At 71.4% G+C, this 115,343-nt stretch carries 94 protein-coding genes and 1 other RNA gene; 30 read left to right on the top strand and 65 right to left on the bottom strand.

Annotated features, from left to right (window positions below; all coding sequences use genetic code 11):
- Positions 1-65 precede the first annotated feature (65 nt).
- Positions 66-818, bottom strand: coding sequence for an MBL fold metallo-hydrolase (locus ACIRB4_RS25140; RefSeq protein ID WP_403294424.1), 753 nt, complete (start codon positions 816-818; stop codon positions 66-68).
- Positions 819-1,054: 236 nt separating this feature from the next.
- Here ACIRB4_RS25140 and ACIRB4_RS25135 point away from each other — a divergent pair, with 236 nt between their 5' ends.
- The gene (locus ACIRB4_RS25135; protein WP_403294423.1) at positions 1,055-1,567 is read left to right on the top strand and encodes a type II toxin-antitoxin system PemK/MazF family toxin; all 513 of its coding nucleotides are present in this window, start codon (positions 1,055-1,057) and stop codon (positions 1,565-1,567) included.
- A 19-nt stretch (positions 1,568-1,586) separates the two neighbouring features.
- Here the strand turns inward: ACIRB4_RS25135 and ACIRB4_RS25130 are convergent, their stop codons facing one another.
- From ACIRB4_RS25130 to ACIRB4_RS25115, 4 genes are all read right to left on the bottom strand, one after another.
- A complete protein-coding gene (locus ACIRB4_RS25130) occupies positions 1,587-2,537 on the bottom strand; it encodes a PLP-dependent cysteine synthase family protein (protein ID WP_403294422.1) in 951 nt (316 codons plus the stop codon).
- A gap of 5 nt (positions 2,538-2,542) precedes the next feature.
- Positions 2,543-2,821 carry a MoaD/ThiS family protein gene (locus tag ACIRB4_RS25125; RefSeq protein ID WP_403294421.1) on the bottom strand — a complete coding sequence of 93 codons (279 nt, stop codon included), beginning with the start codon at positions 2,819-2,821 and terminating at the stop codon, positions 2,543-2,545.
- Between the two features lie 100 nt (positions 2,822-2,921).
- Entirely contained in the window at positions 2,922-3,038 is a 117-nt protein-coding gene (locus ACIRB4_RS25120) for a putative leader peptide (RefSeq protein ID WP_332836496.1), read from the bottom strand.
- 119 nt (positions 3,039-3,157) lie between these two features.
- Positions 3,158-3,796, bottom strand: coding sequence for an HD domain-containing protein (locus ACIRB4_RS25115; RefSeq protein WP_403294420.1), 639 nt, complete (start codon positions 3,794-3,796; stop codon positions 3,158-3,160).
- Positions 3,797-3,868: 72 nt separating this feature from the next.
- Between ACIRB4_RS25115 and ACIRB4_RS25110 the strand changes: the two genes are divergently transcribed.
- Complete coding sequence (locus ACIRB4_RS25110) at positions 3,869-4,855, top strand: GlxA family transcriptional regulator (protein WP_403294419.1); 987 nt, start codon at positions 3,869-3,871, stop codon at positions 4,853-4,855.
- On the opposite strand, the gene ACIRB4_RS25105 is transcribed toward ACIRB4_RS25110, so the two are convergent.
- The 4 genes from ACIRB4_RS25105 to clpS form a co-directional block, all read right to left on the bottom strand.
- Positions 4,840-5,271 (bottom strand): Mov34/MPN/PAD-1 family protein, encoded by a 432-nt coding sequence (locus ACIRB4_RS25105; RefSeq protein WP_215072058.1) that lies wholly within the window; start codon positions 5,269-5,271, stop codon positions 4,840-4,842. The genes ACIRB4_RS25110 and ACIRB4_RS25105 overlap by 16 nt on opposite strands.
- Positions 5,272-5,347: 76 nt before the next feature.
- Positions 5,348-6,775 carry an amino acid permease gene (locus tag ACIRB4_RS25100; RefSeq protein ID WP_403294417.1) on the bottom strand — a complete coding sequence of 476 codons (1,428 nt, stop codon included), beginning with the start codon at positions 6,773-6,775 and terminating at the stop codon, positions 5,348-5,350.
- A gap of 326 nt (positions 6,776-7,101) precedes the next feature.
- Complete coding sequence (locus tag ACIRB4_RS25095) at positions 7,102-7,680, bottom strand: DUF2017 domain-containing protein (RefSeq protein ID WP_403294416.1); 579 nt, start codon at positions 7,678-7,680, stop codon at positions 7,102-7,104.
- Entirely contained in the window at positions 7,680-7,985 is a 306-nt protein-coding gene (gene clpS, locus ACIRB4_RS25090; protein ID WP_403294415.1) for an ATP-dependent Clp protease adapter ClpS, read from the bottom strand. Before clpS ends, ACIRB4_RS25095 begins: the two co-directional genes overlap by 1 nt.
- Before the next feature lie 103 nt (positions 7,986-8,088).
- On the opposite strand from clpS, the gene ACIRB4_RS25085 reads away from it, so the two are divergent.
- A complete protein-coding gene (locus ACIRB4_RS25085; RefSeq protein ID WP_403294413.1) occupies positions 8,089-9,468 on the top strand; it encodes a nicotinate phosphoribosyltransferase in 1,380 nt (459 codons plus the stop codon).
- A 114-nt stretch (positions 9,469-9,582) separates the two neighbouring features.
- Positions 9,583-10,179: an isochorismatase family protein gene (locus tag ACIRB4_RS25080; RefSeq protein WP_403294412.1), complete on the top strand. Its 597-nt coding sequence runs from the start codon at positions 9,583-9,585 to the stop codon at positions 10,177-10,179.
- Positions 10,180-10,227: 48 nt separating this feature from the next.
- Here the strand turns inward: ACIRB4_RS25080 and ACIRB4_RS25075 are convergent, their stop codons facing one another.
- The gene (locus ACIRB4_RS25075; protein ID WP_403294411.1) at positions 10,228-10,530 is read right to left on the bottom strand and encodes a hypothetical protein; all 303 of its coding nucleotides are present in this window, start codon (positions 10,528-10,530) and stop codon (positions 10,228-10,230) included.
- Between the two features lie 123 nt (positions 10,531-10,653).
- The gene (locus tag ACIRB4_RS25070; RefSeq protein ID WP_403294410.1) at positions 10,654-13,110 is read right to left on the bottom strand and encodes an immune inhibitor A domain-containing protein; all 2,457 of its coding nucleotides are present in this window, start codon (positions 13,108-13,110) and stop codon (positions 10,654-10,656) included.
- Between the two features lie 345 nt (positions 13,111-13,455).
- On the opposite strand from ACIRB4_RS25070, the gene ACIRB4_RS25065 reads away from it, so the two are divergent.
- A complete protein-coding gene (locus ACIRB4_RS25065; RefSeq protein WP_403294409.1) occupies positions 13,456-13,728 on the top strand; it encodes a hypothetical protein in 273 nt (90 codons plus the stop codon).
- Between the two features lie 24 nt (positions 13,729-13,752).
- Here the strand turns inward: ACIRB4_RS25065 and ACIRB4_RS25060 are convergent, their stop codons facing one another.
- The 3 genes from ACIRB4_RS25060 to ACIRB4_RS25050 form a co-directional block, all read right to left on the bottom strand.
- Positions 13,753-14,472: an RDD family protein gene (locus tag ACIRB4_RS25060; RefSeq protein ID WP_403294408.1), complete on the bottom strand. Its 720-nt coding sequence runs from the start codon at positions 14,470-14,472 to the stop codon at positions 13,753-13,755.
- Positions 14,473-14,620: 148 nt separating this feature from the next.
- A complete protein-coding gene (locus ACIRB4_RS25055; protein ID WP_403294407.1) occupies positions 14,621-16,237 on the bottom strand; it encodes an RDD family protein in 1,617 nt (538 codons plus the stop codon).
- A 248-nt stretch (positions 16,238-16,485) separates the two neighbouring features.
- Complete coding sequence (locus tag ACIRB4_RS25050) at positions 16,486-17,982, bottom strand: UDP-N-acetylmuramoyl-L-alanyl-D-glutamate--2,6-diaminopimelate ligase (RefSeq protein ID WP_403294406.1); 1,497 nt, start codon at positions 17,980-17,982, stop codon at positions 16,486-16,488.
- 506 nt (positions 17,983-18,488) lie between these two features.
- Here ACIRB4_RS25050 and ACIRB4_RS25045 point away from each other — a divergent pair.
- Positions 18,489-18,980 carry an SsgA family sporulation/cell division regulator gene (locus tag ACIRB4_RS25045; RefSeq protein ID WP_403294405.1) on the top strand — a complete coding sequence of 164 codons (492 nt, stop codon included), beginning with the start codon at positions 18,489-18,491 and terminating at the stop codon, positions 18,978-18,980.
- 49 nt (positions 18,981-19,029) lie between these two features.
- Here ACIRB4_RS25045 and ACIRB4_RS25040 read toward each other — a convergent pair whose 3' ends face one another.
- Positions 19,030-20,409 carry an FAD-binding oxidoreductase gene (locus ACIRB4_RS25040; RefSeq protein ID WP_403294404.1) on the bottom strand — a complete coding sequence of 460 codons (1,380 nt, stop codon included), beginning with the start codon at positions 20,407-20,409 and terminating at the stop codon, positions 19,030-19,032.
- Positions 20,410-20,497: 88 nt separating this feature from the next.
- On the opposite strand from ACIRB4_RS25040, the gene ACIRB4_RS25035 reads away from it, so the two are divergent.
- A complete protein-coding gene (locus ACIRB4_RS25035; protein WP_403294403.1) occupies positions 20,498-21,961 on the top strand; it encodes a tetratricopeptide repeat protein in 1,464 nt (487 codons plus the stop codon).
- 51 nt (positions 21,962-22,012) lie between these two features.
- Here ACIRB4_RS25035 and hppD read toward each other — a convergent pair whose 3' ends face one another.
- Positions 22,013-23,158, bottom strand: a complete 1,146-nt coding sequence (gene hppD, locus ACIRB4_RS25030; RefSeq protein ID WP_403294402.1) for a 4-hydroxyphenylpyruvate dioxygenase — start codon at positions 23,156-23,158, stop codon at positions 22,013-22,015.
- 121 nt (positions 23,159-23,279) lie between these two features.
- Here hppD and ACIRB4_RS25025 point away from each other — a divergent pair, with 121 nt between their 5' ends.
- The 5 genes from ACIRB4_RS25025 to ACIRB4_RS25005 all read left to right on the top strand — a co-directional run bounded on the left by ACIRB4_RS25025 (position 23,280) and on the right by ACIRB4_RS25005 (position 27,560).
- Positions 23,280-23,756 (top strand): Lrp/AsnC family transcriptional regulator, encoded by a 477-nt coding sequence (locus ACIRB4_RS25025; protein WP_403294401.1) that lies wholly within the window; start codon positions 23,280-23,282, stop codon positions 23,754-23,756.
- A gap of 76 nt (positions 23,757-23,832) precedes the next feature.
- Positions 23,833-24,480, top strand: coding sequence for an ABC transporter permease (locus tag ACIRB4_RS25020; protein ID WP_403294400.1), 648 nt, complete (start codon positions 23,833-23,835; stop codon positions 24,478-24,480).
- Positions 24,473-25,729 (top strand): betaine/proline/choline family ABC transporter ATP-binding protein, encoded by a 1,257-nt coding sequence (locus ACIRB4_RS25015; protein ID WP_403294399.1) that lies wholly within the window; start codon positions 24,473-24,475, stop codon positions 25,727-25,729. Before ACIRB4_RS25020 ends, ACIRB4_RS25015 begins: the two co-directional genes overlap by 8 nt.
- Positions 25,726-26,577, top strand: a complete 852-nt coding sequence (locus ACIRB4_RS25010; protein WP_403294397.1) for an ABC transporter permease — start codon at positions 25,726-25,728, stop codon at positions 26,575-26,577. Before ACIRB4_RS25015 ends, ACIRB4_RS25010 begins: the two co-directional genes overlap by 4 nt.
- Complete coding sequence (locus tag ACIRB4_RS25005; protein WP_403294396.1) at positions 26,574-27,560, top strand: glycine betaine ABC transporter substrate-binding protein; 987 nt, start codon at positions 26,574-26,576, stop codon at positions 27,558-27,560. The genes ACIRB4_RS25010 and ACIRB4_RS25005 overlap by 4 nt, the downstream gene beginning before the upstream one ends.
- Positions 27,561-27,607: 47 nt before the next feature.
- Here the strand turns inward: ACIRB4_RS25005 and ACIRB4_RS25000 are convergent, their stop codons facing one another.
- Positions 27,608-28,402 carry a S16 family serine protease gene (locus ACIRB4_RS25000; RefSeq protein WP_403294395.1) on the bottom strand — a complete coding sequence of 265 codons (795 nt, stop codon included), beginning with the start codon at positions 28,400-28,402 and terminating at the stop codon, positions 27,608-27,610.
- A gap of 9 nt (positions 28,403-28,411) precedes the next feature.
- A complete protein-coding gene (locus ACIRB4_RS24995; protein WP_403294393.1) occupies positions 28,412-29,575 on the bottom strand; it encodes an alpha/beta hydrolase family protein in 1,164 nt (387 codons plus the stop codon).
- Between the two features lie 97 nt (positions 29,576-29,672).
- Between ACIRB4_RS24995 and ACIRB4_RS24990 the strand changes: the two genes are divergently transcribed.
- Complete coding sequence (locus ACIRB4_RS24990) at positions 29,673-30,695, top strand: ArsR/SmtB family transcription factor (protein WP_403294392.1); 1,023 nt, start codon at positions 29,673-29,675, stop codon at positions 30,693-30,695.
- A 264-nt stretch (positions 30,696-30,959) separates the two neighbouring features.
- Here the strand turns inward: ACIRB4_RS24990 and ACIRB4_RS24985 are convergent, their stop codons facing one another.
- The 19 genes from ACIRB4_RS24985 to ACIRB4_RS24895 all read right to left on the bottom strand — a co-directional run bounded on the left by ACIRB4_RS24985 (position 30,960) and on the right by ACIRB4_RS24895 (position 54,812).
- Positions 30,960-31,601, bottom strand: coding sequence for an IclR family transcriptional regulator (locus tag ACIRB4_RS24985; protein WP_403294391.1), 642 nt, complete (start codon positions 31,599-31,601; stop codon positions 30,960-30,962).
- A 422-nt stretch (positions 31,602-32,023) separates the two neighbouring features.
- A complete protein-coding gene (locus tag ACIRB4_RS24980) occupies positions 32,024-33,814 on the bottom strand; it encodes a DEAD/DEAH box helicase (protein ID WP_403294390.1) in 1,791 nt (596 codons plus the stop codon).
- Between the two features lie 317 nt (positions 33,815-34,131).
- A complete protein-coding gene (locus tag ACIRB4_RS24975) occupies positions 34,132-35,673 on the bottom strand; it encodes an MFS transporter (protein ID WP_403294389.1) in 1,542 nt (513 codons plus the stop codon).
- 412 nt (positions 35,674-36,085) lie between these two features.
- Complete coding sequence (locus ACIRB4_RS24970) at positions 36,086-36,634, bottom strand: hypothetical protein (protein ID WP_403294388.1); 549 nt, start codon at positions 36,632-36,634, stop codon at positions 36,086-36,088.
- 122 nt (positions 36,635-36,756) lie between these two features.
- A complete protein-coding gene (locus ACIRB4_RS24965; RefSeq protein ID WP_403294387.1) occupies positions 36,757-39,075 on the bottom strand; it encodes a hypothetical protein in 2,319 nt (772 codons plus the stop codon).
- A gap of 15 nt (positions 39,076-39,090) precedes the next feature.
- A complete protein-coding gene (locus tag ACIRB4_RS24960; protein ID WP_403294386.1) occupies positions 39,091-39,516 on the bottom strand; it encodes a hypothetical protein in 426 nt (141 codons plus the stop codon).
- 350 nt (positions 39,517-39,866) lie between these two features.
- Complete coding sequence (locus ACIRB4_RS24955; RefSeq protein WP_403294385.1) at positions 39,867-40,058, bottom strand: hypothetical protein; 192 nt, start codon at positions 40,056-40,058, stop codon at positions 39,867-39,869.
- A 513-nt stretch (positions 40,059-40,571) separates the two neighbouring features.
- On the bottom strand, positions 40,572-41,798 hold the full coding sequence (gene mycP / locus ACIRB4_RS24950; RefSeq protein ID WP_403294384.1) for a type VII secretion-associated serine protease mycosin: 1,227 nt from the start codon (positions 41,796-41,798) through the stop codon (positions 40,572-40,574).
- 17 nt (positions 41,799-41,815) lie between these two features.
- A complete protein-coding gene (locus tag ACIRB4_RS24945; protein ID WP_403294383.1) occupies positions 41,816-43,306 on the bottom strand; it encodes a hypothetical protein in 1,491 nt (496 codons plus the stop codon).
- Between the two features lie 84 nt (positions 43,307-43,390).
- Entirely contained in the window at positions 43,391-43,876 is a 486-nt protein-coding gene (locus ACIRB4_RS24940) for a hypothetical protein (protein WP_403294382.1), read from the bottom strand.
- 129 nt (positions 43,877-44,005) lie between these two features.
- On the bottom strand, positions 44,006-46,336 hold the full coding sequence (locus ACIRB4_RS24935) for a xanthine dehydrogenase family protein molybdopterin-binding subunit (RefSeq protein ID WP_403294381.1): 2,331 nt from the start codon (positions 46,334-46,336) through the stop codon (positions 44,006-44,008).
- On the bottom strand, positions 46,333-47,556 hold the full coding sequence (locus ACIRB4_RS24930; RefSeq protein WP_403294380.1) for a (2Fe-2S)-binding protein: 1,224 nt from the start codon (positions 47,554-47,556) through the stop codon (positions 46,333-46,335). The genes ACIRB4_RS24935 and ACIRB4_RS24930 overlap by 4 nt, the downstream gene beginning before the upstream one ends.
- On the bottom strand, positions 47,553-48,428 hold the full coding sequence (locus ACIRB4_RS24925) for an FAD binding domain-containing protein (RefSeq protein ID WP_403294379.1): 876 nt from the start codon (positions 48,426-48,428) through the stop codon (positions 47,553-47,555). Before ACIRB4_RS24925 ends, ACIRB4_RS24930 begins: the two co-directional genes overlap by 4 nt.
- A 225-nt stretch (positions 48,429-48,653) precedes the next feature.
- Positions 48,654-50,426: a beta-N-acetylhexosaminidase gene (locus ACIRB4_RS24920; protein WP_403294378.1), complete on the bottom strand. Its 1,773-nt coding sequence runs from the start codon at positions 50,424-50,426 to the stop codon at positions 48,654-48,656.
- A gap of 4 nt (positions 50,427-50,430) precedes the next feature.
- On the bottom strand, positions 50,431-51,270 hold the full coding sequence (locus tag ACIRB4_RS24915) for a carbohydrate ABC transporter permease (protein ID WP_403294377.1): 840 nt from the start codon (positions 51,268-51,270) through the stop codon (positions 50,431-50,433).
- A complete protein-coding gene (locus ACIRB4_RS24910; protein ID WP_403294526.1) occupies positions 51,267-52,352 on the bottom strand; it encodes a carbohydrate ABC transporter permease in 1,086 nt (361 codons plus the stop codon). The genes ACIRB4_RS24915 and ACIRB4_RS24910 overlap by 4 nt, the downstream gene beginning before the upstream one ends.
- A 2-nt stretch (positions 52,353-52,354) precedes the next feature.
- Entirely contained in the window at positions 52,355-53,674 is a 1,320-nt protein-coding gene (locus ACIRB4_RS24905) for an extracellular solute-binding protein (protein WP_403294376.1), read from the bottom strand.
- A 251-nt stretch (positions 53,675-53,925) separates the two neighbouring features.
- The gene (locus ACIRB4_RS24900; protein WP_403294374.1) at positions 53,926-54,222 is read right to left on the bottom strand and encodes a DUF3039 domain-containing protein; all 297 of its coding nucleotides are present in this window, start codon (positions 54,220-54,222) and stop codon (positions 53,926-53,928) included.
- Positions 54,223-54,251: 29 nt separating this feature from the next.
- Positions 54,252-54,812 (bottom strand): YqgE/AlgH family protein, encoded by a 561-nt coding sequence (locus ACIRB4_RS24895; protein ID WP_403294373.1) that lies wholly within the window; start codon positions 54,810-54,812, stop codon positions 54,252-54,254.
- Between the two features lie 251 nt (positions 54,813-55,063).
- Between ACIRB4_RS24895 and murA the strand changes: the two genes are divergently transcribed.
- A complete protein-coding gene (murA, locus tag ACIRB4_RS24890; protein ID WP_356889831.1) occupies positions 55,064-56,404 on the top strand; it encodes a UDP-N-acetylglucosamine 1-carboxyvinyltransferase in 1,341 nt (446 codons plus the stop codon).
- Between the two features lie 137 nt (positions 56,405-56,541).
- On the opposite strand, the gene ACIRB4_RS24885 is transcribed toward murA, so the two are convergent.
- From ACIRB4_RS24885 to ACIRB4_RS24845, 9 genes are all read right to left on the bottom strand, one after another.
- Complete coding sequence (locus ACIRB4_RS24885) at positions 56,542-56,823, bottom strand: HU family DNA-binding protein (RefSeq protein WP_017237029.1); 282 nt, start codon at positions 56,821-56,823, stop codon at positions 56,542-56,544.
- A 456-nt stretch (positions 56,824-57,279) separates the two neighbouring features.
- Positions 57,280-58,707: an NAD-dependent malic enzyme gene (locus ACIRB4_RS24880; protein ID WP_403294372.1), complete on the bottom strand. Its 1,428-nt coding sequence runs from the start codon at positions 58,705-58,707 to the stop codon at positions 57,280-57,282.
- A gap of 390 nt (positions 58,708-59,097) precedes the next feature.
- Positions 59,098-61,476, bottom strand: a complete 2,379-nt coding sequence (locus tag ACIRB4_RS24875) for a HelD family protein (protein WP_403294371.1) — start codon at positions 61,474-61,476, stop codon at positions 59,098-59,100.
- A 74-nt stretch (positions 61,477-61,550) separates the two neighbouring features.
- Complete coding sequence (locus ACIRB4_RS24870) at positions 61,551-62,408, bottom strand: anti-sigma factor family protein (RefSeq protein WP_403294370.1); 858 nt, start codon at positions 62,406-62,408, stop codon at positions 61,551-61,553.
- Positions 62,405-62,992 (bottom strand): sigma-70 family RNA polymerase sigma factor, encoded by a 588-nt coding sequence (locus tag ACIRB4_RS24865; RefSeq protein WP_403294369.1) that lies wholly within the window; start codon positions 62,990-62,992, stop codon positions 62,405-62,407. The genes ACIRB4_RS24870 and ACIRB4_RS24865 overlap by 4 nt, the downstream gene beginning before the upstream one ends.
- Before the next feature lie 142 nt (positions 62,993-63,134).
- Positions 63,135-63,686: a CGNR zinc finger domain-containing protein gene (locus ACIRB4_RS24860; RefSeq protein ID WP_403294368.1), complete on the bottom strand. Its 552-nt coding sequence runs from the start codon at positions 63,684-63,686 to the stop codon at positions 63,135-63,137.
- Between the two features lie 166 nt (positions 63,687-63,852).
- Positions 63,853-64,992, bottom strand: a complete 1,140-nt coding sequence (locus ACIRB4_RS24855) for a uroporphyrinogen-III synthase (RefSeq protein WP_403294367.1) — start codon at positions 64,990-64,992, stop codon at positions 63,853-63,855.
- Between the two features lie 74 nt (positions 64,993-65,066).
- A complete protein-coding gene (locus ACIRB4_RS24850) occupies positions 65,067-66,422 on the bottom strand; it encodes a nitrate/nitrite transporter (RefSeq protein WP_403294366.1) in 1,356 nt (451 codons plus the stop codon).
- 239 nt (positions 66,423-66,661) lie between these two features.
- Entirely contained in the window at positions 66,662-67,636 is a 975-nt protein-coding gene (locus ACIRB4_RS24845) for a LysR family transcriptional regulator (RefSeq protein ID WP_403294365.1), read from the bottom strand.
- A 119-nt stretch (positions 67,637-67,755) separates the two neighbouring features.
- Here ACIRB4_RS24845 and ACIRB4_RS24840 point away from each other — a divergent pair, with 119 nt between their 5' ends.
- The gene (locus ACIRB4_RS24840; RefSeq protein ID WP_403294363.1) at positions 67,756-69,027 is read left to right on the top strand and encodes an MFS transporter; all 1,272 of its coding nucleotides are present in this window, start codon (positions 67,756-67,758) and stop codon (positions 69,025-69,027) included.
- Between the two features lie 29 nt (positions 69,028-69,056).
- Here ACIRB4_RS24840 and ssrA read toward each other — a convergent pair.
- The 5 genes from ssrA to ftsE all read right to left on the bottom strand — a co-directional run bounded on the left by ssrA (position 69,057) and on the right by ftsE (position 72,985).
- Positions 69,057-69,450, bottom strand: a transfer-messenger RNA (tmRNA) gene (gene ssrA, locus ACIRB4_RS24835).
- 109 nt (positions 69,451-69,559) lie between these two features.
- A complete protein-coding gene (gene smpB, locus ACIRB4_RS24830) occupies positions 69,560-70,102 on the bottom strand; it encodes an SsrA-binding protein SmpB (RefSeq protein WP_356889852.1) in 543 nt (180 codons plus the stop codon).
- An 18-nt stretch (positions 70,103-70,120) separates the two neighbouring features.
- Entirely contained in the window at positions 70,121-71,278 is a 1,158-nt protein-coding gene (locus ACIRB4_RS24825) for a S41 family peptidase (RefSeq protein ID WP_403294362.1), read from the bottom strand.
- Positions 71,279-71,356: 78 nt separating this feature from the next.
- The gene (ftsX, locus tag ACIRB4_RS24820) at positions 71,357-72,274 is read right to left on the bottom strand and encodes a permease-like cell division protein FtsX (RefSeq protein WP_403294361.1); all 918 of its coding nucleotides are present in this window, start codon (positions 72,272-72,274) and stop codon (positions 71,357-71,359) included.
- Positions 72,275-72,295: 21 nt separating this feature from the next.
- Positions 72,296-72,985, bottom strand: coding sequence for a cell division ATP-binding protein FtsE (ftsE, locus tag ACIRB4_RS24815; protein WP_345487862.1), 690 nt, complete (start codon positions 72,983-72,985; stop codon positions 72,296-72,298).
- Between the two features lie 236 nt (positions 72,986-73,221).
- Here ftsE and ACIRB4_RS24810 point away from each other — a divergent pair, with 236 nt between their 5' ends.
- Entirely contained in the window at positions 73,222-73,416 is a 195-nt protein-coding gene (locus tag ACIRB4_RS24810) for a hypothetical protein (protein WP_403294360.1), read from the top strand.
- A 146-nt stretch (positions 73,417-73,562) separates the two neighbouring features.
- Here the strand turns inward: ACIRB4_RS24810 and ACIRB4_RS24805 are convergent, their stop codons facing one another.
- From ACIRB4_RS24805 to ACIRB4_RS24790, 4 genes are all read right to left on the bottom strand, one after another.
- The gene (locus ACIRB4_RS24805; protein ID WP_403294359.1) at positions 73,563-74,441 is read right to left on the bottom strand and encodes an LPXTG cell wall anchor domain-containing protein; all 879 of its coding nucleotides are present in this window, start codon (positions 74,439-74,441) and stop codon (positions 73,563-73,565) included.
- 418 nt (positions 74,442-74,859) lie between these two features.
- Positions 74,860-75,966, bottom strand: coding sequence for a peptide chain release factor 2 (prfB, locus tag ACIRB4_RS24800; protein ID WP_403294358.1), 1,107 nt, complete (start codon positions 75,964-75,966; stop codon positions 74,860-74,862).
- Positions 75,967-76,008: 42 nt separating this feature from the next.
- Positions 76,009-77,247, bottom strand: coding sequence for a serine/threonine-protein kinase (locus ACIRB4_RS24795; protein WP_403294357.1), 1,239 nt, complete (start codon positions 77,245-77,247; stop codon positions 76,009-76,011).
- A 107-nt stretch (positions 77,248-77,354) separates the two neighbouring features.
- A complete protein-coding gene (locus ACIRB4_RS24790; protein ID WP_403294356.1) occupies positions 77,355-79,028 on the bottom strand; it encodes a serine/threonine-protein kinase in 1,674 nt (557 codons plus the stop codon).
- A 430-nt stretch (positions 79,029-79,458) separates the two neighbouring features.
- Between ACIRB4_RS24790 and ACIRB4_RS24785 the strand changes: the two genes are divergently transcribed.
- From ACIRB4_RS24785 to ACIRB4_RS24765, 5 genes are all read left to right on the top strand, one after another.
- On the top strand, positions 79,459-83,328 hold the full coding sequence (locus tag ACIRB4_RS24785) for an FtsK/SpoIIIE domain-containing protein (RefSeq protein WP_403294355.1): 3,870 nt from the start codon (positions 79,459-79,461) through the stop codon (positions 83,326-83,328).
- A 155-nt stretch (positions 83,329-83,483) separates the two neighbouring features.
- Positions 83,484-84,860, top strand: a complete 1,377-nt coding sequence (locus tag ACIRB4_RS24780; protein WP_403294354.1) for an ABC transporter substrate-binding protein — start codon at positions 83,484-83,486, stop codon at positions 84,858-84,860.
- A 9-nt stretch (positions 84,861-84,869) separates the two neighbouring features.
- Positions 84,870-86,216, top strand: a complete 1,347-nt coding sequence (locus ACIRB4_RS24775; protein ID WP_403294353.1) for a carbohydrate ABC transporter permease — start codon at positions 84,870-84,872, stop codon at positions 86,214-86,216.
- 62 nt (positions 86,217-86,278) lie between these two features.
- A complete protein-coding gene (locus ACIRB4_RS24770) occupies positions 86,279-87,082 on the top strand; it encodes a carbohydrate ABC transporter permease (RefSeq protein WP_403294525.1) in 804 nt (267 codons plus the stop codon).
- Positions 87,083-87,255: 173 nt separating this feature from the next.
- On the top strand, positions 87,256-88,641 hold the full coding sequence (locus ACIRB4_RS24765) for a glycosyltransferase 87 family protein (RefSeq protein WP_403294352.1): 1,386 nt from the start codon (positions 87,256-87,258) through the stop codon (positions 88,639-88,641).
- 76 nt (positions 88,642-88,717) lie between these two features.
- On the opposite strand, the gene ACIRB4_RS24760 is transcribed toward ACIRB4_RS24765, so the two are convergent.
- A complete protein-coding gene (locus ACIRB4_RS24760; RefSeq protein ID WP_403294351.1) occupies positions 88,718-93,688 on the bottom strand; it encodes an NAD-glutamate dehydrogenase in 4,971 nt (1,656 codons plus the stop codon).
- A gap of 417 nt (positions 93,689-94,105) precedes the next feature.
- On the opposite strand from ACIRB4_RS24760, the gene ACIRB4_RS24755 reads away from it, so the two are divergent.
- Positions 94,106-94,660, top strand: a complete 555-nt coding sequence (locus ACIRB4_RS24755; RefSeq protein ID WP_403294524.1) for a DJ-1/PfpI family protein — start codon at positions 94,106-94,108, stop codon at positions 94,658-94,660.
- An 88-nt stretch (positions 94,661-94,748) separates the two neighbouring features.
- Here the strand turns inward: ACIRB4_RS24755 and ACIRB4_RS24750 are convergent, their stop codons facing one another.
- Positions 94,749-95,426, bottom strand: coding sequence for an HAD family hydrolase (locus ACIRB4_RS24750; protein WP_403294350.1), 678 nt, complete (start codon positions 95,424-95,426; stop codon positions 94,749-94,751).
- A 49-nt stretch (positions 95,427-95,475) separates the two neighbouring features.
- Entirely contained in the window at positions 95,476-95,982 is a 507-nt protein-coding gene (locus ACIRB4_RS24745; RefSeq protein WP_403294349.1) for a DUF6912 family protein, read from the bottom strand.
- 272 nt (positions 95,983-96,254) lie between these two features.
- On the opposite strand from ACIRB4_RS24745, the gene ACIRB4_RS24740 reads away from it, so the two are divergent.
- Positions 96,255-96,866: an Rv3235 family protein gene (locus ACIRB4_RS24740; protein ID WP_403294348.1), complete on the top strand. Its 612-nt coding sequence runs from the start codon at positions 96,255-96,257 to the stop codon at positions 96,864-96,866.
- Between the two features lie 83 nt (positions 96,867-96,949).
- Here ACIRB4_RS24740 and secA read toward each other — a convergent pair whose 3' ends face one another.
- A complete protein-coding gene (gene secA, locus ACIRB4_RS24735; protein ID WP_403294346.1) occupies positions 96,950-99,769 on the bottom strand; it encodes a preprotein translocase subunit SecA in 2,820 nt (939 codons plus the stop codon).
- A gap of 240 nt (positions 99,770-100,009) precedes the next feature.
- Here secA and ACIRB4_RS24730 point away from each other — a divergent pair, with 240 nt between their 5' ends.
- Positions 100,010-100,609, top strand: coding sequence for a GNAT family N-acetyltransferase (locus tag ACIRB4_RS24730; protein WP_403294345.1), 600 nt, complete (start codon positions 100,010-100,012; stop codon positions 100,607-100,609).
- A 10-nt stretch (positions 100,610-100,619) separates the two neighbouring features.
- Positions 100,620-101,783 (top strand): winged helix-turn-helix domain-containing protein, encoded by a 1,164-nt coding sequence (locus ACIRB4_RS24725; protein ID WP_403294344.1) that lies wholly within the window; start codon positions 100,620-100,622, stop codon positions 101,781-101,783.
- Here the strand turns inward: ACIRB4_RS24725 and ACIRB4_RS24720 are convergent.
- The 6 genes from ACIRB4_RS24720 to mtrA form a co-directional block, all read right to left on the bottom strand.
- Complete coding sequence (locus tag ACIRB4_RS24720; protein ID WP_403294343.1) at positions 101,776-102,531, bottom strand: response regulator; 756 nt, start codon at positions 102,529-102,531, stop codon at positions 101,776-101,778. The two genes, ACIRB4_RS24725 and ACIRB4_RS24720, sit on opposite strands and share 8 nt — an antisense overlap.
- A gap of 205 nt (positions 102,532-102,736) precedes the next feature.
- The gene (hpf, locus tag ACIRB4_RS24715; protein WP_403294342.1) at positions 102,737-103,417 is read right to left on the bottom strand and encodes a ribosome hibernation-promoting factor, HPF/YfiA family; all 681 of its coding nucleotides are present in this window, start codon (positions 103,415-103,417) and stop codon (positions 102,737-102,739) included.
- Positions 103,418-103,747: 330 nt separating this feature from the next.
- A complete protein-coding gene (locus tag ACIRB4_RS24710) occupies positions 103,748-104,503 on the bottom strand; it encodes a ComF family protein (RefSeq protein ID WP_403294341.1) in 756 nt (251 codons plus the stop codon).
- An 80-nt stretch (positions 104,504-104,583) separates the two neighbouring features.
- On the bottom strand, positions 104,584-106,356 hold the full coding sequence (locus ACIRB4_RS24705) for an LpqB family beta-propeller domain-containing protein (protein ID WP_403294523.1): 1,773 nt from the start codon (positions 106,354-106,356) through the stop codon (positions 104,584-104,586).
- Between the two features lie 199 nt (positions 106,357-106,555).
- Positions 106,556-108,547 carry an MtrAB system histidine kinase MtrB gene (gene mtrB, locus ACIRB4_RS24700; protein ID WP_403294339.1) on the bottom strand — a complete coding sequence of 664 codons (1,992 nt, stop codon included), beginning with the start codon at positions 108,545-108,547 and terminating at the stop codon, positions 106,556-106,558.
- Between the two features lies 1 nt (position 108,548).
- A complete protein-coding gene (gene mtrA / locus ACIRB4_RS24695) occupies positions 108,549-109,226 on the bottom strand; it encodes a two-component system response regulator MtrA (protein ID WP_356889901.1) in 678 nt (225 codons plus the stop codon).
- A gap of 524 nt (positions 109,227-109,750) precedes the next feature.
- Here mtrA and ACIRB4_RS24690 point away from each other — a divergent pair.
- From ACIRB4_RS24690 to ACIRB4_RS24670, 5 genes are read left to right on the top strand one after another with little or no spacing between them, the layout of a single operon-like run.
- The gene (locus tag ACIRB4_RS24690) at positions 109,751-110,980 is read left to right on the top strand and encodes a hypothetical protein (protein WP_403294338.1); all 1,230 of its coding nucleotides are present in this window, start codon (positions 109,751-109,753) and stop codon (positions 110,978-110,980) included.
- A 4-nt stretch (positions 110,981-110,984) separates the two neighbouring features.
- Positions 110,985-111,668: a DUF4129 domain-containing protein gene (locus ACIRB4_RS24685; RefSeq protein WP_403294337.1), complete on the top strand. Its 684-nt coding sequence runs from the start codon at positions 110,985-110,987 to the stop codon at positions 111,666-111,668.
- A complete protein-coding gene (locus ACIRB4_RS24680; protein WP_403294335.1) occupies positions 111,665-112,876 on the top strand; it encodes a DUF4350 domain-containing protein in 1,212 nt (403 codons plus the stop codon). Before ACIRB4_RS24685 ends, ACIRB4_RS24680 begins: the two co-directional genes overlap by 4 nt.
- The gene (locus ACIRB4_RS24675; RefSeq protein WP_403294334.1) at positions 112,873-113,856 is read left to right on the top strand and encodes an AAA family ATPase; all 984 of its coding nucleotides are present in this window, start codon (positions 112,873-112,875) and stop codon (positions 113,854-113,856) included. The genes ACIRB4_RS24680 and ACIRB4_RS24675 overlap by 4 nt, the downstream gene beginning before the upstream one ends.
- A gap of 12 nt (positions 113,857-113,868) precedes the next feature.
- Positions 113,869-115,179: a DUF58 domain-containing protein gene (locus ACIRB4_RS24670; protein ID WP_403294333.1), complete on the top strand. Its 1,311-nt coding sequence runs from the start codon at positions 113,869-113,871 to the stop codon at positions 115,177-115,179.
- The last annotated feature ends 164 nt before the right edge of the window (positions 115,180-115,343 follow it).

Genomic DNA, 115,343 nt, shown 5'->3' with positions numbered 1-115,343 from the left:
CCCGGAACCGTGTCAGGTTCCGGGGGCCTTCACCGTACGGGCGTACGGGCGTACGGGCCTACGGGTCAGATCTCGTAGACCGCGCCCGGATACGCCAGTTCCGCCGGCCCGTCGTACACCGCGCGCGCGTCCGCCAGGTTCTGGTCCGCGTCCGTCCAGGGCGGGATGTGGGTCAGCACCAGCCGGCCCACCGCCGAGCGGGCCGCCTCCGCGCCCGCCTCGCGGCCGTTGAGGTGGAGCGCCGGGATGTCCTCCTTGCCGTGGGTGAAGGACGCCTCGCAGAGGAAGAGGTCGGTGCCGGCCGCCAGTTCGTGCAGCGCGTCGCAGACGCCCGTGTCACCGGAGTACGTCAGGGAGCGGCCGCCGTGCTCGATCCGGATGCCGTACGCCTCCACCGGATGGCAGACCTTCTCCGTACGGACGGAGAACGGGCCGATCTCGAAGGAGCCCGGCTTCAGCGTCCGGAAGTCGAAGACCTCGCTCATCGACTTGTCCGAGGGCGTGTCCGCGTACGCCGTGGTCAGGCGCTGCTCGGCGCCCTCCGGGGCGAAGACGGGCAGGGCGTCGCAGCGGCCGCCCTCGTGGCGGTAGTAGCGGGCGACGAAGTAGCCGCACATGTCGATGCAGTGGTCGGCGTGGAGGTGGCTGAGGAAGATGGCGTCGAGGTCGTACAGACCGCAGTGGCGCTGCAGCTCGCCCAGGGCGCCGTTGCCCATGTCGAGGAGCAGCCGGAAGCCGTCGGCCTCTACGAGGTAGCTCGAGCAGGCCGAGTCCGCGGACGGGAACGACCCGGAGCAGCCGACGACGGTGAGCTTCATGGAGCGTGAACCTCCGTGGAAGGGCGTCCGTGGACGGTGCGGGGACAGTCGCTGGGGGAGTCGCTGAGCAGTCACTGTGGGGGAGGTCGTGCGATCTGACGAGCGTAAGGCGCGGCAGCGCCCGTCGCTCCTCGTGAGTGGCGCGTTGTGGGCGAACTCACGGGCGCTGTCACCGGTTCGGATGGACCTGGGGGCGCGTGAGCGCGGGAGGCCCGTCGCCGGTAACGTCGTGGGGTATGGACACGTCCTGGTGGCCGGCGCTGATCGCGGTCGTGGTGATCGCGCTGATCGTGGCGCTGACGGACGGCTGGAAGCGCTCGGGCTCCCGGCCGGGGGGCCGTACGCGCCCGCCCGGACGGCCCTCTGCCCCGGGAAAGGCGCCCCACGGACGGCCGAAGACACGGCCGAAGGCGCGGCCGGAGACACGGGGACGGCCCGGACAGCTGCCGCGGGCGGGTGAGATCTGGTGGGCCGATGTCCCATACGAGGACGGTCCGGGCTCCAAGGACCGGCCCTGCCTGGTGCTCGCGCTGCGGGGTGACAGCGTGCTGGTCGCCAAGATCACCAGCAGGTACCACGACGACCGGCCGGGTGTGATCGCGCTGCCGCCGGGCTCGGTGGGCGACGCGCACGGCCGTCCGAGCTTCCTGGAGACGGACGAGCTGCGGCAGGTCCCGGTGGAGGGGTTCCGCCGCAGAGTGGGAGCGGCGGACCCGGTCGTCTGGGACCAGGTCCGCCATCTGGCGTGAGCGGGGTGCGGGGAGCGACCTACGCCCAGAGCTGGCCCTGGAGCGTCTCGATCGCTTCCTCCGTCGTCGCGGCCGTGTAGACGCCCGTCGAGAGGTACTTCCAGCCGCCGTCGGCGACGACGAACGCGATGTCCGCGCTCTCGCCCGCCTTCAGCGCCTTGTTGCCGACGCCGATCGCCGCGTGCAGCGCCGCGCCCGTCGAGACGCCCGCGAAGATGCCCTCCAGCTGGAGGAGTTCGCGGGTACGGGTCACGGCGTCGGCCGAGCCGACCGAGAAGCGGGTGGTGAGGACGGAGGCGTCGTAGAGCTCGGGCACGAAGCCCTCGTCGAGGTTGCGCAGGCCGTAGACGAGGTCGTCGTACCGCGGCTCGGCGGCGACGATCTTGACGTCCGGCTTGTGCTCGCGCAGGTAGCGGCCGACGCCCATGAGGGTGCCGGTGGTGCCGAGGCCCGCCACGAAGTGGGTGATCGAGGGCAGGTCGGCGAGGATCTCCGGGCCGGTGGTGGCGTAGTGCGCGCCGGCGTTGTCGGCGTTGCCGTACTGGTAGAGCATCACCCACGCGGGGTTCTGCTCCGCCAGCTCCTTGGCGACCCGTACCGCCGTGTTCGACCCGCCCGCCGCCGGGGACGAGATGATCTCGGCGCCCCACATGGCGAGCAGCTGACGGCGCTCCTCGCTGGTGTTCTCCGGCATGACGCAGACGATGCGGTAGCCCTTGAGCTTCGCCGCCATGGCGAGCGAGATGCCGGTGTTGCCGCTGGTCGGCTCCAGGATGGTGCAGCCGGGGGTGAGCCGGCCGTCCTTCTCGGCCTGTTCGATCATGTGGAGCGCGGGGCGGTCCTTGACCGAGCCGGTGGGGTTGCGGTCCTCCAGCTTGGCCCAGATGCGGACGTCGTCCGAGGGTGAGAGCCGGGGCAGGCGGACGAGCGGCGTGTTGCCGACCGCCGCCAGCGGGGAGTCGTAACGCATGTGGATCAGACCATGCCGCCGGCGACGGCCGGCAGGATCGTGACGTTGTCACCGTCGGTGAGCTTGGTGTCGATGCCGTCCAGGAACCGTACGTCCTCGTCGTTCAGGTAGACGTTGACGAAGCGGCGCAGGGTGCCGTTGTCCACGATGCGGGCCTCGATCCCGTTGTGCCGGGACTCCAGGTCGGCGAAGAGCTCGGCGAGGGTGTCACCGCTGCCCTCGACGGCCTTGGCGCCGTCGGTGTAGGTGCGGAGGATGGTCGGGATGCGGACCTCGATGGCCATGGCGTGGGCTCCTGTCGGGAGTGACGTGGTGGGCGCGCGGCTGGGGCCCCCGCGCGAAAGGGGGTGGTGCTGGAGGTGCGCTCGGGCCGTGGATCGGTGCTCAGAGCGCAGCGCGGGACGTACACATCGCGCTGGCGAGGCGGCACAGGTCGACGTGCAGACGGGCCACGAGCAGGGGTGTGCCCGGCGTCTGTTCGCTCACGTCGTGGGAAACCATGCGGTCATCGTATCGATTCCCGGTCCGGGTTCCGGAATGTGATCTCACATGACGGACAGTTCCCGCTCGCCTGCTGGACTCCCGGCCGAACGCGCCTTCCGGGGCCCCGCCGTGGTCGGTCACTCGGGCCAGGCGGAGCCCTCGATGGTGGTCACGAAGTCGCCGGGGACGAAGCCGGGTACGAAGTGGCGCAGCACGTCCGCCTTCACGTTGCCGAAGGTCGTCTCCGGCTTGGGGGCGATCCCCTCGGTGAACGCGCGCAGGATCCGGCGCTTGAAGTCCGGGCGCGGATGGAGGGCGACGACCGCGGCCCGGTCCTCGGGCGAGACGACGGCCGGGTCGTCGTAGCCGATGCCGAGGACGTCGTACTCGACGCCCGCCGTCACCAGGGCGACCTCGGGCTCCATGAACTCCGGGACGCCGGGGGTGGTGTGCAGGGCGATCGCGGTCCACACGCGCCGTACGGCGTCCTCGCCCACGCCGTACGAGCGCAGGAAGGCGGCCGCCTCCTCGGCGCCGTCGACCTCGAAGCGGCGGCCGCTTTCCCGGTGGGCCTCGCCCAGGCCCAGGTCGTGGAACATCGCGCCGACGTAGAGGAGTTCGGGGTCGAAGGCGAGTCCGCGGGCACGGCCCTGGAGGGCACCGAAGAGGTACACGCGGCGGGAGTGGTGGTAGATCAGCTCGCTCGTGGTGTCGCGGACCAGCTCGGTGGCGGCGGTGGCGATCTTGCTGTCGGGAACGATCTCGGTGAGGTCCATGGCTCCAGAATCCTCGCCCCGGCCCCGGCCCCGCCATGTCCTTCGGGACGTTCTTCCCACAGAATCGGACACATGACTCACACCGTGGTCGTCCTCGCCTTCGACGGCGTACGCCTGCTCGACGTCTCCGCCCCTCTGGAGGTGTTCGGTACGGCCGGGCCCGCCTACTCCGTCCGCGTCTGCACACCGGGCGGGCGGGACGTACGGACCTCCACCGGGCTCCGCGTCGGCGCCGATCTGGCGGCGGAGAAGGTCGCGGGGGCGGACACGCTCGTGGTCCCGGGCGCCGTGGACGTGGACCGGTGTGTGACCGCCCCCGAGGTCGTGGAGCACGTCGCGGCGCTCGCCGGCCGTTCGCGGCGGGTCGCGGCCGTGTGCACGGGGGCCTTCGCGGTCGCGGCCGCCGGGCTCCTCGACGGCAGGCGGGCGACGACCCACTGGGAGCACGCGGCGGCGCTGACCCGCCGTCATCCCGGGGTGGAGGTGACGGCGGACGCGATCTTCGTCGAGGACGGACCGGTGTTCACCTCGGCGGGGGTGAGCGCCGGGATCGACCTCTGCCTCGCCCTGGTCGAGCGGGACCTCGGCCCGGCCGCCGCCCGGGCGGTGGCGCGGGATCTGGTGGTGTTCCTGCAGCGGCCCGGCGGGCAGTCGCAGTTCTCGGCCGCCTCGCGCACTCCCCCGACGGGCCATCCCCTGGTGCGGCCGCTGCTCGACGCGGTCGCCGCCGATCCGGGTGCCGACCACAGCGCGACGGCGCTCGCCCGGCGGGCGGGGGTCAGCGCACGGCATCTGACCCGGCTGTTCCGGGAGCAGATCGGCGCCACTCCGGCGGGCTATGTGGAGCGGGTACGGGTGGAGGCGGCCCGGCTCCTCCTGGAGGGCGGGGCGAGCGTCACGGGCGCGGCGGCGCGCAGCGGGCTCGGCAGTGACGAGAGTCTGCGCAGGGCGTTCGCCCGGCACTTCGGGGTGACGCCTTCGGCGTACCTCGCCCGCTTCCGTACGACGGGGACGGGGGCCGGAGCCCTGGTCCCCGGGGCTTCTCAGGCCTCCACGTAGGCCTCGACGACCTGGACCTCTTCCTCCGTGACGACGCCCTCGACGATGGTGAAGGAGCGGAACTGGAAGGGGCCGGCGCCGTCGGTGTCGGCCGTGGAGACCAGGACGTAGTGGGCGGCGGGCTCGTTCGCGTACGAGATGTCCGTACGGGACGGGTAGGCCTCGGTCGCCGTGTGCGAGTGGTAGATGATCACGGGCTCCTCGTCCCGGTCGTCCATCTCGCGGTACAGCTTCAGCAGGTCGGCCGAGTCGAACTCGTAGAACGTGGGCGAGCGCGCGGCGTTCAGCATCGGGATGAACCGCTCGGGGCGGCCGGTGCCGACCGGACCCGCGACCACGCCGCAGGCCTCGTCGGGGTGGTCCGCGCGGGAGTGCTCCACGATCTGGTCGTACAGGGCGCGTGTGATGGTCAGCATGTCCGACAGGATAGACAGACGGGCCGTCCTGTACCGAGGAGTGGTACGGGACGGCCCGAATGGTGGGACGGATGCGTCAGGAGCGCTTGGCGAAGGCCGCGCTCTGCGGGTTGCGGGCCTTCAGCACCAGGTAGGAGACGCCCAGGATCAGGCCCCAGACCGGCGCGCAGTACAGAGAGACGCGCGCGCCCTCGTCGATGCCCATCATCACGATGACCATGCCGATGAACAGCAGCGCGAACCAGCTGGTGTACGGGGCGCCGGGGGCCTTGAAGGTGGACTCGGGCAGCTCGCCGCGGTTCGCCTTGGCGCGGTAGCGGATCTGGCAGACCAGGATCATGATCCAGGCCCACATGCCGGAGATGGTGGCGAAGGAGACGACGTACTCGAAGGCCTTGCCGGGGGCGACGTAGTTGATCCAGACGCCGACCAGCATCAGCGCGGCCGAGAAGGTCAGGCCGAGCAGCGGGGTGCCGCTCTTGGTCAGCCGCGTGAAGATCTTCGGGCCCTGGCCGTTGAGCGCGAGGTCGCGCAGCATGCGGCCGGTGGAGTACATGCCCGAGTTGCAGGAGGACAGGGCGGCGGTGAGCACCACGAAGTTGACGATCGCGGCGCCGACGCCGAGGCCCATCTGCTCGAAGGCGGCCACGAACGGCGAGATCCCCGGCTTGAAGTGCGTCCACGGGACGACCGAGAGGATCATGATCAGCGCGCCGACGTAGAAGACGGCGATGCGCCACGGCACGGTGTTGATCGCCTTGGGCAGGACCGTCTCCGGGTCCTTGGACTCGCCGGCGGTGACGCCGACCAGCTCGACGGCGAGGAAGGCGAACATGACGATCTGCAGGGTCATCAGCGTGTTGCCGATGCCGGTGGGGAAGAAGCCGCCCTGGTCCCACAGGTGGGTCACGGAGGCGGTGTCGCCGGCGTCGGAGAAGCCGATGGTGAGGATGCCGGCGCAGATCAGGATCATGCCGATGATCGCGGTGACCTTGATCATGGAGAACCAGAACTCCAGCTCACCGAAGAGCTTCACGGAGATCAGGTTGGCGCCGAAGAGGACCACGGTGAAGACCAGCGCCGAGATCCACTGCGGGATGTCCCACCAGTACGTCATATAGGTGGCGGCCGCCGTGACCTCGGTGATGCCGGTGACGACCCAGAAGAGCCAGTACGTCCAGCCGGTCACGAACCCCCAGAAGGGGCCGACGAACTCACGGGCGTACTCCGAGAAGGAGCCCGACACCGGGCGGTACATGAGCAGCTCGCCCAGGGCCCGCATGATGAAGAAGATGACCAGGCCCGCGATGGCGTAGGCGAGGATCAGGCTGGGGCCGGCCTTGGCGATGGCCTTGCCGGCGCCGAGGAAGAGGCCGGTGCCGATGGCGCCGCCAATCGCGATCATCTGGATCTGCCGGGCGCCGAGGCCACGCTGGTAGCCCTCGCCGCCGCCCACGGCCCCGTCGGTGCCGTCGTGCTGCTTGTCGACCTGCACTGAGGTCATGGTGGTGCGCCTTTCTCCATGCTGATCCGCGCCGACTGCGTCTGGCCGCGGATCAGGTCCTGATCCCCCCGGATGTGGATGGAGTGCTACCGGCGGTCAGCCGGCCGAAGCGCCCCCGGGCACAGGGGTGGCGTCCCCGGGTGGTCGTGAAGATTTATCACGGGTCGGACAGTGATCGACGGGATCGACTGTGAGCCACACCACAGGGAAAAGGGGACAGAAAGGACTCAAGACGGCAAGGCAGAACACTTTGGTGACGTATTCGTTATCCGGATTTGAGTGTCCGTTGAGCGAACGCCACGGAGACGCCGACCGCGGCCGACCAGCTACGGCATCAGCGTCTCGACGAGTGACTCCTGGAGCGCGCCGAGCCAGAGGTACGCCATCACCATCGGCTTGCGCGGGTCGGAATCCGGCAGCCGGTACAGCTCGCCGCCCTCGTCCTCGTCGGTGACCTCCAGCCGGGTCCCGATGGTCAGCCGCAGATCGTTGAGCGCGCCGAGCCACGCCCGGGACTCGTCCGCGGTGAGCTTGAGGACGACGCCGCCCTCGCCGGAGGAGGCAAGCGCGTCGAGGCTGCGGACGACCGTCAGGGCGTCCCCGCGCTTACGGGCCCGCAGGTCGTTCTCGGTGTAGCGGCGGAAGTCGGCCGCCGCGGCGCGCAGCTCCTCGTCCTCGTCGCCGTACGCGTCCGGGAAGAGCCGCTTGAGCGCGGGGTCGGTCGGGGCCTGGCTCGGCCCTTCGGCGAAGAGCGCCGCCAGCGGGTCCTCGCCCTCGACGGGCTCGTCGCCCGGCCCGATCAGCTCCATGAGCTGCACGGCCAGGGAGCGGAGGATGGAGACCTCGACCTCGTCGAGGGCCACGGCCGCGCCGCCGCCGGGCAGCGCCTCGAAACGGCCGGCCATCAGCCGCGGTCCTGCGACAGCGTCGCCCACAGGCCGTAACCGTGCATCGCCTGCACGTCCCGCTCCATCTCCTCGCGGGTGCCGCTGGAGACCACCGCGCGGCCCTTGTGGTGCACGTCGAGCATCAGCTTGTGCGCCTTGTCCTTGGAGTAACCGAAGTACGCCTGGAAGACGTAGGTCACATAGCTCATCAGATTGACCGGGTCGTTGTGCACGAGGGTCACCCACGGCACGTCCGGTTCGACGACCGCCTGGTTCTCCCGGGCCGATTCCGTACGTTCGATCTCGATAGGCGCGACGCTCACTTACCCCATGCTGCCACCCCGAGTGGCCCGTCGCACAAACGGGGCGCACACCTGGCGGTAGAAATCGTCACTCTGACGAGTATTCGGGGGTAGCATCGCTGACATGAACGCTGCGGACCTTGGACTCCAGGAAGAAGGGGCGCGCGAAGCGCTTCCGAACAAGGGTGCTGCCGGGCGACGGGTGGGCGTGCCGTCGACCGCGCTCTTCACCGACCAGTACGAGCTGACCATGGTGCGGGCGGCCCTCAGGGCCGGCACCGCCGACCGGCGCTCCGTCTTCGAGGTCTTCACCCGCCGGCTGCCCGAGGGGCGGCGCTACGGCGTGGTGGCGGGCACCGGACGGGTCCTGGACGCGGTCGAGAACTTCCGCTTCGACCCGGACGTGCTCGGCTTCCTGCGCGAGCAGGGCATCGTCGACGAGCCGACCCTCCAGTGGCTCGCGGCCTACCGCTTCTCCGGCGACATCTGGGGCTACCCCGAGGGCGAGGTGTACTTCCCCGGCTCCCCGATCCTGCGGGTCGAGGGCTCCTTCGCCGAGTGCGTGCTCCTGGAGACGGTGATCCTCTCGATCCTCAACCACGACTCGGCCATCGCGGCGGCCGCCTCCCGGATGTCGGCCGCGGCCGGCGGCCGGCGGCTCATCGAGATGGGCGCCCGGCGCACCCACGAGCTGGCCGCCGTCGCCTCCGCGCGGGCCGCGTACGTCGGCGGCTTCGACTCCACCTCCGACCTCGCCGCCGGCTTCCGCTACGGCATCCCGACCGTCGGCACCTCCGCCCACGCCTTCACCCTCCTCCACGACACCGAGCGGGACGCGTTCCAGGCCCAGGTGAACACCCTGGGCGGCGGTACGACCCTGCTCGTCGACACCTACGACGTGACCGAGGCCGTCCGTACCGCCGTGGAGGTGGCCGGAAAGGACCTCGGAGCCGTACGGATCGACTCCGGGGACCTGCTGCTCGTCGCCCACCGGGTGCGCCAGCAGCTCGACGAGCTGGGGGCGAAGGACACCAAGATCGTGGTCACCTCGGACCTGGACGAGTACGCCATCGCCTCCCTGGCGGCGGCCCCGGTCGACGCGTACGGGGTCGGGACCCAGCTGGTGACCGGCAGCGGGCACCCGACCTGCTCCATGGTCTACAAGCTGGTGGCCCGCGCCCGGTCGGCCGACCCCGAGGCGCCGCTGACGCCGGTGGCGAAGAAGTCGCTGGGCGGGAAGGCGTCGGTCGGCGGCCGCAAGTGGGCGGCGCGGCGGGTGGACGCGGAGGGCGTGGCCGAGGCGGAGGTCGTCGGCACCGGCCCGGTCCCGCCGGAGCTGGCCGACCGCGGGCTCCTCGTCGAGCTGGTCAAGGGCGGCGACGTGGTGGCCCACGAGCCCCTGCAGGCGGCCAGGGCGCGGCACATGGCGGCGCGGGCCGGACTGCCGATGTCCGCCATGCAGCTCTCGCGGGGCGAGGCGGTACTGCCGACGGAGTACGTGTAGAACGCAGCCGTAACGCCCTGAAATGCCCCCTCCCGAAGGGAGGGGGAAGTCTCTAGGCTCGAAGGCGTTCCCCTTCCGGCCCGTTCCCCTTCCGACCCGCTAAGGACACCCCCCATGCACCGCGCATTGATCGTCGTGGACGTTCAGAACGACTTCTGCGAGGGCGGCAGCCTCGCGGTGGCGGGAGGGGCGGACGTCGCCGCCGCCGTCACCGACCTGGTCGGGGAGGCGGCGGGCGCCGCGTACCAGCATGTGGTGGCGACCCGGGACCACCACGTCGACCCGGGGGACCACTTCGCGCCGGAGGGCCAGGAGCCCGACTACGTCACCTCCTGGCCGGTGCACTGCGTCGCCGGCACGGAGGGCGTCGGCTTCCACCCGAACTTCGCGCCCGCCGTCGCCAGCGGGGCGATCGAGGCCGTCTTCGACAAGGGCGCGTACGAGGCTGCGTACAGCGGCTTCGAGGGGCGGGACGAGAACGGCAGGACGCTCGCGGAGTGGCTGCGGGAGCGGGAGGTCGCGGAGGTCGACGTGGTCGGCATCGCGACCGACCACTGCGTGCGGGCCACGGCGCTGGACGCGGCGCGGGAGGGGTTCAAGGTCCATGTCCTGCTGGACCTCACCGCGGGCGTGTCGAAGGAGACGACGGACAAGGCGCTGGAGGAGCTGCGGGCGGCCGGGGTCCAGCTGACCGGGAAGCCGGTGGTCTGAGTCCGGGGTCGGGGCCCCTGGCCTGTGGCCCGTCGCTCGCCGCCCCGCTCAGCCGGTCGGCAGGGAGCGTGCCGGGTGCCAGAGCTCCTGGGCCGCGCCCGGGTTGGATCTCCACAGCAGGCCGTCCGGGTGGTGGAGGACCGCCGTGATCTCGTCCGGTGTCGGGGGCTCCGCGTTGCCCCGGAGGTAGACCGCCCGCAGACCGAGGTTCCGCAGCCTGGTCAGGGCGCGGGCGCGGTTCGCGGCGTGGACCAGGAAGCGGACCGTGGCACCGTCGCCCGCAGGGCTCGGCAGCCCGATCGCGACGACCACGCTGCCCCCTGGCAACTTGCAGAACCCTCCACCGGGCATGCCGAAACCACTCCCCCGTACGTTCGATGTCAATAAGGAATCCGTCAGACGCACCTAAACACGATCGGCCGCCGCCCGCTAGAGGGCGACGGCCGATCATGCTTTGACCTGCGATGATGTCGACTACTTCGTCGACGGACCCACCTGGACGGTGATCGTCTGGCCGTTCTTCGGCTCCTTGACGACCGCGATCTTGGTGTTGGTGTCAGTTACCTTGACACCGGCCCGCTCGGTCTCCTTGAACCAGTAGACGCCCTTGCGGTCGTCGAAGACCGGGTTACCGGCCTGCGGCTTGATCCACGTCGGGACGTCCGCGTTGTGCAGCCGGAAGCCGTCCGTGCGGTAGGTGCCGAACGGCGCGTCGTAGGACTGGACGCGGTTGCGCATCAGGGTCCCGTTCGCCCACTTCAGCGGCGTCGGGTGCGCGTCGACCGGGAGGATGAGGCCCTGGCCCGGGTGGACGGCCGTGTTGTTGTCCTTCTGCGAGGTGTCCCACAGCCAGATCAGCAGGCCGTTCTGGTACGGGTAGTGCTCGACCCAGCTGGCCTTGTCACCCGTGAAACCGAAGTTGTACGGGCCGACCTTGAGCGTCGCGTCGTACGAGACGTACTGGCGGTTCTCCGCGAGGTAGTACTGCTCGTACTCCTTCGTGAAGCCCTTGCCGATCCGCGAGAAGCCCTTCGCCGTCCAGCCGTTGTCACCGTTCTCGGCGTTGTCCGAGAAGACGGTGGCACCGTCGGCGGTCAGCGTGATGGCGTCGGCCGCGAAGCCCTTGCCGCCCGCGCCGCCGTCCGTCTGGTAGCGGAAGCGGAGGTCGAACTTCTTGCCGGCGTAGGCGTCCAGGCCGTACACGAGGTTCTTGTACGTCCCCGAGACGTCGGTCAGCGCCGGGGCGCCGCTCGCGTCGCGCGGCAGCGGCTTGCCGTCGGCGGTGCCGTCCAGGGCCGTCCAGTTGGCGCCGCCGTCCGTCGACACCTCGGTGTAGAGGTAGTCGTAGTCCAGCTCGATGTCGTACCAGCCCTTGAGCTCCAGGGTGGCCTTCGACTTGCCGGTGAGGTCGACGGAGCGGGTCAGGGTGTTCTTGAGGTCGTCACCCATGTCGCTCCACCACTGCGTGGCACCCTCGGCGGGCGCGACGACATCGGTGGTGACCTGCTTCTTCGGCAGCTCGACGACGAGCGCCTGCGGGTTCTTGGTGTTGTACTCGGCCACGCCCAGCTTGTGGGTGGACTTCGTGGCGCGCTGCTCGTCGCTCACCTTGGTGTAGTTGAGCCAGCCGAGCTGCAGCTTGTCCCACGCGGTCATGTCGCCGGGCAGGTCGCCGATCGACTCCTTGCCCCGGCCGAGCCAGGAGCCGGAGGACATCAGGGACCAGAAACCGGTCGAGTTCTCGGCGCCGGGCTTGCCGGAGGTGTCGTACAGGTCGGGCAGACCGAGGTCGTGACCGTACTCGTGGGCGAAGACGCCGAGGCCGCCGTTCTCGGGCTGCATCGTGTAGTCGCCGACCCAGATGCCGGTGTCACCGATCTGGGTGCCGCCGGCCTTGTTGTGCGCCGGGCCGGTCTTGCCCGCGTTGGTGCCGTACGCGTACCAGCGGTGGGCCCACAGGGCGTCGCCGCCCTGGGCGCCGCCGCCCGCCGACTCGTCCTCGCCCGCGTGGACGATCTGGAAGTGGTCGATGTAGCCGTCGGCCTCGTTGAAGTTGCCGTCGGCGTCGAAGTCGTAGCGGTCCCACTGGTCGTACTGCGCCATGTCGGCCTTGATCTGAGCGTCGGTGCGCCCCTTGGCCTTCTGGTCGGCGACCCACGCGGTGACACCGTCGCGGACGGCGTCCCACACGTTGGCGCAGTTGCTGTTGCCGCAGTAGTTGGAGCCGTAACGGGCCTCGTTGTACTCGACCTTGACCCAGTCGGAGACGCCGCCCTCGACCGAGTAGCGGCCGGAGGAGGTCTTCTCCATGTAGGTCTTCAGCGACTGCTTGGGCTGGCCGGTCTTCGGGTCCTTGCCGGTGCCGAAGTACAGGTCCTGGAAGTGTTGCTGGTCGTAGTCCGCCTGCCAGGCCGTCGAGTTGTCCTTCGTACGGTCCGGCTCGGCTATCTGGTTGTGCAGCGGGCCGGGCGTTCCGCCGTATTTCGGCTTCGGCTCGGCCGTGTCGTCATCGGCGCGGTCCACCAGGGTCGTGTCGTCGACCTTGTCGCCGAACTCGACGAGGATCGTGAAGATCTTGTCGGTCTTCTCGCGGCCCAGCTCGACGTACTTCTTGCTGTCGAGCTTGACGACCTGGGAGCCGCCGCGGCGCTCGACCTTGGCGTCGCCGCTCAGCACCTGCTCCAGCGCGGCCTCGCGCTGCTGCTGCCGCTGCTTGCTGAACGGGCCGTCGAGGTCGTGGTCGACCGCGGTCTTGTCGGCGTGGTCGTGGCCGTGGCCGTGGCCCGCCGGGTCGTGGCGCTCGATGCCGGCCGGGGCGGCCGGACCGTGCTCGTGGGCCCAGGCGGTGGTGAAGGTCGAAGCGGTGGCGGCCGTGGCCGCGAGCGCCACGACGACCGCGGACGCTCTGATCGCCCGTCGTCTGATGGTCACTTGATGTTGTCCTCCCCGGCGCCCGCGACCGCGGACCGGAGGTGGGGTAGATGTCCGCAGGCGGGGTCGCGCGTCACAAGTGACGACATTCGACCGGAGTTACGGCCGAAAAGACAGACCTTGACTTGAACAGACCAACTGCACTATGCAGGAGCGGCTTTCCGGAATCCGGACGGCCATCCGGCGCACCCCGCGGGACGGTTGGCGCAACGATGACTCCATGCGCCCCCCGTGCATCCGCACCGTGGGTGAGGTCACGCTTACCGCTGGTTCCGCTCGGGCATGCACCGACGTAGAGTCGCCCGGGAGTGCGACCCGCCGATGCTTCGAGGGACGGTAACCGTCATGTCGCGTCCGAACGCCGCACAGCTCGCCTACGGTTCGGCCACCGTGGTCTTCTCCACCCTCGCCCTGCTGCTGCTGTCCCGTACGACGAACACGCTGGGGATCGTCGCGATCAGCGCTGCCGGGCTCGTCCTCGGACTGCTCGTCACGGTGACGATGCCGGCGCCGCGGCGCGAGCCCCGCCCGACGGCGGAACCACTCCCCCGGAACGAAGAGATCCGGGTACCGGCCGTCCACGCGGGGGCGGGGGCCGACACCAGGATCCGTTCGTGACCGGATAGTTCCCGTCCGCCGGGGCTACTGCGGGACGGAGACCACGACCGTCTTGGCCGCCTTGTCGTGGAGGCCCTGCTTGTAGGGCTTGTCCACCAGGATGAGGATCAGGATCAGCAGCGGCCACAGACACGCGCAGCAGATCAGCGCGGGCAGCCAGAGCACGACGGCACGGATCAGCGAGGTGTTCATCGGCGGCGTGGAGCCGTCGTTGAGCATCGCGACGCGCAGCTTCATCCACTTCTTGCCCAGCGTCTGGCCGTTCCTGGCCGTCATCACGGTGTCGTAGGCGACGTACGCGACGATGGTGATGAGCTGGAAGATCAGCTGACTGCCGCCGTTGAAGCTGTTGACGGTGTCACCGAAGTCGGCGTCGTTGTCCGTGGCCCGCTGGTAGACGTCGAACGGGATGCCGATGATCGCGAGCGGTACGGCGATGATCAGCCAGTCGATGATCCGGGCGAGGATGCGCCGGCCGGACTCGGCGAGCGGCGGCATCCCGGCGAGCGGATCGGTACCGCCGTAGCCGCCCCCGTAACCGCCGTACGGCGGAGGAGGCGGCGCGCTGTCGTACGGCGAGCCCGTCGGGCCCGACCCGCCGGGCGGGGGACCTTCGGGCGGCGGACCGTCCGGCGGCGGACTGCCGTACGGAGACCCCGCCGACGGCGGCGTGGGGTCCTGCGGCTTCTTGAGGAACGGATCGTCCTCGGGCGGCTGGCCGGGCGTCGGCTGGTCGTTGCTCATGGGGGCAGTGCACCGCGCACGGCGGGCTCCCGCAACGATTCGCCGCCCGTTCGGGGGACCGCTGTACGGGGTGTACGGGTGGGGGCCCCGGATGGGGCGCCCCCGGACCGCGCCGGTCAGGCGGTCAAGCTGTCAGCCAGTCAGGCGGTCAGCCGGCGACGAAGGTGCGGGCCGCCTTGTCGTGCCAGCACTGCCGCCAGGGGCGGTCGACGAGGCACCACAGCACATTGAGAACACCGACGGCCAGCAGGCCGAGGACGCTGTAGACGAGCCAGCGGCGCAGGGCCGCGCCGAAGGTCGGCGGCTCGTGCGCCTCGATGTCCCGTACCTGGAGGCCGCACAGCTTCTTGCCGAGCGTCCGCCCCCACTTGGCGGTGGGCAGCGCCTCGTAGAGCAGACCGAGGACGAGCAGGGCGGCCAGCGCGATCCCGAAGTAGAGGGAGGTCGTGCCGTCCAGGAGCCAGACCTGGACGGTGACTCCCGACTGCTTGGCCGCCTCGATCTTGGCGTCGATGTGGTCGAGCGCCTTGACGACGAAGGGGAAGGCCACGGCGCCGCTGAGCGCGCCGAGCACGACGGTGTCGACGAGCCGGGCGACGAGACGCTTGCCGAGCCCGGCGGGCCGTGCGGCGGCCTGGGCACGGGCGGCCTGGAGGAACGGGTCTTCGACGGGTGGCTTCCAGGGCAGCACGGGCTGCTCGGACTCGGCCTGGCCGCCGGGCGGTTGGGCGAGCTGGTGCACCTGCTGCGCCCACGAGGGCGCACCACCGCCGGGGCCGGTGGTGACGGGGGCGGGGGCGGGCTGTGCCTGGCTGGGGAGCGGCGCGTGGGGCTCACGGGGCGCATGGGGCGCCTGCGGGCCCTGCGGAGCCTGTGCCCCGTGCGGGGTCGGCGATCCGGGCCGGCTCTGGCTCACCGGAGAGGCCTGGGCGCCCTGCGGCGCCGCCTGCGGGCCCTGTTCGGCGGGCGGGCCGTACGGCGCCTGGACACTCCGCGCACCCTGCGGTCCCTGCGGGCTCAGGAGACCCTGCGGGTCGTCGGACCCCTGCGGCGCCCGGGCGCCCGACCCGGCCCGCTCTCCCTGGGCAGGCTGCCCGCCGCGTCCGGCCCTGTCCGTCTGCGGCGGCACGGCGCGGATCGTCATCGTGCCGTCGGCGGGCGGACGCTGCCGGTCGGCCTTGGGGGCCTGCCGTACGCCGGGCAACGCGCCGCCCGTCGGGTCCGCGGCCGTGGCCGGGGTGACGGGCATGCCGCCGAGCCGGGCCGGGGACGCGGCGGCGATGCGCGGGTCCCGGACGGCGGCCGGGGTCGAGGGCTCCGGTTCCTGGTGCCGCTCCCGGCCCAAGTCCTGGCCCTCGTCCTGGCCCTGGTCACCTGGCGCGCCCCAGCGGACCTTCCGGTCACGGTCGCCGCCGAAGCCCGTCTGCCGGGAGGTGTCCGCCTGCCACGCCGAGGCCGGCTCGGGCTCGGGCCGGGTGTCGATCTCCGGGTCCTCGTCCAGAAAGACGGGGCCGGTCTCCTCCACGGCGGGCACCTGCTCCGGCACCGGCGCGGACACCGGGTTCGGAGCCGGAGCCGGCGCGGGCACCGAGGGCATCACCGCGACCGGCGCCGCCGGCAGGGCCTCGCCCTCCTGGGGCGCGGGACGACTCGTCCCGGGCACCCAGGCGCCCCCGTTCCAGTACCGGATGTACCCGGGAATGGACGGGTCCGGGTAGTACCCGGCCTGCGGTACCTCCCCGCCGGCTCCAGGAGGAGTAGCCACTGCCCCGACTCCGTTCCGTCACAAAGCTTCGTCGACCATCGGGCGCTCGGCCCAAGGAGGACAGTAACGAAGAACGAGGCCGCGGGAAGACGGAGGCCGAGAGAAAACCCGCCTTCGGGCGACATCCCCACAATCTCGCCACTCACCGTCACGCTCAGGCCGACGGTCGTCCGTCGAGAGGGGCTTCCCGGGCCTCCTGTCACCGATCGTGACCGTGGCCCCTGCCCGCCCGGGCCGGAGTTCCGGATTCAGGGGAGCAGGCGGGAGGACAGCTCGCGGACGGTTGCCATGTCGCTGAAGGGGAGCAGTTCCTCACCCACGATCTGGTGCGGTTCGCTGCCCTTTCCGGCGATCAGGACGATGTCCTCGGGCCGAGCCGCGGACAGTGCGAGAGCGATGGCCCGGCGGCGGTCGGCGGAGCGTCGGTACGGCGTGCCGGTGGCCTCGATGCCGGGGGCGATCTGGTCCAGGATCGCCTCGGGGTCCTCGGTGCGAGGGTTGTCCGACGTCAGGACGCACAGGTCGGAATGGGTGCCGGCGATGCGGCCCATCTCGGCCCGCTTGGTGGTGTCGCGGTCTCCGCCGCAGCCGAAGACGGTGACGACCCGGCCCCGGGCGAAGCCCCGGATGGCCGTGAGGACCTTGTCGAGGGAGTCGGGAGAGTGCGCGTAGTCCACGATCACCGACGCGCCGGCGGGGGTCACGAAGCGCTCGAACCGGCCCGGTACGGGCGGCATCTCGGCGAGCGCGGCGACCAGCCCGTCCAGGTCGTGCCCCAGCACGTGGCAGGCCGCGACGGCGGCCAGGGCGTTGGAGACGGAGAAGCGGCCCGGGACCGGGATCGACGCCGGGTACGCCCGGCCGGCGTAGTTGAGCGTGAACCGTGTGCCCGAGGCGTCCGCGACCAGGTCCGTGGCGCGGAAATCCGCCTCCTCGTCGAGGCCGTAGGTGGTCACCTCGTCCGGCATCATCACGCGGATTCCGGCTCCGACGGCGTCGTCCACGTTGACCACCGCGTGCCGGCACAGCCCCTGGAACAGCCGTAGTTTGGCGTCCGTGTAGTGGGCCATCGTGCCGTGATCGTCCAGGTGGTCCTGGGTCAGGTTGGTGAAGACGCCGACGTCGACGAAGGTTCTGTCCATCCGGTATGTCTGCAGGGCCATCGAGGTGGCCTCCAGCACCACGCTGCCGGTGCCCTGATCCCGCATACGGCCCAGGAGGTACTGCAGGTCGGGCGATTCCGGTGTGGTCAGCACCGAGGGCGGCATCGGGATCACCTCGTCGCCGATCCGGCTGCCCGCCGTACCGATCACGCCCACCGAGGCTCCCTCCGAGATCCTCAGCAGCGACTCGACCATGTAGGAGATGGAGGTCTTCCCGTTGGTGCCGGTGACGGCCACCAGGTCCATGTGCCGGCCCGGCTCGCCGAAGTAGCGGGAGGAGACGACCGCGGCCGCCTTGCGGGTGTCGGGCACCCGTACGAGGCACACGGCGGGCAGCAGCTCCCCTCCCGGGGGCGCGGCGGCGGCTCCGGCAGCGTCGACGAGTACCGCCACCGCCCCGCGCGCGAGCGCCGCGCCGATGGAGGCCGGGCCGCCGCCGCGGTGGCCGGGTACGGCGATGAAGAGCGAGCCCGGCACCACCCGGTCGACGTCGAAGGTGGTGCCCGCGGTGATCCGCGTCGATTCGGTGTCGCCGTGGACGACGTGGTGCTCATGGCCGGTCAACAACCCGCTCAACTTCACGGTGGTCCCTTCGGAGACGGCTACGGCCCGGCGTGCGGCCCTCGCCTGGCGGCAGCGCCGACGGAGCGTCGGGACTGCGGTGGTGGGGTGGGAAGGGCGACGCGTGCCCTTGAGGCGAGAGGCCGGTCGGGAGCGCGGTGATCAGGCCGGGCTGCCGGCGTGGGACCCGTCGCGGAAGGTGGTGCGGCGGGAGGGAGCGGCGCGGGCGCGGCGGGAAGCGCCAGGGCACGCGAGCCCGGCGTGATCCAAACGACAGGCCCTAGCCGTGGCTGTTCATGGGCCGAGTGTACGTGCGCCCGGATGCCCCGCACGCCGCGTCGGCTCACCGGTCGCGGAGGTCCGCCGTCGCCACCCGGGCCGCGCGCCGACCAGGCCCGACCGCCCCTCCTCCCGCCCGCCCGGAAACTCCCCGAAAAACTTTCCCGAAGTCGCGTCATACTTCGCGCCCACCCCGCTCTCTCCCCCTGCGGGCCCACCCGGGCCCCCGTACGAGAGGGAGCAAGGCCATGCAGAACACCGAGAACACCGTCGTCGAGCGCGAGCTGGAGCTGAAGCTGGTGCTCTCCCCCGAGCGCAGCGTCCCCGTGCCCGCCCGGCTCGCCTACCGCACCGGTGATCCCTACGCCGTCCACATCACCTTCCACCTCGGCTCGGACCACCCGGTCGACTGGACCTTCGCCCGCGAGCTGCTCGTCGAGGGCGTCTTCCGGCCCTGCGGGCACGGGGACGTCCGGATCTGGCCCACAAAGGTCGACGGCCGCAACGTCGTTCTGATGGCCCTCTCCTCCCCCGACGGGGACGCGCTGCTCGAAGCGCCTTCCGCGCAGGTGTCCGCCTGGCTGGAGCGGACCCTGCGCGCCGTGCCGCCGGGCACCGAGGCCGAGCAGCTGGGGATCGACGACGGTCTGGCCCGACTCCTCGCCGCGACCGCCGTCTCCGACGACCTGTGGCCGCGCGACCCGTGGCCGACGGACGACCCCCAGGACGGTGACGCGTGAGCCCGGACGGAGGACGTCGGAACAGACGTCAGATCAGTCGGAACAGACGTCAGAACAGCTTTCCGGGGTTCAGCAGGCCCAGCGGGTCGAAGGTCCGCTTGATCCCTTGCTGCAGCTCGAGGCCGACCGGGCCCAGCTCGCGGGCCAGCCACTCCTTCTTCAGTACACCGACGCCGTGTTCGCCGGTGATCGTGCCGCCCAGTTCCAGGCCGAGCGCCATGATCTCGTCGAAGGACTCCCGCGCCCGCCGCGCCTCGTCCTCGTCGGCCTGGTCGAAGCAGACGACGGGGTGGGTGTTGCCGTCCCCCGCGTGCGCGCAGACGCCGATGGTCAGGTCGTACTTCGCGGCGATGGCGGCCGTACCGTCGAGCATCGCGGCCAGCTTCGTCCTCGGTACGCACACGTCGTCGATCATCGTCGCGGACGTGATCGCCTCCAGGGCCGTGAGCGACAGCCTGCGGGCCTGGAGCAGCAGTTCGGACTCGGCGGCGTCCTCGGCGGGTACGACCTGCGTGGCCCCGGCCGCCGTGCACAGCTCTCCGACGGCGGCGAGGTCCGCGGCCGGATCCGGGGTGTCGAAGGCGCACAGGAGCAGCGCCTCGGTCGAGTCGGGAAGCCCCATCCTGGCCAGCCGGTTGACCGCGTGGACGGTGGTGCGGTCCATCAGCTCCAGCAGCGACGGGGTGTGGCCCCGCTCCATGATCGCGCAGACCGCCTCGCAGGCGGCGGCCGCGGAGGGGAACTCGGCGGCGAGCGCGAGCTGCCGCGGGGGTTGCGGCCGGAGCGCGAGCACCGCTTTGACAACGATGCCGAGGCTGCCTTCGGAGCCGACGAAGAGCCTGGTCAGGTCGTATCCGGCGACGCCCTTGGCGGTGCGGCGGCCGGTGCTGAGCAGCCGACCGTCCGCGAGAACGACGTCGAGGCCGAGGACGTACTCCGCCGTCACTCCGTACTTCACACAGCACAGCCCGCCGGACGCGGTGCCGATGTTCCCGCCGATGGTGCACATCTCCCAGCTCGACGGGTCCGGCGGGTAATAGAGGCCGTGCTCGTTGACGGCCCGGGACAGCACGGCGTTGATCACGCCCGGTTCGACCACGGCGATCCGGTCGACGGGGTTGATCTCCAGGATGCGGTCCATCCTCACCAGGGAGAGCACGATGCAGCCATCGGAGGCGTTGGCGGCGCCGGAGAGGCCGCTGCGCGCGCCCTGCGGGACGACCGGGACGCGGAGCGCGGTCGCCGTCCGCATGACGTGCTGGACCTGTTCGACGGTGCGCGGGAGTACGACGACGGCGGGGGCGCCGGCCGCGCAGAAGCTCGCCATGTCGCGGGCGTAGGCGTCCATCACGTCCGGATCGGTGATCAGGGCCTCGTCCGGGAGCCCGGCCCGCAGCTCGGCGTGGAGCCGCGTCAGAAGATCGTCCATGCGTCCAGCCTGGCAGCCGGGGCCATCGGTGTGAACCCGCCGGAGTGGGCGCTTCGTGTGCTCTTCGTACAGGCGCACAGTAAGCGCCATGAAGACGGAGAACGTGTCGAGGACGGTCCTCGCGGCCGGGGTGGGCGCGGTGTTCGCCGCGACGGCGCTGCTGTACGCCCCCGATATCGCACCCGGGCTGTTCGAGGACGGCCCGCCGCCGGCTCCGGGTCCGGCCGCGCGCGCGATGACCGCGGTGAACGCGGGTGCGGAGGCGTCGCTGCCGGATCTCACCGCGCTGATCGGTGACCGGGAGAAGTGGCTGAAGAAGCACCCGGACGACGAGGCGTCATGGGCCGTGCTGGGCGCGGCCTATACGGAGCGGGGCGGGCGGCTGGGCGACGCCGCGTTCTACGCGCGGGCCGAGCAGGCCCTGCGGCGCTCGCTCGCGGTGGTGCCGGCCGAGCGCGGGAACCTCGACGCGCAGCTGGGCCTCGCCGCCCTGGCCAACGCCCGGGGCGACTGGAAGTCGGCGAAGACGTGGGGCGAGCGGGTCCGCAAGGCGAACCCGAAGCGCTGGACGGCGTACCCGCTGCTGATCGACGCGTACAACGGTCTCGGGGACTACAAGTCGGCCCAGGGGGCGATGGACCGGCTGGCGGAGCTGCACACGGGCGCGCAGGTCAGCGCACGGGCGGCGCAGACGTACCGCAACCGCGGCTGGCGCGAGGACGCGGCGGCGGCGGCGCTGGACGCGGCGGAGCGGGCGGAGACGGGTACGGAGAAGGCGGCGGCCCTCACGCGCGTCGGTGACCTGGCGTGGGAGCGGGGTGAGCCGGAGGAGGCGGTGGCGCGGTACGGGGCGGCGCTGGGTTCCGTACCGGACCACGGCCCCGCGCTGGCCGGGCGGGCGCGGGCGCTGGCGGCCCTCGGCCGCACGGACGAGGCGCTCCGCGACTACCGGGCGGCGCTGGACCGGTCGCCGCTGCCGGAGTACGTCCTGGAGGCCGGCGAACTGTACGAGTCGCTGGGCCTGGCGGAGGACGCGCGTGCGCTGTACGAGCGGCTGACGAGCGGGGTGTGGGCGAACCGGTCGAACGCCGAGGTGGTCCTCGGCCTGTTCGAGGCGGACCACGGGGAAGCGGACGCGGCGGTGCGGCGGCTGGAGGCGGAGTGGGCGCGCGGGCACCGGTCGGTGCAGGTGGCGGACGCGCTGGGGTGGGCGCTGTTCCGGGCCGGGGAGCCGAAGGAGGCGCTGGAGTACGCGAAGCGGGCGACGGAGGAGGGGCTGCGGAGCGCGCTGTACTCGTACCACCGGGGGGAGATCGAGCGGGCACTGGAGGAGTACGGCCCGGCCCGTCGCCATCTGGCGGAGGCGCTGCGGACCAATCCGTGGTTCTCGCCGCTGCTCGCTCCGAAGGCGGAGGAGGCCGTACGGGCGTTGGGCGATCCGCCGGACGAGCTGCCGAGCGAGCTGCGCTCGGCACCCTCCCGTACGGAGAAGCCGGAGAAGAACCGGAAGGCCGAACAGGCACGGGCACAGGCGCCCGCACCGAAGCCCTGACAGGGGTGCGGCCCCACGGGTCAGGTTCCGTGGGGCCGACACGTACGCGGACTAGAGGTTGCCGCGCTTTTCCTGCTCGCGCTCGATCGCCTCGAACAGGGCCTTGAAGTTGCCCTTGCCGAAGCCCATGGAGCCGTGGCGCTCGATCATCTCGAAGAAGACGGTCGGGCGGTCCTGGACCGGCTTGGTGAAGATCTGCAGCAGATAGCCGTCCTCGTCACGGTCGACGAGGATCTTCAGCTCGCGCAGGGTCTCGATCGGCACCCGGGTCTCGCCCGCCCACTCGCCGAGGGTGTCGTAGTACGAGTCCGGGGTGTCGAGGAACTGGACGCCGTTGGCCCGCATGGAGCGGACGGTCGCGACGATGTCGTTGGTGGCGAGGGCGATGTGCTGGACGCCGGCGCCGCCGTAGAACTCCAGGTACTCGTCGATCTGCGACTTCTTCTTCGCGATCGCCGGCTCGTTGATCGGGAACTTCACCTTCAGGGTGCCGTCCGCGACCACCTTGGACATCAGCGCCGAGTACTCGGTGGCGATGTCGTCGCCCACGAACTCCTTCATGTTCGTGAAGCCCATGACCTTGTTGTAGAAGGCCACCCACTCGTTCATCCTGCCGAGCTCGACATTGCCCACGCAGTGGTCGATCGCCTGGAAGGTGCGCTTGGCCGGCGGCTCGACGATCGGGTTCGCGGAGACGAAGCCCGGCAGGTAGGGGCCGTCGTAGCCGGAGCGCTCGACGAGGGTGTGGCGGGTCTTGCCGTAGGTGGCGATGGCGGCGAGGACGACGGTGCCGTGCTCGTCCTTCAGCTCGTACGGCTCGGTGATGCCCGTGGCGCCGTGCTCGACGGCGTACGCGTACGCGGCGCGCGCGTCGGGCACCTCGATCGCCAGGTCGACGACGCCGTCGCCGTGTGCGGCGACGTGGTCGGCGAGGAAGCGGCCCCAGTCGGTGGAGGCCTTGATGACGGAGGTGAACACGAAGCGGGCGGCGCCGTTCGTCAGGACGTAACTGGCGGTCTCGCGGCTGCCGTTCTCCGGTCCGGAGTAGGCGACGAGCTTCATGCCGAAGGCCGTGGAGTAGTAGTGCGCGGCCTGCTTGGCGTTGCCGACGGCGAAGACGACCGCGTCCATTCCCTTCACGGGGAAGGGGTCGGCCTGCCGCGCCGTGGAGGGGGTGTGCTGGATGGTCTCAGTCATGGGGGCAGAGTCCCGCCGAACGGCAAGCTGCGCAATAGTTCGCCTCAGGGGTGGGCAATCTGCTCAGCGGCCGTCCAGTATGGGCGGGCGACTTGTACATGATGACCACTGGGAGGACGCTGTGGCGATCGATCATCTGGACGGGCGTCTGATCGTGCTGCTGGCGCGGGAGCCGCGCATCGGGGTCCTGGAGGCGTCCCGGCGCCTCGGCGTCGCGCGCGGCACGGTCCAGGCCCGGCTCGACCGTCTTCAGTCGAACGGAGTCATCCGCGGTTTCGGCCCGCAGGTCGATCCGGCGGCACTCGGCTACCCCGTGACGGCGTTCGCGACCCTGGAGATCAAACAGGGTCAAGGTGCCGACGTAAGGGGGCACTTGGCGACCGTCCCCGAGGTGCTGGAGCTGCACACCACCACCGGTCACGGCGACATGCTCTGCCGGCTCGTCGCCCGCTCCAACGCCGATCTCCAGCGGGTGATCGACCGGGTTGTCGGCTTTGATGGCATCGTCCGGGCCTCCACGGCGATCGTCATGGAGAACCCCGTACCGCTGCGGATCATCCCGCTGGTGGAGCAGGCCGCGAAGGACGAGCCCCGGTAGGAGCGGGACGGCCGAAAGGGAGACGGCGCCGGAGAGGGACGGCCGAGAGGGACGAGCCCCGTGGAGGGGGAGGCGTGTGAGCTTCTGGGACTATCTGGCCAACCGGCATCAGCAACTGCTCACGGACGCCTTCCAGCACGTCAGCGCGGTCTTCCAGTGCATGGTGATCGCCACCCTGCTCGGGCTCCTCATCGGTCTGCTGACCTACCGCAGCCCGTGGGCGGGCAATCTGGCCATCCTGTCCACCGCCTCGCTCCTCACCATCCCCTCCCTCGCCGCGATCGGTCTGCTCATCCCGCTCGTCGGCCTCGGCGTCCCGCCGACCGTGATCACCCTGACCCTGTACGGGCTGCTGCCCATCGTCCGCAACGCGGTCGTCGGCCTGCGCGGCGTCGACCCGAACCTGGTGGACGCGGCCAAGGGCATCGGTATGTCCCGGACGGCCCGGCTGTTCCGGGTCGAGCTGCCGCTGGCCTGGCCGCCGATCCTGACCGGCATCCGGGTGTCGACCCAGATGCTGATGGGCATCGCCGCCATCGCCGCGTACGCCTCGGGCCCCGGCCTCGGCAACGAGATCTTCCGCGGCATCGCCTCGCTGGGCAGCGCGAACGCGATCAACCAGGTGCTCGCGGGGACGCTCGGCATCATCGTCCTCGCCCTGCTCTTCGACGCCGCGTACGTACTGATCGGCCGGCTGACCATTCCGAGGGGGATCCGTGTCTGAGACCGCGCCCGAAACGACGCCCGGCGGGACCTCCGGCGTCGCCTCCGGGGCCTCCATCGAGCTGGAGAACCTTACCAAGCGCTATCCCGGCAGCCCCCAGCCCGCCGTGGACAGCGTGAACATGGAGATCAAGGCGGGCGAGACGGTGGTCTTCGTCGGGCCGTCCGGGTGCGGGAAGTCGACCACCCTCAAGATGATCAACCGCCTGATCGAGCCGTCGAGCGGCCGGATCCGGATCAACGACGAGGACGTCACCGACATCGACCCGGTGAAGCTGCGCCGCAAGGTCGGGTACGCGATCCAGTCCTCCGGGCTGTTCCCCCATATGACGGTGGCCGAGAACATCGCCCTCGTACCGAGGATGGTCGGTTGGTCGAAGGCGCGGGTGAAGGACCGGGTCGAGGAGATGCTCGACCTCGTCGGTCTCGACCCGCGCGAGTTCCACGGCCGCTATCCGCGCCAGCTCTCCGGCGGACAGCAGCAGCGCGTCGGCGTGGCACGGGCGCTGGCCGCCGACCCGCCCGTCCTGCTGATGGACGAACCGTTCGGGGCGGTCGACCCCATCACCCGCGACCACCTCCAGGACGAACTGATCCGGCTCCAGCACGAGCTGCACAAGACGATCGTCTTCGTCACCCACGACTTCGACGAGGCGATCAAGCTGGGCGACCGGATCGCCGTCCTGCGCGAGCGCTCCCACATCGCCCAGTTCGACACCCCCGAGGCGATCCTCACCAACCCCACCGACGACTTCGTCTCCGGTTTCGTCGGGGCGGGGGCGGCCCTCAAGAGGCTGAACCTGACCCGCGTACGGGAGGTGGAGATCGCCGAGTTCCCGACGGTGACGGTGGACGACCCACTCCAGTCGATCTTCAACATGCTGCGCCGGAGCACCCACAGCGAGCTGCTGATGCTGGACCGGCGCGGGCGTCCGTACAAGTGGCTGCGGCGCGGCGACCTGATGCGGGCCAAGGGTTCGCTGGCCCGGGCGGGCCAGCTGGTGCACGACACGGTGACGCGGGACGCGACCCTGCACGACGCCCTGGAGGCGGTGCTGATCGACTCCGGCGGCCGGGTGGCGGTGACCGGGCGGCGCGGGGAGTTCATCGGGGTCGTCGACATGCAGACGCTGATGAACTCGGTGCAGGAGCTTCTGGAGGCCGACCGGCTGGCGGCGATCGAGCAGCAGCACGATCTGGAGGAGCTGCGGCACGGCCAGATCGAGCGGGAGCCGGAGGGGGGCCCGTGATCCCGGCCGAGCGGCGCCCGCCGGGCGAACACGACCTCCGGGGCCACGCCTTCCGCGACGACGGTCACGCGGTCGAGGAGGAGGAACCCCCTCCGCCCCCTGCGCCACGCCGCCGGATCACCTGGCAGAAGCTGGTGTTCCTGCCCGTCGTCGTGGCGGCGGTCCTGCTCGCCACCTTCCTGTGGATCGCCAACACCGACCTCGACTCGATCGCCCGCAACTCCCTGGACGACGGCAATGTGCGGCTGCGCCTGTGGCAGCACGTGAAACTGACGGCGATCTCCACCTTCTGGGTGCTGATCATCGCGATCCCGCTGGGCATCGCGCTGACCCGCCGGCGGCTGACCCGGGCCGCGCCGCTCTTCACCGCGCTCGCCAACATCGGCCAGGCGACCCCGGCGATCGGCCTGCTCGCCCTGCTGGTCATCTGGCTGGGCATCGGCCCGTCGACCGCGATCATCGGCATGGTGATCTACGCGGTGCTGCCGGTGCTCTCCAACACGGTGGCCGGCCTGCGGGCGATCGACCCCCAGCTGGTGGAGGCCTCCCGGGGCATCGGCATGTCGGCGCTCGGCACGCTGGGCAAGGTCGAACTGCCGCTGGCCGTACCCCTGATCCTCGCCGGCGTGCGCACGGCGCTCGTGCTCAATGTGGGCACGGCGACGCTCGCCACCTTCGGCGGAGGCGGCGGGCTCGGGGACCTGATCACCTCCGGGATCCAGACGCAGCGGATGGCGGTCCTCGTCCTCGGTTCGGTCCTGACGGTGGCGCTCGCGCTGCTGGTGGACTGGCTGGCCTCGCTGGCGGAGGTGGCCCTGACGCCGCACGGGCTGGAGGCGGGGAAGTGACGCGTTCGGTACGCACCGCCCTGGCGGGGCTGCTGGTCCTGGGAGCGGCCCTGACCGGGCTGTCCGGCTGCGGCCTGAAGAGCGGTTCGCCGATGGTGGACGACGTGGTGCCGGGCTCGGTGGGCCAGGGCCGGCCGCTGCGGGGCGCCTCGCTCACCATCACGTCGAAGAACTTCAGCGAGAACATCATCCTTGGCCACATGATCGGCCTGATCTTCAAGGCGGCGGGCGCGGAGGTCCTCGACCGGACGAACCTGCCCGGCTCGATCAGCGGCCGCGAGGCGATCGTACGGGGCGACGCCGACGCGATCTACGAGTACACGGGCACGGCCTGGATCACGTACCTCGGCAATGCCGAGCCGATCACCGACCCGCAGGCGCAGTGGCGGGCGGTGCGCGACGCGGATGTGAAGCACGGGGTGACGTGGCTGCCGCAGTCGACGCTCAACAACACCTACGCGCTGGCGATCTCCAAGAAGAACAACGCGAGGTACGGCCTGAAGACGCTGTCGGACGTGGCCGCGCTGGCACGGAAGGACCCCTCGGCGGTGACGGTGTGCGTCGAGAACGAGTTCGCCTCGCGTGACGACGGACTGCCGGGCATGGAGAAGGAGTACGGGATGAAGCTGCCGGCGGCCAACATCAGGAAGATGGACGCCGGGATCATCTACACCCAGGTCTCGCAGTCCGACTCCTGCCTGCTGGGCGAGGTGTTCACGACGGACGGCCGGATCAAGGCGATGGACCTGACGGTCCTGGCGGACGACAGGCGCTTCTTCCCCAACTACAACGCGGCGCCCGCGCTGCACGCCGAGACGTACGAGAGGTACCCGGCGATCGCCGGCCTTCTGAACCCGCTGAGCGCGCGGCTGACGACGGCGGTGGCGCGGGACCTGAACGCGAAGGTGGACGTGGAGGGGCGGGACCCGCACGAGGTGGCGAAGGAGTGGCTGATCGAGCAGGGCTTCATCAAGGAGGGCTAGGGGGCGTCTTGCCGATCAGGCCGGGTCGTGCCCGCGGAAGGAGCCGGTCAGCAGCTCGGGACCTTCGCCTCCTGACCCTGACCCAGGGCCCGGAGGGACGACACCGCGTCGCCGAGGGTGGAGATCGGGATCAGGCGCATCCCCTTCGGCAGCTCCGACTGCGCCTGGGAGCACTCGTCCTTCGGTACGAGGAAGACGCTCGCCCCGTCCCGCCCGGCCGCCTGCGTCTTCAGCGCGACTCCGCCGACCGCCCCCACCGTGCCGTCCGCGCTGATCGTGCCCGTACCGGCGATGGTCCGGCCGGCCGTGAGGTCGCCGCCGGAACCGTCGCCGTCGAGCTTGTCGATGATCCCGAGGGAGAAGAGGAACCCGGCGCTGGGCCCGCCGACGTCGGCGAGGCGGAGGGTGACGTCGACGTCCTCGGGCTCCAGCTCCAGGTGGTTGAGGGCGGCCACGACGGCCGCGTCCTGGGACTGCTTCATCTCGGCCAGGTTGTGCTTCTCGACCTCGGCGTCCGACTTCCCGGGAGGATAGACGGCGTCGCGCGGCAGCACGGCCCGGTCGGTACGGAACCAGGCGTCGGCGACGTCGCCGAAGTCGTTGGCGACGCTGGGTCCGGTGGCCACGATGGTCGTCATCAGCAGCTTGCCCTGCGTCGGACGGACCGGCGCGCCACTGATCGTGATCACCTCACGCCCCTTGTACTTGCCGAGCACATCGGCCGTGGAGCCGGGCTGTGCGATGGCGTACGGCAGCGGCGCGAGCCCGACGACGGCGAGGAGCGCGGCGACGGGGAGGGCGCTGAACGCGAGGGCACGGTGACGCGTGAGACGGGAGAGCACGGCCCCAATCTACTGTGCGGGCCTCACCGGCAGCCGTCGGCCGAAGAACGAGCGGACCTGTCGGCGCACGGCGGGCACGGACGTCCTCGGCTCGATCGCGCCGACGAGCCGGACCCGGTCGGCGGTGGTCATCAGACCGGCGGCGTGCAGCCCCGGCACGAGGGAGGCGTAGTCGGTGAACACCCAGTGGTCCGCGTCGTCGAGCTGCCGCCGGCGGACGCGGCCGCCGGGATGGGCGAGCGCGGCGGACCAGGAGCGGTCCAGCCGCGCGCTGCGGAAGCCGTCGGTGCCCAGCAGGAGGAGCGGGCGGTCGACGCCGTACCGGGCCACCGGGAACAGCGTGCCGTCGGCCTGGTCCAGGTGGCCCTCCAGGTTCACGGCGGCGGCGACGCGCGGGGCGTCGTACAGCGTCTGGGCGGCGGCGGTGCCGCCGGCCGAGTGCCCGTAGATCCCGATCCGCCCCAGGTCGAGGGCGCGGCCGAGGGGCCCCTCCAGGGCTTCGAGCCGGTCGAGGACGAACCGGATGTCGGCGAGACGGGTGTCGATCATGGTGCGGAACTGCTCTGCGTCGGGCGGCCGGATGAAGACGGTGGGGCGCACCTTGTCGCGGCCGGGGCGGGCGGTGGGGAAGTCCACCTCGCTCGCGTCCCCGGGGTGGTCGACGGTGACGACGGCCCAGCCGTGGCTCGCCAGCTCCTCGGCGAGCGAGGTGCCCATGGTGCGGGCGTCGCCGCCGCCGGGGCTGTAGAGCAGCACGGGCCACCGGCCGGGCAGGACGGGGGCGCCGGTGTGGGCGTGCGTACGGGTGGCCGTCCAGTCGGCCCCGGCCTCGGGCAGGCCCGGGCGGATCCGGGGCGCGAGCAGGGTGAAGAGCTCGGCGGCGTCCTCGGTCAGCTGGGGTGCGCGCGGATATCCGCGGACGGTACGGGCCGGGTGGAGGACGGTGACCATGACCTCCCGTACCCCGATCGCCGGCTCCCAGGGGTCGTTGCGAGAGGGGTCGACCAGGTGGAGGGTGGTGGCACCGATCTTGTACGGGCCGGTGGGCGCGGGGAGCCGGAGGACGAGGTCGCGCGGGGTGGGGGTGGCCCGGGCGGGCGCCGGGGTGAGGGCTGGCGAGAGGGCCAGGGCGGCGGCGACGGCGGCCGCTTTGGTGACGGTCCGTCGGTCCATGGGAGAAGGTGTCATGCGGGACAGGCTGCCGCCGGGCCGAGGGCTCCGGCGAGGGTTGAGGCTCTGGACGAAAGGCTTGCGACGAAAGGCTGGTGCGGTGACCCGGATCCGTTTCACGGCGGAGGACTTCGCCCGGGTGCGGTTCGCCGCCCGGCCCGCCCCCGTGCCGGAGCTGAACGCGGCGTTCATGACCCTGCTCGGCGGCGACGACCTGCTCTTCGGCCGCTGGCGACGACGGGTGCTGCGGTCCCTTCCGGACGCCGCGGCGCCGCTGGCGGACCTCGTCCCGGCGGGCGATCCCCCGCGCTTCCTCGACGTGCTCGGCGAGACGCCCGCGGAAAGCTTCGACCTGGTGGCGGCGGCCCCGCCGGAGCTGGTGCGCGCGGAGCTGGAGCGGGTGTACGCGGGGCGGCCGTCCCCTCGCTGGATCCGGGAGCTCCACGGGGGCGGGACGGGGGCGCGGGAGGTCCTGCGCCGCGCCCAGCGGGCGGCGTTCGACACGGTCGTGGCACCGGTGTGGCCGCAGGTCCAGGACCTCCACCGGGCGGAGTTCACCCGGCACGCCCTGACCGTCGCCGCACACGGCATCGGCGCGGCCCTCCCGGCGCTGGTCCCGGGCACCCGGCTGCAGGGCGACGTCTGGGAGTGGGGGGCGCGGGGCGGGCGGGAGAGCGATGCCGGGCGGCGCGGGCTGGGGCGGGAGGTCAACCGCGCTGCGGGAAGAGGCGAGGAGCGGGAGATCGACCTCGCCGGGCGCGGGCTGGTCCTGCTGCCGACCTTCCACTGGACCGGCCGCCCGCTCGTCCAGGACCTGCCGGGCCGGCCGGTGGTCGTGACGTACGCGGCGGGGACGGGTCTGCCGCTCACACCGGACGGGGCGCCCGGCTCGGAGGAATCCCTGGCGACGGTCCTCGGCGGCACCCGCCTCGCACTCCTGCGCGCCCTCACCGACGCCCACACCACGACGGCCCTGGCCCGCCGCCTGGGCGTCAGCAACGCGACGGCGTCGGCGCACGCGTCGGCGCTGCGGGGCGCGGGCCTGATCACGACGGCGCGAGCGGGAAGGTCGGTGGAACACCGGCGGACGGCGCTGGGGGCACTGCTGGTGGGCGACTCCTGAACGATCGCGCGGACGGGGACGGCGCACGCGGGGCTGGAAGCCCGGGTTTGCGGCCGGGCCCTCGGGGGCCTGGAGTCGGCACCGCGAAACCGGGGTCGCCGCGAAGCCCGAGCCCGGGTCGGACGGCGCCCCCTGGGCCAGGGCCGCGCTGGCCCCTGGAGCGGTCGCCCCGTGTGGCCGCCCGGGTCGACCGAACGCCGGACCGGCCCCGGGTCATCCCGAACCCCGGACCGGCGCCGTGAACCCCCGTAACCGCAGCGCGCCTTAGCGCAACGCGTCGGCGACTTCCCTGGCCGCGTCCACGACCCGGGGCCCCACCCGCTCCGGCACCGCGTCCGCGAGCATCACGACGCCCACGCTGCCCTCGATCCCGGTGATCCCGATCAGCGGAGCCGCCGCGCCGCTCGCGCCCGCCTCCAGCTCGCCGTGCGTCAGCGTGAATCCGGGCTCGATCAGGCTGCCCTGCCGGGCCGCCAGGATGGCGCGGCCGGCCGCGCCACGGTCCAGCGGGTGGCGGAAGCCGGCCCGGTAGGCCACGTGGTAGTCGGTCCAGGTCGGTTCGACGACGGCGACGGCCAGCGCCTCCGCCCCGTCGACCAGGGTGAGGTGCGCCGTCGCGCCTATGTCCTCGGCGAGCGAGCGCAGCGCGGGCAGCGCCGCCTCGCGCACCAGCGGATGGACCTGGCGGCCCAGCCGGAGCACGCCCAGGCCGACCCGGGCTCGGCCGCCCAGGTCCCGTCGTACGAGCGCGTGCTGTTCGAGTGTGGCGAGCAGACGGTAGACGACGGTCCTGTTGACACCGAGTTTGTTGGACAACTCGGTGACGGTCAGGCCGTGGTCGGTGTCGGCGAGCAGTTTGAGGACTCGAAGTCCCCGGTCGAGCGTCTGGGAGGTCTCCGCGGTCACGACGCCCTCTCCTTCGGAGTGATCGGAGTGAGTGACGGCGGTCCTCACGAGAGCTGCGACACCGGTCCCGTCGGCGACGCACGTCAGAGGCCGCCGGCAGGCCATGCGCACCGGCTGCGCTCCGCGGCGGCGCTGCCACGGGGCGTTTGCATTGCGGGGACAGTAGCGAGCCACTCCGCTCAGCGGAAGACCTCGTCCAGAATCCGGGCGCGTGCGACCCGATACACCCGCTTCGGGGTGCAAGTCGGCCGGTCAGAGGCGTTTGACCGACAAGATCGACTATGTCGGCGCGGTACGGGCGGGGCACGAGCGACGGTACGAACGGGGCCCGTACGCGGCTGCGCGTACGGGCCCTCGGCTGTGTCTTCCGACAGATCGCGGTGGTGGATCACCTCATGCGGTGGATCACCTCATGCGGTGGATCACCTCATGCGGGTGGCCCACTCCTGCACCTTCTTGATCCGCTCGCGGATCTGCCCGGCGGTCGCCTCGGCGCTCGGCGGCCCGCCGCACACGCGCCGCAGCTCGGTGTGGATGACCCCGTGGGGTTTGCCGCTCTGGTGGACGTACGCGCCGACCATCGTGTTGAGCTGCTTGCGCAGTTCGAGGAGCTCCTTGTGCGAGACGACGGGGCGCCGCTCCGCCGGGAGTTCCAGCAGGTCGGCCTCGGTGTCGGGCTTCTTCCGGCTGTGGGCGATCTGCCGGGCCTGCCGCTTCTGGAGGAGGAGCTGCACCTGGTCGGGTTCGAGGAGCCCGGGGATGCCGAGGTAGTCCTGCTCCTCCTCGCTGCCGGGGTGGGCCTGCATACCGAACTCGGCACCGTCGTAGAGCACGCGGTCGAAGACGGCGTCGGACTCCAGCGCCTCGAAGGGCAGCATGTCCTGTTCGCCGGTGTCCTCGTCCTGCTGCTTCTCGGCCTCCGCCATCTCCTTCTCGGACTCGGCGTAGGGGTCCTCATCGCCGTCCTTCTTCGGCCGGTCGAGGACGTGGTCGCGCTCGACCTCCATCTCGTTGGCGAAGCCGAGGAGGTTGGGGATGGTGGGAAGGAACACGGAGGCGGTCTCGCCGCGCCTGCGCGAACGTACGAAACGTCCGACGGCCTGCGCGAAGAAGAGCGGGGTGGAGATCGTCGTCGCGTACACGCCGACGGCGAGGCGGGGGACGTCGACGCCCTCGGACACCATGCGGACGGCGACCATCCACCGGTCGTCGCTCTCGCTGAACTCGTCGATCCGCTTCGAGGCGCCGGCGTCGTCGGAGAGGACGACCGTGGCCTTGGTGCCGGTGATCTCGCGGATGAGCTTGGCGTAGGCGCGGGCGGAGTCCTGGTCGCTCGCGATGACCAGACCGCCGGCGTCGGGGATGCCCTTCCTGACTTCGGTCAGCCGCCGGTCGGCGGCGCGCAGCACGTTCGGCATCCAGTCGCCGCGCGGGTCGAGCGCGGTACGCCAGGCCTGCGAGATGGCGTCCTTGGTCATGGGCTCGCCGAGGCGGGCGGCGATCTCGTCGCCGGCCTTGGTGCGCCAGCGCATGTTGCCGCTGTAGGAGAGGAAGATGACGGGCCGGACGACACCGTCGCCCAGGGCGTTCCCGTACCCGTACGTATAGTCCGCCGACGAACGCCGGATCCCGTCGTTGCCCTCCTCGTACGTGACGAAGGGGATGGGGTTGGTGTCGGAGCGGAACGGCGTGCCGGTCAGCGCGAGGCGGCGGGTCGCCGGATCGAAGGCTTCGAGGCAGGCCTCGCCCCAGGACTTGGAGTCACCGGCGTGGTGGATCTCGTCGAGGATGACGAGGGTCTTGCGCTGCTCACAGCGGTTGCGGTGGAGCATCGGGCGGACGCCGACTCCGGCGTACGTGATGGCGACGCCGTGGTACTCCTTGCTGAGCGGTCCGGCGCTGTAGTCCGGGTCGAGCTTGATCCCTATGCGCGCGGCGGCGGCTGCCCACTGCTTCTTCAGGTGCTCGGTGGGCGCGACGACCGTCACCTGCTGGACGACATGGTGGTGCAGCAGCCAGGACGCGAGGGTCAGCGCGAAGGTGGTCTTTCCGGCGCCGGGAGTCGCGACCGCGAGGAAGTCGCGGGGCTGTTCCTGGATGTACTTCTCCATGGCTCCCTGCTGCCAGGCACGCAGCTTGTTGGCCGTGCCCCAGGGGGCGCGGCCGGGGAAGGCGGGAGAGAGGTGATGGGAGGAGGTGGCGGTGGTAGTCACGGTCTCCGGTTCGACGCTCGTCCAGATATGACAACCGGGCCACCCTACCGGTGCGGTCACCCAGGGACTGGACGGACGACGCCGTGACCTCGCGGGGTGCGGCGAGTGTCACAACGGCGGACTCAGCGGACGCACGCTACCGGCTCGGCCGGCCCCGGGCTCGGCACGTACCCGGCTCGGCCGCCGGGCTCGGCGCGAGGCGAAGGCGAGCCAGGGCCTGACTCGCAAGAGGACGGGCTCGGGGCGGAAGGCCAAGCTCCGGCCGGAGCGCACCGGCCGGAAGGCGCCGGGCCGGCATCGCTCGGGGCCGCCGAGCTTCACGCCGAAGCGGAGCCGCCAGGCCGGGACCGTACCGCCCCCGCCGTGTCACCCGGCGTCGGTTCCAACCGCGTCGCGACCCACGCCCCCACCGCCGCCACCCCCGCCATCGGCAGGAACACCGCCGCGAAGGCCGCCGGGTGCGAGCCCGCGGCCGTGGCGGTGGCCGTCGCGGTATGCGCCGCGTGGCCGACCGCGCCGCCGCCCAGCGCGGCGAAGGCCGCGCCGCCCGCCGCGAGGAGCAGGACGTTCGACAGGCCGTCCGAGATCTGCAGCGCCGCCGAGTTCGTGCCCGCCTCCTCCGGCGCCGACAGTTTCAGGAGCAACACGCTCGTCGAGGCGATGACCATGCCCATGCCCAGGCACCCGAACCCCCACGCCACCGCGACCACCCACACCGGCACGGAGGCGATCAGCACGCTGGGCGCGGCCGCGATCGCCGCCGCGACGAGCAGCATGCCGACGACCACCAACCGTTCCCGGTACGGCTCCGTCCACGGCCGCGACTGGAGGAAGGAGCCCAGCGCCCAGGTCGCGCCGCCGACGGCGAGCGAGAGGCCTGCGAGCGTCGGGCTGAGGCCCCGCTGGGTGACCAGCATCAGCGGGATGAAGGACTCGGCCGCGATGAAGGAGCCGGCCGCGATCCCGCGCAGCAGCACCACCGACGGCAGCCCCCGCGCCGCCCGGTACGTACCGGGCGGCAGCAGACCGCCCTTGCGTACCGCCGCCGGCACCAGCAGCGCCACACCGGCCGCCGCCGGCAGGAGGGAGAGCCAGCGCAGCTCCTGACCGGCGTACTGCAGCAGCCCGGCGCCGACCGAGATGCCCAGCGCGAGCCGGATCCGCCGCCGGTCGTACGGCGGGAGCGGCGCGGCGGGGTCGGCGGGCCCCGACGCCGTGCGGCGGATCGCGGGCAGGGCGAGGGCGAGCGGCAGCACGACGAGGACGGGAATCCCGACGAAGACCCAGCGCCATCCGAGGTGCTCGGTGATGGTTCCGGAGGCCAGGGGGCCGACGACCGAGGGGATGACCCAGCTGGCGGCGAACGCGGCCATGATCGCGGGCCGCAGCTGCTCGGAGTACGCCCGGCTGACGACGACGTACAGCGCGACGATGACCATGCCACCGCCGAGCCCCTGGACGGCCCGGCCGAGGATGAACAGCCACATCGTGCCCGCCGTGCCGGAGAGCAGCAGCCCGGCGGCGAAGGCGGAGATGCCGACGGTGAGCGGGGCGAGCGGCCCGGCGCGGTCGGACCACTGCCCGGACAGGACCATGGCGAAGAGGCTGGTGGTGAAGTAGGCGGAGAAGGCGAAGGCGTAGAGCGGAATGCCGTTCAGCTCCCGCGCGGCGACGGGCATGGCGGTGCCGACGGCCGTCGCCTCGAAGGCGATGAGCAGGACGACGGAGACGACCCCGATACTGAGCGCCCGGTGATCCCGGTCGAGCACGGACCCGCCCGCGGCCTTCGGGGACGCGGCATCGGCGGGTCCGACAACTCCGGCGTCGGCGTCGGCGTCACGGGGTTCCAAGGCACTCATGCCCTTCAGAGTAAGGGGCGTAGGCCGGGATGATCCCTGTCGCAGGACGGAGAGGGCTCATCCCTTCGTCGTACGACCATGAAGGACGCAGGACAGCCGTGCCGGGGCCGGCCCGGAACGCTTGAACCCTTCCCACTCGTAGTCGCGGCGTCCGCCCTGAGATCCTCGACAGGTCGGCGCACCACCATGCCGCCCGCAGTCGAGGGCTCCACCGTCTGGCTCCCGGCCCCAACCACAGCTACGTACGGGTGCACGACAAGATGATCGGCAACCGCCTCTTCATGACCTGTGCGGGCCCGGTGATGGCGCTGCCGGTGTCGGCTCCTGAACCGCCCCGACCCTTGCGGACCGGGAGCCGGACGTCACAGGCGGCGCACGGCCGACGCCGTCACGTGGCCTGTGCCGAACACGTTCAGGGGCGGAGGTCCGCTGGCACGGGCACCGGCTGAACACATCCCAGCCGCTTCTGGGCGTCCTGCACCAGGGAGGCAAGCAGCTTGCCGAGCAACGCTTCCCTGTCCCTGCCCAGGCCTTGGTCCAGCACGGAGATCTCCAGCGGCAACCCACTGCGCTGTGCCGGGTCCGCTCCCTCGATCCGGCACGGCAGTACGGCGGCGACTCCGCTCGTACGCTTCAGCGACTGCACGTAGACGTCGTCCGACGCCTTTCGCCACTCCTGTGCCGAATCCTTCGTGGTCACGGAGTCCATCGCCAGAACGGACCACTTGACCTGGCCGGTCACCCAGGCCTGCCCGTTCTTGTCGGTGGCCTCCAGCCGACACATGTCGTACCAGGCGCGCGACAGGTCGTCGCCCTCCGCCTTCCAGCCGCGCGCCTTGTCGACCATCAGGTTCTTCATCTGGTCCAGGGACTTGCTCTGTGCCTGGAGCTCACCGCCGCCCAGCCCGTTCCGGACCGCGTCGACGTTCTCCTCACCGAACAGCTCCTGGCACGTCTTCATCGCCGCGGACGTCTCCGCCTCAGCCTCTCCGCCGGAACCACCGCCGGAACAGGCCGATGCCGACAGCCCGATCACGGCGGCGACTGCCAGACTCCCGGCGCACCGGGCAAAGAACGTGTTGCTCACTTGACCTTCATCCCTCCGCCGGCCGCGACCATGCCGTTACGGTAAGAGGTCTCGGCCTCCCGGATCAGCTCGCGCTTCTCGTCGAGGGACATGCCCACGGATTCCGCATAGTTGAGCAGGGGGGTCATCGCACTGTTCTGTCCGGACATCTGGGTCTGGAGAATGGCGTCCATGGCCTGGTCGTCGTTGTTGTACTCGTTGTCCTTGAGGTACTCCAGGGTGTCGGCGGCGTAGCTGGTGCTGACCGCCGCGCCCGCGCTCTCCATCACGAGCGGCACGACCGTGACGGCGACGAGCCCCGCGGCCGGGCCGAGGACGACGGCGGACCCGACGCCCACGACTGCGGCGACACCGGAACTTACACCCGTCTTACGCCACTCGGCCTGCTTCTCCAGCTCCAGGTTCCGCTTGTCCTCGTCGTCCTTGAAGTCCTGGGCGATCTGAATGGTGCGTGACTCGTCGAGAATGCCGTGAACCTTGCTCGCGTTGTGGCCGAACTCGATGGCGGCGTCCTTGTCACCACCCAGAACCTTGAGACCGCTCGCCTCGAACACCTGCTGGGCGGCCGACATGGTCCGGTAGGCGTCCTCGTCCGCTGCCACCGCCGACATGAACTTCAGGCTCGCGGCCTGGCCGAAGTCCGTACGGGAGCTGCCGTCGCTGCTGCCGGGGAAGAGTTTGTCCCGACCCAGCTCGTCTCCGGTGCCGCCGAAGTTGTAGGTCGAGTAGTTGAGGTCGTCGATATAGGCAGCGCCCATGTTGCCCAGGCTGTCCATCATCGCCTCGTGCCGCTTCCGCAGTTCGGAGTCGGAGCCGTAGTCGTTGATCACTTCCTTCATGATCGCGACCGAGTCGGCATCCCGCTTCAGGACCGGGCTGGGGTCGTCCCAGGCGTGACCGGTCGTCGCTGCCTCCAAGGCGTGGCCCAGGGCGTCCGGCATGTAGTCCTTCGTCTTCACCGCGTCGTCGGGGTTGTGCCCGTCCATATCGGGGAAGGACCTGTAGTCCTTGTTCTGGAAGAAGTCCAGGTAGCTGGTCTGATTGCCGTCCTTCTCCGGGTCCAGGTCCACCGTCCCGCCGACGGTCCCGTCCTTGTTGTACGCCGTCGGCTCACCGGAGAAGAACTGCTTCGCGGCCTCCGGGCTGTGCCCGAGCGCCTCCAGCATCGGCACCATGGGGTCGTAACCCGCACCGTTGACCCCGGAAGGGTTGAACGGGTTCTTCTGCCAGCCGCCGACCGTCTTGTTGTCGGCGAACATGTACGGGTCCTTGGCGTGCAGCTGGGACACGTGCTCGGCGATCGGTACCAGGAACTTCGGGTCGTAGTTCCCATGCCGCATGATGCCGCCGAGCAGCTGATAGCCGAACGGACCGTTGTAGTCGTTCTTGGCGAGCGGGATGCGCTCGGTGCCGAGTTTGCGCATCTCGGTGGACCAGTTCTCGGTCCACTTGTCGCCGCCCTGGGTGGCCGTGGCGAGGTTGAGGCCAAGGTTCTTCTGGAGCGCCTGCACATCCTTGAGACGCTGCTCGTCGAGCTCTGCGTACTCGTACGTATCCGTCGAGAGCTGTCCGAAGAACTCCAGCGCCCCCTTGGGCCCGAGCCCGTTGTAGAAGGTGCGGGAGAAGTCCTTGGACGAGCTGTTGTCCTTGAGCAGCTCGTTGAGGCGTTCGAGCTCCTCGTGGGAGATGTCCCGGCCCTTCTTGGCCAGGTCGATGGCGCGCTGCGCCTCCTCGGCGTCCAGGCTGCCGTACTTGGGAGCGCTGAAGTTGTGCTTGTCGCCGGTGATGTTGGCCTTCAGGGCGTTGGCGCAGGCCACGTCGGCGTCGTCGCAGGTCTCGAGGATCGCGTCGATCCGCCGCTGCATCGCCTCGATCGCGGCACGCTCCTTGCGTACCAGCTCGTGGTAGTCCGGATCGTGCCGCGCGGCCGGGTCCTTGATCGACGCCAGCGGGTTTCGCGCCTCGACCTTGCCGTCCGACGTCACGAGCAGGTGCTGCGCGGGAGCATCAGTGTCGGCGATCTTCTTGAGGTCGTCCTTCGCCTTCTTGAAGGCGTTGTAGCCGTCCTCGAGGATCTTGTGGATGCCGTCGGCGGCCTTCGCCGCGTCCTCGAACTCCTTCGCCGTCTTGTCCACGAACGGCTTGGTGACTTCGGCGTTCACGCCCCGCCAGTAGTCGTCCTTGGCCTTGGTGGCCATGGTCGTACGGGCATCCACAGCGAGCCTGTCCAGCTTGCCTTTCATCTCCGACCAGTCGTCGGCGGCGGCCTTCATCTTGTCGAGAGGCGCCCGATAGACGTTGTCATAGGTCAGCACGGCTGCTCCCTGCCCCTACTTCAGATACTCGTCGATCTTGGATGCGGCGAGGGCCGCCTTGATGTCGGCCTCTTCCTTGGCGTGCGAGGCGGCGCTGTAGTCGAGGTGATTGGAGATGTTGGCGCAGGCGGCCAGCAGGGTGCTCAGCTGCGACCTCCACGTCTCCTCGACGGTCGCCATCGCGGCCCCGGTGCGGAAGCCGTTCGTGGACATCCCGGTCGCCGCCTCCGAGGTGCTCGTACGGGCGTGGTTCCCGTCCTTCAGAAGCCGGCCGTGCAGCGCGTACGCGGCGCTGCCGATGGCACCGAGCTTGTCCTGGTTGACGCTGAGATCGGCACTGCCGCTGCCGCCTCCAGGATCGGACGGCACCTGGTTGAGCCGCATGCTCACATCGGCATGGGCGTGGGTGCGGGCGGACGCCCACTCCGCATCGAACGACATGATCCCCCCGTGGCGGTGGTCTTCTCCGCTTCACCTCAGCAACTCGTGTCACGCGCGGAGACGGCACGATCGTAGTGGTGTTGCGGGGCTTCCGCCTCTCTGTCACGCAGAACGTCGAGTCCGCGACACGCGACTTCACCGGGCCCCCACATCGGCTTCACTCCGATGCATATGGCAACCCTGAGAACCGTGATCGGCCCGCTCATGAGGATCCCCGCGAGGCCGGTCCGAAACGGAGGATTCCGCCCTCGCCGGGGGCCGAGCCCTTCGTCCCTACTCCCTCTGGAAGCGTGCGGTTCTGCCCGCCACCCGGGCCGCGGTGGCGTCCCGCCCGGACGTGAAGGGCATGCTCAGGGCCGCTCCTCGGCAGGCAACTTGCCGGCCAACTTGACGTCTCCGCAACCCAGCTCCGCCGAGACACGGCGGGCCGCGGCGTTGAAGACCGCGATCTGAAGAGAGGAAAGGTCCGCCTTGCTCGCGGTGCTCTTGCCGGGCCTTTCCAGTTCGGCGGAGACGATGATGTCCTTCGCCGGCTCCTTCATGCGGCATGGGAACAAATTCTTGACGTAACGGTCCGACGAGAGCGCTTCAGCACCGGTCGAGAAGTAGTGGAAGGTGGCGCGATCCCGGCTTCCTGGGATTACCAGGGCCTCGCGGAAGGTGATGTCGAGGACCGACTCCCGTCCCCGGCATTCCGGAGTCTGCAGAACGGACTGCCGTTCGCAAGCTCCTGCGTGCTGAGCTCGCCGTCGGCCTCTTTCAGCACCTTGAGCGTCTCGTCCGGCTGGGAACGTTCATCCGTGAGGCCGCCCTCACCAACGACCGACCTGAGCGCCGTGAGCTCGGGACCACCCTTCGCAAACCCGCCACAGACTTCCGACGCCGCCGATCCCTGCTTTCGTCGACTTTTACCGAACAAGCCGTCGCCGACACGAGAACGAACAACAACGCGGGTAGCCAGCGCCTCCTCAAAACCACTCTCATGGCACCTTCCCCCTTCCTTCGACGTACGACGGCCCCCCTCCCGGCTGCGGTGGGCTACCGCGCGGACGGGCTCAGCCTCGTCGGGACCGGACGATCGGGACGGCCACTGCGGCGCCGATGAGGACGGCCGCGCCGATACCGAGGCCGATCCAGAGGCCGGTGTTGCTCTCCTTCTCCTGAGCCACCGGGGCCGGGGCGGGGGCAGGGGCGGCAGGCTGTTCGGCGGTCTCGGAAGGAGCGGTGGAGGGCGACGCGCTCGCGGCGGGGGCGAGATCGGGGATGGGGCGGACATCGGCGGGGCCGGGGTCGCCCGGGGTCTTCAAGGCACGGAGGGGACGGATCGCGCCGTAACCGACGTGGTCGTTGCGCTTCTCGCCGCCCGCGGGAACCTTGATGGTGTTGAGCATGACCTTGAGTACCTGATGGTTGGTCCAGTCGGGGTGCTTGGACCAGATGAGGGCGGCGGCGGCCGAAGCGATGGCGGTGGCCGTGCTGGTGCCGTGCGACTTGCAGAGGCCCGTGTCGTTGCCACAGGCATGGACCATCTGGTCGCCGGGCGCCACAAGGTCCACCTGAGGACCGTACTGGGACTCCGCCGTCTTCGTCAGCTTCTTGTCAATGGCGCCGACGCCCACAACGCCGGGCGTCGCTCCCGGATACTCGGCTTCGTTGCCCTTGTCAGCGCTGTTGCCCACCGCCGCAAACACCAAGGCGCCCTTGTCCAAGGCGTGCTTCACGGCGTCAGTGAGCTCCTGTGAGCCAGAGTTGAAGCCCATCGAGATGTTGATGACCTTGGCACCCGAGTCCGCCGCATACTTGATCGCACCAGGCGCGATCTTGTTGAATTCGCGATCTGCGTCTGCCTGGCTTCCGGCTCCCTCTTCTCCATCCGGTAGCCGAATGGGAAGGATCTTTACCCCCGGCGCGAGGCCGAAGGCACCGTCCCCGCCGCCGCTCTGGCCCGTGCCGGCAATGAGCCCGGCCATGCCAGTCCCATGGCCCGCGTAATCGGTGTGCTCGTCGCCCCTCGCTTCAGGCGCGAGATCCTTCCCATCGAGCACTCGCCCCAACAGATCGGGGTTCTTCTTGTCCACCCCACTGTCGATGACCGCGACAGTGACGCCCTTGCCGGTGCTGATCTTCCAGATCTTTTCAGCGCCCAGAATGTCCAGATGCCATTGCTGGGAGCGGATCGACTCCGCATGCGCGGGAACGGATGCGATGCCCACCAGCAGCATCCCCAGAGCGGCCGAAGCGACTGCCCGACCACGGCCCGAACGAATACTGCTGGTAAGCATCTACTTCCTCTGGCTCATCAGTCGATAACAGGCGGCGCGACTCGTCGGCCACCCTGCTGCCAGGTCTCCTCGTCCTCGACGAGATAGTCCGGCCGCTCTCCATTGCTGTCCTCGCGACGGGAACCCACACCGTGGGCACCGCCAGCCACGCCCCCACCACGTCCGACCGGTCCCGTTCCGGTACCGGCGCCACTGGGCGTACCGCCCCGCACGAGCCCGGATCCTCCCGGGGTGAACGGGCGGGCACTCACCGCACCAGGCTGCTGCGGCCGACCGCCGACGACGCCACCTGTCTCGACGGCAAGACGACGGCCACCGCTGATGCCGTTCTGCCCGCCGCCCGGTCCGCCCATGGGGCCACCGCCCATGCCGGGGCCCATGGGCGTGCGGCCCGTACCCGTGCCGTGTTCGGTCCCGATCACAGGGCTGCGTGGAATACCCGTTGCCGACCGTCCCGAGGCAGGGGGAACCGGTCGACCACCGGAAATGCCATCGCGAGGCATTCCAAGAGGACCGATCTGCCCGGGCCCGGTCCGGCCGAGCTGGCTCAGCGGAGCACGTGAACTGGTCGGGGGCACGACCCCGCGACCACCACTCACGGGTGGCGTACCGATCGTGGGAGGGACAACCAACGGAGGTGTCAGACCTGTGTCCGGCCTGCCAAGAGAAGGCGGAGTAGCCGGAGGCGTCGTGGTCGTCGGCGGGGGCAGTGTGCCGACGCTGTCGATGCCCAGGTCTACGGGGACTTCGGGACGGACCACGTGGACCGGACCGGTCTTGTCATCAGACGGAGGAACGACTCCAACCTCTGTCGTCGACCGGGTCTCCTGGGAACGCGTCGTCGTGGTTCGAGCATCGGCAACCGTGCTGCTCTCATCCCCGGTTGAGCGTGTCATCCGGTCCGAACCGGCACGAAGACCCGAATCGTCCGGTACGAAGTCGCCCGGCGGCGGCGGGAACGTAGGAGCGGGGAACCGCTCCATCAGCTGGCCCGACTCCTTGTACGACGAGGAGAGCCGCTCCATCTCGCGGGCGGCTGCCTGCCGGTTGGCCTCCTCCTTCGCCGCGATGGCCTTCGCGTCCGCGCCGTCCTCCGCCATCGAGGAGCGGGCGTTCCGTGCCACCGTGGCCGAGTCCGGGTCGTTGCGGTACTTCTGTGCCGCTGCCAGGTTCTCCTTGGCGTCCGCGTGCGAGGTGTAGCGCGGGATGGCACTCTGCGCAGCGGCGATGGCCACTGCCACGTCGCGCATTCGCGCCGCCGCGTTCTCGCTGTAGTCGGAGAGGCTGCGCGTGCTGCTCGCCAGGCCCGCCGCCCACTCCATGAAGGCCTTCTCGGCTTCACCCTGCCAGTTCACCCGGCCGGGGCGAACCTTCACCTGCTCGGCAATCTCGTCCATCTTCACGGCGGCTGCGGCCAGCCTGTCCGCTGCTTCCCTGACGTAGAAGCTGCTGGCCTCGTCCAGCCATTCCAGCATCTTCTGGTGGGACATGCTCTGAAAGTCAGTCATGCCGCCACTCCTCCACCGATCTTGATCTCCATGATCGCCTCTTCCCCGTGTTCCCCGTAACCGTGACGCCCTCTGGCCGGACGATCAGTCCGTGAGGGACGAATCGCCCCTGAACGTGGGTCCAGGCTTGGGTGCGTGACCGTCGCTGTTCGGCGAGTTCTTCGCGGTCTCCGCCTCGACCTGCTTCTTCACTTCCTCAGCCCGCTGACTGATCTGGAGCATCCGGTACTTGATGTCGTCGTCCGTCTTCTCCATGCCGTTCTTCGACATGACGACCGCGAGCCCCATGCCCTCCAGGCAGTCACCCAGCACACCGGAGAGCGTCGTCAGCTGCTTGAGCACGGTGTTGTACGAATCGAAGATGCCGGACGCCTCGATCCAGGACGGCCCGCCGCCGCCGAACTGGTTGCGTGTGACCGGCTCCGCGGCCAACTTCTCCGAGCTCGCCGGGGATTCGGTGAGCGTGATGATCAGCTCGTCGATGCCCTTCTTGAACTCCAGCATGGACTCGGAGTCGTATGCGACGCTCCGCGCCCCCGACGCGCCGCCCCCGTCCATCGGTGCCAGCATGTGTGTCCCTCCCCCGTGAACCGAAACAGACCGAGACAAGAAAAGCCCAGCCAAGTCTAGAAGTTCACTGTACCGAGGAGGACTGACACAGCGCACCTCCCGGTTGCAAGAGCAACGCGAATCACATGGTTACGAATTGGGTACGGCCACCGCCGCCTGCGGCCTGATCGGGAGGCGGTTGACGGGGCGTCCGGTTGCCGCGCGGACCGCTGAGGCCACTGCCGCTGGGGCGGTGACCACCGGGACCGCGCTCGCCGGCTTCGCGCCGAAGGGGGCCACGACGTCGCGTTCCTCGACGAGTTTCACGATGCGAATGTCCGGGGCGTCCAGGGATGTCGGGAGTGCGTAGCCCGTCAGGTCGGGGTGGCGGACCAGGCCGCGGGCCGTGCGGAGGTTCTCCGTCAGGGCCGCGCCGACGCCCTGGGTGATGCCCGCTTCGATGCGGGTGGCCAGTTGGGCGGGGTTGAGGACGCGGCCGACGTCCTGGGCCACGGCCATCTCCACCACGCGGACCGAGCCGAGTTCGATGTCGACGTCCACCACCGCGCGGATCGCGCAGAAGGCCAGGCCGACGAAGGCGTCGCCCTGGCCGGAGTCGTCCAGGGGCTCGGTCGGGTGGGGGCGGCACTGGGCGGTCGCCCAGAGTTCCTTGCCGTCCATCGCCTCGGTGACCGTGGTCGACAGAACACCGTCGTACGAGGTGATCTTGCCGTCCGTGATCTGGAGCAGCTCCGTGGACATGCCGAACTTGTGGGCCAGCGGCTGGAGCAGTTGGGTGCGGACCATCTTCGCCGCCCGCTCGACCGCGCCGCCCGAGACCCAGGTGTGCCGGCCGTGCGTGGCCGGCCCCGCCGGGGGCTGGTCCGTGTCGACGCCGGCGACGTGGACCTCGTCGATGCCCAGCGTCTCCTGGACGATCTGGCGGGCGAGGGTGGTGAAGCCTGAACCGGTGTCGACGGCCGAGCAGATCACCGTCGCGACCCCGTCGTGGACCTTCACCGTCGCCGTCGAGACCTCGTCCGCGCCCTCCGCGCCGAGCATGTGGACCATGCCCAGGGCGTATCCGACGCCCCGCCGCACCGCGCCCGGTTCACCCGCGCCCTCCGGGCCGCCCGGCAGCAGCCAGTCGTCCTCCGGGGTGTCCAGGGGCAGGGCGGGCAGCGGGAAGTCGCGTACCGCGGAGAGGAGTTCGGCGACCGGCGCCGGGCAGGTCACCGTCTGGCCGGTGGGGAGGATGTCGCCGGTCGCGAGGACGTTGCGCAGCCGCAGGTCGGCCGGGTCCAGTCCCAGCTTGGCGGCCAGCTTGTCCATCTGCGCCTCGTAGGCCGCGCACACCTGCATCGCGCCCTCGCCCCGTACATGGCCGGACGGCGGGTTGTTCGTACGGACCGCCCAGCCCTCGATGAAGGCGTGCGGTACGACGTACGGGCCGCAGGCGAAGGAGACCGCGGCGGCCAGCGACTCGGAGGAGGCGTCGGCGTACGCGCCCGCGTCGAGCAGGATCTGCGCCTCCACCTTCACCAGCCTGCCCTCGGCGTCCGCGTGGTGGCGGTAGCGCAGCAGCGTCGGGTGGCGGTGGGCGTGGCCGAGGAAGGACTCCTCGCGGGTGGCCGTCAGTTTGACCGGGCAGCCGGTACGCAGCGCCAGCAGGCCCAGCGGGATCTGGAAACCGGGGTCCTCACGGTCACCGGTCGCGCCCGGCACGCCCGTGACGACGACCTTCACCTGGTCGGGGGTCAGTCCGAAGCAGGCCGCGGCCAGGTCCCGGTCGGTGTGCGGGTCGGTGGACGCGGTGTAGATCTCGACGCCGCCGTCGGGGCGCGGTACGGCGAGTCCCGCCTCGGCGCCGATCGGCGCCGGGTCCTGGCGCCCGATGCGGTAGAGCCCCTCGACCACGACCTCTCCGGCCGCCTCCGCCTCGCCGAAGCGCAGCGGGATGTGGCGGATCAGGTTCCCGTCCGGGTGCAGCGGCTCGGCCGCGAAGGCCTTCTCCGGGTCCGTGACCGGTTCCAGGACCTCGTACTCGACGGCGATCGCCGCCGCCGCGAGCCGGGCCGTGTCCGGGTGGTCGGCGGCCACGGCCGCGATCGCCTCGCCGTGGTGGCGGACCAGCTCGGAGGCGAAGACCGGGCGGTCGGCGACGGTACGGCCGTACGTCGCCTCCCCCGGCACGTCGGCGTGCGTCACCACGGCCCGTACGCCGGGCATCTCGGCCGCCGCCGTCGTGTCGATCGAGACGATCCGGGCGTGCGGGTGCGGCGAGCGCAGCAGGGCGGCCCACAGCAGGCCCTCGGCCCAGAGGTCGGAGGCGTACGGGAACGTCCCCTCGGTCTTCGCCCGCGCGTCGGCCGGCGGGAGCGAGGCGCCCAGGCCATGGGGCGGCAGCTCCTGCTGGTCGCCGTCGAGCGCGGCGGCGCCCGGGGCGCCCGTGGTGGTGGCGGTGGTCGCGTCGCTGCTCACGCCATGCCTCCGTCGTGCGGGTGGGGGATCTGGTGCGGGATACGCGCTTCACCGGCGTGCTCGGCCGCCGCGCTCGCCTCACGCTCGGCGACGACCTCGCGTACGGCGTCGAGGACGCCGCGGTAGCCGGAGCAGCGGCAGAGGTTGCCGCAGAGCGCCTGGCGGGTCTCCAGCTCCGTGGGAGCGTGGTTGCCCTCCAGGAGGTCGTGGACGGTCATCGCCATGCCCGGGACGCAGAAGCCGCACTGGACGGCCCCGCACTTCGCCAGCGCGCGCTGCACGTCGGACGGTTCGCCGTCGGAGGCCAGGCCCTCGACCGTCCGCACCTCGCTGCCGGCGGCCGTCGCCGCGGGCACCAGGCAGGAGGCGACGAGCCGGCCGTCGACCTGGACGTTGCAGGCACCGCACTCGCCCTGCGAGCAGCCGTCCTTGGCGCCCGCGAGTCCGAGGCGCTCGCGCAGCACGTAGAGCAGGGACTCGCCGATCCAGGAGTCGGTGACGGGGCGGTCGGCGCCGTTCACCCGCAGGACGTACGAGGTGTGCGGGTGCTCGTCGCTGTCCGCGCTGCTGCCCGTGGAGACGAGGGGGGTCGCCTGTGCCTCTTCCGGTGCGGCGTCCGGGAAGGGCTGCGCCTGAAGCTCCGGCTCCGGCTCCGGTTCCGGTCCGACCTCCGGCTCCGGCTCCGGTACGGGCACGGCCTCCGGCTCCGGCTCCGGCTCCGGTACGGGCACGGGCACGGCCTCCGGCTCCGGCTCCGGCTCCGGTACGGGCACGGGCACGGCCTCCGCCCACGGAGCCGGTGCGCCGCCGGGGAGGGTCGCCGGAGCGCTGTTCGCGTACTGCGTCAGCATCGAGGCCGTGTACTCGCCCGAGTCATCCGAACTGTCCGGTGCGACCGGAATCGTCCACTGCCCGGTCAGCCCCGCGTCCGCCTCGGGAACCTGGGGAACCTGGGGAACCTCATACGCCGCCTGGCCCTCGTGCGCCTCCGTGAAGCTCCACTGGCCCGTCGCCCCCGGGTCGGTCCCCGGGGACGGCGTCAAGGGCGTCAGGGGCGTGATCATCGGCGGGACGTAGCCGTGCCCCGGCGCCTCCAGCGGGACGCCGTCCAGCATGAACTCGGGCGGCAGCTGCACGAACGCGGTGGCGTCGCCGTCGTACCCCTCGCTCTGCGGGATCGGCTCCCAGCCACCCGTCCGGTCATCGTGCTCGTTGCTCACGACAGCGCCCTCCCCAGTGCTCGTCGGGCCAGCGCGGCGACGGTGCGCCGCAGGTGCAGTACGGCCGGCGGCAGCTGCTCGTCGCCCTCGGGGTCCGGGATGCAGGCGGCGGCCACGTACTCGCCGAACGCCGTCAGCGCCTCCGGCGCGAGACCCCGCTCGCCGTCCCAGTCCACCAGCGAGGCGATCCAGTGCTCCGCCTCGAGAGGCCGCAGGGGCATCGGCGCGATGGCGCCCACCGCGCAGCGGACGCCGCGCCTGGCCGGGTCCAGGACGACGGCGACGGACGCGGTGGCGCGGGCCGGGCCGGTGCGGCCGGTGGCCTTGACGAAGACCTGGGGGGCGTGCAGCAGGGGCACGCGGACGAAGGCGACCAGTTCGCCGGGGGCCAGCAGGTCGCGGCCCGCCAGGAGGTGGGAGACGGGGATCTCGCGCGTGCCGAGCGGCCCCATGACGACGAGGTCGGCCTCCAGTGCCGCCAGGACGGGCAGCGAGTCGCCGGTGGGCGCGGCGGTGACGACGTTGCCGCCCAGCGTGCCGGCGTTGCGGATCTGGGGCGGCCCCGCGGCCCGCGCGGCCGCGGCGAGGGCGGGGATGAGGGCGGCGAAGTCGGGGCGGCCCATGCGGGAGTGGGTGAGACCGGCGCCGAGCAGCGCGTGACCGTCCTGGTACTGCCAGCCGCGGATCTCGTTGATCCGGCCGAGACCGACGAGCCCGGCCGGGCGGAGCTGGCCCTTGTTGACGGCGGCCATCAGGTCGGTGCCGCCCGCGACGGGCACGGCGGCCGGCATGGCGGTGAGCGCCGCCACGGCCTCGTCGAGCGAGGCGGGCAGCGTCACGGACTGCGCCGTCTGTGGTGCGTGCGTGGTCAACCCGCTGCCCCTTCCCGGTGTCCCCGGCGGTCCCCGACTCGTCCGCGGCTGTGACGCCTGTGTGGCCGTACCGTACGTGCTCACAGCCTGGACGTGGCAACTCTGGCACATCTTCCGGGCCGTCCGGCGCGAGGGTCCACGAAGGAAGGTTCCGTCCAGGACGTCCCACGAGAGACAGTAACTTCCCATTTGCCGCTCTTGGGTGGCGTCGGGGAGCGAGGTGGCTCACACGTTCGGTGGCGCCCCCTCGATGGGTCGGCCGAGCACCCCGGGACGGCGCTGCCAGGGCGCCGGTCCCGTCGGCGGGCGGTAGGCGACGCCGAGGGCGTCGAGGCGCCGGTAGTGCGAGGTCATCCGCCGCTCGAAGTCCGCGAAGTCCCGTTCGACGGGTACGGGGAGGGCGGACCAGGCGACCTCGGCGAAGGCGGCGAGGCGGGGGAAGACCTGGTAGTCGACGCGGTCCCGGTTCTCCATGACCTCGGTCCAGACGTTGGCCTGGGCGCCGATGACGTGCGCGGCCGCTTCGGGTGACAGGGACGGCGGGACGGGCTCGAAGCGGTAGACGTCCTCCAGGGTCCGTACGTATCCGATGGGCATCGGCTCGTCGTCGCCCGGCGCCTGACGGTGGTCCAGATACACCTGCTGCTCGGGGCACATGACGACGTCGTGCCCGGCCTCGGCGGCCGTGATCCCGCCCGCGTAGCCGCGCCACGAGGAGACGGCGGCGCCGGGCCCGAGGCCCAGGGTCGTGGTCTCGCCGCCGGGACCGAGGCCCAGGGTCGTCGGCTCGCGGTCCTCGGTTCGGCTTCCGCCCTCCAGGATCTCGTCCCAGCCGATCAGGCGCCGGCCCCGGTCGGCGAGCCAGCGGTCGAAGTGGCGGACGAACCAGGACTGCAGGCCGTCCTCGTCGGCGAGCCCGAGTTCCTTCATGCGGGCCTGGGCGGTGGCCGACCGCTTCCACTGGTCCTTGGGGCACTCGTCGCCGCCCACATGGATGAACGTCGAGGGGAAGAGGTCGAGGACCTCCTCGAAGACGCCCTCGTAGAACCGCAGGACGTCGTCGGTGGGAGCGAGCACGTTCGGGTTGACGCCCCAGGTGTCCCAGACGGTGAGGGCGGCCGTGTCGACGACGTCGGTGTTGCCCAGTTCGGGGTGGGCGGCGATGGCGGCCTGCGCGTGACCGGGGATGTCGATCTCGGGGACGACGGTGATGTGCCGTTCGGCGGCGTAGGCGACGATCTCGCGGATGTCGTCCTGGGTGTAGAACCCGCCGTGCGGCGTCTCGTTCCACAGCGGCGAAGCCCGGTGCCCCCACTTGGTCCGGGGCCGCCAGGCGCCGATCTCGGTGAGCTTGGGACGGCGTTTGATCTCCAGGCGCCAGCCCTGGTCGTCGGTGAGGTGGAGGTGGAGGACGTTGAGCTTGTGGGCGGCGAGGAGGTCGAGGTAGCGCAGCACGTCGTCCTTGGGCAGGAAGTGCCGGGCGACGTCGAGCATGAGCCCGCGCCACCCGAAGCGGGGCGCGTCCTCGACGGTGATCGGGGGGAGCTCCCGGGCGCCGCGCCGGAGAGGTGCCTTCCGGTACGCGTCGGGTCCCAGGAGCTGCCGGAGCGTCTGGGCGCCCCAGAAGACCCCGGCGGGGCCGCCGCCCTCGATGAGGACGGCGGCGTCCGCGACGGAGCCGTCGGTGGAGAGCCGGTAGCCCTCGGGGCCGTGCTCGCGCTCCACGTCGGCGCTGATCCGCAGCGTGATGCCGTACGGGTCGGGGCCCGGGCCGCCGTCCGGGAACGGCAGGCCGGTCGCGGCACCGAGCACCGCGCGCAGCCAGCGCGCGGCGCCCTCCGTGCCGGGCCCGGCGTCGAGTGTCGTCCGCTCGTCGAGCGTGCGGAGGCCGGGGGCGCCGTCGCGGCGCTCCGTCACCAGCGGCGCGGGAATCAGGTGCGTCTCGGCCGTCGGGTCGGTCGGGGCGTCTGCCACCCCGTCGGTCTCGATTTCTGACATCGGGTCAGTCCTTCACCGCTCCGCCGAGTCCGGAGACCAGGCGGCGCTGTACGAGTACGAAGAAGACGAGCACCGGGACCGTCATGACGGTCGACCCCGCCATGATTCCCCCCCAGTCGTTCTCGTCCGGCTTGAAGAAGACCAGCAGGGCCATCGGGAGGGTCGACTGCGAGGTGTCGCTGATGAGGAAGGACTTCGCGAAGAGGAAGTCGTTCCAGGTCGAGATGAACGAGAAGACGCTCGTCGCCACGAGGCCTGGGAAGACCAGCGGGAAGAGGATCTGCCACAGGAACCGGGTCCGGCTCGCGCCGTCGATCCGCGCCTGCTCCTCCAGCGCCTCGGGTACCGCCTTGACGAAGCCGCGCAGCATCCAGATCGCGAACGGCAGTGAGAAGGCGATGTGCGGCAGGATCAGCGAGCCCAGCGTGTTGAGCTGGCCGAAGTCCCGCATCAGGAAGAAGAGCGGGATCGTCAGCGCCTCGATCGGCACCATCTGGGCGACCAGGAACATGATCAGCAGGGTCGTCCGGAACCGGAAGCGGAACCGGGTGACGGCCGTCGCCGCCAGGAAGGCGATCAGCGCGGAGGCGAGGACCACCGTCACCGCCACGGTCAGCGAGTTGAGGAAGTACCGGCCGAACTCCTGCTGTTCGAAGACGCGCCGGAAGGAGTCCAGAGACGGGGACAGTGTCCACGGCCGGGCCTCGGTCGACTGGATCTCACCTGCCGGTTTGAAGGCGGAGAGCACCATCCAGTACAGCGGGAAGGCGACGACGGCCGCGACGAGGAGGGCGGCCGCCTCGGCGGCGAGACGCCCCGGCCGCCGGATGCGGAATGCGCTCACAGTTCTTCTCCCTGACGGCGCAGCAGACGGAGGTAGACCAGGGTGACCGCCAGCAGGATCAGCAGCATGACGACGCCGATCGCCGACCCCAGGCTGTACTGGGACGAGGCGAACGCCTTCTGGTACGCGTACACGTTGAGGACGAGGTTCTGGCCGGCGATGCCGCCGCCGCCCGTCATGACGTAGATCTGGGTGAAGACCTTGAAGTCCCAGATGATCGACTGGATCGTGACGACGACCAGGATGGGGCGGAGCATCGGCGCCGTGACCGAGCGCCAGATCCGCCACTGGGAGGCGCCGTCGAGGGCGGCGGCCTCCAGGACCTCGCCGGGGATGGCCTTGATGCCCGCGTAGACGGTGACCATCACGAACGGGAACGAGCACCAGACGACCTCGAAGAGGACCAGGGCGAAGGCGCTGTAGCGCCCGTACGTCCAGGAGAAGTCGCCGAGGCCGAGGACGCGGTTGACGGGTCCGAAGTCGGGGTCGAAGAGGAAGACCCAGACCGTGGAGCCGGTGACGGCGGGGGTGGCCCAGGCGCCGAGGGCGGCCAGCATCAGGGCGAGCCGGGGGACGGCCCGTACGCGGGTCAGGAGGACCGCGAGCGCGCAGCCCACGGCGAGCGTGGTGACGACGCAGGCCGCGGCGAACAGGACGGTGGCGAGGAGGACCTGCCAGAACTGGGGGTCGGAGAAAAGGGCGGTGTAGTTGCCGAAGCCCTGGAAAGAGGTCGGCTCGCCGCCGCTGACCTGGGCCTGGGTGTATTCCAGGAAGGAGATGAGCCCGAGCTGGTAGACGGGGTAGACCAGGAGCCCGCCGATGACGACGAGGGCGGGCAGGAGGTAGAGCCAAGGGGTCCAGCCGGAGCCGTTACGGACCCCCGGCACGGACCCGCATCCGGCTCGGCCCCCGCCCCCGGCCCGGGCGCCGGCCCTGGAGCCGAACCCGACCCTGGAGCCGATCCCGGACGAGGTCCGCTGCGGGTCCGCGCCCAGCCGCGGGCGGGGAGCCCGGGCCGCCTCGGTACCGGGCGCTTCCGTCCCGCCCGGCACCGCCCCGCCCGCCTTCGTACCGTTCCGCATCGTCATCGGCCCGCGGTCGCGAAGGCCTCGTCCATCTTCTTCGCGGCGTCGTCCGAGGCGGTCTCGACGTCCTTGCGGCCGCTCACGACCTCCTGGAACATCGTCGGAAGCACCTGCGAGGCGTCGACCTGCCCCCAGGCCGGCGAGGCGGGGACGAACTTGGTACCTGCGGCGAGGGTGTCGATGAAGGGCTTCACGAACGGCTCCTTCTTCGCCGCCCGTGACCGGACGTCGGTGTAGGTCGGCAGAAAACCCATCGCGTCGAAGAGCTTGCCCTGGGTCTCCTTGCCGGCGAGGGACTTCATCAGATCGACGGCGAGCGTGCGGTGCGAACTGCTCTTCATCACGCCGAGGTTGTTGCCGCCCGCGAAGGCGGGGGCGATGGAGCCCGCCGTGACGCCCGGCAGCGGGACGACCGCGTACCTGCCCTTCACCGAGCCCGCTTCGACGGCCGCGTGGCTGAAGTCGCCGCCGATGGCCATCGCGGCCTTGCCGGAGGCGAAGGCGGTGACGGTCGCGTTGCCGCCCATCTGGGCGCACTTGGCGGCCGGGCAGTTGTCGTCGCCGAAGAGCGAGGTGTAGGCGGTGATGCCCTTGCGCGCGGCCTCGTTGTTGACGGCCGACCGGTACGACGAGCCGTTCGCGGTGGCGAGTTCGCCGCCGTGGGCCCAGATGAAGGGCATCGCGCCGTAGGTGTACGCGCCGCCGACGGCGATCCCGTACAGCTCCGGCCTGGCCTTGCGGATCTTCTTCGCGGTGGAGATCAGCTCCGCCTGGGACTTGGGGGCGGTGAGGCCGAGTTCCCGGAAGACGTCGGTGCGGTAGTACAGCGCGCGGACGCCGACGAAGAGCGGCGCGCCGTAGATTCTGCCGTCCACCGTGACGGAGGACTTGGCGGTGGGGTCGGTGTCCTTCGCGTCGGCCCAGGCGCCGAACTCGGCGCTGATGTCGGCGAGTCCGCCGTCCTTCACGTACCCGGCGGTGTCGGTGTTGCCGTACTCGATCAGGTCGGGGGCGGACTTCGGGTCGTTGAAGGCGGCCTTGACGCGCTGGGCGCGGGTGTCGACGGGGATGTACTCGACCTCCACCTCCGCGCCCTCGTGCCGCTCCTCGAAGGCCGCGACGGCCGCGTCGACGACCCGCTTCTTGGGCGCGTTGTCGACCTCCTGGAAGAGCCAGACGCGCAGAGTGCCGGTCTTCTCGTCGGTGGCGGCCTTGCCCTCGGAGGTCTGCGGGGCGCAGGCGGTGGCGGTGAGGCCCGCCAGCACGAGGGCGGCGATCGAGGCGGTGACCGGGGCGGAGATGCGGGCAGAAAGCTTCATTCGGGGGCTCCCACCAATCAACGTTGCAGCATACGCAACGGGCGTTTCGTGCTGCACAACACGCGAGAGGTTAGGGCCGGACCCACGCCCGGACAAGTGGTCTCAACCACTCTGTGACCGGCGGAAGCGCTCTGTGCAACGCCGGGAGAGGGCAGGCGCCATCACCGCTGCCCGCGCCACCACGCAGAACGGCCCCCGGTCCGCGTACCGGAGTACGCGTACCGGGGGCCGTCCCAGAGGCGAGAGCCTTGCTACTTGTCGCCCTTGCCGCCGTTGCCGCCCTTGTCCTTGTCCCCGCCGGGGCCCATGGACTCGTAGATCTCCTTGCACATCGGGCATACGGGGTACTTCTTGGGGTCGCGCCCCGGTACCCAGACCTTGCCGCAGAGTGCCACCACGGGAGTGCCGTCGAGGGCGCTCGCCATGATCTTGTCCTTCTGGACGTAATGGGCGTAGCGCTCGTGGTCGCCGTCACCGTGGGACACCTGCGGCGTCGGCTCGACGAGGGTTCCCGTACCTGCCCCGCGCTCGGGCTCGAGAGTGCTCATGCGCCCAAGGGTACTGAAAACCGGACCGCTCAGTTGAGGGAGGGATCGTCCGGGTACGTCGCCACCATCGCCAGGTCGCCCCGCTGGCGCCGCAGGACCTCCCGCCACAGGGTCTCGGGGCGCGGGGAGGAGACGTCGCCCGGTTCGGACTCGACGACGTACCAGGCGCCCTCGCCGAGCTCCAGCTCCAGCTGGCCCGGCCCCCAGCCGGCGTACCCGGCGAAGATCCGCAGGGAGCCCAGCGCGGGGCCGAGCAGCTCGGGCGGGGTCTCCAGATCGACCAGGCCGATCGCGCCGTGCACCCGGCGCCAGCCGAGCGGGCCCTCGTCGCCCGGGATCACCGCGATGCCGAGCGCCGCGTCGAGGGAGACGGGGCCGCCCTGGAAGACGACGCCCGGTTCCCCGGCCAGATCGGCCCAGCCTTCGAGGATGTCACCGACCGTCACGGGGGTCGGCCGGTTCAGGACCACGCCGAGGGAGCCCTCGTCGTCGTGGTCGAGGAGGAGCACCACCGCGCGGTCGAAATTCGGGTCCGCGAGCGCGGGGGTGGCGACGAGCAGCCGGCCTGTGAGCGAGGACACCTCGGTCATGCGACACATGATCCCGCATCTTCGGCGTTCGCGGGGGCACAAGGGACGGATGGACGCCGACGCAGTTCAGGCGGACGCACCCGACACTCGCGCGCACAAACGGACGGTGACACTCCGCAAGATCATATGAACAGAGGGTGTTGTGCCGAATTCATTACATCTGCCGGGGGCCCTCGGACTGCGGTCAAGGGCGCTCTCCCCCCTTACCCTTTTCCCTGGCCCCCTGCCCGACGACTCGGAACGCGAGATTCATGACCGGCACAGACGATGTACTGCTTGTCCACGGCGGAACCCCGCTGGAGGGCGAGATCCGCGTCCGCGGCGCGAAGAACCTCGTGCCCAAGGCGATGGTCGCCGCCCTTCTCGGCAGCGGGCCGAGCCGGCTGCGCAACGTGCCCGACATCCGTGACGTCCGGGTGGTCCGCGGGCTGCTCCAGTTGCACGGTGTGACGGTCCGGCCCGGCGACGAGCCGGGCGAGCTGGTGCTCGACCCGACGCACGTCGAATCCGCCAACGTGGCCGACATCGACGCCCACGCCGGTTCGTCGCGCATCCCGATCCTGTTCTGCGGTCCGCTGCTGCACCGCCTCGGCCACGCCTTCATCCCGGGCCTGGGCGGCTGCGACATCGGCGGACGGCCGATCGACTTCCACTTCGACGTGCTGCGCCAGTTCGGCGCCACCATCGAGAAGCGGGCGGACGGCCAGTATCTGGAGGCCCCGCAGCGGCTGCGCGGAACCAAGATCCGGCTCCCGTACCCCTCGGTGGGCTCCACCGAGCAGGTGCTGCTCACGGCCGTGCTCGCGGAGGGCGTCACCGAGCTCTCCAACGCCGCCGTGGAGCCGGAGATCGAGGACCTGATCTGCGTCCTGCAGAAAATGGGCGCGATCATCTCCATGGACACCGACCGGACCATCCGGATCACCGGTGTCGACAAGCTCGACGGCTACACCCACCGGGCGCTCCCGGACCGCCTGGAGGCGGCCTCCTGGGCGTCGGCGGCGCTGGCGACCGAGGGCAACATCTACGTCCGCGGCGCCCAGCAGCGCTCGATGATGACGTTCCTGAACACCTACCGGAAGGTGGGTGGCGCCTTCGAGATCGACGACGAGGGCATCCGCTTCTGGCACCCGGGCGGCTCGCTCAACGCCATCGCCCTGGAGACGGACGTGCACCCCGGTTTCCAGACCGACTGGCAGCAGCCGCTGGTGGTGGCCCTGACGCAGGCCGCGGGTCTCTCCATCGTCCACGAGACGGTGTACGAGTCCCGGCTCGGCTTCACCTCGGCGCTGAACCAGATGGGTGCTCACATCCAGCTGTACCGCGAGTGCCTGGGCGGTTCGGACTGCCGCTTCGGCCAGCGCAACTTCCTCCACTCGGCGGTCGTGTCCGGACCGACGAAGCTCCAGGGCGCCGATCTCGTCATCCCTGACCTGCGCGGCGGCTTCTCGTACCTGATCGCGGCCCTCGCGGCGCAGGGGACCTCCCGGGTCCACGGCATCGACCTGATCAACCGCGGCTACGAGAACTTCATGGAGAAGCTCGTGGAGCTCGGCGCCAAGGTCGAGCTGCCGGGCAGCGCGCTCGTCTAGGCGGCGTCTTGCTGTAGCGCCCGCACACGGGCAAACGGAAGGGCGGCCACCCCCTGACAGGGTGACCGCCCTTTCTGCCGCCCTGAGGCGGCTTACAAGCCTTTGGCCTACTTGTCCTTGGCCTGCTTGCCCTTGGCTTACTTGCCCTTGGCGGCTTCCTTGAGCTTGGAGCCCGCGGAGACCTTCACGCTGTAGCCGGCCGGGATGTTGATCGGGTCGCCGGTCTGCGGGTTGCGCGCGGTGCGAGCGGCACGGTGGGTGCGCTCGAAGGTCAGGAAGCCGGGGATGGTGACCTTCTCGTCGCCCTTGGCGACGACCTCGCCGACGGTCTCGGCGAGAGCGGCCAGCACGGCGTCGGCGTCCTTGCGGGTCACCTCGGCGCGGTCGGCCAGGGCGGCCACCAGCTCACTGCGGTTCATGTTGTTACTCCCGTGTTCTTCTTGCTGTTGAGGCGTGCCACGCGGCGGGGCCGCACATTGGGCACAGCGAAGCCGATGCTGCCAGGGCCCTCGGACAGTCCCCGGACCCGGGTCTGCTGACAGACCCTCGCGCCCGAATAGGCATCCTGCCCCCACCAGCGGCGGGAACGCCAATCCGGCACCCCCTGGGGTCACACGAAAAGCGCCACGGCCACTGACGTGGTGACGTTCCGTCGACTCCGCCGAAACTCTTTGGAGCCGAACCGCCACCCTAGAGGCGGGTTCACGGCGCCGCGACTCGCGACGCGCCGTCGCCGGGGTGGACGTGGGGACCGCCACAGTCCGGGAAGACCGCGAGGCACGCGCCACGGCCCCGGGCGGAGGCTGCCCACGCACGCGCCACGGCCCCGGGCGGGGCCCGCCGGGCAGACTGGCCAGGCCCCCCATCCGCGCGGCTCAGGCGCCGCTGTCGGCGCCCGCGCCGGCCGCCTTCGCGGCGTTGCGGACGGCGCCCGCGACCGCGCCCGCGACCTTGTCGTTGAACACCGACGGGATGATGTAGTTGGCGTTCAGCTCGTCATCGGTGACGACGTCGGCGAGGGCGGCGGCCGCCGCCAGCATCATCTCCGTGTTGACGGTGCGGGACTGCGCGTCCAGCAGACCGCGGAAGACGCCGGGGAAGACCAGCACGTTGTTGATCTGGTTGGGGAAGTCCGAGCGCCCGGTGGCCACGACCGCCGCCGTCTGGCGGGCGATCGCGGGGTCGACCTCGGGGTCCGGGTTCGCGAGCGCGAACACGATGGAGTCCTCGGCCATGGCGGCCACGTCCTCCGCGCCGAGCAGGTTCGGGGCCGAGACACCGATGAAGACGTCGGCGCCGGCGACGGCCTGCTTGAGGGTGCCGGTGACGCCCTCGGGGTTGGTGTTGTCGGCGATCCAGCGCAGCGGCGTGCCGGGGGCGGCGTCGACGAGGTCGGGACGGCCGGCGTGGACGACACCGTGGATGTCGGCGACGACGGCGTGCTTGACGCCCGCCGCGATGAGCAGCTTCAGGATGGCCGTACCGGCCGCGCCCGCGCCGGACATGACGACGCGTACGTCCCCGATGCCCTTGCCCACCACGCGCAGCGCGTTGGTGAGGGCGGCGAGCACGACGATCGCGGTGCCGTGCTGGTCGTCGTGGAAGACGGGGATGTCGAGGGCCTCGCGGAGCCGGGCCTCGATCTCGAAGCAGCGGGGTGCGGAGATGTCCTCGAGGTTGATGCCGGCGAAGCCCGGGGCGATGGCCTTGACGATCTCGACGATGGCGTCGGAGTCCTGGGTGTCCAGGCAGATCGGCCAGGCGTCGATGCCCGCGAAGCGCTTGAAGAGGGCCGCCTTGCCCTCCATGACGGGCAGGGCGGCCTTGGGGCCGATGTTGCCGAGGCCGAGGACGGCGGAGCCGTCCGTCACGACTGCGACGGAGTTGCGCTTGATGGTGAGGCGGCGGGCGTCCTCGGGGTTCTCGGCGATCGCCATGCACACCCGGGCCACGCCGGGGGTGTAGATCATGGAGAGGTCGTCACGGTTGCGGATGGGGTGCTTGGACGCCATCTCGATCTTGCCGCCGAGGTGCATCAGGAACGTACGGTCGGAGACCTTGCCGAGGACGACACCCTCGATGGTGCGCAGCTGCTCGACGATCTCGTCGGCGTGCGCGGTGGAGGTCGCGGCGATGGTGACGTCGATCCGGAGCTTCTCGTGGCCGGAGGCGGTCACATCGAGGCCGGTGACCGAGCCGCCGTGGGACTCCACGGCCGTGGTGAGCTGGGAGACCGCGGTCCCGCTCGCGGGAACCTCCAGCCGGACCGTCATCGAGTACGAGACGCTGGGCGCCGTTGCCATGGCCGAGTTCCTCTGCTTTCCCTGAGCTTCGTTGCTACGCCGCCCCGGCTGGTTGCCCGGCGGCGCCCTCCGATGGTCGCACCTACCTGCCGGTAGCAGGTAATGCGGTCATTTTGTTTTCGGAAAGTAGTTTCCACCATACGAGAGAGTGCAGAGAAACAGAAGAGGTCCGTGATCACCCGGGGGTGATCACGGACCTCTTCTGTATGTACGTACAAGTGGCACCGACCCGCCATGCTCGCCTCGCGGCAAGTGGTCCCTCTAAGGGACGAAGGTTGGGCCCGGGGGCTTGGATCGAGCCGGTGCCACGACAAGGCTAACAAACCACCCTGGTAAGTGATTCCCCCCGCGCGGGTTGACCTGAAATCGGTCAGTCCCTCAGCGGACGGCTCAGTCCCTCAGGAGATCCGGCACGCCCTGCGCGTCGGGGACGTCACGGGCTCCCGAGACCACCGTCAGCTGCTGGGTCGCCCGGGTCAGCGCCACGTAGAGCACGCGCAGCCCGGCCGGGGACTCGTCCGCGATCTCCGCCGGAGAGACGACCACCGTGGCGTCGTACTCCAGACCCTTGGCCTCCAGGGAGCCCAGCGCCACCACCCGGTCGCCGAGACCGGAGAGCCAGCGCGCGGCCTGCTCCCGCCGGTTCATGGCGACCACGACACCGACCGTGCCGTCCACCTGGTCGAGGAGACGGCTCGCTTCCGACCGTACGGTTCCGGCCAGATCGTCCGACTTCGCCGCGGAGTCCACCGCCACGAAGCGCGGCTCCACGCCCGTGGAGCGGACCGCGCGCGGCGACTCCTTGCCGGGCATGGCGAGCGCGAGGACCTTGGCGGCCAGCTCGGCGATCTCGGCGGGGTTGCGGTAGTTCACGGTCAGCTCGAAGCGGCGGCGCGGCCTGCTGCCGAGCGCCTCGTCCCGGGCCTCGGCGGCCTCGTCCGGCGTCGACCAGGAGGACTGCGCCGGGTCGCCGACGACCGTCCAGGTGGCGTGCCGGCCGCGCCGGCCGACCATCCGCCACTGCATGGGGGTGAGGTCCTGCGCCTCGTCGACGATGACGTGCGCGTACTCGGTGCGCTCGGCCGCGAGGCGCTCGGCCCGCTCGCGCTGTGTCTCCTCGCGTACGGGCATCAGCTCCTCCAGCCCCGTCAGCTGGTCCAGCGGGTCGTACTCCCGCTTCTTGCGGGGCCGGGCGGGGGCTCCGAGGAGGGTGTGCAGCTCGTCGAGGAGCGCCACGTCGTGCACGGAGAGGGTGTCGCGGCGCAGGGAGCGGGCCACGCGCCGGATCTCGCCCGGGTTGAGCACGCGCCGGGCCCAGCGTCCGAGGCGCTTCTCGTCGGCCATCGCGTCGAGGACCCGGCGGGGGGTGAGCTCGGGCCACCAGGCGTCGAGGAAGGAGAGGAAGGAGTCCTCGGTGGAGACGTCCTCGTCGAAGGAGGAGCGCAGCTCGGCGGCGAGTTCGGGGTCGCTGTGGCGCCCGGCGGCGCCGGACTTGGCGTACAGCGCGTCGAGCAGCAGGCGGCGGGCGCGGGGCCGCAGCAGGTTGACGGGTGCCGAGCCGCCCAGCACGTTGTGCCGGATGCGGCGGAGTTCGTCGGACTCCAGCTCCAGGCGGCGGCCGAAGGCGACGACCCGCAGCCGCGTGGGCGTGGCGGCGGGGGCCGGGGCGGCGTTCTCCTCGTCGTCCTCGTCCTCCCCCAGGGCGAGCTGGGCCTGGGCATGGGCCTTGGGCGCCGGGGTCTCCAGGGCGCCGCGGGCGGCCTTGCGCAGGACGGCGAGCATCCGGGAGGAGCCCTTGACCCGGGCCACCGCCGGGTCGTCGTAGGCGGTGGCCTCCACGCCGTCGACCAGGGAGCCGAGCGCCCGGATGGCGACCTGGCCCTCCTCGCCGAGGGAGGGCAGTACGCCTTCGGTGTACGAGACGAGCAGCGGGGTCGGGGAGACGATGAGGATGCCGCCCGCGTACCGGCGCCGGTCCTGGTAGAGCAGGTAGGCCGCCCGGTGCAGGGCGACCGCCGTCTTCCCGGTGCCCGGGCCGCCCTCGACGTACGTCACCGAGGCGGCGGGGGCGCGGATGACCAGGTCCTGCTCGGCCTGGATGCTGGCGACGATGTCGCGCATGGTGTGGCTGCGGGCCTGGCCGAGCGCGGCCATCAGGGCGCCGTCGCCGATCACCGGCAGCTCGTGCCCGTCGAGGGTGGCCTTCAGCTCGGGGCGCATCAGGTCGTCCTCGACGCCGAGCACCTTGCGGCCCTTGGAGCGGATGACCCGGCGGCGCACCACCCGGCCGGGGTCGACCGGGGTGGAGCGGTAGAAGGGCGCGGCGGCGGGCGCGCGCCAGTCGATGACGAGCGGGGCGTAGTCGGAGTCGAGGACGCCGATCCGGCCGATGTGGAGGGTCTCGCCGATCTCGGCCGTGTTGTCGGGCCGTACGGCGTCCTCGGCGGGCTCGACGGAGGTGAAGGCGCCGTCGGGACCCTTCTTGCCGTCCTTGCCGTGCAGCAGGTCGATCCGGCCGAAGAGGAAGTCCTCGAACTCGTTGTTCAGCCGGTTGAGGTGGACGCCGGCCCGGAAGACCTGCGCGTCGCGCTCGGCGAGTGCGCCGGGCGTCCCGACCTGGCCGCGCTTGGCGGCGTCGTTCATCAGGAACTCCGCCTCGTGGATCTTCTCCTCGAGGCGGCGGTAGACCTGATCCAAGTGTTCCTGTTCGACGCCGATCTCGCGGTCCCGGACCGTGTCGACCACACCGACGGCTTCCTGCGCGGCCACCGAGGCCCCCTTCTGACGTGCACTGCCCCCGCCGTGGGGCAGCCGTCGAGCTTATGCCACGCGGGGGCCCTGTGTCAGGCGTCGACCTCCACGAGACGGGCGCCGTCGAACGTACGGACTTCGAAACGGTCGATGTCGTCGCGGTCCATGGCGGCCCCGCCGTGCACATAGAGCGGGTTCTTCGCCGCGTCGGTGGCGGCGCCCGGGATGCCGTATCCCCACTTCGGCACGGCCCAGGAGGTGACGACCTCCTCCTCGCCGCTGGTGGAGACGGCGACGAGCCGGCACTTCAGCGGGCCCTTGACGTTCTTGAGCTCCAGGACGGTGTGGGTGCCCCAGCCCTTGCGCTCCAGGCCGACGACGGCGCTGACCTTGGTGGTCGGGTCGGTGGCCTGGACCTTCTCCTCCATGTGGTGGAAGAAGGCGTCCTCGGCGGGGCTGGTCGGGTGGGGGTCGACCACGGCGCGGTCGTCCTTCTCGCCGCCGGAGGTGGCGACGACGGCGACCGCGGGCCCGCCGATGATCAGCACGGCGGCCGCGGCGACGAGGAAGCGGGTACGGCGGCGGGTACGGGCCCGCCGGGCGGCCACCTCGTCGACGAGCCGGTCGAGGACCTCGGGTCCGGGGGCCGGGGCGGCCGCGAGCGGCGGACGCGGGTCGCGGGCCGGGGGCGGCGCGGGCGGGCGGGGCGCGAAGGCGTCGAAGGCGTCGTCGGCGTAGGGGTCGACGGCGTGGGGGCCGGCGGCGGACGTTCCGGGCGGCGCGGGGGGTGCCTCGGCCAGGAGGGCGAGCATCGGCTCCAGGCCGGCGAACTCCTCCACATGCGCGACACACACATCGCAGCGCGTGAGGTGTGCTTCGAACGCGGCGGTGTCAGCCGCGTCGAGGATGCCCAGCACGTAGGCACCCGCCGCATCGTGTGGCGACGTCATACCGTTACCCCCCTCTCCTCCAACGCGAGCTTCATCGAACGCAGTGCGTAGAACACGCGTGACCGGACGGTGCCGGCCGGTATGCCGAGTGTCTCGGCCGCCTCGTTGACCGTACGCCCCTTGAAGTAGGTCTCGACCAACACTTCCCGGTGGGCGGGGGTCAAATCGTCGAGTGCGTCGGAGAGCGTCATCAGCCACAGCGCTTTGTCGATCTCGTCCTCCGCGGGCAGGACCTCGAGCGGTGACGGATCGACCTCCTGCGGCCGGGCCTGCCGGCTTCGGTGGCCGTCGATGACGATGCGCCGGGCGACCGTCACCAGCCAGGGTCGGACAGAGCCGGTCGCCCGATTGAGCTGACCGGCGTTCTTCCAGGCACGGATGAGCGTCTCCTGTACGACGTCCTCGGCGCGCTGGCGGTCGCCGGCGACGAGGCGCAGTACGTAGGCGAGCAGGGGCCCGGCGTGTTCGCGGTAGAGGGCGCGCATCAACTCCTCGTCGGGGACGGCGGGTCGGAAGCGGGTCACCTCGCTACGATGCCGGGCCCGATGCGGACGGTCATCGGCCACGGCCGCATCCTCGCGCACCTGTACCTCCCCGGTCGAGACCCTGTTGTCGTCGATGGGTACGGGGTGGAGGCGGATCGCACTCAACGCCGGGGAAAGTTTTTTTCCGGGCGGGTTACGCGGCGACCTTCCGGGCGCGGGCGGGGCGGGCCTTCCGGGGGTGTTACGCGGCGACCTTCCGGCGGCGGTGGCGGGCGACGCGCTCGCGGTTGCCGCACAGTTCGCTGGAGCACCAGCGGCGGCGGCGTCCTCGGGAGGTGTCGAGGTAGCAGCGGCGGCAGTTGTCGCCCTCGCACCGGCGCAGCAGGGCGCGGGCGGCCGGGTCGGTGAGCAGGTCGACGGCGTCCCGGGCGATGGCGGCGAGCAGCGCCGTGCACTCGGGCTCGTCGCTCAACGCCCGTACGAGCAGGCCGGTTTCGGTGCGTACGGCGCGGGGTGCGGGCGGCGCGGAGGCGGCGGCGAGGGAGTTGAGGCGTTCCAGGGCGGCGTCGACGGTGGCCGGGCTTCCTCCGTCGAGCTGGGCATGGACCAACGTGGCGACGCAGTCGCGCAGTTCGCGGAAGCGGAGGACCCAGAGCGGGTCGAGGGCGCGCAGCGGCGTGGCGGCCGGGACGAGTCCGGTGGCGTGGAGGAAGCGGTCGAGCGTCTCGGTGCGGTCGAGCGGCTGGGCGGCCAGGTCCAGGCAGATCCGCCCGGAGTCGAACCGTACGGTCATGCCCCTGTCACCACCTCACGGTCGGAAGCCGGTCGGGCGCCCGACCAGAGTGCACCCGGCCGTCGTGCGCGACTAGTCCCTCGGCGGCGGGTTGTCGTGAAGGATGCGCTGGAACGCCCGGCCGCGCCTCCGCCGCTCGCCCGGCGCCCACCGCAGCCGGGGCCCGCTACCCGTCCCCGTACTTCGTGTCCGCCGCCGGGTCCACGGCCAGCCGGTAGCCCCGCTTGACCACCGTCTGGATCAGCTTGGGCGTGCCGAGTGCGGCGCGCAGCCGGGCCATCGCCGTCTCCACCGCGTGCTCGTCGCGGCCCGCGCCGGGCAGCGCGCGCAGCAGGTCGGCCCGCGAGACGACCCAGCCCGGGCGCCGGGCCAGAGCGTTCAGCAGCGCCATCCCGGCCGGTGGGACCGGATGCAGGCCCCCGTCGACCAGGACCGCCTGGCCACGGATCTCGACGAGGTGGCCGGCCACCGGGAGCGTACGGGCCCGGGCGGGCAGTTCCCGGCAGAGCAGCTGCACCAGCGGCCCGAGCCGGAAGCGTTCGGGCTGGAGCGTGTCGATGCCGTGGGCCTGCAGCGGCAGGGCCGTCACCGGCCCCACGCAGACCGCGAGCACGTCGTGCCGCAGCGCCTCCAGCAGCTCCGCCCGCACCCCCCGGTCCTCCGCCCGCGTCAGCAGCGAGGCGGCGGCCGGCGCGCTGGTGAAGGTCACCGCGTCCAGGGTCCCAGCGAGCACGCCGTCGAGCAGCCGGTCCAGCGGGCCGATGTCCTCCGGCGGCATCCACCGGTAGACGGGGACGCCGACGACCTCCGCGCCGCCCGCCTCCAGCGCCTCGACGAACCCCGGCAGCGGCTCACCGTGCAGCTGGAGCGCGATCCGCCGCCCCGACACGCCTTCGGCGAGCAGCCGGTCGAGGACCTCGGCCATGGACTCGGACGACGGCGACCACGACTCGGTGAGGCCGGCCGCCCGTACCGCGCCCTTGACCTTGGGGCCGCGGGCCAGGACCTCGACGCCCCGCAGGCGGGCGAGGAGCTCTTCTCCGTACCCCCAGCCGTCCGCCGCCTCGACCCAGCCGCGGAAGCCGATCGCCGTCGTGGCGACGACGACGTCGGGGGCGTGATCGATGAGTTCCTTGGTGGCGGCGAGGAGTTCGGTGTCGTCGGCGAGTGGCACGATCCGCAGTGCGGGACCGTGGACGACGGCGGCGCCACGACGGCGGAGGAGCGCGCCCAGCTCGTCCGCGCGCCGCGCCGCCGTGACTCCTACGGTGAACCCCGCGAGGGGACCCTGCTCTTGCTCGTACATGACGACCGAGCCTGACGGTCCTCCGTGACAGACTCGGTTCGCCCGTATTTCTTGGCCGTTACGGACCACTCCGATCACACCTCGGCGTATCCGAGCTGCGGCTTCTTCTCCTCGGCGGCCTCCGCGGTGTCCGGTACGACGGCCGGCCGGCGAAGGTATACCGCCCAGGTCACGACGATGCAGGCCGCGTAGAAGACCAGGAAGGCGACGAAGGCCGAGGTGCCGGTGCCCGCGGTCTGGAAGGACTGCCGGAAGGCGAGGTTGATGCCGAGCCCGCCGATCGCGCCGACCGCGCCGATCAGGCCCATGGAGGCCCCGGAGAGCCTGCGGCCGTACGACTCGGCCGCCTCGCCCGACAGCCCCTTGCGGTGCCCCTGCGCGAGGAAGATCGCGGGGATCATCTTGTACGTGGAGCCGTTGCCGAGGCCGGAGAGGACGAACAGGCCGATGAAGCCGACGAGGAACACGGCGAGCGACTCGACGACCGAGGCGTAGATCACCACGGAGGTCGCGGCCGCCATCCCGGCGAAGTTCCACAGGGTGATGCGGGCCCCGCCGTGCTTGTCGGCGAGGGAGCCGCCGATGGGCCGGATCAGCGAGCCGAGCAGCGGACCGATGAAGGTGAGCGAGGCGGCCTGCAGCGGGGTGCGCCCGAACTGGGTCTGCAGGACCAGGCCGAAGGCGAAGCTGTACCCGATGAAGGAGCCGAAGGTACCGATGTACAGGAAGGCCATGATCCAGGTGTGGCCGGCCCTGACGGCCTCCTTGGCGGCGCCGGTGTCGTTCCTGACGGGCGCGAGGTTGTCCATGAAGAGCGCGGCGCAGACGGCGGCGACCAGGATCAGCGGGAGGTAGACGCCCAGCACGAGGCGCGGGTGCATGGCGCCCGCCGTGCCGATGACGAGCAGGCCGACGAGCTGGACGACCGGGACGCCGATGTTGCCGCCGCCGGCGTTGAGGCCGAGCGCCCAGCCCTTCTTCCGCAGCGGGAAGAAGGCGTTGATGTTGGTCATGGACGAGGCGAAGTTGCCGCCGCCGACGCCGGTGAGCGCGGCGACCAGGAGGAAGGTGTGGTACGAGGTGCCCGGCTCCATCACGGCGAAGGCGAAGCCCGTCGGCAGCAGGAGCAGCAGCGCGCTGAAGATGGTCCAGTTCCGCCCGCCGAACCGGGCGACGGCGAAGGTGTACGGGACCCGGATGAGCGCCCCGACGAAGGTGGCGGTCCCGATGAGGAAGAACTTCCCGGCCGGGTCGATGCCGTACTCCGGCCCCATGAAGAGGACCATCACGGACCACAGGCTCCAGATGGAGAAGCCGATGTGCTCGGAGAGCACGGAGAAGAGCAGATTGCGCTTGGCGATCCGCTCTCCCTGTTCACGCCAGAAGGTCTCGTCCTCCGGCTCCCACCGTTCGATCCACCGGCCGCCCATCACGTACCTCCACGGTCTCGGGTCCCGAGCGCCCAGAAGCTCCGGACCTCGTGGACCAGACGCTAGGGGGGCCGCGTTTCAGACCGGTGGCGGGAAGTGACGGGTACGGAACCTTGCTCTCACCCGGGGCCGGCCGGAGGTGTGAGTACGCCCCGCCGTCCGGCCCGCGCCACCCGGCCCGGCCCGCGCCACCCGGCCCGGCCGGTGCCGCCCGGCCCGACCCTACGCGCCCGGTGCGGTCAGACCGCCGGGACCCCCGCCTCGTCCGCCGGCAGCCAGGAGTCCGCCGGGCGCTCCAGCCAGCCCTCCCGGGCCCCGATCTCCGCCGCGGCCGTGCGCAGCGCGTCGAGCCCCGGGTGCCTCAGCCCCTTGCGCCACACCAGACTCACCGGGGAGAGCGGCACGGGATCGACCAGGGGCCGCAGCACGCTCCCCGGCACCGGCGGAAAGTCGACGACCACGAGCGCGGGAGTGCCGAGCTTGGCCATGATCCGGCGGAACTCCTCGAACCCCACGGCCATCGGGGCGCGCGGCGCGACCGTGATGCCCCGGCCGGCGAAGAGCCGGGCGGCCAGGTCGGTCCACTCCGCCGTGCGGTCGTTGCCCGCGCCCGCGTAGACGCTCTCGCCCGCCAGCGCGGCCAGCGGCACGGCCGCCAGGCCGGCGAGCGGGTGCCCCTCGGGCAGCAGCACCGCCATCGGCTCGTACCGTACGAACTGCGAGGCGAGCCCCGCCCGCGTGGCGGGGCCGAGCCCGCCGAACCGGCCGAAGGACACGTCGAGACCTCCGGCCAGGATCTGCGCCGCGGCCCCGGTCAGTCCGCTCTCATAACGGGCCATCAGCTCCTGCTCGGGGGCGAGTTCACGCGCCCGCTCCAGAACGCGGCCGTTCGCCAGGCCCGTGGTGTTGAGGTCGACGAGCAGCGGCCGGGTCTCCGCCCGGAAGGCGTCGCTGAGCGCGTCGCAGGCCGCCAGCACCCCGCGCGCGTACGGGAGGAGACGCGCGCCGTCCGCGGTGAGCGTGACCTGCCGGGTGGTCCGTACGAACAGGTCGGCGCCCAACTCCCGCTCAAGCCGCCGGATGTCGCGGCTGAGCGCCTGCTGGGCGACGAAGAGCCGGGCGGCGGCGCGGGTGAAGTGCAGTTCGTCGGCGACGGCGGTGAAGGCGCGCAGGAGCCGCGGTTCTATGTCGTGCGCGTACGGGGAAGGGGCCACCCCGCATTCAACAACGCGCGCGCGTGAATGGCCACGGATCAGGTTTCACAACGCGAGCGCGTGAATGGCCGCGGATCAGGTGTTGGACCGCCCAGGCGGCCGACCCCGAGGCTGTTCGCATGCCGCACCACGACCTCACGCTCACCCCGGCGGGCCCGGCGTTCGCCCCGCGCTACGGCGACCGGCCTGCCCGCCGCCCCACCGCGGGGACCAACCCCTACCTCCGCCTCTTCGCCACCCCCGGCGCCCGCGCCTTCACGGCCGGCAATCTGATCGCCCGGCTCCCGATGGGGATGTTCAGCGTGAGCGCGGTGATCATGATCGCCGGGTCGTACGGCTCGTACGCGCTCGCCGGCGCCGTCACCGCCACGGGTCTTGCGGCCATGGCCCTGGTCGCGCCCTGGACGGCGCGGCTCGTCGACCGGTACGGGCAGGCTCGGGTCGCCGTCCCGGCGGCCGCGCTGGCCTCGCTCGGCTCGCTCGCCCTGCTGCTGTGCGTGCGGGCCGAGGCGCCGGCCTGGACCCTCTTCGTGGCGTACGCGGCGACCGCCACCACACCGAACACGGGAGGCATGTCCCGCGCCCGCTGGGCCCATCTCCACGCGGGGGACCCGGCCGCCCTGCACACCGCGAACGCCTTCGAGCAGGCCGCCGACGAACTCTGCTTCATGCTGGGCCCGGTGCTGGCCGCGCTCCTGTGCGCGGGGCTCTTCCCCGAGGCGGGCACGCTGGTCGGCGCGGTCCTGCTGTTCACCGGTGTGCTGGTCTTCGCGGCCCAGCGCTCCACGGAACCCCCGGTCGCGCCGCGCGCCGCCGTCTCGGGTCCGGGCGCCGTCTCCCCTCTGCGCGCGCCCGGCATGGCGCGGCTCCTCGGCGTCTTCCTGGCGACGGGCGCGGTCTTCGGGGCGATGGAGGTGGTGGCGCTGGCCCATGTGGACGGCCCGGCCGCCGGTCCCGTGCTCGCGCTGCAGGCGGCCGGCTCGTGCGCGGCGGGCCTGGTCTACGGCCGCACACGGCGCTCGGCCGGCCTCGGCACCTGTCTGGCCGCGATGACCGTCCTGATGACGCTGCCGCTGCTGGGCGCCTCGACCGGTTCGCTGGCGGCCCTGGCGGCCGGTCTGCTCGTGGCGGGCATGGCGACGGCCCCGACGATGGTCACGGGCATGGCGCTGGCGCAGCGCCGGACCCCACCCGGCCGGCTGAACGAGGGCATGACCCTCGCGGTGACCGCCCTCCTCGGCGGCGTCGCGGCCGGCTCGGCGGTGGGCGGCTGGACGGCCGAGCACGCTCCGGCGACGGCCCACGCGTTTCTGATCCCACCGGCGGCGGCTGCCCTCGCTCTGGGTCTGGCCGTCGGCGGGGGTATGACGAAGGCCCGGCGGTCGTCGTGACGACTGCCGGGCCTTTGCCCACATGGGATGAGTGGAGATGGCGGGAATCGAACCCGCGTCCAACGGTGCGGAAACAGGGCTTCTCCGTGTGCAGTCCGCTACGAGTTTCTCAGCCCCGGAGATCACGCGGACAAGTCTCCGACGGGCTCAGTCACTGTTTGATTTCCCTCAGGCCCCCGTGACCGGGGCTAGAGGTTTAGATCCCTAGATGACGCCAGGATCCGGGTCGGGACCATCCCCGGGCTGACGCTCCTCACAGAGGCTTCTGGTCGTTACCTAAAAATTAGGCAGCGAGGGCGAAGCGGGAGTTATCGCTCTTGGAGTTGGCGATTATTGGTTGCGACATATGGTTTACGAGATCATTGCCGCTTCCTCGACACGCTTCCCCTGCTTCGACATCCGCTGTCGAAACCGATCATCCCCATGTTGATTTTTCAAAACGCGCACCCGCTGTGAGGTGCGGGGCCCATCGTACGTGAACAACGGGGACCGTCGCCAGCCTATTCCCACCGGCCCGGACGGCCCGGCGCCCCTACGCGGACTGGGCCGCCCGCTGGCGCCGCTTCGCCGCCGCGATCGCGCGGTTCGTCTCCCGCGTGTCCTGCTTCTCCCGGAGCGTCTGCCGCTTGTCGTACTCCTTCTTGCCCTTGGCGAGCGCGATCTCGACCTTGACCCGGCCGCTCAGGAAGTACAGCGCGAGGGGCACGATCGTGTGACCCGTCTCCTGCGCCTTCGACTCCAGCTTGTCGATCTCGGCGCGGTGCAGCAGCAGCTTGCGCTTCCGCTTGGCCGAGTGGTTGGTCCAGCTGCCCTGCATGTACTCGGGCACGTGGATGTTGTGCAGCCACGCCTCGTGGCCGTCGATCTGGACGAAGCCGTCGACGAGCGACGCCCGTCCCATGCGCAGCGACTTCACCTCGGTGCCCATGAGCACGACACCGCACTCGTAGGTGTCGATGATGTGGTAGTCGTGCCGCGCCTTCTTGTTCTGCGCGATGATCTTGCGCTCGGGGCCCTTCTCAGGGTCCTTCTTCTTGGCAGGCTTGCCCTGCACGTTCACGAGTCCCTTTGCCATAGTGCGGCCATTTTCGCACTACGACCCCCCTCCGAGGCCACTCAATACCGTCCTCGCCCGCTCCTCGGCCCGTTCGCTGACGGCCAGGTCCGGTGTGATCCCGCGGCCGTCGACGCCGTGCCCGGCCGGAGTGCGGTAGTGGCCGACGGTCAGCTCGGCGACGGACCCGTCGGGCAGCGTGCTCGGCATCTGGACCGCGCCCTTGCCGAAGGTGCGGGAGCCGACGGTGACCGCCCGGCCCCGGTCCTTCAGCGCCCCGGTCAGCAGCTCGGCGGCGCTCATCGTGCCGCCGTCGATCAGCGCCACCACGGGCCGCTCGGTGTCCCCGCCCCGCTCGGCGTACACCGCGCGCTGCTCCCCGTCGACGTCGTACGTGGCGACCAGACCGCCGTCCAGGAAGGCGGAGGCGGCGACGGCGGCCTCGGCGACCAGACCGCCGGCGTTGCCGCGCAGGTCGAGCAGGACACCGGCGCCCGGCCGGGCCCGCCGTACCGCGTCGCGTACCCGCTCCCCCGTCCCCTTGGTGAAGGCGGCCACCTTGATCACGACGGTCCCGTCGCCCAGGCGCCGCACGGTGACGTCCTCGGTGGCGAGCCTGGCCCTGCGCAGGGTGGCGGTCCATGCGGTGCGGCCGCGCTCCACGCCGAGGACGACGGTGGAGCCGGGGACGCCGTCACCGCGCAGCAGGGAGACGACCTCCGAGACGGAGAGCGAGCCGACGGAACGGCCGTCGACGGTGACGAGGCGGTCGCCGGGCCGCAGCCCGGCCCGGGCGGCCGGACCGCCGGCCCGTACCCGGCTGATCTCGACGCGCCCCTCCCCCGCCCTCCGGGCGGAGAGCCCGACGCCGGTGTACGAGCCGTCGAGGGCCTGCTCGAACTCGTCGTACTCCGCCGGGCCGTACACCGCGCCCCAGCGGTCACCGCTGCGGCTGACGAACTCCTCGGCGGCCTGCTTGCCCGACTTGCCGTCGGCCATCGCCTCGGCGGCGGCGCGGTTGAGGGCGCCGCGGTCGACGAGGGCGCGGCGCGAGGACGGCTCGGTGTCCGCCGGCTCCTGCCGCGGCAGCGAGTCCGTGACGGCCGCGGCGGCGAGGACACCGGCGAAGACCAACGCGAGAACGGCCCCACGGACGATTCCGCGGGGCCGCGGACAGAACTCGGGGCCGACCGGCATGTCGCCCACTCTAGGACAAGCGAAAGGCGCCGTACGGTCGTTGACCGCACGGCGCCCGGAGTACTCAGGCGGCTCTTCTCACACCCTGAGGTACTTGCGCAGCGCGATGAAGGCGGCCAGCGCGGGCATGAGCAGCCCGATGACCAGGACCAGAGGCAGCACCGACAACACGGCGTCCCAGCCGATGAAGTTGACGAGCTGCATCTTGTCGGCGAGCGCCAGGCCGTGGTCGATCAGGAAGTACCGGCCCGCGAGGAGCATCACGCTCGCGACCACACCGCCGAGGAGACCTGCGAAGGCGGCCTCCATGATGAAGGGCATCTGGATGTAGAAGCTGGAGGCGCCGACGAGCCGCATGATGCCGGTCTCACGCCGCCGGCTGAAGGCGGAGACGCGCACGGTGTTGACGATCAGGATCAGCGCGATGATCAGCATCAGCGCCATCACGTAGATCGCCACGACGTTCATGCCGTTCATCAGGTCGAACAGGTTCTGCAGGATGTTGCGTTGGTCCTGTACGGACTCCACTCCGTCCCGCCCGGCGAAGGCGGTGGCGACCACCTTGTACTTCTCCGGGTCCTGCAGCTTCACCCGGAACGACTCCTGCATCTGGTCCGGCGTGATGACGGACGCGATGGCGGTGTCGCTGTACTGCTCCTTGTAGTGCTTGTACGCCTCGTCGGTCGACTCGTGGATGACCTTCTCGACGATGTCCATCTTCTTCAGATCGGCCTCGATCTGCTCCTTCTGCTGCGCGGTCACCGCGCCCTTGGCGCACTTGGGGGAGGTGGCCGCGTCGTTCTTGTTGCAGAGGAAGATGGAGACGTTGACCTTGTCGTACCAGTAGTCCTTCATCGTGCTGACCTGCTCGCGCATGAGCAGCGCGCCGCCGAACAGGGCGAGCGAGAGGGCCACGGAGACGATGACGGCGAACGTCATGGTGAGATTGCGCCGGAGACCGACGCCGATCTCGGAGAGCACGAACTGAGCGCGCATGGTGTCTGTTCCCCTACCTGCTCAGTGCTGGTATCCGTAGACGCCACGCGCCTGGTCGCGGACGAGACGGCCCTTTTCGAGCTCGATGACGCGCTTGCGCATCTGGTCGACGATGTTCTGGTCGTGGGTCGCCATGACGACGGTGGTCCCTGTCCTGTTGATGCGGTCGAGCAACTTCATGATGCCGACGGAGGTCTGCGGGTCGAGGTTGCCGGTGGGCTCGTCGGCGATCAGCAGCATCGGGCGGTTGACGAAGGCCCTGGCGATGGCGACGCGCTGCTGCTCACCACCCGAGAGCTCGCCCGGCATGCGGTCCTCCTTGCCGCCGAGACCGACGAGGTCGAGCACCTGGGGCACGGCCTTGCGGATCTCGCCGCGCGGCTTGCCGATGACCTCCTGGGCGAAGGCCACGTTCTCGGCGACGGTCTTGTTGGGCAGCAGGCGGAAGTCCTGGAAGACGGTCCCCAGCTGGCGGCGCATGTGCGGCACCTTCCAGTTGGAGAGCCGGGCCAGATCCTTGCCGAGGACGTGCACCTGGCCGTGGCTGGCGCGCTCCTCGCGAAGGATCAGCCGAAGGAAAGTCGACTTTCCGGAGCCGGAGGAACCGACGAGGAAGACGAACTCCCCCTTCTCGATCTCCAGGGATACATCCCGGAGCGCGGGGCGGTTCTGCTTCGGATAGGACTTGGAGACGTTGTCGAATCGGATCACGGATGCACCACGGTCGGCCGGGAGTAGGTGAGCGCGACCTTACGCGACCGGGGATGGCCCGCGCAGTCGCGGTCCGAGCTTGTGTGCTTTATCCTTTTCGTCCTTCCGGGCGGAGGGGGATCGATCCGGCGGGGCGCGCCGAAACGCTCGCGAGCTGGCACAGTGGTAGGGGGAACGCACGGGTACCACCGGACGTTGACCACGGTGTGGACCCCTGTGCGGGAGGAGGAGAGCGCATGACCTATGACCGACTGGTGTGCGCCAATTGCGCGGCCCCCGTCGCGGAGGGCCGCTGTGCCATCTGCCGCGCGAACCGGGAACGCCTGAAGGATGAGGGCCCGCTGGGCGGGCTGACACCGGCGATGCTGCTGACCCTGCTGATCGCCATGGTGGCGGCGGTGGCACTGCTCGCGGCGCTGCAGACCGCGTAGGCCGCCGCAGGCGCGTCAGCGATGCAGGCAGGCCGCGTAGACACGATGCGGACCGCGTAGCACGACGTACGCGAGCCGGTCGGCGACGGACACGGGAAAGGGCCGGGGGGCGACCCCCGGCCCTTCCTCATGCTCTAGCGGTCCGCTCAGACGGCGGCACGGCCACCGGCGACGAGGCGCGGAAGCATCCGGAAACCGATGCCGCCGGCGATCATCGTGGCGGCACCGATGACCAGGAACGTGGTCTCGGCGGCGCCGGTCTCGGCCAGCTCCTCCTTGGCCTTGCCCTGCTCGACGGGCTGCGAGCCGGCGTTGTTGGTGTCGGGGTTGTTGTCGACACACTCGGCGCCGTCGAGGTCGACGGTGCAGGTGCCGGCGCCACCATCGGTGGAGGAACCGCCGTCGCTACCACCCGTGGTGTCCTCGCCCGGGTTCGTCGGGTCGGGGTTGGCCGGGTTCGGCTTGGTCGGGTCCGGGTTGGCCGGGTTCGGGTTCTCCGGGTTCGGCTTGGTCGGGTCCGGGTTGGCCGGGTTCGGGTCGGCCGGGTTCGGGTTCGCCGGGTTCGGGTCGGCCGGGTTCGGGTTCGCCGGGTTCGGGTTCTCCGGGTTCGGGTTCGCCGGGTTCGGGTCGGCCGGGTTCGGGTCGGCCGGGTTCGGGTTCGCCGGGTTCGGGTTCGCCGGGTTCGGGTTCGCCGGGTTCGGGTTCTCCGGGTTCGGGTCGGCCGGGTTCGGGTTCGCCGGGTTCGGGTTCGCCGGGTTCGGGTTCGCCGGGTTCGGGTTCTCCGGGTTCGGGTTCTCCGGGTTCGGGTTCTCCGGGTTCGGGTTCTCCGGGTCGGGGTCCTCGCACACCGAGCCCGGCGCGCAGGGGTCCTCTTCCTCGCCCAGCTGGGCCTGGATGCTCAGCGGACCGACCTCGATGTCCGCGTTGACCGCCTGTGCGGCGCCCGCGGCGGTCAGGGACGCGCCGGCGACGATCACCGTGCCGGCCGCGATGCGCGCGAGGCGAACGCGCGTCTTCTTCGTCATCTGGCTGCTACCCCCAGTAGCTCAATCTCGTCATGGAGCAGCGCTCGGGGCCGCGGGCAGCAGGAGCGACGTCATGACTGGACCGGCCCCCGTTCACACACGCCCCAGATATGCGCATGCCAAGCGCCACCCTCCCGACTTTCCGCAAACGCGTCAAGGTCGTTGCGCGTGCGATGTCTGAAAGATCACGAGTTGCCCGCCATGCGGGGATGCAACTGTGACGTAAACGCGGAACTTCCGCCTCCCTCGCGGCAGTTCCCTTGTCGACAAAGCGCCCGCCTGACCCGGTTTCCGCTTGCGCCCGCGAATCAACGCCCGGTCGTCACCAGGCGAACCGTGTGCCCGTCGGACACGACGACGGCGCCCGGGCCCCGCACACACGAAGTGCGGGGCCCGGGCGCCGTGAAGCCGAACTCGGTTACTTCTCCTGCTGCTTGCGCCAGCGGATGCCCGCCTCGAGGAAGCCGTCGATCTCGCCGTCCAGGACCGCCTGCGGGTTGCCGACCTCGAAGTCCGTCCGGAGGTCCTTGACCATCTGGTACGGGTGGAGGACGTACGAGCGCATCTGGTTGCCCCAGGAGCTGCCGCCGTCGCCCTTCAGGGCATCCATCTTGGCGCGCTCCTCCTGGCGCTGGCGCTCGAGGAGCTTGGCCTGGAGGACGTTCATCGCGCTCGCCTTGTTCTGGATCTGGGAGCGCTCGTTCTGGCAGGAGACCACGATGCCGGTCGGGAGGTGCGTGATACGCACCGCCGAGTCGGTCGTGTTGACGCCCTGGCCACCCGGGCCCGAAGCGCGGTAGACGTCCACGCGCAGCTCGGACTCGTCGATCTCGACGTGGTCGGAGGACTCCACGACCGGCAGGATCTCGACGCCCGCGAAGGACGTCTGGCGGCGGCCCTGGTTGTCGAAGGGGGAGATGCGCACCAGGCGGTGCGTGCCCTGCTCGACCGAGAGCGTGCCGTAGGCGTACGGGGCCTTGACCACGAAGGTGGTCGACTTGATGCCGGCCTCTTCGGCGTACGAGGTTTCGTAGACCTCCGTGCCGTAGCCGTGTCGCTCGGCCCAGCGCAGGTACATGCGCTGCAGCTGCTCGGCGAAGTCCGCGGCGTCGACGCCGCCGGCCTCGGCCCGGATGTTGACGAGCGCCTCACGCTCGTCGTACTCGCCCGAAAGCAGCGTACGGACTTCCATCTCGTCCAGCGCCTTGCGGACCGAGACGAGCTCCGCCTCGGCCTCGGTGCGCGTGTCCGGGTCGTCCATCTCCTCGGCGAGCTCGAAGAGCACCGCGAGGTCGTCGATCCGGCTGCGCAGGGCCTCGGCCTTGCGGACCTCGGCCTGGAGGTGCGAAAGCTTGCTGGTGATCTTCTGCGCCGCCTCCGGGTCGTCCCAGAGGGACGGGGCCGCGGCCTGCTCTTCGAGCACGGCGATGTCTGCCCTCAACTTCTCGAGGTCCAGTACGGCCTCGATCGACCCCATGGTCGAGGAGAGGGACTTCAGCTCTTCGGATACATCGACGACTGCCACGCGTCCAGCGTAACGGCTCGCCGCGCGTCCCCGGCCCCGGCTTCAGGGCCGCGAGGACGTCTTGGAGTCCTGCGGCGGGGTGTCGGTGTCGCCGGCGGTCGCCAGATAGCCGCCCACCGCCAGCGCGCCGGCGAGCACGACAGCGGCCAGGGAGAGGGTGATACGCCGCTTGCGGACCGCCTCCGCCTTGTGCCGGGCCGAGCCGGGGCGCCGGGCGCCCGCCGGGCGGGGGGCGCGTGCCGTGCCCAGGGGGCCGCCGGAGAGTTCGTCGGGGGCGGGCACCCGCATGGAGGTGTGGGTGTCCCGGTTGGAGTCGGGAGAGGCGCCGGGGACCAGCGGGACGGCGGCCCGGCGCGGAGCCGGTCCGCCGACCGGCCCGCCGGTCGGGTACGGGTCCTCCTGCTGCGGCTCAGGGGCCGGCTCGGCGTCCGGCTCGTCCACGTCGAGCGGCGGGATGCCGGCGAGCATCGGCAGGACGTCCCGCAGCCGGGCGCCCAGCTCCGAGGCGCGCAGGCGGGAGGCCGGGGCCTTGGCCAGGCACTGGACGATCAGCTGCCACAGCTCCTCGGGGATGCCGGGCAGCGGCACGACCGTCTCCGTGACGTGCCGGCGCAGCACCGCGCCCGGGTGCCCGCCGCCGAAGGGCGTGAACCCGGCGAGGAGCTCGTACAGGACGGTGGCGAGGGCGTAGATGTCGACCGCCGCGCGCGGTGGCAGGCCCTCGACGATCTCGGGGGCCAGATAGTCCGGCGTACCGATGATGCGGGTCGCCTTGGTGCGGCCGGGGGTGTCGATCAGTTTGGCGACGCCGAAGTCGGTCAGCAGCGCCGGATGGGCGCCGCCGGGGCCGAGCGGTCCCTCCATGTCGAGGAGGATGTTCTCGGGCTTGACGTCCCGGTGGACGACTCCGGCGCGGTGCGCGGCCGCCAGTCCGTCGGCGACGTCCGCGACGATCGCGACGGCCGCCTCGGGGGCGAGCCGCCGCTCCCGGTCCAGGCGGGTACGGAGGTCGGTGCCGCGGACCAGGTCCATCACGAGGGCGAGGTCGTTCCCGTCGACGACGAGGTCGCGGACGGAGACCACCCGGGGGTGGTCGAGACCGAGCAGGGCCGTGCGCTCCTGGACGAAGCGGCCGACGAGCTCCTGGTCGGAGGCCAGGTCCTCGCGCAGCAGCTTGATGGCGACGGGGCCCTCGGGGCCCTCGCCGAGCCACACCGTGCCGGCGCTGCCCCGCCCGAGGATCTGGTGGGCCGTGTAGCGGCTGCCGATATTCCGTGCCAAGACTGCTCCCTCAGCGGCTGGCGGTCGCGACAAAGTTACGCGTCCACGGGCGCTGGTCGTCACTTCCGAGGGGAAATCACCCCTCGGAAGTCGATAAATCGGCAGTACTACTGCCCCGTACCGCCGGTAGTGGTACCACCCTCCGTGGTGCTGCCGATCTCGGAGACCCATGTGGAGACGGACGAGATCATGTCCCCGATCGCCTGCCAGTAGCCCTTGCCCTCGGCGACCCAGTCCTGGAGCGGGGTCAGCTCCCAGATGAGCCAGCCGGCGATCACGAACAGCACGACCGTGAACAGACAGCCCTTGAGGCAGCCGAGGCCCGGGATCCGCATCGGGTTCGCGCTGCGCCGCGGCGGGCGCGGCTCGCGCGGAGCCGGCGCCTGCGGCGGCGGCTGCGGGGGCCGGTACTGCTGCTGGGGCGGCGCGTACTGCTGCTGCGGGGGCTGCGGCGGCGGTTGCTGCGGCGCGTACTGCTGCCGCTGCGGCGGCCGCGGCGGCTGCTGCTGGGGGTGGGGCTGCTGCTGGGGGTGGGGCGGCTGGGGCGTGTACGGCTGCGGCTGGCGCTGGGGGCGGCGGCGCAGCGGGTCCTGGCTGGGGTCCAGGTACTGCACCTGCGTCTGCTCGTTGCGGTCGCGGGCCGCGCGCAACTGGCTCTGCCAGGGGTGCGGCTCGTCGCCCGGAGAGCCCTGCGGGGGCTGCGGCGGTACGGGAGGCATGACAGCGGTCGGGTCGGCGCCGGCACCGGCGGGACCGCTGGTCGGCATGACGCTCGTCGCGGCGGCAGGGTCGTACCGGTGCGCCCCGCCGGTGCTGGGCAGCACCTGGGTCGGGTCGGCCGCGCCGGGCGTCTCCGGGACGGGCGCGGGCGCCGGGTCCGGGGCGAGCAGGGCGCCGACCCCCTCGGCGGCCTCGATCTGCGCGGCTGTGGCGTGCACGCCGATGCCGGCCGCGACCGTACGCAGCGCACGGGCCAGGTTCTCGGCGCTGGGCCGCTGGTCCGGGTTCTTGCTGAGGCAGCGCTCTATGACCGTCCACAGGGGCCCCGGGACGGTCGAGGGGCGGCGGGGGTCCTCGCTGAGGTGCCGGTGCAGGACCTCAAGGGCCGTGCCGCCCGCGAACGGAGGACGGCCGGTGACCAGCTCGTACAGCAGGATGCCGGCACCGTAGATGTCGACGGCGGAGGTCTGCGGGCGGCCCTCGGCGGACTCCGGTGCGACGTACGCGGGCGTGCCGACGAATTCGTGCGTACGGGTCAGGCCCGGGGAGTCGGCCAGGCGCGCGATGCCGAAGTCGGTGAGCATCGGGTGCATCTGGCCGTCGCGCTCGGCGAGCAGGACGTTGGCGGGCTTGAGGTCGCGGTGGACCACGCCGTCGGCGTGGCTGGCGGCGAGGGCGTCGGCGATCTGCGCGGTGAGCAGGCTCGCGGCGACCGGGGTGAGGGGCCCGTTCTCGCGGATGTAGCGGTGCAGGTCGGGGCCCTCGACGAGATCCATGACCAGGGCGAGGACGTCGCCCTCCACGACCAGGTCGCGGGTGCGCACGATGTTGGGGTGGGTGAGCCGGAGCAGCACGGACCGCTCGCGCAGGAAGCGCATCACGATGTCCGCGTCGTTGGCCAGCTCCTCCTTGAGGACCTTGATCGCGACGGTCTCTCCGGGCTGGCCCGGCACGGCGGCCTCGGCGCCCGCCGTCTCCCGCTGGCGGGCTCGCCAGACGGTGCCCGTGGCGCCGCGGCCGAGCGGCTCCTCGAGCAGGTACTTGCTGCCGATTGGCCGCACGTCACGCGCTCCCTGCTGATCGTGGTCCTGGGGGGTCCCGGGTCCCTGTCATCTGTTGTGACCCGTCCGGGTGTCCAACCCACTTTAGTGCCGCCGAACGAGTCAACGGACGATCACGGACGGCCGATAAAGGCGCCGGACTTGTCCGAAAACAAGACGCGTCAGTCGTACCGGAGGTTGCGGGAAGCGACGCCAGGCGTGTCCAACCAGGCACTTTTACGTCCACAGCCGACCATTCAAGATCACTTGGTGGCGACCCGCGGGCGGGTTGTCGGTGGCAGGTGCGAGGATGCACACAGCACGTCGCATCGAGGGGACGGGAGCCCCGCGCCGTGCCGACCTGTACCGGACGACGCGTCCGTGCGGGGTGGGGGAGAACACAGGGCGGTCCCCCTGCCGGGCACACGCGCAGAAGGGACCGCTGACGGCGATGCAGATCCGGCTGACCGTCCTCGCGCCGCACGCCGGCCACGGCTCTGGGCGCGCCTGCGACGTGCTCGTCACAGCCCCGGCGGGGACGGCGCTGGCCGCCGTGGCCTCCGGTCTGGCCGCGGCCGTCTCCGGCCCCGACGGTTCCACCTCGGGCACGACCGTGCTCTACGCCGGCCGGGAGCGGCTCGACAACCGCCGCTGCGCGCTCGGCGAGCCTCCGCTGGTCGACGGCGCCGTGCTCACGCTCCAGGTCCCCGGCGAGGACGACCGGCTCGGCGAGGGCGCCGCGGCCCGGCTCCACGTGGTCGCGGGTCCGGACGCCGGCGGGGTGCATCTGCTGCACGGCGGCCCGATCAGGATCGGCCGCTCCCTGGACGCGGACGTCCCGCTCGACGACCCGGACGTCTCCCGGGTGCACTGCACGGTGACGGTCGGCGACGACGGCCGCGTCACGGTCGCGGACCTCGGTTCCACGAACGGCACGACACTGGACGGCACCCCGGTGGGCGCCCGCCCGGTCCGCCTGCTCCCGGGCGCCCTCCTGCGCCTCGGCGAATCCGCCCTCCGCCTCACGCCCGGCCCCGTCGACCCGGACTCCCTGCCGACGACGCCGGACGGCGAGGGGCACCTGCGGGTGGCGGCGGGTGCGGGCTCCGGCGCGGGACCGGAGCGGGGGGCTGCCGAGGCGGACTCCGACTCGGGCGCGGAGCGGGCGGCCTGCACCGGTCCGGCGTACGGGCAGGGCGAGGCCCCCGGCTGCGGGCACGGCTCCGGCCACACGTACGGGCAGGGCGGGGTTGCCGTGAACGGCACCGGCACCGGCACCGGCCCGGAGCATGGGCAGCTCTCCACCGCCCAGGGTCACGGCCCGCGCGGCTCGGACACCCATCGCACCGGCCCGTACGAACCCGAGAACGACGGCGCCCGGACCCACGCGCGCGGCGGGCACGGACCCCACCCCGACCCCTTCCGCCCCGACGAGGACGCCACGCACGGGGGCCCGCTCGGCCACGCGCGCGCCGAGGAGGCGCCGCACGGTGAGGGGGAGGGCCACAGCAGGACCCGCCGACAGCCCCCCGCCGCTCCTCAGGGGCGTGGCAAGCGCGGGATAGGGGCATGGGCGCGGCGGCTCGCGGGAGGCAAGGGCGAACTGCCGGCAGCGGACGCCGGGGCCGCTTCCGGGGCCGTCGGCGCGTCCCATCCGGACAGGACCGCCTCGGGGCCGACGCCTGCCGCAGAGACCTGGCCCGATCCGGCCGCCGTCCTGCTGACCGCTCTCGGGCCGGGCCCCCGGCTCTGGGAGCGCGGGCCCGGCCATCCCGAGTCACTGGTGGTCCGGCTCGGCACGACCGACCGGGCCGAGCTGTCCGGGGTGCCCGTCACGGTCGGGCTGCGCGAGGCCGGCTCGCTCGGCCTGGCCGGGCCCGGGAAGCGGCTCGCCGGGCTCGCCCGCTCCGTCGTGGCGCAGCTCGCCGCCCTGCACTCCCCCTCCGAGCTGGAGATCGTGCTGATCAGCGCGGACCGCAACCGCTCCCTGGAGGAGCGGCGCCGCGCCTGGGCCTGGCTCGGCTGGCTCCCGCACCTGCGGCCGGCGCACGGCCAGGACTGCCGGCTCCTCCTCGCCTACGACCGCGAACAGGCCGACGCCCGTACGGCCGAGCTGACCCGACGGCTCGACGACGGGCCGCTCGGGCCCGGCTGGCCGAGCGCCGACCGCGCGGCCGTCGCCGAGGCCGCCGCGCGCCACGAAGGTCCGGCGACGGTGGTGATCGTGGACGGGGACCCCGGTTCGGCGGCGCTGCGCGAGACGACCGCGCGGCTCGCCGGTGCGGGGGCCGCCGCCGGGATCCATCTGATCTGTCTCGCCGAGGCCCCGGCCGCCTCCCCGGTGTCGCCGGTGTCGGCGACCTATGAGAGCGCGTGCGCGGCCTCCCTCGCCTTCCGCGAATGCGGGGCGGTCGCCCTGTTGAGCGGCGATGTGGCGACGGCGCTGCGGCTGCTGCGTACGGCAGGCGGCCGGGCCGCGGGCCACGGCACGGTCGGCGTCGTGGACGCGGTCTCCGTCGCCTGGGCCGAGCGCTTCGGCCGGGCCCTTGCTCCGTTGCGTACGGAAGGTGCCTCGCCGCGCAGCCGGGCGGCGTCGGCGGCTCTGCCCCGGTCCGCCCGGCTGCTCGACGAACTCGGTCTCGCCCGCGCCACCCCGGCCTCGCTGCTGGCCCGCTGGGCGTCGGCCGGGGACGGGACGGTCGTGCTCGGCGCGGGACCGCGCGGACCGGTCTCGGTCGATCTGACCGAGGAGGGGCCGCATCTGCTGATCGAGGGCCCGGCCGGCAGCGGCCGCACGGAGCTGCTGCGGTCGATCGCCGCCTCCCTCGCGGCCGGGGGGCGGCCCGACCGTCTGGGTCTGCTCCTTGTGGACGGCGCGGGCGGCGAGCGGGGCGAGGGCCTGGCGGCCTGTACGGAGCTGCCCCATGTCACGGAGCACCTGGTCGCCTCCGACCCGGTGCGGATGCGCGAGTTCGCCCAGGCGCTGGGCGCCGAACTGAAGCGTCGCGCGGAGCTGCTGGGCGACGGTCACTTCAACGACCGCCGCACGGCCACCCGTCGTCCGGCGCAGGACCGTCTGATCGGGCAGCGCGGGCCGAGCCCGGCGGAGACCGTGACGCCGGCCGCCCGGGCGACGGCCCGCATCCCCGACGCCCGCGCCGGTGACGCCTTCCTCACCGCCCCCCCGAGCGGCCGCGTCCCCCGCCCCACCGACGACACCGCCCGGGCTCACCGCCCGACCGACGACACCGGCCGCGTCCATCGCCCCACGGACGACACCGGCCGGTCCCACCGCCCCACCGACGACACCGTCGACTCCCTCGGTGACCGCCCGAGCGGGCGGACCCTGCGCATCGGCCCTGAAGACCTGACCTACCACCCCAGCGGCCGGACGCTGCGCACGGACGAGGGCCGGACCGGTGACCGCCCCGGCACGGGCGCCCGCCCGGCGCGGGACGATCACGCGGCCCGTCCCGGCGGCGGCGCCTCACGGACGGGCGACTCCGAGCTCTCCGACCGCCCCAGCGGGCGGCTGCCGCGGCGCGCCGACGCCGTTCTCGGCGACGGCGCCGCCGGACGCACCCGGCGGACCGGCACCGGCTCCCTCCCCGACCGCCCCAGCAGCCGAACCCCCTACCCCGCCGCGGACGGCACCCTCCCCGACCGCCCCAGCGGCCGCACCCCCTACCCCGGCCGGGAGCCCGAGGCGTACGGCGACGCGGCCGCCTGGGAGCGGGCCTCCGCCGCGCCGGCCGAGGGCGGCTCCGGCGAGGCGGGGTACGTCGGCCCGCTGCCCCGGCTCGTCGTGCTCGTGGACGACTTCGACGCGCTCGTGGCCCCGGCGCTCGGGGCGTCGGGGCGGCCCGCCGCCGGCTCTGTCGTACGGGCCCTGGAAGCCGTGGCACGAGGCGGTGCCCGCCTCGGGGTGCACCTGATCGCGGCCTCGGCCCGCCCGGACCGGACGGCGGACACGGAGCTGGCCCACGGCGCCCGGCTGCGGATCGTGCTCGACGCTCCCCCCGCCGCGCCGGGCCCCGACGAGCCGGCGCCCGGCCGGGGACGGCTCGGTCACCCGGACGGCCGGGTGACGCCGTTCCAGTCCGGCCGGGTGACCGGACGCATTCCGCGGACGGCGACGCTGCGGCCGACCGTGGTTCCGCTGGAGTGGGAGCGGATGGGCGATCCGCCCACCCGCAGACCCGTGCGCGAGCTCGGCAACGGCCCCACCGATCTGGCACTCCTCGCGAGCGCTCTCGACCGCGCGGCCCGCTCCGTCGACGCCACCCCGGCGGCTCCCCTCACCCCCGCCGTCCACCCCTGACGCCCGCCGATCGGCTCTGACCCCACGTCACGAGCCGATCACGATCCCCCGTTCGGCGCGGGAGGCGGTATTGCGGGGCCCCATCACCCGGCGTAGACCTGTCCGCACTGGCACGAGCACGGGACGAGCACGGGCACAGGAGAGACGGGGCAGTAATGCGTACAACGCGTACAACTCTTCGTACAGGCAGGGCCGCGGCGGCGATCACCTCCCTCACCGCGGTCACCGCACTCACCCTCGCGGGCTGCGGCTCCGACGGCGCCAAGGACCCGGGCCCCCCGGCCGGGCCCACCAGCACCGCCGGGGAATCGGTCTCCCTCCCCTCCCTGAAGGGCGAGAAGATCCAGGTGGCCGCCGTGTGGACCGGTCCCGAGCAGGAGAACTTCACCAAGGTCCTGAAGGAGTTCGAGAAGCGCACCGGCGCCACCGTCACCTTCGTGCCCGCCCAGGACCCGATCGTGAACTTCCTCGGTACGAAGATCGCGGGCGGTGCCCCGCCGGACGTGGCGATGCTCCCCCAGGTCGGCGCGATCCACCAGGCCGCCGCCCAGAAGTGGATCAAGCCGGTCGGGCCGGAGGCCAAGGCCCAGCTCGCCAAGAACTACTCGAAGGGCTGGCAGGACCTCGGCGCGGTCGACGGCACGCAGTACGGCGTCTACTTCAAGGCCGCCAACAAGTCGCTGATCTGGTACAACAACGCCGTCTTCGAGAACGCCGGCGCGTCCGAGCCCAAGACGTGGAAGGACTTCCTCGCGACCGCCGAGACCATCTCGGCCTCCGGCGTCACCCCCGTCTCGGTGGGCGGCGCGGACGGCTGGACCCTGACCGACTGGTTCGAGAACATCTACCTCTCCCAGGCGGGGCCGGAGAAGTACGACCAGCTGGCCCAGCACAAGATCAAGTGGACGGATCCGTCCGTCACCCGGGCCCTGACCACGCTCGGCGAGCTGTTCGGCAAGCCGAACCTGATCGCGGGCGGCGCGGACGGCGCGCTGCAGACCGAGTTCCCCGCCTCGGTGACCCAGACGTTCACCGGCGGTGACCAGCCCAAGGGCGCGATGGTGTTCGAGGGTGACTTCGCCGCCATCAACATCGCGCAGACCGACGCCGAGATCGGCAAGGACGCGAAGGTGTTCCCGTTCCCGGCCGTGGGCGCGGAGTCCCCGGTGGTGACGGCCGGCGACGCGGCGGTGGCGCTGAAGGACACCAGGGGCGCCCAGGCGCTGCTGACCTTCCTCGCCTCCCCGGACGCGGCGAGGATCTGGGCGGGCGCGGGCGGGTTCCTCTCCCCCAACAAGAACCTGGACCTGGCGGCGTACCCGAACGACGTCCAGCGGGAGATCGCCAAGGCGCTGATCGACGCCGGTGACGACTTCCGGTTCGACATGTCGGACCAGATGCCGCAGTCGTTCGGCGGAACACCGGGGAAGGGCGAGTGGAAGGCGCTCCAGGACTTCCTGAAGAACCCGAAGGACATCGCCGGTATCCAGGCACGGCTGGAGGCCGATGCGGCCAAGGCGTACAAGAGCTGAGCCGCCGTCATGGCATCGGTGCCGCGTATAGGCGGGCAGGACACGCCCCGCACTCCGCACAAGAGCGTCACCGGCACCCGTAAGGCAGTGGCGGCGGGGTTCCTCCTCCCCGCCCTGCTGCTGCTCGGTGCGCTCGTCGTCTACCCGATCGGGTACTCCGTCCAGCGGTCCTTCTTCGACAAGTCCGGGGCCTCCTTCGCCGGCCTCGACAACTACATCGAGCTCTTCACCGACGACACCATCCTCACGGCCGTCAAGAACAACGCCGTCTGGGTGGTTCTCGCCCCCGCCGTCGCGACCGTGCTCGGACTGATCTTCGCGGTCCTGACCGAGCGGGTGCGCTGGGGGACGGCGTTCAAGCTGATCGTCTTCATGCCCATGGCGATCTCGATGCTCGCCGCCGGCATCATCTTCCGGCTGGTGTACGAGCAGGATCCGGACCGCGGGATCGCCAACGCGGTCTGGGTCGGCGTCCACGACACCTTCGCCGAGGCATCCGTCTTCCCCCGGGCGCGCCCGCTCCCGGTCCACCCGCTCAAGGCGTCGGGCGACGGCGGGTTCGTCACCGAGGCCCCGGTCCGTACGGGCGAGGTCGCGCGGCTCCCGCTGATCGGCGTCCCGCCGGCGCAGATGCCGCAGGGCGCCCGGCCGGCGCCCACCGCCGGTCCCGCACCCGCGGCCGAGGGGATCTCCGGCACGGCCTGGCTGGACTTCACCAGGGGCGGGGGCGGGAAGCCGAACGCCGTCGACCCGACGGAACTCGGCCTCAAGGGGCTGCGCATCGAGGCGGTGAAGGACGGCAGGGTCGTCGCGAGCACCACGGCCTCCGCCGACGGCACGTTCAGCCTCCCGGCCGCCGCCGACGGATCGGTCCTGCGGCTGCCCGCCAGCAACTTCCGGGAGCAGTACAACGGCGTCGAGTGGCTCGGCCCCTCCCTCGTCACCCCCGCCATCATCGGCAGTTACGTGTGGATGTGGGCCGGGTTCGCGATGATGCTGATCGCCGCCGGGCTTGCGAGCGTGCCGCGCGAGCTCCTCGAAGCGGCGCGCGTCGACGGGGCGAACGAATGGCAGGTGTTCCGCCGCATCACGGTCCCCCTGCTCGCGCCCGTCCTCGCCGTCGTCCTCGTCACCCTGATGATCAACGTCCTGAAGGTCTTCGACCTGGTGTTCATCATCGCGCCGGGCTCGGCGCAGGACGACGCGAACGTGCTCGCGCTCCAGCTGTACCGGTCGTCCTTCGGCACGGACGCCGATCTCGGGATCGGCTCCGCCATCGCCGTACTGCTCCTGCTGCTGGTGATCCCGGTGATGGCCTTCAACATCCGCCGTATGCGAAGGGAGACCCGCCGGTGACTGCGTCGAATCGAGACGGCGGCCTGGGGGCGCGGATCGCCGCCAGGACCGGCGGGGGCGCGATGCGGATCTTCCTCGTCCTCGTCGGGCTCTTCTGGCTGATGCCGACGGTGGGGCTGCTGCTGTCGTCGCTCCGCTCCCCCTCCGACATCAGCGAGAGCGGCTGGTGGCAGGTCTTCACCGCCCCGGCGCAGCTCACCACCGAGAACTACGCCAATCTCCTCACCAACGAGACCATCACCGGCTCGCTGCTCTCCACCATCCTGATCACCGTCCCGGCGACCGTCCTCGTCGTCGTCATCGGCTCGCTGGCCGGGTACGCCTTCGCGTGGCTGGACTTTCCGGGACGGGACTGGTGGTTCCTGGTCGTCGTCGGCCTTCTCGTGGTCCCGGTGCAGGTAGCGCTCGTGCCGGTGTCGAAACTGTTCGGCACGATCGGGATCTTCGAGACGACGCTGGGGGTGGTGCTCTTCCACACCGCGTTCGGACTGCCCTTCGCGATCTTCCTGCTGCGGAACTTCTTCGCGGAGATCCCGAAGGAGCTGCTGGAAGCGGCCCGGCTGGACGGGGCGGGCGAGATCCGGCTCTTCACCCGGGTCGTGATGCCGCTGGGCGCGCCGGCCATCGCCTCGCTCGGCATCTTCCAGTTCCTGTGGGTGTGGAACGACATGCTGGTCGCGCTGATCTTCGCGGACTCCGAGTCCCCGCCGATCACGGTGGCGCTGCAACAGCAGGTGCGCCAGTTCGGCAACAACATCGACGTGCTGGCGCCGGGCGCGTTCGTCTCGATGGTGATTCCGCTGGCTGTCTTCTTCGCCTTCCAGCGCCAGTTCGTCTCGGGCGTGATGGCGGGCGCGGTGAAGTAGCCGCGGGCGGTACGGGTCTCCACGGGGGCGCCCACCCCTGTGGAGACCCGTACCGCCATCGCCGGTCAGGCGGTGAGCGCCGCCACCGCCGACCGTGCGAGGTCGTCGAGGTAGCCCGGACGGGCGGACATAAATAGGGCAAATCACCCCAATCGCAATAGAGTGCGGTTTCGATGACCACGCATCGAAACCGCACCCCGCAGCCCTCACCCGACGGCGATCCTGACGCCCCGGGCGACCCCGGCATCGGTACCGGCACCGGCACGGACGGCCGGCCCGCGTCGCCGACCCCGTGCGCCCCCGCGCCGCCCGCACTCACAGGCTCCCCCTTCGAGTCGGAGACGTTCACGGCGGCCACCTTCGTCGCGTTCGGCCGCGGCCCCCAGCTCGCCCTCGCCGGTGTCTGGACGGTCACCCGTGTGGGCATGCTGCTGCTGCTCCTGCGCGACAGCCTGGGCGTCGGCGGTGTGGGCCGCGAGGTCCATGTGCTCTACCAGCACTGGTACCAGCAGTTCGCGCACGGCACCTTCCCGGTCGGCGACGTCACCTGGCAGTACCCGCCCGGCGCCGGCCTCGTCATCATGTCGCCGGGCGTGCTGCCCTGGCTCACGTACTTCCAGGCCTTCGTCGCCCTCACCCTCCTCGCCGACGCCGCCGTGGCCCTCGCCCTCGCCCGCGCCGACAGCGACCGCCTCACGCACGGCGCCTGGGTCTGGGTCTGCGGGCTGCCCCTGCTCCTGCACATCCCCCTCGCCCGGTACGACGTCCAGGCCACCGCCCTCGCCGTCCTCGCCCTCCTCGCCCTGCGGTCCCGCCTCACCGCGGGCCGTCTCCTCGGCGGGGCGCTCGCCGCGGTCGGCGCGCTGGTCAAGGTGTGGCCGGCCCTGACCCTGATCGGCACACCCCGGGGCCGTACCACCCGGGACGCCTGGGTGTCCGCCGCCGTCACCGCGGCGGCCCTGCTCGCCACCCTCGCCGTCTGCTTCTCCCACTCCCTCGACTTCCTGCGCCAGCAGGGCAGCAGGGGCATCCAGATCGAGTCGCTCGGCGGCACCGCCCTCGCGGTGGCCAGAGCGACGGGCGTCTGGCCGGGGACGGTGGAGTACCGCTACGGCGCGTTCGAGTACGTCGGCCCGTACGTCTCCAGCCTGGGGTGGCTCGCGCTGCTGCTCACCGTCCTGGCCTTCGTCTGGCTGCTGATGTGGCGGCTGCGGGCGCGCACCTGGACCGTGGCCACGCCGCTGGACGCGGCGCTGGCGGCCGTGCTGCTCTTCACCGTCACCAGCCGGGTGATCAGCCCCCAGTACATGGTCTGGCTGCTCGGCCTCGTCGCCGTCTGCCTCACCTGCCGGGAGAGCGTCATGCGCCCGGTGGCGGTGCTCCTCCTCCCGGCGGCGGCGCTCAGTTCGCTCGCGTACCCGGTCCTTTACGACGAGGTGGTGGCCGGCACCTGGCCGGGGCTGATGGTCATGGTCGCCCGTAACGCGCTGCTGCTGGCGGCGGCGCTGCTGGCCGCCCGGCGCCTGTGGACCGCGTCCGTCGCCACCCCGGACGAGTGAGGTCGCCCCCCTGAGGAGTGAGAGGGCCCCGCCGGAAGTCCGGCGGGGCCCTCTCACTCAGCAGTCGTCAGCGCGCTCAGCTGTGCGTCCGCAGCAGCTGGCGCATCGTCCGCATCGCCACCGACAGGTTGGCGAGGTCGAACGTCTCCGAGCTCTGGATCTCCTCCAGCGTCGTGCGCGCCCGGCCCAGGATCGCCGCGTTCTTCTGCTCCCAGGCCTTGAACCGCTCCTCCGGCGTCGAGGTGCCGTTGCCCGCCGACAGCACGTCCGCCGTCAGAGCGGCGTGAGCGGCGAACAGGTCCTCGCGGATGGAGGCGCGGGCCATCGACTGCCAGCGGTCCTCGCGCGGCAGCTCGATGATCCGGTCCATGAGCTGGGTGATCCGCAGCCGGTCGGCCAGGTCGTAGTAGACCTCGGCGACCGCCATCGGATCCTTGGCCGTACGATCCGCGATCGCGACGATGTCGAGCGTCGGGAAGGCGGACGAGAACCCGGCGACCCGCAGCGCGAGCTCCTCCGGGACGCCCACGGCCGTCAGCTCCTCCAGGATCGACTGGTACCACTCCAGGTCCGCGCCGCGCAGCAGCTGGGGCAGCTCGCCCCAGACCCGCTCGACGCGCTCGCCGAAGAAGTCGATCGTCTCCGCGAGCTGGAGCGGCTGCGGCCGGTTGCCGAGCAGCCAGCGCGTACCGCGCTCTACCAGTCGGCGGGAGTGCAGCCGCATCCGGGTCTGGAACTCGGCCGGCACCTGGTTGTCGAGCGCCTCGACGGCGTCCCAGACCTCGCCGAGCCGGAAGATCGCGCGGGCGGCGGTCTGCGCGCGCACGATCTCCTCGATCGACGCGCCGGTCTCCTCGCGGAGGCGGTGCAGGAAGGTGGAGCCACCGCTGTTGACGGTGTCGTTGACCAGGACCGTGGTGATGATCTCCCGGCGCAGCGCGTGCGCGTCGATCGCCTCGGGGAACTGCTCGCGCAGCAGCGTCGGGAAGTACTCGTGGAGCAGCCCCCGCAGGTACGGGTCGTCCGGCAGCCCGGTGCCGATCAGCTCGTCGGCCACCGTGATCTTGGTGTACGCGAGGAGGACGGCGAGCTCCGGCTGGCTCAGGCCCTTGCCGGCGTTGAGCAGCTCGCGGATCTGCCGGTCGTTGGGCAGGAACTCCAGCGACCGGTCGAGGTGTCCGTCGCGGCCCAGCCGGCGCATGAAGCGCTGGTGGGCGTGGAGCAGGGACGGCGACTGGGCGACCGCGTTGGCCAGGGCCACGTTCTGCGCGTAGTTGTTGCGCAGGACCAGGGCGCCGACCTCGTCGGTCATCTCCGCGAGGATCTTGTTGCGCTGCTTGACGGTCATGTCGCCTTCGGTGACGAGCCCGTTGAGCAGGATCTTGATGTTGACCTCGTGGTCGGAGGTGTCCACACCGGCGCTGTTGTCGATGGCGTCGGTGTTGACCTTGCCGCCCTCGCCGTCGGGGCCGCCCTTGCGGGCGAACTCGATCCGGCCGAGCTGGGTGAGACCGAGGTTGCCGCCCTCGCCGACGACCTTGACCCGCAGGTCCTCGCCGTTGACGCGGATGGCGTCGTTCGCCTTGTCGCCGACGTCCGTGTGGGACTCGGCGGACGACTTCACGTACGTACCGATGCCGCCGTTCCACAGCAGGTCGACGGGGGCGTGGAGGATCGCCTTCATCAGCTCGGCCGGGGTCATCTTGGTGATGCCGGACTCGATGCCGAGGGCCGTGCGCATGTGCGCGTTGACCGGGATCGACTTGGCGGTACGGGGGTGGATGCCACCGCCCGCCGAGAGCAGCTCCGCCTTGTAGTCGGCCCAGGAGCTGCGGGGCAGCTCGAAGAGGCGGCGCCGCTCGGCGTACGAGACGGCCGCGTCCGGGTTCGGGTCGATGAAGATGTGCCGGTGGTCGAAGGCGGCCACGAGCCTGATGTGCTCGCTCAGCAGCATGCCGTTGCCGAAGACGTCACCGGACATGTCACCGACGCCGACGACGGTGAAGTCCTCGGTCTGGGTGTCGTGGCCGAGCTCGCGGAAGTGCCGCTTGACGGACTCCCAGGCGCCGCGGGCGGTGATGCCCATGCCCTTGTGGTCGTAGCCGGCCGAGCCGCCCGAGGCGAACGCGTCTCCGAGCCAGAAGCCGTAGGCGACGGCGACCTCGTTGGCGATGTCGGAGAAGGTGGCGGTGCCCTTGTCGGCGGCGACGACGAGGTAGGTGTCGTCCTCGTCGTGGCGGACGACGTCGACCGGGGGCACGACCTCGCCGGCGACGAGGTTGTCGGTGATGTCGAGCAGGGCCGAGATGAACGTCCGGTAGGAGGCGATGCCCTCGGCCAGCCAGGCGTCACGGTCCACGGACGGATCCGGGAGCTGCTTGGCGACGAAGCCGCCCTTGGCGCCGACGGGCACGATGACGGTGTTCTTCACCATCTGCGCCTTCACCAGGCCGAGGATCTCGGTACGGAAGTCCTCGCGCCGGTCGGACCAGCGCAGACCGCCTCGCGCGACCTTGCCGAAGCGCAGGTGCACACCCTCGACGCGCGGCGAGTACACCCAGATCTCGAACGCCGGGCGGGGCGCGGGGAGGTCGGGGATCGCCTGCGGGTCGAACTTCATCGACACGTACGCGTGCGGCGTGCCGTCCTCGGACTTCTGGAAGAAGTTGGTCCGCAGGGTGGCCTTGATGACGGTGAGGAAGGAGCGGAGGATCCGGTCCTCGTCGAGGGAGGCGACCTGGTCGAGGGCGCCGTCCAGCTCCTCCATGAGCCCGTCGATCAGCTCGTTCCCGGCGCGCTGACGCTCCGGCGACATCCGGGCCTCGAAGAGGGAGACGAGCAGCCGGGTGGTGTGGACGTTGTCCCGGAGGGTGTCCTCCATGTAGTCCTGGCTGAACGTCGAACCGGCCTGGCGCAGGTACTTCGCGTAGGCGCGCAGCACCATCGCCTGCCGCCAGTTCAGCCCGGCGGAGAGCACCAGCGCGTTGAAGCCGTCGTTCTCGGCCTTGCCGGTCCAGGTGGCGGCGAAGGCCTCCTGGAACCGCTCGCGGGCGTCGTCGGCGAGGTAGTCGCCGCCGTTGGCGGTCGGCGAGGGGAGCCGCAGACCGAAGTCGTAGATCCACGCGTGCGTACGGTCGGAGCAGCGCAGCTCGTACGGGCGCTCGTCGACGACCTCGACGCCGAGCCGGTTGAGCACCGGCAGGACGGCGGAGAGGGAGACCTGCGCACCGGTCTTGTAGATCTTGAAGCGGCGCTCGCCCGGGCCGGCGCCGACCGGCTCGTACAGCGAGAGGGCGAAGTCCTCGCCGGTGCGGTCGAGCTGCTCCAGGTGGACCAGGTCGGCGACGGCGGCGCGCGGCGAGTGGTCGGCCTTGTAGCCCTCGGGGAAGGCGTTGGCGTAGCGGCGGAGCAGTTCGGCGGCGCGCTCCTCGCCGAGCTCGGCGTTGAGGGCCTCGCCGAAGCCGTCGGCCCAGGAGCGGGCGGCCTCGACGAGCCGGGCCTCGATGCGGTCGGCGTCTGCGTCGGTCAGCTTGGGGAGCTCGGTGCCGGGCTTGACGCGGACGACGAAGTGCAGCCGGGAGAGGATCGACTCGGTGTTCCAGGCGGTGAAGTCGACGCTGGTGCCGCCGAGCTCCTCCTTGAGGATGTCGATGATCCGCAGCCGGACGCCGGTGGTGTAGCGGTCGCGCGGCAGGTAGACGAGGGCGGAGTAGTAGCGGCCGTACTCGTCCTGGCGCAGGTAGAGCCGCAGCCGCCGCCGCTCCTGGAGGTACAGGACGCTGGTGACGATGGACCGGAGCTGGTCGACCGGGGTCTGGAACAGCTCGTCGCGCGGGTACGTCTCCATGATCTGGAGCAGGTCGCGGCCGTCGTGGCTGTTGGGCGAGAAGCCCGCGCCGTCCAGGACCTCCTGCACCTTGCGGCTGACCACCGGCACGCGGCGGACGGACTCGGTGTAGGCGGCGGAGGAGAACAGGCCGAGGAAGCGGCGCTCGCCGACGACGTTGCCCTCGGCGTCGAACTTCTTGACGCCGACGTAGTCGAGGTACGACGGGCGGTGGACCGTGGAGCGGCTGTTGGCCTTGGTGATGATCAGCAGCTTGTGCTCGCGCGCCTTGGCGCGGGCGTCGGCGGGCAGCCGGCTGAAGGACGGCGAGACGGGGTGGGCGTGCTGGTCGTCCTGGCCGCTGTGGTGCGGGTCGGAGCGCAGGATGCCGAGGCCGGTGCCGGGGACGGCGCTCAGGGCGTCACCGTCGACCAGCTCGTACTCGCGGTATCCGAGGAAGGTGAAGTGGTCGGCGGCGAGCCAGCGCAGCAGCTCGCGAGCCTCCTCGACCTCGGTGGGCCGCAGGTCGGCCGCCATGGGCTCGCCGGGCAACCCGTCGGCGAGGCGCAGCGCGGCGTCGCGCATCTTCTCCCAGTCCTCGACCGTCTCGCGGACGTCGGACAGGACACGCAGCAGGTCGGCGGTGATCTGCTTGAGGTCGGCGCGGTCGGTCTCGCGGTCGATCTCGACATGGATCCAGGACTCGACGAGCGCGTCGTGCGGGAGGTCCGCCTTCAGGGCGGCGCTCTCGGCGGCCAGCACCTCGATGAGCTTGCCCGTGACGTCACGGCGGACGAGGACCTGCGGGTGGATCACGACATGGATGCCGCGGCCCTGGCGGGAGAGCTCGTTCGTCACGGAGTCCACGAGGAACGGCATGTCGTCGGTGACGACCTCGACGACGGAGTGGCTGCAGGTCCAGCCGTTCTCCTCGACCGTCGGGGTGTGGACGCGCACGTTGGCGGTGCCCTGGGGGCGGGTCTCGGCGAGTCGGTAGTGCGACAGTGCGGCGCCGAAGACGTCCACCGGGTCACGGTCGGTGAGGTCCTCGGGCGCGGTGTGCAGGTAGTAGCGCTGGAGGTAGTCGAGCAGGGTGTCCCGGTCGGGCCTCTCCCCGCTCTCGGGCCCCGTCGGAAGTCGCCCCCCGACCGGGCTGTTCTCAGCTACCCGGGCGGCCCTTTCGAGCAGCTCGGCCTTGGCTTCGTCCAGCTTGGTCTGCATGTCCTCTGGCTCCTGTCGCGCGCCATTGCGTGACGTCGGTGGAAGAAAGGACACAACGCCACGACGCGGTGCTACCGGTCGATGTCGACGTTATGCCGCGATGAGAGATGTCCGGGCCGTATTCGGCCAATGTGCGCGCCACTCCCGGACGGAGACGATCGGCGAACGCCCTGTCGGCCCGGCCGCTGTCGCGGACCGGGCGGAGGCCGGGGGCTTCGCTGCCCCCTCGGCGTATCGCGCTGATCACGGGAAAAGCCTATCGCTCCCTCCCCCCGACCCGTCATGAGCCGTATGTGTACAAAAGAGGGGGTGGAAGTTTGACGTTATGGACAGCGACACATGTCCTCTTGGCAGGGCACGGCGGTGCGGGGAGTGTGGACCGCGGGGACCACCGACCATCTGGATCTGGGAGTCGTCATGGCGAAGATCTTGATCGTGACCGGAGACGCGGCGGAGTCGCTGGAGGTGATGTACCCCTACCAGCGGCTGCTGGAGGAGGGGTACGAGGTCCACATCGCGGCGCCCGCGCGCAAGCGGCTGCGCTTCGTGGTGCACGACTTCGAGCCCGGCTACGACACGTACACCGAGAAGCCGGGCTACACCTGGCAGGCCGACCTGGCCTTCTCCGAGGTCGACCCGGGCGACTACGTGGCGGTGGTGATCCCGGGCGGCCGGGCGCCGGAGTACCTCCGCAACGACCCGGAGCTGCGCAAGATCCTGAAGTCCTTCTTCGACGCGGACAAGCCGGTGGCCCAGATCTGCCACGGCCCGCTCCTGACGGCGGCGATCGGCGGCCTGGAGGGCCGCAGGGTGACGGCGTACCCCGCTCTGGAGCTGGACATGCAGGCGGCGGGCGCCGGCTTCCAGGACACGGAGGCGGTCGTCGACGGCACCCTGGTCTCCTCGCGCGCCTGGCCGGACCACCCGGCCTGGATGCGCGAGTTCCTGAAGGTCCTGCGGGCTCAAGGCTGAGCACGCGCGGTGCGGGCCGCAGGCGAGGCGGCCCGCACCGGCCCTGGCGAGGCGGCCCGCGCCCGACCGCCCGCAGCCCTGAGGGTCGCTAGACCAGCTCCTCCGCCACCGCGACCGCGTCCGCCAGCGTGTCCACCACCGGCACGCCCACCCGCTCCAGGCTGGCGCGGCTGTGCGACCCCCCGGTGTACAGCACCGCCCGCGCCCCCACATGCGCCGCCGCCACCGCGTCGTCCGCCGCGTCCCCGATGACCACGATCCGCTCGGGGTCGACGCCGGGCAGCTCGGCGAGGTGCCGCACCATGTGCGCGGCCTTTCCCTCCGTCGACGCGCCGACCCGCCCGTCCACACGGACGAACCGCTCCTCGATGCCGTGCCGCCGCACCAGCGGTATCAGGTGGGTGTGCGGTGCCAGGGAGAGCAGGGACTGCGTGAACCCGGACGCCTGTCGCGCCGCGAGCAGCTCCGCCGCCCCGGCGGTCAGACCGCACTCATCGGCGCGCTGCCAGTAGTGCTTGTGGAAGACGCCGTCCATCAGCGCCCACTCCGCCTCGGTGGGCAGCCGCCCCATCAGCCGTTCGTAGAACTTCGGCACCGGCACCGTGTACAGATCCCGGTACCGCGCGAGCGTGATCTGCTCAAGGCCGAGCTCGGCGAAGGCCGCGTTCGTCGCGCCGATGACGGCCTGGATGTCGTCGAGCAGGGTGCCGTTCCAGTCCCAGACCAGATGCTTGCCGTGCCGCTTCGTCCCGTGCTGCTTCCCCATGCCAAGACGGTACCGGCCGGCTCTGACAAAGGCCGCCGCCGGTCCGTCCTCAGCCCAGCAGCCCCGGAATCTCCTGCACACCGAACCAGAGCAGCTCGTGGTCCTCCGCGCCGTCCACCGTGAACTGGGCGTCGTCGTCGCCCTGGTCCGCCGCGCCCAGCGCGGCCGCGGCCGCCGCGACGTCCGCCTCCGCGTCGTCCGCGTCGGCGTGCACCGCCGCCGCCTTGGCGAGCGGTACGGGCCCGGCGATCCGGACCTCACCGAGGGAACTGGCGTCCAGGCCCCGGTCCGGGTCGACCACCGCGTCCTTGTCCGGCACGTCGACGGCGACGACGATGCGCCGCCGGGCGGCCGACGGGTCGCCCGCGAGCAGGCGCAGGGAGGCGGCCGCGGCCCGGCTGAGCGCCGCGTACTCGAGCTCCTCGATGTCGTCGGAGACGTACCACTCGCGCAGCGCGGGGGTGACGGCGTAGGCGGTCAGCGGGCCCGGGCCCAGCTCGCCCGCCTTGTGCGCCTGTGCGAGACCGGGGAGGGTCAGGGGGACGTACACGCGCATGGCTGGCCGCTTTCGTAGTCGGAAACGCCCCCAGGATACGTGCGGAGTACCCCTTCGGGGCTTCCGGGCCGCCCCCTCGCCGGTCATCCGAACGCATGCCCAGACCCGGCACCCACAGGCCCGGAACCCCTCCGGCTCACTCTGATAGGTGAACCTCCGGGTCGGCCGCCCGGACCGCGACGCCGCTTGCGTGGGCTCCGAGCACCCCCGTACAAGATCCCCAACAGAAGTTACCGCCCGGTAGACCAGCGGGCGCGAGGGACGGGGACCCCATGGACAGCACCGCCACCACGACGACCCGCACACCGCGGACCACGCCCACCGCCGACCGCCCGGCCGAGGACCGCCCCGCGGCCTCCCCCGCCGCGACCACCCGCCCGCGCACCCCCCGCCCCCGTTCCGCTCCACGCGGCCCGGCCGGCACCGGCCCCCGCGGCTCCGCCGGGCCCCGGCCCGGAGCACGCCCGACGGCCCCCGCGCCCCGCCCGACGGCCAGTCCCGGACCCGCAGCACGCGTCCTGGACGGACCCCGCGCCCTCCCGCCGCACGCCGTCTTCGCCGAGCGCCTCCTCGCCGTCCTCAGCGGGGACCGGCCCGTCCACTGGATGCTGGGCCAGACCGTCGGCGAGGCGTACGAACAGCTCGTCCAGCTGGCCCCCGAGACACCCCTGCGGTCCTACGGAACCCGGCCCGTACTGCGGCGCTGCTCCGTACACCAGCCCCGCTCCGGCGCCGTCGAGGCGTTCGCGACGATCGCCACGGGCGAGCTCGTCAGGGCCATGGCGTTCCGCCTGGAGCGCGGGGCCGACGGCCGCTGGCGCTGCGCCGCTGTCGAGCTCGACGGCCTCCACGCGCGCGTGCCCGCCCAGGCGACCCGCAGGTGACCACCCGCGTACGACGAAGGGGTCGGCCACCTCTTCAGGTGCCCGACCCCTTCCCGTACAGCAGCCCGTGCCGCCGGCCGCCGTTACTTCTTGCGGCGGCGGCCGCCGCCACCGCTCTTCTGCGCCTTGCGGCGCTCCGCGCGCGTCATCCCGTCGCCGGAGGAGACGGCGCCGTCGGCGATGAAGTCGCCCTCGACGACCGAGCCGTCACCGTCCACCTTCGGCGCGGAGAAGTGCAGCCGGTCCGGCCGCTGCGGGGCGTCGAGCCCCTTGGCCCGGATCTCCGGACGGCCGGCACCCGCGGGCACCGCGTCCTTCTTGTCCAGCGAGGTCTTCGCCGCCGCGTCCTGCACCGGGACCTCCTCGACCTGCTGCTCGACCTGGACCTCCAGGTTGAACAGATAGCCGACGGACTCCTCCTTGATGCCCTCCATCATCGCGGTGAACATGTCGAAGCCCTCGCGCTGGTACTCGACCAGCGGGTCCTTCTGCGCCATCGCGCGCAGGCCGATGCCCTCCTGGAGGTAGTCCATCTCGTAGAGGTGCTCGCGCCACTTGCGGTCGAGCACCGAGAGGACCACGCGGCGCTCCAGCTCGCGCATGATGTCCGAGCCGAGCGACTTCTCACGGGCGTCGTACTGCTCGTGGATATCGTCCTTGACGGACTCGGCGATGAACTCGGCGGTGATGCCCGCGCGGTCGCCGGCCGCCTCCTCCAGCTCCTCGACGGTGACCTTGATCGGGTAGAGCTGCTTGAACGCGGTCCACAGCCGGTCGAGGTCCCACTCCTCCGCGAAGCCCTCGGCCGTCTCCTGGCGGATGTAGTCGTCGATCGTGTCGTCCATGAAGTGGCGGATCTGCTCGTGCAGGTCCTCGCCCTCCAGGACGCGGCGACGCTCGCCGTAGATGACCTCGCGCTGCCGGTTGAGGACCTCGTCGTACTTCAGGACGTTCTTACGCGTCTCGAAGTTCTGGGTCTCCACCTGGGACTGGGCGGAGGCGATCGCGCGCGTGACCATCTTGTTCTCGATCGGCACGTCGTCGGGCACATTGGCCATGGCCATGACCCGCTCGACCATCTGGGCCTTGAACAGGCGCATCAGGTCGTCACCGAGGGAGAGGTAGAAGCGGGACTCGCCCGGGTCACCCTGACGGCCGGAACGGCCGCGCAGCTGGTTGTCGATCCGGCGGGACTCGTGGCGCTCGGTGCCCAGGACGTACAGGCCGCCGAGCGACTTGACCTCCTCGAACTCCGCCTTCACGGCGAGCTCGGCGCGCTCCAGGGCGGCGGGGAGGGCCGCGGCCCACTCCTCGGCGTCCTCGACCGGGTCCAGACCGGCCTGGCGCAGCTCGGCCTCGGCGAGGTCGTCCGGGTTGCCGCCCAGCTTGATGTCGGTGCCTCGGCCGGCCATGTTCGTGGCGACCGTGACGGCTCCCTTGCGGCCGGCCTGGGCGACGATCGTCGCCTCACGGTCGTGCTGCTTGGCGTTGAGCACCTCGTGCTGGATGCCCCGCTTGGAGAGCTGCTGGGAGAGGTACTCGGACTTCTCGACCGACGTCGTACCGACGAGGATCGGCTGGCCCTTCTCGTGCTTCTCCGCGATGTCGTCGACGACGGCGGCGAACTTCGCGACCTCGGTGCGGTAGATCAGGTCCGACTGGTCCTTGCGGATCATCGGCCTGTTCGTCGGGATCGGGACGACACCGAGCTTGTAGATCTGGTGGAACTCCGCGGCCTCGGTCATGGCCGTACCGGTCATGCCGGAGAGCTTGTCGTAGAGGCGGAAGAAGTTCTGCAGGGTGATCGTGGCGAGGGTCTGGTTCTCGTCCTTGATGTCCACCCCTTCCTTCGCCTCGATCGCCTGGTGCATGCCCTCGTTGTAGCGGCGGCCGGCGAGGATACGGCCGGTGTGCTCGTCGACGATCATGACTTCGCCGTCGATGACGACGTAGTCCTTGTCCTTCTTGAACAGTTCCTTGGCCTTGATGGCGTTGTTCAGATAACCGACGAGCGGGGTGTTCACCGACTCGTACAGGTTGTCGATGCCCAGCCAGTCCTCGACCTTGGCGACACCGGACTCGTGGATGCCGACGGTGCGCTTCTTCTCGTCGACCTCGTAGTCGCCGGTCTCCTCGATGCCCTTGAGCGGGTTGCCGGGCTCACCCCTGGTGAGGCGGGTGACCAGCTTGGCGAAGTCGCCGTACCACTTCGTGGCCTGGTCGGCCGGGCCGGAGATGATCAGCGGCGTACGGGCCTCGTCGACCAGGATGGAGTCGACCTCGTCGACACAGGCGAAGTTGTGGCCGCGCTGGACGAGCTCGTCCTTGGACCACGCCATGTTGTCGCGGAGGTAGTCGAAGCCGAACTCGTTGTTCGTGCCGTACGTGATGTCGCAGGCGTACTGCTCACGGCGCTGGGCCGGCGTCATGTTGGCCAGGATGCAGCCGACGGTGAGGCCGAGGAACTTGTGCACCCGGCCCATGAGCTCGGAGTCGCGCTCGGCGAGGTAGTCGTTCACCGTGATCAGGTGGACGCCCTTGCCGGACAGCGCGTTCAGGTACGCCGGGAGCGTACCGACGAGGGTCTTGCCCTCACCGGTCTTCATCTCGGCCACATAGCCGAGGTGCAGGGCGGCGCCGCCCATCAGCTGGACGTCGTAGTGACGCTGGCCGAGGACGCGCTTGGCGGCCTCGCGGACGGTCGCGAAGGCCTCGGGGAGCAGGTCGTCGAGGCTCTCACCGTCGGCGTACCGCTGCTTGTACTCCTCGGTGAGCGCCCGCAACTCGGCGTCGGAGAGGTTGACGAAGTCCTCTTCGATGGAGTTGACCTGGTCCGCGATGCGGTGCAGTTTGCGCAGGATCTTGCCTTCGCCTGCACGCATGAGCTTGTTGAAGACGGACACTGAGGCTGGTCTCCTTGCCGGTCGGGCCTGGCACTGGGTCTTGTCATGACTCGGGCGCGGGCACGGCAGGTGGTCCCCACCGCAACGGCCATCGTAAGCGAGACCGCCGCCGCCCCGGGAGGCCCGCAGTGCCCGGAGGGTTCACCGGCGCCCGGAAAGACAACGCACCAGACGCTCGGAAGGTGCCGCGGGCTCCGAAAACCGTTCGCACACCGGCGGCCCCATCACCACAATCCCGTCATGGAACCCATCACGCTGACCACCGAGCGGCTGCGACTGCGCCCCTTCGTCCCGGAGGACGTGGAGGCGGTCTTCGCCGCCTGCCAGGACCCCGACATCCAGCGCTGGACGACGGTGCCCTCGCCGTACACCCGCCAGGACGCCGCGTACTTCCTCGAGCGGCTCGTGCCGGACGGGTGGCGCGGTGGCGCGGAGTACACCTTCGCCGTCGAGCCCCGGGACGGCGGGCCGCTGATCGCCGCGGCCGGTCTTCACGAGCGCGGTCCGGGCGTCCGGGAGGTCGGTTTCTGGGCCGTCAAGGAGCACCGCGCCCGGGGTTACGTGACGGAAGCGGTCGGCGCGCTGTCCCGGTGGGCCTTCACCGAGGGCGGCTGCCACCGGGTGGTGTGGCGGGCGGAGGTCGGCAACACGGGCTCGCGCACGGTCGCCGAGCGGAGCGGTTTCCGTATGGAGGGTGTCGAGCGCGCCGGGCTCACCCACCGGGGCACGCTCCGCGACTGCTGGATCGCCTCGCTGCTCCCCTCCGACCTCGGCCTGCCGGGGCCGCTGCCGTATCTGCCCGCGGCGGACGCCGGCCGCGGTGTCAGTGCCTGCCTCTAGGGTGCGGAGCATGACGACTGTGCCGCCGCCCGCTGTCGAACTCTCCGCCGACCAGGCCCGCCGGATCGCCCTGCGGGCCCAGGGTTTCCTGGGTGCGCCCGACCGCCGGGCCGGGGTGCGGGGGGTGCTGCGCCATCTCGGCCAGGTCCAGCTCGACACGATCTCGGTCCTGGCGCGTTCGCACGAGCTCATCCCGTACGCGCGCCTGGGCGCGGTGGGCCGTACGACGGTGGAGGAGGCGTACTGGACCCAGACGCACGCCTTCGAGTACTGGTCGCACGCGGCCTGCATCCTGCCCGTCGAGGAGTGGCCGCTCTTCGCCTTCCGCCGCCGCGCCTACCGCACCCGTCCGCAGTGGTCCCACGAGCTGTCGGACGGGGCGTACGACGCGGTGATCAAGCAGCTGCGGGCCGAGGGCCCGCAGACCGCGACGGAACTGGGCGGCGCGAAGAACAAGGGCGAGTGGTGGGACTGGTCCGAGTCGAAGGTCGCCGTCGAGCGGGCGCTGATGTACGGCGAGGTGGTCTGCACCGAGCGACGCGGCTGGAAGCGGGTCTACGACCTGGCGGAACGGGCGATCCCGGACGCGCTGCTCCATGACGACCTGGACGACACCGAGTGCCTGCGGCGGCTGGTGCGGCAGGCGGGAGAGGCGCTGGGCGTGGGCACGCGCGCGGACATCGCCGACTACCACCGGATCAAGGGCGAGGCGTTCGACGCCGTGGTGGAGGCCTCCGGGCTGGTACCGGTCACGGTGGCGGGCTGGGCCAAGCCGGCCTGGGCCGATCCGGCCGCCCTGGCCACCGAACCACGTGGACGGCACCGCACGACCCTGCTGTCACCGTTCGACTCGCTGATCTGGGAGCGGGCTCGCACGGAGCGGATCTTCGGCTTCACCCACCGGCTGGAGGCGTACGTACCGAAGCAGAAGCGGGTGCACGGCTATTTCGCGATGCCGCTGCTGTCGGGCGGCAGGCTCCTCGGCCGGGTCGACCCGGCGCGCGAGGGCAGGACGCTGGTGGCCAGGCAGGTCTCGCTGGACTCCCCGAAGGCGGTCGAGCCGATGGCGACGGCGCTGCGTGAGGCGGCCGAGTGGGTGGGCTGCGACAGCGTCCGGATCGAGCGGACCGACCGCCCGGAGCTCGCCGCGCGGCTCACCGCCGCCCTCACCTGATTTCGAGGATCTTCTCCCGCATCGCGTAGACGACCGCTTCCATCCTGGAGTGCAGCTGGAGCTTCTCCAGGATGTTGCGGACGTGGTTCTTCACGGTGTTCTCGGAGATGAACAATTCCTTGGCGATGTCGCGGTTGTTCATTCCGGTCGCCACGAGTTTGAGAACCTCCAGCTCACGGTCGGTGAGCCGGGGTGCGGGCACCAGCCTGCGTTCGTCCGTCCGCTGGATCATCGACTTGAACTCGGTGAGGAGTTTCGACGCCATCGAGGGGCTGATCTGCGACTGGCCGTCGGCGACCGCGCGAATCGCGGTGGCGACCTCGTCGGTGGAGATCTCCTTCAGAAGATATCCGGTCGCGCCCGCCTTGATCGCGTCGTAGAGATCGGCCTCCTCGTCGCTGATCGTCAGCATGATGATCTTCGCGCTGGGGGCCACCTCCTTGATGGAGGTACAGGCCTCGATCCCGCCGCGCTTGGGCATGCGCACATCCATCAGCACGATGTCCGGCAGCAGATCCGCGGCCTTGTCGACGGCCTCGGCCCCGTCGCCCGCCTCGCCGACGACCTGGATGTCCTCCTCCTGGGCGAGGACGATCTCCAGTCCGCGACGGAAAAGTGCGTGGTCGTCCACCACCAGGACCCGGATCGGCTCCTTGCGGGACCCCCCGTTGGCCGGATCCGATGCCTCCGGGGTGGCCGCGCGATCGGGCTCCCGCCCGCCGTGCACCGGCCCGAAGCTGTCCGCCATCGTTCCTCCCCCTGAAGGCCGTGGCCTGAAGTCGTGTTCGGTCCTCCAACCGCTGCTCGACGAGCACCGGTTGGCGTGCACGCCATGATTTCATGCCCCGACGCCGGCGCGGTGATCCCGTGGTCGCACGGGGGTGCCCCTGGGGGCGCACAGGGCGCTCCAGGGGCACCAGAACGGTCATGTGTGGTGCGCCGGGGGGCCGAGGTCAGCCGCCGAGGGCACCACCGGCGCCGCCGCCCTCGGCGAGCGGGTCGCTCTCCAGGTGGATGACGCCGTAGTCGTACGCGTGTCGCCGGTAGACGACGCTCGGCTGCTTGTTGTCGGAGTCGACGAACAGATAGAAGTCGTGCCCGACCAGCTCCATCTCGTAGAGCGCCTGGTCGAGGGTCATGGGTGCGGCCCTGTGCGTCTTCTCGCGTACCACCAGCGGGCCTTCGCCCTGCACTTCCAGCGAGCCCATCATCCTGGTGGGCACCGCGCTGGTCTCTTCGCCGGCCGGCTCTCCGCTTCCGTTGAGCCGTGCGACACCCGGCACCACGTCGGCGACCTCGGCCGCCGAGATCCTGCCGCTGCCGCGGCGGGTGTGCCGCTTGTCGTGCTGCTTGCGCAGTCGTGCCTCCAGCTTGTCGCTGGCGAGGTCGAGCGCTGCGTACGGGTCGCCTGCTGCCGCTTCCGCCCGGATCACCGGGCCTCGGGAGTGGAGGGTGATCTCCACGCGGTCGGACCGGTCGGCCTGCCGCGGGTTGTGCTCCTTGGACACCTCGACGTCGAGGCTGATCACCTTGCCGTCGAGCTTCTGGATCTTCTCCAGCTTCAGCTTCTCGGCCACGTGCTTGCGGAACCGCTCGGGCACCTCGGTCTTGCGGCCCTTGACGACGATGTCCACGCAGAACTCCGTTCCCGGATCGCCCAGACCGGCACCTCGGCCGCTGGGCCTCTCCCTTTGCACCAGACCCCGGTGTTCACCGGAGTCTCGGACTTGGCGACTTTCACCTCCTCCTCCCCAGCGGGGAAGGTATCCACCCCACCAAGCGGAGGTTAATTCGCCCTGAACTCCTGTCCTCCAGGCGCACCCGTGCAATCGGTGAGGCATGGCATTCGCCATTCCTCACAACCGAACATAGCTCGTTCGGACGGGTGTCGGCACCCGCTGCCGCCACTTACCTCCGTTCGGGTGTTTCCACCTCTCACCACCTGCAACGACGCAAGTTCCCCGTCAGTTCCGGTTTATTTCGAACGATGAGGGAGAACAAGCGACGACCGCCGCCACCGGCTGTACGAATCGGGTTTCCGCCCCGCCGTCGCTTAATCCTGGATCGAACGGCGGGTGTACGGCACGCAGTGCCCGTGCCGCCTCGGCCAGCGAGGCACCCGTGGTCATCAGATCGTCCACCAGCACCACACGGCCCCGCCCAGCCAGTCGCGCGCCGCCGGGCACGACCTCGAGCGCTCCGGCCAGGTTGGCGAGTCGGCCCCGGGCGCCCAGGCCCGCCTGGTCGGCCACCTCCCGGCGCTGGCGGAGCAGCGGAATCACCCGGGCCGCCCGACCCGAACGGCGCAGCCTGCCCGCCGCGGCCAGCGCGATCCGCCGTGTCGGATCGTGGCCACGCGCTCGCACCGACCGCCGCGACGAGGGCACCGGTACGAGGAGAAGGGGACCGGCCCCAGCGGCGTCCCAGGGCCCGGCAGCGGCCTTCACGGCCTCGGCCAGCGCATCGCCCAGGGGCCTGGCGAGGAAGAGCGCGCCGCGCTCCTTGTGGGCGAGGAGCACGGACCGTACGGCATCGGCGTAGGGCGCCGCCGCGTGGACGACCGGCAGCCCCGCCGGCTCGGGAGCGGGCCGGACCCGGCGCGGTCCGGGACCCGTCAGCTCCGCGCGGCACGGCGGGCACAGTTCGACGCGGGCCCTGCCGCAGCCTCCGCAGGCGACCGGCAGCACCAGCCCGGCGATCTCGCGCCACCACCCCCGCATGGCTCCACTGTCCTCCTGGCGGCCCGCCCCGGCCACCCCTGTGGACAACGGGCGCCGGGCGGGGCGGGAGGTCCGGGCGGCTACCCCGGATAAACCGGCGCGGAGCCCGACACGTCGGCCAACCGCTGCCAGTTCGCACCCGGCACGAGCCGCACGATGCCGTCGTTTCCTGAGTCGGCCACCACGGGGGCCCGGTCGTCGTGGGGCGCGGCGACCGCCGTGACACCGTTGAGGCCGGGCAGCAGCGACGAGGCGGAGGTCGCGCCGTCCGTCTGGATGTAGCGCACCTGCTGCACGCCGCCGGCCTCCTTGCCGACCACGACGAGCCGGCTCGGCCCGGCCCAGGACACGGCCGTGACCGCCTCCATGTGCGGCGCCACGGGCAGCAGCGCATCGACCGAGACGACCGGCCGGCTTTCGCCGCCGTCCCGCTCCACGCGCCCGATCTTCAGCGTGGTGCCCCCGTCCTCCGCCTTGAGCAGCAGCGCGATCCGTACGCCGTCCGCGGAGACCCGCAGGGACTCCAGACGGTCGCCGTCCGCGAGCCAGGGGGCGCGGACCTCCACGGGCTCTCCCTCGCCGTCCGGGATCATCCACAGACGCGGCCTCACCGGGTCGCGGTCCGCCACCCACAGGTCGCCCCGGCCGTCCCAACTCGGCGCCGACAGCCGGTCCTCGGGCCGGACGGCGTTGCTCCGCACCAGGGCGGGACGCAGCTCGTGGTCGGAGAGGATCGACGCCACCCGCAGCTCGTGGCCGTCCTTGCCCACGCCGGCCGCCCGGCGCTCGTCACGGTCCACGGCCACCGACCGCAGCGGCATCGCCCCCCTGCCGAACGGGCCGAGCGTCCCGTCCTGCTCCTCGTTGGCCTTGTCGCCGACCGGTACGGCCATCAGCTTGCCGGTCTCGTCGACGTAGAACGGGTTCTCCGCCCGGCCCGAGTCCCGTACCGGCGCGAACTCCAGCGCCGCCTGCTTGCCCATGGAGCACAGCCGCCCGCCGTCCGACCCGCGCTGCAGCTCGACCTGCTCCACCCGTACGGAGGTCAGGTCGCCCAGGGTGAGCAGCAGCTGCGCCGCCATCCGCCGGCACACCGCCCCGCCGACATGGTCGGCCTTGGAGTTCAGCGGCACCTTGAGCGTGGACTGGTCGTCCGTGGACAGCGTTGTGATGCCGTCCTTCAGCGCCGTCCCGGAGGGGAAACTCGAATCGACGGCCGGCTCCAGCCAGTTCGTCGGTCCCGAGAGCAGCGCCTTGACGGTCTGCGTCACAGGATCCATCCGGGTGGCCGGGTCCTGCCGCTGCCGGATGTAGACCGGGTCGGCGACGAGCCAGTCCTCACCGGAGGCGAAGTAGTACGTGTCGACGGAGCGGTAGTTGCGCTGGAAGTCGGCCTCGCTGAGCACCAGGCCCGGCGGGAGGCGGTCGATGCGCCACTCGCTACCCTTGCCGTCGGCGGTGGGCTGCTGCACGACGTGGATCGAGTCGCGGAAGTCGACGGGACCGACCGGCTTATAAGCGTGCCGGCCGTCGACGGTCGCGATCTGCCGGCCCTCGATGGGGTAGGACCGCCCCGGTGTTTCCGGGTCGGTGGGCCGGTCCGCCTGGCCGCGGTCCGGCGCCGTGGTGAGCACGGTGATCCGCTGCTCCGGCTTCCAGGCCCGCGCGGCCTGCTCGGTCAGATAGGTGCGGGCGGTGGCGAAGCCGGGGTCGTCACTCGTCATGGCCTCCAGGAAGCCGTCGACGATCTCGACCGGATCCGCGTTCTCCCGCGGCTGCACGGCGTACACCCGCACCTGCGAGTCCCCCGGGTTGGACGCCTTCACCGGGCGTACGTCACCGCTGTCCGGCATCGACGCGCACCCGGCCACCAGCAGTGCGCCCGCGAGCAGGGCCCCCGCCCGCACCGCCCGCCCGCGCGCGACGTGCCCGGGTGCGGCGGTCGGAGCACCCTCGCCGGGCGCCGCTGCGGCGGTTTCCGGGCGGCGGCCCGCCGGCCACGCGCGCGTCCCGCCGTTCTTCCGTCCCCGCCCCGGGTGCTGTCCTCGGGAGTCAGCGCCCACGTGTCCTGTCCTCCCCCTCGGCGTTCGTCGACGCCATCGCCTCATCGCTGTCGGCCTCGGTCGCGGCCCGTGGGACCACCCGGGCCCCGCTGCCGGGCAGCGCCGTCGGGTCCGCGGACGCCCGCGGGACCGCGGGCATCCGCGGCGGTACGGGCAGGGCCGGATGGTGACCGGCGGGCTGTGTCGGCACCGAGGTCAGACGCGACCCGCTCTCCCGCACCGGCCCGGCCGCGGCCTGTTCGCGGTTGCGCCGCGAGTCCTCCGGCTCCAGGGGGATCGGAGAACCGCGCAGCGGCTCGTCCGCCGTACGCGGCAGGGTCAGCCGGAACTGCGAGCCGCCGCCCGGCTCGCCCCACGCCTGCAGCCAGCCGCCGTGCAGCCGGGCGTCCTCCACGGCGATGGACAGGCCCAGGCCCGTTCCTCCAGTGGTACGCGCGCGTGCCGGGTCGGCCCGCCAGAACCGGTTGAAGACCCGGGTCGCCTCGCCGGGCTTGAGCCCCACGCCGTAGTCCCGTACCGCGATGGCGACGGCGCCGCCCGCCGACGCGAGCTTGACGATCACGTCGCGGCCCTCGCCGTGCTCCACGGCGTTGACGACCAGGTTGCGCAGCACGCGCTCGACCCGCCGGGCGTCCGCCTCGGCCACGACCGGCTGATCGTCGCCGACGACCACGATCCGGCCGCCCTTGCGCTCGACGAGCGGCTCGGCACCGCCGATCACCCGCCGTACGACCTGCCGCAGATCTATCGGCTCGGCCTCCAGCGCCGCCGCACCCGCGTCGAAGCGGCTGATCTCCAGCAGATCGGAGAGCAGCGACTCGAAGCGGTCGAGCTGGTCGCCGAGCAGCTCGGCGGAGCGTGCGGTGACCGGGTCGAAGTCGGCGCGCGCCTCGTGGATGACGTCGGCCGCCATCCGCACGGTCGTGAGCGGTGTGCGCAGCTCGTGCGAGACGTCCGAGACGAACCGCCGCTGCATCCGGGAGAGCTCCTCCAACTGCTGGATCTTGAGCTGGAGGTTCTGCGCCATCTTGTTGAAGGCTTCACCGAGGCGGGCGATGTCGTCCTCGCCGGTGACCTTCATCCGCTCCTGGAGCCGGCCCGCCGAGAGCCGCTCGACGATGCCGGCCGCCATCCGCACCGGGGTGACGATCTGGCGCACCACCAGCCAGGCGATGGCGCCGAGCAGCACCACGACGAACAGCCCGGCGGTCGCCAGCGTGCCCTTGACCAGGGCGAGGGAGTCCTCCTCCTGGGCCAGCGGGAAGAGGTAGTACAGCTCGTACTGCGTGCCTTCGGCGTCATTGAGCCGCTTGCCGACCACCAGGCCGGGCTCGGAGGGCTTGCCGTTGGTGTAGTGGATCCGGGTGTACGTCTGGAAGGTGCCCGTCCCCTGGGACACGGAGTGCCGCAGGTCGCCGGGGATGCTCGTGGCGGGGTCGACCTCACCGGAGGCACGGGCGCCGCGGCTCGCGGTCCCCTCCGGCCGCTCCAGGGAGAGCGCCACCACGTTGTAGGCGCTCTGGCCGCCGCTGGCGAGTTGCTCGACCAGGGTGGAGCGCCAGGTCACCGATGCCCCGGCCCGGCCGCCGTTCTGGCCGCCCGGACCGCTCGGCGTGGTCGCGGCCTTGTCCTGGGCAGCGGAGAACCCTCCCGCCGCCTGGCTCTGCGCGGCCCTCTCCTTGGCGTCGAGCAGTCCGTTACGGACCTGGCCGATGACGACCAGGCCGAGGAGCAGCACCACACCGAGCGACATCAGCAGGGTGCCCGCGACCACGCGCAGCTGGATGTTGCGGCGCCAGAGCCGTACGGCGGGCAGCAGCGGGCGCCGCACCCAGCGCGCGAAGAGCCGGAGCACCGGTCCGCCCGGCGCCCCGCCCTGGAGCAGACGGCCGAATCGCGAGCCCCCCCGCCCCGGTCCGGCAGTCCGCCCCGACCGGACGCCCGGCTCGCCGGGCTTCGGAGCAGTACTGCCTGCGCTCATGTCAGCTCGGCCCCGCCTTGTAACCGACACCGCGGACGGTCACCACGATCTCCGGGCGCTCGGGGTCCTTCTCGACCTTCGAGCGCAGCCTCTGCACGTGGACGTTCACCAGCCGGGTGTCGGCCGCGTGCCGGTAGCCCCAGACCTGTTCCAGCAGGACCTCACGGGTGAAGACCTGCCACGGCTTGCGGGCCAGCGCGACGAGCAGGTCGAACTCGAGCGGCGTCAGAGCGATGGACTGCCCGTCCCGCTTCACCGAGTGACCGGCCACGTCGATGACCAGGTCACCGATGGAGAGCTGCTCCGGCGCGGGCTCCTCGGACCGCCGCAGCCGCGCCCGGATACGGGCGACGAGCTCCTTCGGCTTGAACGGCTTCACGATGTAGTCGTCGGCCCCGGACTCGAGACCCACCACCACGTCGACGGTGTCGCTCTTGGCCGTCAGCATGACGATGGGTACACCGGACTCGGCCCTGATGAGCCGGCACACCTCGATGCCGTCCCTGCCGGGCAGCATCAGGTCCAGCAGCACCAGGTCCGGCTTGGCCTCACGGAACGCGGCAAGCGCCTTGTCACCGTCCGCCACGAACGACGGCTCGAACCCTTCACCCCGCAGCACGATCCCGAGCATCTCGGCAAGTGCGGTGTCGTCGTCGACGACAAGAACGCGTCCCTTCATATCGACATCATCCCATTTCCGTATCAGTTGCGAGGCGGCTGGTGAGATACCTCACTGACCAGCGATGACGTCCCTGATCGTCCACCGTCGGCCGCCCCTGTCCGTGGGTGCTGATGTCTGACATGGATGTCACCCCCGTAGCCCCCGTAGCCGCCCTGAACCGTACCCCGAGCAGGGCTGTATGGCCCATGGAGCGGACCGGGTCACCCGCCGGGCCCGGCGAAGGCTCGACTTTCGGCTGAAAATCACCCCGCCGTCGAGGCCGGGTGGTCCGCCGATGACAGTGACGGGCGGGCTTCCCGGATCCGTCGCCGCTGCGGTTTGTGCCCACTGATCAGGCATCCGCCCAGTCTGCCCCCCGGGGCTCCCACGATGGACGTGAGAAGGAGATACGGGCCCTCGCCCACAGGCGGTCCCCGCGTGGCACGATGGCTCCCGGCCCGCCACCCGAACAGGCAGGCGGCCGCTGTGACCGAGCCGGCTCGCCGAGCCGGCCCCGCGACCATTCCCCGAGGTGGACGACCGTGAACGACTCTCCGGGCTGGGCCTCGCCCGGGTCTGCTTCCTCCGACGGTCAAGACGGTTCCGGGTCCGCCCGGCCCGCCGAGCCCGGCGACGCGAACGGTTCCGCCCCCCAGTGGTCCAAGGAGCAGCCGCCCGCGGGGCAGTGGTCTCCGCCGACCGCACCGGTGCCCGGTCAGGCCCCGACGCCTCCCGCCGGTCCCGGCTGGGGCGGCGGACCGGCACAGCCCGGCCACTGGGGCAAGCCGCCGGCCGCCAAGCCCGGTGTGATCCCGCTGCGCCCACTGGGCATGGGCGAGATCCTCGACGGCGCGGTGTCGACCCTGCGCGGATACTGGCGCACGGTCCTGGCCGTCACGGTCACGGTCGCGGTGATCTCGCAGGTCGTCGACATCCTCGTCCAGCGTTATCTCGTCCCCACCCCGCCGGAGCTCAACCCGGAGGCGACCCCGGCCGAGGCCATGGCCGAACTGGGCGAGTTCATGCGGGTGACCCTGCTCAGCTCCGCCCCGTCGATCCTCATCGTGCTGATGGCCACCCTGGTCAGCGCCGCGCTCCTCACCGTCGTCATCAGCCGCGCGGTCCTGGGCCGCCCCGTGACGGTCGGTGCCGCCTGGCACGAAGCCCGGCCCCGGCTGCTTCAACTGCTCGGCCTGACGCTGCTGCTCGCGCTGATGAGCCCGGTCATCATCACCATCGGCCTGCTGCCCGGCCTCCTGATCGGTGACGACGCCGGCATCGCCCTGGCCGTCCTCGGCGGTCTGGCCGGTTTCGTCGTCGCCGTCTGGCTGATGGTCCGCTTCAGCCTGTCCTCTCCCGCGCTGATGCTGGAGCGGCAGGGCGTCATCCCGTCGATGAAGCGCTCGGCCAAGCTGGTCAAGGGCTCCTGGTGGCGGATCTTCGGCATCACGGTCCTCACCCAGCTGCTGCTGTTGATCCTCTCGCTGATCATCGTGGTGCCGTTCACGGCGCTCGCCCTCTTCGCCGACGGCACCAGCATGGCCGACATGGTCTCCGACACGGCCCCCGAGTTCGGGTGGGGCTATCTGATCGTCATGGGCATCGGTGGAGTGATCACCAGCGCGATCACCTACCCGATCTCCGCCGGCGTGACCGTCCTCCTCTACGTGGACCAGCGCATCCGCCGCGAGGCGCTGGACCTCGAACTCGCCCGCGCCGCCGGCCTGCCCGGCTACGGCCCCACGCCGGGCGACCCGTCCTCCGGGAGCTGACGGCGTGAGGGCCACGGGGGGCACGATCACGGCGGGGCCGCCGGTCGCCGACGACGTACCGCTGGAGATCCCTCGCGTCCCCGCCCGCGAGGCGGCGGAACGCGAGCTGTCCAAGCCGATGTACCACGAGAACGACCCCAATCTGCTCCAGCGCGGTCTCGACCGCTTCTGGGAGTGGGTCGCCGGCGTCTTCGACGCGGCCGCCTCCGCCACCCCCGGCGGACTGCTGGGCTTTCTCGTGATCGTCCTGGTCGTGCTCGCCGTGATCGGCGCCCTGTGGTGGCGGCTCGGCACCCCGCAGCGGACGCCGGCCACCGGTGACTCCCTGTTCGCGGAAGGCCCCCGCACGGCAGCCGAGCACCGCGCGACCGCCGCCCGGCACGCCTCCGCCGGCCGCTGGAACCAGGCCGTCCAGGAACGGATGCGAGCCATCGTCCGCTCCCTGGAGGAGCGCACGGTGCTCGACCCGCGCCCCGGTCGCACCGCCGACGAGGCCGCCGCGGAGGCGGGCCGCTCCCTGCCCGGCCACGCGGACGAACTGCGCTCGGCCGCCCGTACCTTCGACGACGTCACATACGGCGGCCGCACGGCCGACGAGGTCGCATACCGCCGTGTCGAGCAGCTGGACGTCTCCCTGGAGCGGACGAAGCCCGCGCTCGACCTCTCTTCCCCGGGGACGCCCGTATGAGCCGGCAGCGCACCAGCCCCACCTCGACCTCGCTGGCTCCCCGTCAGCTCTGGACCCGCGCCCGCGGGGTGCTCCTCGTCCTGGGTCTGATCCTGATCGGCGGCCTCGTCCTCGCGACCATGCGCTCGACCGAACACCACGGCCACCTCGATCCGCGTTCCGCCGATCCGAACGGCAGCCGGGCGGTCGCCGAGATCCTCAAGGCGCAGGGCGTCACTCTGCAGATCGCCACGACTCTCGACGAGGTCACCGCCGCGGCCGGCGCGAACACGACCGTTCTGGTCACCACTCCGGATCTGCTGACCGGCCCTCAGCAGTCCACGCTTTACGCGGCGATGAACGCCTCGGGCGGCCGCACCGTTCTCCTCGGGGCCGGCGACGCCTCCATCGGCACCCTCGCCCCCGGGATCGCCTCCGCCACCAGCACCCCGGTGGCCGCCCGCGAGCCCCGGTGTTCCTTCCCGGCCGCCGTCCGCGCGGGCAGTGTCGACATCGGCGGCGAGCGGTACGTCACCGCAGTCGACGCCGCCGAGACCTGCTACCCCGCCGACGGCCGGCCGTCCCTGGTGGCCGTCGAGAACCCCAGGGACGGCGACACCGTTCTCCTCGGCTCCCCGGACATCCTCTACAACGACCGTCTGGACCAGCAGGGCAACGCCTCGCTCGCTCTGCAACTCCTCGGCTCGCGGCCTCATCTCGTCTGGTACCTCCCTTCTCTCACGGATGCTTCCGCCACTGAGGGCGACCCTGACGGCACGTCCGATGACAGCGCCGCCGACGGCTTTCTCGCCCTCGTTCCTTCGGGCTGGCTGTGGGGCACGCTCCAACTCGCCGTCGCCGCCCTCCTCGCCGCTCTCTGGCGCGGCCGCCGTCTCGGCCCGCTGGTGACCGAACGCCTTCCGGTCGCCATCCGCGCCTCGGAAGCCACGGAGGGCCGGGCCCGCCTCTACCGCAAGGCGAACGCCCGCGACCGCGCGGCCTCCGTCCTGCGCACCGCGACCCGTGGCCGGATCGCCCCCCTCCTCGGCGTCGCCGCACAGGACGCCCACTCCCTCGAGACCCTGCTCCCCGCGCTCTCCGCCCGTCTCCCCGAGACCGCCCGAGACCCCAGGGACCTTCTCTTCGGCCCGGCTCCCGCCGACGACGCCGCTCTCATCCGCCTGGCGGACCACCTCGACGCCCTCGAAAGAGAGGTACGCACTTCATGAGCGCCCCGACCCCCGAGACCCCTACGAACTCGGACAGCGCCCGCGCCTCCCTGGAGGCCCTGCGCACCGAGATCGCGAAGGCCGTGGTCGGCCAGGACCCCGCCGTCACCGGACTGGTCGTCGCACTGCTGTGCCGGGGCCATGTCCTGCTCGAAGGAGTCCCCGGCGTCGCCAAGACCCTGCTGGTCCGCGCGCTCGCCGCCGCTCTCGAACTGGACACCAAGCGCGTACAGTTCACCCCCGATCTGATGCCGAGCGACGTCACCGGCTCACTCGTCTACGACGCCCGGACCGCCGAGTTCTCCTTCCAGCCGGGTCCGGTCTTCACCAACCTGCTGCTCGCGGACGAGATCAACCGCACGCCCCCGAAGACCCAGTCCTCGCTCCTGGAGGCGATGGAGGAGCGTCAGGTAACGGTCGACGGCACCCCCCGCCCGCTGCCCGACCCGTTCCTGGTCGCCGCGACCCAGAACCCGGTCGAGTACGAGGGCACCTACCCCCTCCCCGAGGCCCAGCTCGACCGCTTCCTGCTCAAGCTGACGGTCCCGCTGCCCTCCCGCGACGACGAGATCAGCGTCCTGACCCGGCATGCCGACGGTTTCAACCCCCGCGACCTCCGGGCCGCGGGCGTCCGTCCGGTCGCCGGCCCCGCCGAGCTCGAAGCCGCCCGCGCCGCCGTCGCCAAGACCTCGGTCTCCCCCGAGATCGCCGGCTATGTCGTCGATATCTGTCGTGCCACGCGTGAATCCCCCTCGCTCACCCTCGGTGTCTCCCCCCGAGGCGCCACCGCTCTGCTCTCCACCGCCCGTGCCTGGGCCTGGCTCACCGGCCGGGACTACGTCACCCCGGACGATGTGAAAGCCCTCGCTCTGCCCACCCTGCGTCACCGCATCCAGCTGCGGCCCGAGGCCGAGATGGAGGGAGTCACCGCCGACTCCGTCATCAACTCGATCCTCGCCCACGTCCCCGTACCCCGCTGAGAACGGCGCCCCATGGCCCTCACCGGACGCACCGCACTGCTCGCCGCCCTGGGATCGCTCCCCGTCGGCATCCTCGCCCCGAGCTGGACGGGGATGCTCGCCGTGAACGCGCCCCTCTCGCTCGCAATTCTGTGCGACTACGCGATGGCTGCGCCAGTGCGAACGCTGCGATTCACTCGAAGCGGTGACACAACAGTTCGACTGGGTGACGAGGTGGAGGTTCAGCTCACCGTCTCCAACCCCTCCCGCCGTCGGCTGCGCGCCCAGCTCCGTGACGCCTGGCCGCCCAGCAGCTGGCTTCCGGGCACCGAGCAGGCCGCGTCCCGCAAGAAGCTGACGGTCCCCGCAGGCGAACGCCGCCGCGTCACCACGACTCTGCATCCCACCCGCCGGGGCGACCGCCACGCGGAGCGCGTCACGGTCCGCTCCTACGGGCCCCTCGGGCTGGCCGCCCGGCAGGGCAGTCACCAGGTGCCCGGGACCGTCCGTGTCCTGCCGCCGTTCACCAGCCGGAAGCATCTGCCCTCACGGCTGGCCCGTCTGCGTGAACTCGACGGCCGCACGAGCGTCCTCACCCGCGGCGAGGGCACCGAGTTCGACAGCCTCCGCGAGTACGTCCCCGGTGACGACACCCGGTCCATCGACTGGCGGGCAACGGCCCGTCAGACGACGGTCGCGGTACGCACCTGGCGCCCGGAGCGCGACCGGCACATCCTGATCGTCCTGGACACCGGCCGCACCTCGGCCGGCCGTGTCGGCGACGTGCCCCGCCTCGACGCCGCGATGGACGCCGCCCTGCTCCTCACCGCGCTGGCCTCCCGTGCCGGAGACCGCGTCGATCTCCTGGCGTACGACCGCCGCCTGCGCGCTCAGGTGCAGGGCCGGTCGGCGGGCGACGTGCTGCCGGCGATGGTCAACGCCATGGCGCCGTTGGAGCCGGAGCTCGTGGAGACGGATGCGCGCGGCCTCGCCGCCACGGCACTGGCCCGGGCCCCCCGCCGCTCTCTCCTCGTCCTGCTGACCAGCCTGGACGCGGCTCCGATCGAGGAGGGTCTCCTCCCCGTGCTCCCTCAGCTCACCCAGCGGCACACGGTCCTGGTGGCCTCTGTCGCCGACCCGCACACCGCGCGGATGGCAGCGTCCCGAGGCACGATCGACGGCGTCTACGAGGCCGCCGCCGCGACGCAGGCCCAGGCCCAGCGTCGCCGCACGGCGGAGCAGCTCCAGCGCCACGGCGTCACAGTCGTCGACGCGACCCCGGACGACCTCGCGCCGGCGCTGGCGGACGCGTATCTGGCGCTGAAGGCCGCCGGCCGTCTTTGATTTGCTGATCGGTGTGGACTCCTTGAGAGGATCGGGGGCCCACACCGGCTGCACTTCATGTCTGTGTCCTAAACGCAGAAAAGCCCCGCACCATAAGGTGCGGGGCTTTCCCACAATGATTGTTCGGCGGCGTCCTACTCTCCCACAGGGTCCCCCCTGCAGTA

The sequence above is a fragment of the Streptomyces sp. NPDC093600 genome (genome assembly GCF_044764755.1).
In the GTDB taxonomy this organism is placed as follows: Bacteria; Actinomycetota; Actinomycetes; order Streptomycetales; family Streptomycetaceae; genus Streptomyces.
Note: the sequence above shows the minus strand (reverse complement) of the source record. Positions and strands in the feature narration are given on the sequence as shown.

What these genes read in the sequence shown, in the direction of transcription:
- ACIRB4_RS25140 (WP_403294424.1), bottom strand. Translation starts at nt 818, where the DNA reads ATGAAGCTCACCGTCGTCGGCTGCTCCGGGTCGTTCCCGTCCGCGGAC.
- ACIRB4_RS25135 (WP_403294423.1), top strand. Translation starts at nt 1,055, where the DNA reads ATGGACACGTCCTGGTGGCCGGCGCTGATCGCGGTCGTGGTGATCGCG.
- ACIRB4_RS25130 (WP_403294422.1), bottom strand. Translation starts at nt 2,537, where the DNA reads ATGCGTTACGACTCCCCGCTGGCGGCGGTCGGCAACACGCCGCTCGTC.
- ACIRB4_RS25125 (WP_403294421.1), bottom strand. Translation starts at nt 2,821, where the DNA reads ATGGCCATCGAGGTCCGCATCCCGACCATCCTCCGCACCTACACCGAC.
- ACIRB4_RS25120 (WP_332836496.1), bottom strand. Translation starts at nt 3,038, where the DNA reads ATGGTTTCCCACGACGTGAGCGAACAGACGCCGGGCACACCCCTGCTC.
- ACIRB4_RS25115 (WP_403294420.1), bottom strand. Translation starts at nt 3,796, where the DNA reads ATGGACCTCACCGAGATCGTTCCCGACAGCAAGATCGCCACCGCCGCC.
- ACIRB4_RS25110 (WP_403294419.1), top strand. Translation starts at nt 3,869, where the DNA reads ATGACTCACACCGTGGTCGTCCTCGCCTTCGACGGCGTACGCCTGCTC.
- ACIRB4_RS25105 (WP_215072058.1), bottom strand. Translation starts at nt 5,271, where the DNA reads ATGCTGACCATCACACGCGCCCTGTACGACCAGATCGTGGAGCACTCC.
- ACIRB4_RS25100 (WP_403294417.1), bottom strand. Translation starts at nt 6,775, where the DNA reads ATGACCTCAGTGCAGGTCGACAAGCAGCACGACGGCACCGACGGGGCC.
- ACIRB4_RS25095 (WP_403294416.1), bottom strand. Translation starts at nt 7,680, where the DNA reads ATGGCCGGCCGTTTCGAGGCGCTGCCCGGCGGCGGCGCGGCCGTGGCC.
- ACIRB4_RS25085 (WP_403294413.1), top strand. Translation starts at nt 8,089, where the DNA reads ATGAACGCTGCGGACCTTGGACTCCAGGAAGAAGGGGCGCGCGAAGCG.
- ACIRB4_RS25080 (WP_403294412.1), top strand. Translation starts at nt 9,583, where the DNA reads ATGCACCGCGCATTGATCGTCGTGGACGTTCAGAACGACTTCTGCGAG.
- ACIRB4_RS25075 (WP_403294411.1), bottom strand. Translation starts at nt 10,530, where the DNA reads ATGCCCGGTGGAGGGTTCTGCAAGTTGCCAGGGGGCAGCGTGGTCGTC.
- ACIRB4_RS25065 (WP_403294409.1), top strand. Translation starts at nt 13,456, where the DNA reads ATGTCGCGTCCGAACGCCGCACAGCTCGCCTACGGTTCGGCCACCGTG.
- ACIRB4_RS25060 (WP_403294408.1), bottom strand. Translation starts at nt 14,472, where the DNA reads ATGAGCAACGACCAGCCGACGCCCGGCCAGCCGCCCGAGGACGATCCG.
- ACIRB4_RS25045 (WP_403294405.1), top strand. Translation starts at nt 18,489, where the DNA reads ATGCAGAACACCGAGAACACCGTCGTCGAGCGCGAGCTGGAGCTGAAG.
- ACIRB4_RS25040 (WP_403294404.1), bottom strand. Translation starts at nt 20,409, where the DNA reads ATGGACGATCTTCTGACGCGGCTCCACGCCGAGCTGCGGGCCGGGCTC.
- ACIRB4_RS25035 (WP_403294403.1), top strand. Translation starts at nt 20,498, where the DNA reads ATGAAGACGGAGAACGTGTCGAGGACGGTCCTCGCGGCCGGGGTGGGC.
- hppD (WP_403294402.1), bottom strand. Translation starts at nt 23,158, where the DNA reads ATGACTGAGACCATCCAGCACACCCCCTCCACGGCGCGGCAGGCCGAC.
- ACIRB4_RS24995 (WP_403294393.1), bottom strand. Translation starts at nt 29,575, where the DNA reads ATGGACCGACGGACCGTCACCAAAGCGGCCGCCGTCGCCGCCGCCCTG.
- ACIRB4_RS24975 (WP_403294389.1), bottom strand. Translation starts at nt 35,673, where the DNA reads ATGAGTGCCTTGGAACCCCGTGACGCCGACGCCGACGCCGGAGTTGTC.
- ACIRB4_RS24970 (WP_403294388.1), bottom strand. Translation starts at nt 36,634, where the DNA reads ATGAAGACGTGCCAGGAGCTGTTCGGTGAGGAGAACGTCGACGCGGTC.
- ACIRB4_RS24960 (WP_403294386.1), bottom strand. Translation starts at nt 39,516, where the DNA reads ATGTCGTTCGATGCGGAGTGGGCGTCCGCCCGCACCCACGCCCATGCC.
- ACIRB4_RS24955 (WP_403294385.1), bottom strand. Translation starts at nt 40,058, where the DNA reads ATGAAGGAGCCGGCGAAGGACATCATCGTCTCCGCCGAACTGGAAAGG.
- mycP (WP_403294384.1), bottom strand. Translation starts at nt 41,798, where the DNA reads ATGCTTACCAGCAGTATTCGTTCGGGCCGTGGTCGGGCAGTCGCTTCG.
- ACIRB4_RS24945 (WP_403294383.1), bottom strand. Translation starts at nt 43,306, where the DNA reads ATGACTGACTTTCAGAGCATGTCCCACCAGAAGATGCTGGAATGGCTG.
- ACIRB4_RS24940 (WP_403294382.1), bottom strand. Translation starts at nt 43,876, where the DNA reads ATGCTGGCACCGATGGACGGGGGCGGCGCGTCGGGGGCGCGGAGCGTC.
- ACIRB4_RS24920 (WP_403294378.1), bottom strand. Translation starts at nt 50,426, where the DNA reads ATGTCAGAAATCGAGACCGACGGGGTGGCAGACGCCCCGACCGACCCG.
- ACIRB4_RS24910 (WP_403294526.1), bottom strand. Translation starts at nt 52,352, where the DNA reads ATGCGGAACGGTACGAAGGCGGGCGGGGCGGTGCCGGGCGGGACGGAA.
- ACIRB4_RS24905 (WP_403294376.1), bottom strand. Translation starts at nt 53,674, where the DNA reads ATGAAGCTTTCTGCCCGCATCTCCGCCCCGGTCACCGCCTCGATCGCC.
- ACIRB4_RS24900 (WP_403294374.1), bottom strand. Translation starts at nt 54,222, where the DNA reads ATGAGCACTCTCGAGCCCGAGCGCGGGGCAGGTACGGGAACCCTCGTC.
- ACIRB4_RS24895 (WP_403294373.1), bottom strand. Translation starts at nt 54,812, where the DNA reads ATGACCGAGGTGTCCTCGCTCACAGGCCGGCTGCTCGTCGCCACCCCC.
- murA (WP_356889831.1), top strand. Translation starts at nt 55,064, where the DNA reads ATGACCGGCACAGACGATGTACTGCTTGTCCACGGCGGAACCCCGCTG.
- ACIRB4_RS24885 (WP_017237029.1), bottom strand. Translation starts at nt 56,823, where the DNA reads ATGAACCGCAGTGAGCTGGTGGCCGCCCTGGCCGACCGCGCCGAGGTG.
- ACIRB4_RS24880 (WP_403294372.1), bottom strand. Translation starts at nt 58,707, where the DNA reads ATGGCAACGGCGCCCAGCGTCTCGTACTCGATGACGGTCCGGCTGGAG.
- ACIRB4_RS24870 (WP_403294370.1), bottom strand. Translation starts at nt 62,408, where the DNA reads ATGACGTCGCCACACGATGCGGCGGGTGCCTACGTGCTGGGCATCCTC.
- ACIRB4_RS24860 (WP_403294368.1), bottom strand. Translation starts at nt 63,686, where the DNA reads ATGACCGTACGGTTCGACTCCGGGCGGATCTGCCTGGACCTGGCCGCC.
- ACIRB4_RS24855 (WP_403294367.1), bottom strand. Translation starts at nt 64,992, where the DNA reads ATGTACGAGCAAGAGCAGGGTCCCCTCGCGGGGTTCACCGTAGGAGTC.
- ACIRB4_RS24850 (WP_403294366.1), bottom strand. Translation starts at nt 66,422, where the DNA reads ATGGGCGGCCGGTGGATCGAACGGTGGGAGCCGGAGGACGAGACCTTC.
- ACIRB4_RS24840 (WP_403294363.1), top strand. Translation starts at nt 67,756, where the DNA reads ATGCCGCACCACGACCTCACGCTCACCCCGGCGGGCCCGGCGTTCGCC.
- smpB (WP_356889852.1), bottom strand. Translation starts at nt 70,102, where the DNA reads ATGGCAAAGGGACTCGTGAACGTGCAGGGCAAGCCTGCCAAGAAGAAG.
- ACIRB4_RS24825 (WP_403294362.1), bottom strand. Translation starts at nt 71,278, where the DNA reads ATGCCGGTCGGCCCCGAGTTCTGTCCGCGGCCCCGCGGAATCGTCCGT.
- ftsX (WP_403294361.1), bottom strand. Translation starts at nt 72,274, where the DNA reads ATGCGCGCTCAGTTCGTGCTCTCCGAGATCGGCGTCGGTCTCCGGCGC.
- ACIRB4_RS24810 (WP_403294360.1), top strand. Translation starts at nt 73,222, where the DNA reads ATGACCTATGACCGACTGGTGTGCGCCAATTGCGCGGCCCCCGTCGCG.
- ACIRB4_RS24805 (WP_403294359.1), bottom strand. Translation starts at nt 74,441, where the DNA reads ATGACGAAGAAGACGCGCGTTCGCCTCGCGCGCATCGCGGCCGGCACG.
- ACIRB4_RS24785 (WP_403294355.1), top strand. Translation starts at nt 79,459, where the DNA reads ATGCAGATCCGGCTGACCGTCCTCGCGCCGCACGCCGGCCACGGCTCT.
- ACIRB4_RS24780 (WP_403294354.1), top strand. Translation starts at nt 83,484, where the DNA reads ATGCGTACAACGCGTACAACTCTTCGTACAGGCAGGGCCGCGGCGGCG.
- ACIRB4_RS24775 (WP_403294353.1), top strand. Translation starts at nt 84,870, where the DNA reads ATGGCATCGGTGCCGCGTATAGGCGGGCAGGACACGCCCCGCACTCCG.
- ACIRB4_RS24770 (WP_403294525.1), top strand. Translation starts at nt 86,279, where the DNA reads ATGCGGATCTTCCTCGTCCTCGTCGGGCTCTTCTGGCTGATGCCGACG.
- ACIRB4_RS24765 (WP_403294352.1), top strand. Translation starts at nt 87,256, where the DNA reads ATGACCACGCATCGAAACCGCACCCCGCAGCCCTCACCCGACGGCGAT.
- ACIRB4_RS24760 (WP_403294351.1), bottom strand. Translation starts at nt 93,688, where the DNA reads ATGCAGACCAAGCTGGACGAAGCCAAGGCCGAGCTGCTCGAAAGGGCC.
- ACIRB4_RS24755 (WP_403294524.1), top strand. Translation starts at nt 94,106, where the DNA reads ATGGCGAAGATCTTGATCGTGACCGGAGACGCGGCGGAGTCGCTGGAG.
- ACIRB4_RS24750 (WP_403294350.1), bottom strand. Translation starts at nt 95,426, where the DNA reads ATGGGGAAGCAGCACGGGACGAAGCGGCACGGCAAGCATCTGGTCTGG.
- ACIRB4_RS24745 (WP_403294349.1), bottom strand. Translation starts at nt 95,982, where the DNA reads ATGCGCGTGTACGTCCCCCTGACCCTCCCCGGTCTCGCACAGGCGCAC.
- ACIRB4_RS24740 (WP_403294348.1), top strand. Translation starts at nt 96,255, where the DNA reads ATGGACAGCACCGCCACCACGACGACCCGCACACCGCGGACCACGCCC.
- ACIRB4_RS24730 (WP_403294345.1), top strand. Translation starts at nt 100,010, where the DNA reads ATGGAACCCATCACGCTGACCACCGAGCGGCTGCGACTGCGCCCCTTC.
- ACIRB4_RS24725 (WP_403294344.1), top strand. Translation starts at nt 100,620, where the DNA reads ATGACGACTGTGCCGCCGCCCGCTGTCGAACTCTCCGCCGACCAGGCC.
- ACIRB4_RS24720 (WP_403294343.1), bottom strand. Translation starts at nt 102,531, where the DNA reads ATGGCGGACAGCTTCGGGCCGGTGCACGGCGGGCGGGAGCCCGATCGC.
- ACIRB4_RS24710 (WP_403294341.1), bottom strand. Translation starts at nt 104,503, where the DNA reads ATGCGGGGGTGGTGGCGCGAGATCGCCGGGCTGGTGCTGCCGGTCGCC.
- ACIRB4_RS24705 (WP_403294523.1), bottom strand. Translation starts at nt 106,356, where the DNA reads ATGCCGGACAGCGGTGACGTACGCCCGGTGAAGGCGTCCAACCCGGGG.
- mtrB (WP_403294339.1), bottom strand. Translation starts at nt 108,547, where the DNA reads ATGAGCGCAGGCAGTACTGCTCCGAAGCCCGGCGAGCCGGGCGTCCGG.
- mtrA (WP_356889901.1), bottom strand. Translation starts at nt 109,226, where the DNA reads ATGAAGGGACGCGTTCTTGTCGTCGACGACGACACCGCACTTGCCGAG.
- ACIRB4_RS24680 (WP_403294335.1), top strand. Translation starts at nt 111,665, where the DNA reads ATGAGCCGGCAGCGCACCAGCCCCACCTCGACCTCGCTGGCTCCCCGT.
- ACIRB4_RS24675 (WP_403294334.1), top strand. Translation starts at nt 112,873, where the DNA reads ATGAGCGCCCCGACCCCCGAGACCCCTACGAACTCGGACAGCGCCCGC.
- ACIRB4_RS24670 (WP_403294333.1), top strand. Translation starts at nt 113,869, where the DNA reads ATGGCCCTCACCGGACGCACCGCACTGCTCGCCGCCCTGGGATCGCTC.